This is a genomic window from Micromonospora sp. NPDC049102 (assembly GCF_043197485.1).
In the GTDB taxonomy this organism is placed as follows: Bacteria; Actinomycetota; Actinomycetes; order Mycobacteriales; family Micromonosporaceae; genus Micromonospora.
The window spans coordinates 57352-172694 of record NZ_JBICTE010000002.1 but is presented as its reverse complement, the minus strand read 5'-3'; the positions used below and the strand labels follow the sequence as shown (position 1 = coordinate 172694).

Genomic DNA, 115343 nt, shown 5'->3' with positions numbered 1-115343 from the left:
ACGCAGCGGACCGCCGCCGCCGTTGCCGTACACCTTGAGGCGCAGCTTCTGCAGCCGGTCGATCTCCTCGTTGATCTGCTTCTTCTTCGCCGCCAGCTGTGCCTCGGTCCGGGTCAGCTGGGCGACCATCTCGTCCAGCGGCGCCTTCTGCCGGGCCAGCTCGTCGCGGAGATCGGCGACCTGCCGGACGTCCTGCTGCTGGTTGTGGGCGAACCGGTCGAGCATCTCGAGTTGCCCGACCAGCTCACTCGGCGAGCGGCTGCCGAGCATCGTGTTGACGGTCGACAGGTTCTCGCCCATGTACGCCCGTACGGCCAGCGCGCTCACCTTGTTCATCGCGGCGTCGACCTGGCGCTGAAGGGGCGCGATGCGGGCGGCGAGCGTGTCGGCCTGCTTCCGCTTGAGGGCCAGGTCGGCTCGGGTGGCGTTGTGCCGCTCGATGATCGGTTCGAGCTTGTTCCAGTCGGCGTCGATCTGCCGTTCGATCTCGGCGACGGACGGGTCGGCACGGGCCACCGTGGCGCTGCCCGTCAGGACGACGGCGACGCCGACCAGGGCGGCGAGTGCGGTGGTGAAGCGGGACCAGCGTGGGCGCGGCGCGATCGACGTCGCGTCGGCCGGAGCCGACCGCTCGGACGACGGCCGCGGGGCATGGAGGGCCACCGGGTTCCGTACTCCTTCTTCCTGACCGCCTACCGGGTTAGCTGACGGGTTCGGGCGGGAAGTGGGCGCCCTACCGCAGTGGCTGCGGATTCACCCCAGGGGAACGTGGGTCCCCGGCTCGCTCGCAAGCGACTCGGCGGTGTCGGTTCGTTACCGCCCGGGATGGGCAGACCTGCTACCGGGCCGACAAAGGACCAGAGTAGAGACGGCCGTTACCGATCCGCAACCCACGCGTCCGTGACACTCCGTACCGATTGGAGCGGGCCTCCGAGCCTAGGTGAAGGTTTCTTTCTGCGTGTTTTGAAACATGGAAAGGTATTGACGTGGACTCCCGTACGGCGCGAAGGTGACCGCACCGACACCAGTTCACATGTAGGGGGTTCGATGAAGCGTCCGACCCTGCTCGCCGTCGCGGTCCTCACCGCCACGGCGGCCGTACCACTCCCCGCCGGCCCCGCCTCCGCCGCGCCCGCCGCCGACCGCCAGCAGCAGTACGCTGCCGCGGCGACCGAGTACGGCGTACCTATCCACGTGCTGCTCGGCGTCTCCTACCTGGAGTCCCGCTGGGACAGCAACGCCGGTACGCCGAGCACCAGCGGCGGCTACGGACCGATGCACCTGACCGATGCCCGGCACGTGACCGCTCTGCCCCGACGCGCCCACCACGACGCTCCGGGAGAGGACCCGCGTGGCGACGACTCCCGCCGCGCTCTGACGCCCGCCCCGGCCGCCGACCCCGCGCCACCCACCGCCGCCCTGCAGACCGTGGACGCGGCCGCCACACTGACCGGGGCCACGACCGAGGCGCTGCGCACCGACGCGACGACGAACATCCGGGGCGGGGCGGCGCTGCTGGCCGCGTACCAACGGGAGGTGGGCGCCCCCGTCGGCGCCGGCACCGACCCGGCCACCTGGTACGGCGCGGTGGCCCACTACGCCGGCGCGGACAGCGCCGATGCCGCGGCGGCCTTCGCCGACGAGGTCTTCACCACGATCGGCACCGGCCAGACCCGGGTGACCGACGACGGCCAGCGGGTCACGCTGCCGGCCCGCGCCGTACGACCCGAGCGATCCGGGCTGGACCGGCTGGGCCTGCGGCGACTCGCCCGCCCGGACGGACTGGAATGCCCGAGCACGGTGTCCTGTGAGTGGATCCCCGCCCCCTACGCGGCGTTCGGCGACGGCGACTACGGCAACCACGATCTCTCCGACCGGCCCGCCCGGCAGAGGATCGAGTACATCGTCATCCACGACACCGAGGCGAGTTGGGCGACCACACTCCAACTCGTCCAGGACCCGACCTACGTGAGCTGGCACTACTCGCTGCGTTCAGTGGACGGGCAGATCGCCCAGCACGTCCGGACCAAGGACGTCGCCTGGCACGCCGGCAACTGGTACGTCAACGCCAAGTCGATCGGGCTGGAACACGAGGGCTTCGCCGCGCAGGGCACCTGGTACACCGAGGCGATGTACCGGACCTCGGCGAAGCTCGTCCGGCACCTCGCGCTGCGGCTGGGCATCCCGCTGGACCGCCAGCACATCATCGGCCACGACAACGTGCCCGGCACCACCGCGTCGACAGTGCGTGGGATGCACTGGGATCCGGGGCCCTACTGGGACTGGACGCACTACCTCGACCTGCTGCACGCGCCACGGCTGGACACCGGCACCCCGGCCACCGGGCTGGTCCGGATCGACCCCGACTACACGACCAACCAGCCGGCGTTCACCGGCTGCGTCACCCCGGGGACGCCGTGCGCGCCGCGCGGCTCCTCGTCGGTGATCCTGCACACCGCGCCGTCCGCGGACGCGCCACTGGTCAACGACATCGCGCTGCGTCCCGACGGCACCCCGGACACGATGGACGTGTCGGACCACGGCGCCCGCGCCTCCGCCGGCCAGACGTACGCGCTGGCCGGTCGGCAGGGCGACTGGACGGCCATCTGGTACCTCGGACAGCGGGCCTGGTTCCACAACCCGACATCCGCGCCGACCGCCGCCTGGACCGTCGGGATGGTCGTCACCCCGAAGCCCGGCCGGGCGACGATCCCGGTGTACGGGCGGGCGTACCCGGAGCAGGCGGCCTACCCGGCCGGCGTGCCCTACCAGACGATCTCGCCACTGCAGTACACCCTCGCCGCCGGTCAGCGGTACGCCGTCGGCACCGTGCTGCAGAGCGAGTACTACCGGGCCAGCACGTTCGACGGTTCGTCCCCCGGCGACTGGACGGTGATCCGGGGCGAGAAGCGGTACGTGCAGATCCAGTTCGGCCATCGCATCATGTACGTCGACCTCGCCGACGTACAGCTCCTGCCGTCACCGGTGGGCGCACCCCGCTGAGAAGCCACGACGGCCCCCGGTCGGTGTGACCGGGAGCCGTCGGCGTGCGTGGTGCGGATCAGCCGGGTCTACGGAACCCCGCGACGGGCATGGTGTTGATGCTGGACACCATCACCGGTTTGCCGGCCCGTGGTGCGTGCACCATCATGCCGTTACCTAGATACAGCCCGACGTGACTCAGGCCGGAGTAGAAGAAGACCAGGTCACCGGGCATTTCATCACCGCGCGAGACGACCTTGCCCTCGTTCCACTGGTCACCCGTGTGGTGGGTGAGGTAGATCCCGGCCGACTTGTAGGCGTACTGGGTCAAGCCCGAGCAGTCGAACGAGTTCGGGCCGGTGGCACCCCAGACGTACGGGTCGCCGACCTGCTGGCAGGCGGTCCTGATCGCCTTCTGAGCGGCCGCTCTGATCACGCCGTTGATGGTCGGGCAGCCGGCGGTCTTGACAGTGGTCTTCGGCATCGACGCTTCGAGCTTCTTGATCTCGGCGTCGATCTGCTTCTTCTTGGCCGCCAGGTCGTTCTGCTGCTTGGTCTGGGTGGCGATCAGCGCGTCGAGCTTCTGCTTCTCGCCGTCGTACTTGGCCCGGACGGCCAGCACACCCGCGACCTGCTTGCGCTCCTGGGCGGCGAGCCGGTCGAGGAGGGTGAGCTGCTCGGTGAGCGTGTCCGGCTTGGCGCTGACCAGCAGCGCGCCGATCTCCTGCGAGGGGCCCGACATGTAGTAACGGGAAGCGAGGTCACCGACCCGGTTGAGCGCCAACTCGCTCTGCAGGGCCAGCGGCTCGATCTTCTTCTGCAGCGCTGCCGACTTGCTCTTGTTGACCTTCAGTTGCGCCCGCACCTTGTTGTACTGCTCGATCGTGGGCTCCAACTGCTCCCACTTCTTGTCGATCTGCGCCTCGATCTCGTCAACCGTCGGCTCGGCCTGCGCCGGCACGGCGAGCATCCCGGCACCGACCGCGGCGGCCGCGACCAGCACGAGCAGACGGTGGGCGACCCTGCGCAGACCACCCGGTCGAACGGACAACAGCCCTGGTGCGTGACGATGAGGGGGCATGGTTGCCACCGGCACCGACTCCTTTGCAACCGACCGCCGGGCGCCTCGCGTGAGGGAAGGGCCGAGGCAGACGACCCACAGCGGTCAGAGCACCACATTAGGGAAGCGCCGGACCGGAAGCAAGGCGAGCCGAGCCAACGTCACTGTCGCGCAACCACTTGCACACCAAGTGTATTGGTCATTTAACCAACGATTGCGGTCAATACATCATCGAGTGTCACCACCCCGAGTGGACGACGGCCGTCACTGACCAGCACCATGTGCCGCCGTTCCCTGCGCATCGCGAGCAGCAGGTCGGCCAGCGTACGGTCCGGTGGCACCACCGCCAACGGCCGGTACACCTCGGCCGGCACCGGCGCTCGGCGCCCCTGTCCGGCGTACCCGAGGACGTCCTTGACGTGCACGAAGCCCAGCACGCGACGGGTGGACCGCTGGACCACCGGAAAGCGGGACCGGCCGGTACGGGTGGCCAGCACCTCCAACGACGCGGGCGAGACGTCCTCGGCCACCGTCATCACCGTCGACCACGGCTGTAGGGCGTCGGCCGCGGTCCGGGTGTGCAGGGCCAGAGCACCGGTGATCCGGGCGTGCTCCTCGGCGTCGAGCAGTCCCTCCGTACGCGCCTGCGACACCAGCCCCGCCAACTCCTCGGCGGTGAACACCGTCTTGACGGCCTCCGTCGCCTCGATCCGCCACAGGGCCAGCACCCGGCGGGCGGCCCACTTCATCGCCAGCAGCAGGGGCTTGGTGGCCACGCAGAACGCCAGCATGGCCGGGCCCAGCCAGAGCGCGGAGACCTCCGGGCCGGCCAGCGTGATGTTCTTCGGCACCATCTCGCCCACCACCGTGTGCAGGAAGACGACGACGCCGAGCGCGAGCACGAACGCCACCGGGTGCACCGCACGCTCGGGCAGACCGACGGCGTGGAACGGCGACTCGAGCAGATGGGCCAGCGCCGGCTCCGCGATCGCGCCGAGGCCCAGCGAGCAGACCGTGATACCGAGCTGCGCGCCGGCGATCATCAGCGGGATCTGGTTCATCGCCGACAACGCCCAGCGGGCCCGCTTCGAGCCGGCCGCCAACGGCTCGATCGCCGTCCGACGGGACGCGATCAGCGCGAACTCACTGCCCACGAAGAAGCCGTTGCCGAGCAGCAGCAGCACGGCCACCAACAGCTCAGTCATCGGCGCCCGGATCCGCCGGACGCAACACCCGGACCTGCTCGATCCGGTGCCGCTCCACCTCCACCACGGTGAACTCCCAGCCGTCGGCGTCGACCGTCTCGCCGGGCAGCGGAATGTGCCCGAGCCGCGCCAGCAGGAAGCCGGCCAGCGTCTCGTACGGCCCCTCGGGCAGCCGGAAACCCGTCTGCTCGACCAGTTCGTCGGAGCGCAGCACGCCGTCGACGAGCACCGTGCGCTCACCGCCCGGCACGGTCAGCTCGAATGGCTCGACGTCGTCCACGGTGGCCGGATCGAACTCGTCGGCGATCTCGCCCACCAGCTCCTCGACCAGGTCCTCGATCGTCACCACGCCATCCGTGCCGCCGTACTCGTCGACGACGATGGCCAGGTCGGCGCCGGCCGCCTTCAACGCCGCCAGCACGCCGTCCAGGTCCAGGCTCTCCGGCACGTACACCGGTTCCCGGGCCACCGCCGCGACCATGGTCGACCCCCGCGCGGCCAGCGGCACGCCCAGCGCGTCCGGCACACCCGCCACGCCGGTGACGAGGTCGAGGGTCTCCTCGTACACCGGGAAGCGGGTCCGTCCCGTCCGCCGGGACTCCTCCAGCAGCTCGGCCACGGTCGCGGTGGCCCGCAACGCGACCACGTCGACCCGCGGGGTCATCGCCTCGGCCGCCCGCTTGTCGCCGAACCGGATGGTGCGACGCAGCAGCATCGCCGTGTCCGGTGGCAGCGCGCCCGCGCGGGCCGAGATGGCGGCCAGCAGGCCCAGCTCCTCCGGCGAGCGGGCGCTCGCCAACTCCTCCTGCGGCTCCACGCCGAGCGCCCGGACCAGCCGGTTCGCCGAACCGTTCAAGCCCCGGATCAACCAGCCGAACGTCCGGGAGAAGGTGTGCATCGGCCCGGCGGTGGCCAGCGCGGCGGGCATCGGCCGGGCCAGCGCCGCGTTCTTGGGCACCAGCTCACCGAAGAGCATGGAGAGGAGCGTCGCCAGGGCCAGCGCCAGGAACGGGGTGAAGCGCTCGGTGTTCTCCCCGGCCACCGGACGCAGCAGCGGGGTGAAGATCCGGGCCAGCGCCGGCTCGGCCAGGTAGCCGGTGAGCAGAGCGGTGATGGTGATCCCGAGCTGCGCCCCGGAGAGCTGGAAGGACAGCTCGCGCAGCGCGGTGCGTACCGTCCGGGCAGCCTCGTCGCCGGCGGCGGCCCGCCTGTCGATCTCCGCGCGGTCGACCGTGACCAGGGCGAACTCGGCCGCGACGAAGAACGCGTTGCCGGCGGTCAGCGCAACGAAGCCGACCAGTGGCAGCAGCGTCATCAAGAGCAGGCCGTCGATGTCCCCTCACCTCGGCGAGATTCTTGCACGGCGGCGACGACCCCTGCGGGCCGCCGCCACCGATGTGCAGATCCCAGGTGTACGCGTCAGCCGGCGACCGCCGTCGACTCCTTGTCGCCGCGCGGCTGTTCGGGCTTGACCGAGCGCAGCAGGACGCTCGCGACGTCGATGACCTCGACCTGCTCGCCGGCGCCCTTGCCGTTGACACCGTCGTTGAGCATGGTCGAGCAGAACGGGCAGCCCACGGCGACCGTCTTCGCCCCGGTGGCCATGGCCTCCTCGACCCGGTCCACGTTGATCCGCTTGCCGATCTTCTCCTCCATCCACATCCGGGCGCCGCCTGCGCCGCAACAGAAGGAGCGCTCACTGTTGCGCGGCATCTCGATCAGGCCGCTGTCGCGGCCCGCACCGGACCGGATCGCTGCGTCACCCTGACCATCTCCGGCTCCGCCTCCGATGGCGGTGCCCAGCACCTCGCGGGGGGCGGCGAAGACCCGGTTGTGCCGGCCCAGGTAGCAGGGGTCGTGGTAGGTGACACCGCCGTCGACCGGCTGCACCGGGGTCAGCTTGCCGGTGGACACCAGGTGGGCCAGCAACTGGGTGTGGTGCACCACCTCGAACTCGCCGCCGAGCTGGCCGTACTCGTTGCCCAGCGTGTTGAAGCAGTGCGGGCAGGTAGCGACGATCTTGCGCTTGGCCTTCTCGCGGCCCTCGAACGCCTCGTTCAGCGTCTCGACGTTCTGCTGGGCGAGCATCTGGAAGACGAACTCGTTACCGATCCGGCGGGCCGGGTCACCGGAGCACGTCTCGCCCTCGCCGAGGATCGCGAAGCTCACGCCGGCCTCGTTGAGCAGCGTGGCGACCGCGCGGGTGGTCTTCTTGGCCCGATCCTCGAACGCGCCGGCGCAGCCGACCCAGAACAGGTACTCGAAGTCGTCCACCTCGCCGACCCGCGGCACCTCGAAGTCGAGGCCCTTGGTCCAGTCCTCGCGGGTGTTCTGCGGCGCGCCCCACGGGTTGCCCTTGTTCTCCAGGTTGCGCAGCATCACGCCGGCCTCGGAGGGGAAGCTCGACTCGATCAGCACCTGGTAGCGCCGCATGTCGACGATGTGGTCCACGTGCTCGATGTCCACCGGGCACTGCTCGACGCAGGCGCCGCAGGTGGTGCAGGACCAGAGGACGTCTGGGTCGATGACACCGCCCTCTTCGGCGGTGCCGATCAGCGGCTTGTCACCCTCGGCGAGCGACAGGACGTCCAGGTGCGCGAGCTGCGCCTGGGTGGCCTTCTCCTCGCCCGTGAGGTCCTTGCCGCCACCGGCCAGCAGATAGGGGGCCTTGGCGTACGCGTGGTCGCGCAGGCTGAGCACGAGCAGCTTCGGCGACAGCGGCTTGCCGGTGTTCCAGGCGGGGCACTGCGACTGGCAGCGCCCACACTCGGTGCAGGTGCTGAAGTCCAGCAGGCCCTTCCAGGTGAACTGCTCGACCTGGGCCACGCCGAACTGGTCCTTCTCCGGGTCGGCCTCCTCGAAGTCGAGCGGCTTGCCCTGGCTGGTCATCGGACGCAGGGGGCCCAGCCCGGAACCGGCCGGCTTCTCCGGGTCGCGCTTGAAGAAGATGTTGGGGAACGCCAGGAAGCGGTGCCAGGCGACGCCCATGGTGACGTTCAGCGAGATGACGATCAGCCAGGTCATCGAGATGACGATCTTGATGAGCGCGGCGACGCTCGCGCCGTCCGACCAGTCCGGGAGGATCGCGCCGACCGCGTGGCTGACCGGGGTCGCCCAGACCGGATACTCGAAGTGGTCGGTGGCGACCTTGAAGCCCCGGATCACCAAGCCGAAGATCAGGACCAGCAGCACGATCCACTCGACGAAATAGCCCTGCCACATGGTCGAGCCGGTGAAGCGGGAGCGACCGCCGGGCCGGCTCGGCCGGTTACGCAGCCGGATCGCCATCAACACCAGGATGCCGACCAACCCCAGCACCGTGATGATCTCGGTGGCCAGCCCGAAGACGGTCCAGTGCCCGATGACCGGCAGTCCGCCGGTCGGCGTGACCACCTCGAAGTACGCCTCGAGCACCAGCAGGGACAGCACGATGAAGCCGACCATCACGAACCAGTGGGCGGCACCCACCACACCCCACTTGAGCATCCGGGTGTGGCCGGCGGTCTCCACCAGCATCTTCCTGGTGCGGGCGCCCTTGTCGGCGAACCGCTCCGGAGCGGGTTGCCCCAACCGGATGACGGCCGTCATCTTCATGACCGCGCGCACCGCCAGCCACACGGCCACGGCAGTGATGCCAGCCGCGAGGATCGTGGTGACGATCTGGACGCTGCCCATCGAGTTGGCCTCCCCGGTCTACTGCTCGTCGAGCGGTTCAGCAACCGGGGCCGGGGCAGGAAGCGGCCAACATCGCGCCGCCGCCACACCCGCGACCGGACCGGTCGATGACCTCGCTCCGCTCGGTCATGCAGTGCAGCCTACGCGCAAGGTTACCCAGCAGTAACGTGAGTCATCTCGCAGTAGGCCGCGCTGCCTGCGGACACCATAGGGTGCCCAGCCCGGCCCTGCCGGGCAGGGGCTCGGCGGGTGATGGAGATCCTGCGGAGCGGTGGTGGGATCCCGGGGTGCGGTGGCGCCCCGACCGGGCTCAACGCCAGCGGGAGAGCAGCACCAGCGACGCGACCATCGCGCCGAAGCCGACCGCCAGGTTCCAGTACTGCCACGAGGCGACCGGGTACTCCTGCTCGGAGAGGTAGTAGACGACAAGCCAGCCGATGCCCGCGACGATCAGCGCGACCGCGGTGATCGGAAGCCACACCGGGCTAGGCTTGCGCGACGCCGCCGCCGTCGTCGTCGGACGGACGTCCGTCGGCGGGGTGTACACCTTCTTCTTGCGGACCTGAGACTTGGGCACGGCGCTCTCCAGAGGGGGTGACAACCTCGTCCGGCCTGACAACCGGACGCGGAGGCGACGGTTCATGGCCAATAATGTTCGACAGTTAGCGTAGTCCCGAACGGCCGCCTGGACCACGAATGGGGTCAGGCAGGTACATGGAGTGACCGAAAAGGGCGGGACTGTTCGCATCACGGCCCAGCCGTCACGAACCTGTCCCCGACACGCGGAAGGAACGCTCGGTGGAGTACACATCCGGCGCCGCCTCCTGGCAGAAGGTCCTCCGACGGGCCGTCGCCGGGCTGCTGCCCCGGCGGCCACGCCAACGGCGACCAGGCTGGTCGATCGGGGTTCCCCTGATCGCCGCCGCGGCGGGGCTGCTGTTCACCACCACCGCGACCACGGCGGGCGGCACCGCCCTGAGGGAGGACCGGCGGCCCCAGCTCAACCAGCTCATCGAGGAGCGGCAGCAGCAGGTCACAGCGAGCGAGCGCCGCGCTGCCACCCTGCGGAACGAGGTCGAGCAACGCACCAACACGCTCGCCGACTCGGACGCACCGATCAAGGGCCAGCAGAACCGCGCCCAACGCAGCCTCCAGGCCGCCGGATTCACTCCCGTCAGCGGCACGGCCGTGACGGTCGAGCTGAACGACGCACCCCAGCACAACGACGAGGCCCACTCCGACGCCACCAACGACGACCTGGTCGTGCACCAGGGCGACGTACAGGCGGTGGTCAACGCGCTCTGGGCAGGTGGTGCCGAGGCCATGTCAATCATGAACGTCCGCGTGCTCGCAACCAGCGCGGTACGCTGCGTCGGTAACACCCTGCTGCTACATGGCCGGGTGTACTCCCCACCATTCAAGATCGTAGCAATCGGCGATCCCGCTGCACTTCGGCAGGCCCTCGCCAGCTCTGAGGGAGTCCGGTTGTTCAAGGACGCTGTCGACGACTACCAACTCGGCTACAAGGAGTCCGTCTCCACCGTGACCGTGCCGGCCTTCGAGGACTCGACCGCCCTGCGCTCGGCGACGGTGCCCAAGTGAGCGACCCCGAGGACCGGCGCGACGGGCGACACCGGGACCAGGGCGACGAACCGACGGCCTTCCTGCCCAAGGTCAACCGTCCCGAGCCGGGGCGCGCCGAACCGCTCCCGGGCCGTACGGAGTCGTCCCCGGGCCGTACGGAGTCGTCCCCAGGCCGCGTCGAGCCCACTCCGGGCCGGGCGCCGACCGGCAACTGGCCCGAGCCTGTGCTGCCCAGTCGCCCACGGACGACCCGCCCGCCGGCCACCTTCGAGCCGCCGAACCCGACCGGTCCGTCCCCGGTCGACCGTTCCGCTCCGCCGCAGGCGGGCCACCATGCCCCTGCCGCGCGCGCCGACAACGCCGCGCCGCCGAGCGCCGGACGACCCGACCCGCAGCACACCCCCGGCCACCCGGCCCCCACGACGCCGCCGCGCTGGCCGGGCATCCCGGCGGCCGACGTCGCACCGCACGGTGACTCCCCCGCTCCCGGCGGGCCGGCCGCACCCTCCCCGCAGGGACCGGTCCGACCTGCCGCCCCGGGCACCGACCCCACACGGCCACTAGCGGCGGGAGGTGCCGCAGCGAGCCGTCCCTCAACCGCCGGCGCACCGACCACGCCGGTCAACGCTTCCGGCACCCCGACTTCCGGCGACTTCGGTCGGCCCGATCTTTCGACACCCGCAGCGGCCTCCACGCCTCCGGTCGGGGACGCGCCGACCGCGTTCCTCCCGAAGGTCGCCGCCGGGTCCACTCGTCCGACCAGCACGTCGAGCACTCCCATTTCCCCGGCCGGGTCCAGTCGCACCGATGATCCGAACGCCACCGCGGTCATCCCCGCCGTGACCAAGGGACCGACGCCCCGACCGCCGGCCATGGACTCGACGGCGCTGATGGGCGCGGTTCCCCGTACGCCCACCCCCGACGACCCGGCCGGCGCGGACGACGGAGCCGCCGAGCCGCCCCGACCGCGTCGGGGGGAACGGGTCGTCCAACTCCGGCCACACCAGACCGGCGAGGGTTACAAAAGCGTCTACTCCGAGCTGACCCGCCCGTCCCTCGCCTCCCGGTTGCGGACCGGCATCCGGGCCACCGGCGAGGTTCTGATCACCTTCGGCCTGGTGGTGCTGCTCTTCGCCGGCTACGAGGTGTGGGGCAAGTCCGCCGTCGTCGACGCCCACCAGAACGACCTCAGCAGCCAACTCGCCGAGGAGTGGGGGCCGACCGACGACCCGACGGTCGTTCCGTCCACGGGCCCGAGCGCCAAACCTGCCCCACCTGTGCGCGGCAAGCCGATCGCCGGCCTCTACATACCCAAGCTCGAGAAGAACTGGGTGGTGGTCGAGGGCGTCACCCAGGACGACATCCGGTACGCCCCCGGCCACTACCCGACCAGCGCGCTGCCCGGCAAAATCGGCAACTTCTCCGTGGCCGGCCACCGCAACCGGGCCACCTTCTGGAGGCTGGACGAGCTGCACGACGGCGATGCGATCGTGGTCGAGAGCAAGACCGACTGGTTCGTCTACCGGGTGGCACAGACCCGGATCGTCAAGCCCACGCAGGTCGAGGTCGTGGCACCGGTGCCCGGCGAGCCAGACAAGAAGCCGACCAAGCGAATGCTCACGTTGACCACCTGCAACCCGAAGTGGGACAACTACCAGCGCCTGATCGTCCACGCCGAGTTGGACCGGACCCAGCCAAAGTCGGCCGGCCGCCCGACGGAGCTGGGAGGCTGACGCGATGTACGCGTTCATCTGGCGCAAGCTCCCGTTCGGACTGGCCGGCAAGCTCACCGGTTCGGTGCTGCTCGCCGTCGCCACGGTGGCCCTGCTCTGGTACGTTGCCTTCCCGTGGGCCGAGCCCCTGCTGCCCTTCGACGACGTGCAGGTCACCCAGGACTCCGGCGTTCCCGGAGAACCCGGCGAGCCGGGCGGTGGAGACGCGGTGACCGGGGAGACCCCGGGCGGCGACGAGCACGACCTGCCGTACGACACGGAACGGAACAACCCCGAGCCGTCCTCCACGAGCAGGTGACGATGCGCGTCCTGGTGATCGACAACTACGACTCGTTCGTCTTCAACCTGGTGCAGTACCTGGGCCAGCTCGGTGTGGACTGCGACGTACGCCGCAACGACGAGATCGACGTCGCCGAGGTCGGCCGGCTCGACGTTACGGGTGTCCTGCTCTCACCCGGGCCGGGCAGCCCGGACCGGGCCGGTATCTGCCTGGACGTCATCCGGGAGTACGCGGGCAAGCTGCCGATCTTCGGCGTCTGCCTCGGCCACCAGGCCATCGGGGAGGCGTTCGGGGCAACCGTGACGCGGGCTCCCGAGTTGCTGCACGGCAAGACGTCCGAGGTACGGCACCACTCCGTCGGTGTGCTCGCCGGCCTGCCCGACCCGTTCACCGCCACCCGCTACCACTCGCTGGCCGTACTCCCCGAGACGCTGCCCGACGAGCTGGAGGTCACCGGCTGGACCGGCTCCGGGGTGGTGATGGCGATGCGGCACCGGACGCTGCCCATCGAGGGTGTGCAGTTCCACCCGGAGTCGGTGCTCACCGAGGGTGGTCACCTGATGCTCGCCAACTGGCTGGCGAGTTGCGGTCACACCGAGGCGCTGGAGCGCGCCCCCGCGCTGGCCGCCGAGGTGGACGCCCGGCGACTCGCCGCCTTCGCCAACGCGTAGAGATCGGCATCGGCCGGTCAGCTTCCCAGGGCATCCCGCACGGCCGGGCTCACCGATGACCGGACCGCGGGTGGCCGGTCCCGGAGCGCGTCCCAGGCTGCCTTACCGCTGGCGAGGTAGTCCCGGACCGCCTTGCCGGCGAGCATGACGGACCCGCATCCGTCGCATCGAGCGGCGACCCCGTCGACGTCGAGGCCGAGGTGCCGGCAGAGCGTCACCGCCCGGGACAGGTGGTAGGACTGCGTCACGACCAGCGCGCGCTCGACGCCGTACACGTCCCGGGCGCGGACGCAGCTGTCGTACGTGTCCAGGCCGAACGGGTCCGCCACCACCCGTCGCGGGTCGACACCGAGTCGCTCGGTCAGGTACGCCGTCATCACCGTCGGCTCATCGCCGGACGTGCCCGCGCCATCGCCGGAGACGAGCACCACCCGCGCCCGTCCGGTACGCACCAGCTCGGCGGCGGTGTCCAGACGGCCGACGAGCCTGTCGCTCGGTTGCTGCCCGTCCGCTGCCGCAGCGGTGCCCAGGACGATCACGACGTCGGCGGCCGGCGCTTCCTCCGCGTCGTAGCGGTGCCCCCGTGCGCCGATCGTCGTCCACGACCACGGGAGACTGCTCAGCACCGCCACGACCACACCCAGGATCGCCGCGCGCCGCAGCCGTCGTCGCCAGCGGCCCGCCGCTGGTGGACGGTCGCCGGTGGAGACCTCAAGACCCCGCACCCCGATGCGGACCGCTACTCCCCGGAGAGGCGGACCGGCGGCGGGAAGATCGGCTGGCCGGAGCCGCCACCGCCGCCAGGCGTAGGCGTGCCACTCGGCGTCGGCGTCGGCGTCCCCGACGGAGTCGGCGTCTCCTCGACCTGTTCCGCGATGCCGATGTCGATGGTCACCGTCTTGCCCTGGGCGAGCTCGGTGCCGCCCTTCGGGTTCTGCTTCTGGACCCGGCCGGCCTCGGCGGCGGGCACCTCGTCACCGTCACGGAACGAGACCACGTACCCCGCCGCGCGGAGTTCCGCAGCCGCCTCGTCCTTGGTGGAGTTGACGACGTTGGGCACCTTGCTGACGTTGCCGCGCGAGACGTCGACGGTCACCTTGCTGTCCTGGGGGACGGTGGTCCCCGAGGGCGGGTTGACCTTGACGACGATGCCCTTCTGCGCGGGATTGTCGACCGACCTCTGCTCGACGACCAGCCCCAGTGCTTCGAGTTGGGGCTTGACATTCTCGAACTGCGAGTTGACCAGCGCAGGGGGGATCTTGACGTCGGGCTTGCCGTCGCAGATCTGGACGGTCACCGTGCTCGAAGACTTCAGCCGAGCGCCCGCTGCGGGATCCTGCTTGGCGACGGTGCCCTTCGCGCAGTCGTTGGCCAGGACAGGGTCGCCCACCACCGGGTTGAAGCCGGCGTTACGGATCTCGGTGACCGCCGCGTCGCGGGTCTTGCCGGCGAGGGTGGGCACCGACTTCAGATCCTTGTCCTGCTGACTCCACAGCAGCGCGGCGACCAGAGCGATCACCGCCAGCACGCCGACCGCGCTGAACAGGGCGATCAGCCACGAGGACGCCTTGCGCTGGCGCGGGTCGCCGACACGCGCCGGGATCTGCCGGGTCTGCGATCCGGTGGCGGCGGTCGGGTAGCCGCCAGCGCCCCCGGCCGGGGCCATCGCCACCGTCTCCGCCTCGCGCAGCACCGGAGTGGCCAGCACGGGTCGGCCAGCGGCGGCGCGGAGCAGGTCGGCCCGCATCTCGCCGGCGCTCTGGTAGCGGTTGAGCGGGTTCTTGGAGAGCGCCTTCAGCACGATCGCGTCGACCGCCGGCGTCACGTCCGGGTTGATGTCGCTCGGGGTCGGCGGAGTCTCCCGTACGTGCTGGTACGCGACGCTGACCGGGCTGTCGCCGACGAACGGCGGATGCCCACAGACCAGCTCGAAGAGGACACAGCCGGCCGCGTACACGTCGGAGCGGGCGTCCACGGCCTCACCGCGCGCCTGCTCGGGTGACAGATATTGAGCTGTGCCGATGACCGCGCTGGTCTGCGTCATGGTGGTCGCGCCACTGGCCAGCGCCCGGGCGATGCCGAAGTCCATCACCTTGACCTGGCCGGTCTGGGTGAGCATGACGTTGCCCGGCTTGATGTCCCGGTGGATGATGCCGTGCCGGTGGCTGAACTCCAACGCCGCGCACATGTCGGCGCAGATCTCCAACGCACGACGGGGCTGCAACCGGCCCTCGGCGCCGAGGACCTCCTTCAACGTCCGTCCGTTGACGAACTCCATGACGATGAAGGGCAACGTCTCGCCGGTCGGAGCGGTCTCCTCGCCGGTGTCGTAGACCGCCACGATCGCCGGGTGGTTGAGCGAGGCGGCGTTCTGTGCCTCCCGGCGGAAGCGCATCTGGAACGTCGCGTCCCGGGCGAGGTCGGTGCGGAGCATCTTGATCGCGACGTCCCGACCGAGCCGGAGGTCGCGACCGCGGTGCACCTCGGCCATGCCGCCGTAGCCGAGCAGCTCGCCGACCTGGTACCTGCCACCGAGCAGGCGGGCCTGCGCTGTCATCGCGTCTGTCGTCCTTCGCTCGTCGTCGTCCCGCCGTCACCCGGCCGGAATCGTCCCTCACGACGGTACGACGTCCGGGTCGCATCGTCGCGTCCGTCGAGCCGCAGCGCGCCGGACGTCACGGTCTGTGAAGCCGGCGCCTCGGACGCACCGTTCTGCGACTGCTTGCGCAGGTTGTAGGAAATCACGCCGGAGCAGAGCAGGACCAGTAAGGCCACCAGGATGGCGAGGAGCACCATCCCGGGCCGGGAACGGCTGGGCTCGGGTGCCGGTCCGGCCTGCCTGGCGTACGCCGGTGGTTGTTCCTGCCGGGTCTGTGCCGGCGGCACCGCTGCGGCGCCGCGCGGATAGCCACCCTGGGCGACCGGCGGTCGGGCGTGCGGTACGGCCGGCGCGACAGCCGTGGGGCGGGGTTGCGCCGGCGCGATCGTGGTGGGCCGCTGCCCGACGGGCGGCTGTCGGTGCGGCGCGCCCGGCGGGCGGAACTGCTGTGCCTGCGGGACCTGGGCCCGGCCGGGCGCGGCGGGCGAGGACGGTGCCCCGGAGATCGGCGCGGAGTGACCGCCCGCCCGGGCCTGCTGGGACAACGCGGCCTTGAGCTGCCGGGCGACCGCGGCGAGGGCGGCGGCGCTCGGCCACCGGGCGGCCGGGTCCTTGGCCAATGCCCGCTCGACGACCGCCCGGACCTGCGGCGGGATGTCGTTGGGCAGCGGCCGGGGCGTCTCCCGGACGTGTCGCATGGCGATGTCGAGCGGGTTGTCGCCCTCGAACGGCCGCCGTCCGGCGAGGCACTGGTAGGCGACCACGCCGAGCGCGTACACGTCGGATGCCGGGGTGGCCACCTGTCCGGTGGCCTGCTCCGGCGAGATGTACGAGGCGGTGCCGAGCACCGAGCCGGCGGCGGTGAGCTGCCCGACGATGTCGGAGCGGGCGATGCCGAAGTCGGTCAGCACGAGCGTGCCGTTCGGCCGGACCAGTAGATTGCCCGGCTTCACGTCGCGGTGCACGATGCCCTTCTCGTGCGCGGCGTGCAGCGCGTCCGCAGCCTGCGCGACGAGGGCCATCGTCCGAGCCGGCGTGAGCCGGCCGACCCGGCTCAGCGTGGACGACAGGGCGTCGCCCTCGACGTACTCCATGACCAGGAACGCGATCTGCTGGTCGTTGCCGAAGTCGTAGACGTCGACGACACCGGAATGGTTGATGGTGGCCATCGTCCGGGCCTCGCCGCGGAACCGCTCGGCGAAGTCCGGGTCGTCGAGCAGCGCGGGGAGCAGGCTCTTCACCGCGACCGTCCGGCCGAGCACCTGGTCGGTGCCGCGCCAGACGTCGCCCATGCCGCCGCTGGCGATCCGCTCGTCGAGACGGTAGCGGTTGCCGAGCTGGACACCGGGGCTGAGCATGTCAGCGGCCCCCAGGGTCGGCGATGGCGGCCCGCATGATCTGGCCACCGATCCGGGCCGCCTCGGAGCTGCCACCGCTGCCGGCCTGTTCCAGTACGACGCACACGGCCGAGACCGGGTTGCCGTTCTTGTCCAGGGCGAAGCCGATGAACCAGCCGTGGTCGGGGCGGTCCGGCGCGGACTGCGCCGTGCCCGTCTTGCCGCCGACCGTGTAACCGCTGATCGCCGCCTTCTGGCCGGTGCCCTTCGCAACGACGCTGACCATCATGTCGCGCAGGTCGGAGGCGACCTGCGGCTCGACGGGCTGGCGCAGCTCCCGTGCCTTCGCGGTGTAGTAGCTGGTGGTCCGGTCCGGTGCGAGGAGCTGCCGGACCAGGTACGGCCGCATCTGGCTGCCGCTGTTGGCGACCGCCCCGGCGATCATCGCGCCCTGCAACGGGGTCATCCGGACGTTGTTCTGACCGATCGAGGACTGGGCCAGTGCGGCCGGGTCGGTGCCGCCGTCCGGGTTCAGCATGTCGCCGGTCCGGCTGGCCGCCGTCCGGAGACCGCCCTCCTCGCCGAGCTGGCCGACGGTCAGGTCGTCCTGCTCGAAGCCGAACTGGCGGGCCTTCTCCTTGACCTTGTCCGCGCCGAGCCGCACGCCGAGCTGCGCGAAGCCCGTGTTGCAGGACTCGGTGACCGCCTCCTGGAGGGTGACCTGCGGCTCCGGGCAGATCGACGGGACGGCGTTACGGATCGGGGTGCCCGAGGTGGGCGGCGTGTAGCTCGACCCGGCCGGGATCGGGGTCGACTTGGTAACGCCGTTCTCCAACGCCGCCGCGGCAACGACGATCTTGAAGGTGGAGCCCGGAGGCAGCGTCTCGGAGAGGGCGCGGTTCTTCAGCGGGCCGTCCGGGTTCTGCTCCAGCTTGTTGATCTCCGCAGCGGCCGCGGCCGTGTCGTGGCTGACGAGCGGGTTCGGGTCGAAGCTGGGCATCGACACCAGGGCCTGCACCGCACCGGTACGCGGGTCGATGGCGATCGCCGCGCCCCGCTTCGCATCCACCTGGTTGTTGCGCATCTGGTCGTACGCCACGTCCTGCGCCCGCTTCGAGAGCGTGAGCAGCACGTTGCCGCCGGCGGTCTCGTCGCCGGTGAACATGTCCTTGAACCGGTCGCCGATCAACTGGTCGCTGGTGCCGGCCAGGAAGTCGTTCTCCAACTGCTCGATGCCGGTGTCGGCCAGGTTGACCGGCTTGTAGCCGAGCACGTGGGCGTACTTGGCGCCGCCCGGGTAGGTGCGCTGGAACTTCAGCTTGCCGGTGGTCTCCTTGCTGGTGGCCAACGCGGTGCCGCCGGCCTCGATGTTGCCGCGCTTGCGCTTGTAGTCGGCGACCTGGACCCGACCGTTGTAGTCACTGGTGCGGTACTCGTCGGCCTTGTACGCCTGGATCCAGTTCAGGTTCGCGAAGAGCAGACCGAACAGGACCATGACGACGACGCCGACACGGCGCAGGGGTGCGTTCACGGCTTGATCACCTCCGTGGGAGCACCGTGCAACTGCTCGGGCGGACCGCCCGAGGGCCGGGCCGCCTTGCCGGCGCCGCCGGTAACCGGCCGCCGGGCCCCGTCGGAGACCCGCAACAGGACCGCGATGAGCAGCCAGTTCGCCATCAGCGACGAACCACCGGCGGACAGGAACGGAGTGGTCTGGCCGGTCAGCGGGATGAGCTTACTGATGCCGCCGACGATCACGAAGACCTGGAGGCCCAGGGTGAAGGCGAGACCGCCGGCGAGCAGCTTGCCGAACGAGTCACGGACCGCCAGCGCGGCGCGCAGGCCCCGCTCCACGATCAGCAGGTAGACCACCAGCAGCGCGGAGAGACCGAAGAGGCCGATCTCCTCACCGATGCCGGCGAAGATGAAGTCGTTCTGCACCTCGGGCAGGATGTCCGGCTGACCACCGCCCGGCCCGGCGCCGAAGAGCCCACCCGTGCCGAGCGCGAGCAGACCCTGGACGAGCTGGTAGCCCTTGTCGGTCGGGTCGGCGAACGGGTCCAGCCAGATCTCGGCACGCAGGTAGAAGTTGGCGAACGGGCCGCCGACCGTCGAACCGAGGACGTACGCGAGATAGGCGCCACCGAAGAAGAGGAGAAGACCGATCAGCAGCCAACTGACCCGTTCGGTGGCGATGTAGAGGGTCACCACGAACATGCCGAAGTACAGCAGCGAGGTGCCGAGGTCCTTCTCGAAGACCAGCACCAGGAGACTGATCAGCCAGACCACGACCACCGGGCCGAGATCCCGCCCACGCGGGAAGTCGATACCGAGGAACCGCCTGCTGGCCAGCGAGAGCACCTCACGCTTGCGCACGAGGTAGTACGCGAAGAAGACCAGCAGCGCCAGCTTGGCGAACTCACCCGGCTGAAGCGTGAAACCGCCGACCCGGATCCACAGCTTGGCACCGTTGATCTCGGACATGCTGCGCGGCAGCACCGCCGGGAGCATCACCAGCACGATGCCGGCGAGCCCCAGGGTGTACGCGTACCGGGAGACCGAACGGTGGTCGCGCATGATGGCGAGCAGGCCGGCGGCGAGGATCACCGCGGCGAGCGTCCAGGCGAGCTGCCGCCCGCCGATGCCGGCGAAGGTGGCCAGATCCTCCCGGTCGACCGGGGCGGCGTCGCCCAGGTCGATCCGCCGCAGGAAGCCGACGCCCAGGCCGTTCAGCAGGGCCACCGCCGGCAGCAGAGCCGGATCGGCGAACGGGGCGAGGAACCGGATGACCAGGTGCAGACCGAGGAAGACCGCGCCGAGCGCGGCGGCGGGCATCCAGAAATCCGGCGTGACCGTGTCCAGAAGGTTCGCCTCGACGGTCGCCATGTACGCGGCCACCAGCACCATGGCCAGCAGCAGCAGGGACAGCTCGGCGTTGCGTCGGGACCGGGCCAGGCGTACGCCGGACTCCCCGCCCGTGGTGGCGGGCGAGGATGCCGGTGTGGCCGCTACGGTCACGGGTGGAGTCCTTGGGATCTCAGTCGACACTCACTCGGGAGACCGGCAGCCGGCCGGGTCGAGCGCCGGCGGTGCCGAGTCGGAGGGCGTGGCGTCGGGTGCGGTGGTCGGATCGGTCCCGCGTACGGTGGCCGCCATGGTCGGGCTCGCGCTGAGGACCCCGTTTACCGACGCGCTCGGGCTGGTGGCCGGCGTCGGGGACGTCACGGTCGGGCTCGCGGGGGGAGTGGGCGAGGGCGTGCCGGTCGGCGCCGCCGTGTCGGGCGTGCAGAGCGGCTTCAGGTTGGGGTTGCTCGGGGTGTCGCTGGTCAACTCCGCGAGCTGACGCTCGGCGTCCGGTTCACTCTTGGCCCGGATGCCCACCTTGACCGTGTCCTGGGCGGCGACGGTGAGGTCGTCCAGGCGGGTGCCACTGGTGCGGTGCACCGTGGACAGGTCCATCCCGGCGATCTGCCCCTGGATGCCGCGGAAGACGGCGACCTGGCCCTCCTCGGTGGCACCCACGTAGTACTGGCGCTGGGTGTACGTCCAGCCGGCGAAGAGCCCACCGCCGATGATCACCAGGAGCGCAAGCGCCATGGCGGTGGTGCGTACCGGACGACGCTTGCGCCGCTCCGGCTCGTCGTCGGCGGCCGCCGGCTCCTCGGGCACGGCGGGACGCGGCGCGGAGAGCGCCGAGGCCCGGGCGGCCGGGGTCGATTCGTCCGCCGAGGTGGCCATGCCGCGATCCCGGGCGGCGGCGCCGCCGACGATCGGGGTGGCCTCGACGATGTCGTGGTCGGTGGCGTCGGCGATGATCACCGTGATGTTGTCCGGGCCGCCGCCGCGCAGCGCGAGCTGCACCAGCCGCTCGACGCACTGCTGCGGATCGGTGTACTCCCGCAGGGTCTCGCCGATGGTCTCGGCGCTCACCACGCCGGAGAGGCCGTCGCTACAGATCAGGTACCGGTCACCGGGGAGCACCTGACGCACCGAGTACTCCGGGTCGATGTCCCGGCCGTCCAGCGCGCGGGTCAGCAGCGACCTCTGCGGGTGGCTGCTGGCCTCCTCGGCGCTGATCCGGCCCTCGTCGACCAGCATCTGGACGTACGTGTCGTCCTTGGTGATCTGGGCGAACTCACCGTCGCGCAGGAGATAGGCCCGCGAGTCGCCGATGTGGACCATCCCCAGCTTGCTGCCGGAGAAGAGGGTCGCCGTCAGCGTGGTGCCCATCCCCTCCAACTGCGGGTTGGCGTCCACCGTGTCGCGGAGTTGTTGGTTGGCGGTGCCGACGGCCGAACGCAACGCGTCGACGAGGGCGTCCCCTGGGACATCCTCGTCGAGCGGCGCCATGGCACCGATGACGATGTTGCTGGCGACGTCACCGGCGGCCATGCCGCCCATGCCGTCGGCAACGGCGAGTAGCCGCGGCCCGGCGTAGACGGAGTCTTGATTGCCGTCACGGATCAGACCGCGGTCGCTGTGGGCCGCATAGCGCAGGGTCAGAGTCATGGCCGTAATTCGAGGGAAGTGCGGCCGATCCGGATCGGCACGCCGAGGGGTACGGGGGTTGGTCCGGTGACCTTAGCGCGATCTAGGTACGTGCCGTTAGTCGAGCCGAGATCCTCGACGAACCACTGGCCCTCGCGTGGCACGAGTCGCGCGTGCCGTGCGGAGGCGTAGTCGTCGGTGATGACCAGGGTGGAGTCCTCGGCCCGACCAATGGTGATCTGCGCTTCGCCCAGGGTGATGCGGGTGCCGGCCAGTTGACCGGCGGTGACCACCAGTTGGTGGGCCGCCCTGCCCCGCTTCACCTTCGCCGGTTTGGCCGCCTGCCCCGTCGAGGCGCCAACCGCGCGTGGTGCCGCCACCAGGCGACCGGACCGGGCTCCCGCGAAGAGATCCCGACGGATCACGCCGACCACCGTGAATACGAAGATCCACAGCAGGATCAGGAACCCGAACCGGGCGACGGTGATGACAAGTGCCGGCAAGGCGGCTCAGCCGTCCACGCGGAAGGTCAGCGTCGTGGTGCCGAGCTGGACCATGTCACCGGGGTTCAGGGCGACCGCGGAGACCCGCTGCCCGTTGACCATGGTGCCGTTGGTGGAGCCCAGATCGGTCAGCACAACCTGGCCGCCGTCGAAATCCAGTCGGGCGTGTCGCCGGGAGATACCGACGTCGGGCAGGCGCAGGTTCGCCTGGTCACCGCGACCGATCACCGTCGACCCCATCTGGAGGGGGTAGGTGCGTCCGTCACCGGAGACCAGCCGCACGTTGCGACCGCCACCGTGCCCGGGCGGCGGACCGTAGCCGCCACCCTGGTCGTACGCGGGGTACGCGGGCGGACCGGCGTCGTAGCCGGGCGCCGACACCGGGGCGACCTCGCCACCGGTGTAGACCTCGGCGGTGACCCGGAACATTCCCGTGTCGAGGCCCTCGCCCCGCTCGATCTCCACGATCACGTCGCCGTAGACCGTCCAGGCCTGCTCGCCGATGAACTCCGCCTGCGACTGGGCCAACTCCTGGGCCAGCGCGGCGGCGTACGGCGCCAGACGACTGTGGTCGAACGGCGAGAGATCGATCACGTAGCGGTTGGGCACCAACGTGCGCCCACCGGCCAGGATCGCCTTGTGCGCCTCGGCCTCCCGCTGCATGGCGTTGAGGATCTCCACGGGGTGGACCACCCCTTTGAAGACCTTGGCGAAAGCCCCTTCGACCAGGCCTTCCAGACGCTTCTCGAAGCGTTGCAGCACGCTCACCGGCTCCTCCTCGGGTCCCGAGGACATGATGGTATCCGGCCGGCGCGCGCGCAGCTCACACGCCGCTCGGCCGCCTGCTCCCGGCCCGTTCGGAAGGACCGGGACAGCCGTGCTAATCTTTCGTCCGCCACGAACGGTAACCGCTCGTGGCGAGCATCTGGGACAGCGTAGTATTCCCGGGGCCTGTTGGAGACAGTGGGTCCGGGGCGGCTACAGTGTTCCGGGTCGTGCCACGGGGATGTGGCGGAATGGCAGACGCGCACGGTTCAGGTCCGTGTGCCCGAAAGGGCGTGGGGGTTCAACTCCCCCCATCCCCACCAAAAGACGAGGGCTCCGCTTGATGCGGGGCCCTTCCGTCATATCGGGGCGTGCCGGGCGTCACGCTATGCTCCGATGGTTTCTGCCTCCGATGGACCAGGAGTGGCGTGTGAGTGTCGCGTTGGTGACCGGGTCGGGCGGTCTGATCGGCTCCGAGGCGGTCCGGCACTTCGCCGGCCTCGGTCTGGACGTCGTCGGCATCGACAACGACATGCGCCGGTACTTCTTCGGTGAGGACGGCTCCACCTCGTGGAGCCTGGAGCGGCTCGGCCGTGACCTCGGTAACTCGTACACCCACTTCGCGGTGGACATCCGGGACCGGGACGGCCTGGAGCAGGTGTTCAAAAAGTACGGCTCGGACATCGCTGTGGTGATCCACAGCGCGGCCCAGCCGAGCCACGACTGGGCGGCCAAGGAGCCGTACACGGACTTCGACGTGAACGCCGGTGGCACCCTCAACATCCTGGAGAACACCCGTCGGCACGCGATCGACGCGCCGTTCATCCACTGCTCCACCAACAAGGTGTACGGCGACCGGCCCAACAGCCTGCCGCTGCTGGAGCTGGAGACCCGGTACGAGCTGCCCGAGGACCACCGCTGGTACCAGGGCATCACCGAGGAGATGTCGATCGACCACTCGCTGCACTCGGTCTTCGGCGCCTCGAAGGTGGCCGCGGACGTGATGGTGCAGGAGTACGGCCGCTACTTCGACATGAAGACCGCCTGTTTCCGGGGCGGCACCCTGACCGGCCCGGCCCACTCGGCCGCGGAGCTGCACGGGTTCCTGGCGTACCTGATGCGCTGCGTGATGGAGGGTCGGACTTACAACCTGTTCGGCTACAAGGGCAAGATGGTCCGCGACGCGATCCACTCGCACGACGTGCTGACCGCGTTCGAGGCGTTCTTCCGGGCGCCCCGTTCGGCCGAGGTCTACAACCTGGGCGGCGGTCGGCACTCCAACACCTCGCACATCGAGGCCTTCCGGATCGCGGAGGAGATCACCGGCCGCGAGGCGCAGATCAACTACGTCGAGCAGAACCGCACCGGCGACCACCAGTGGTACGTGAGCAGCATGGCCCGGTTCGAGGCGCAGTACCCGGACTGGAAGATCACGTACGACGTGCCGATGATCCTGCGGGAGATCTACGAGGCCAACGTGGACAAGTGGGTGCCGCAGGCATGACTCGCCAGACCAAACGCAACGTTCTCGGTGTCCTCGTCGACGCCACCGACTACGCCTCGGCGACGGACGCCGTGGTGGCGGCGGCGCACGAGCGACGGCCCCTCGCGTTGACCGCGCTGGCCGTGCACGGTGTGATGACCGGGGTGCTCGATCCGGCGCACAACGCCCGGCTGAACTCCTTCGACGTGGTCACCCCGGACGGACAGCCGGTGCGCTGGGCGCTCAACCTGCTGCACCACGCCGGGCTCACCGACCGGGTCTACGGGCCGACGCTGACCCTGCACGTGCTCGCCCGCTTCGCGGACGAGGGGCTGCCCGTCTACCTGTACGGCTCGACCGAGGAGACGTTGGCCAAGCTGATCCCGGCGTTGGAGCGGATGTTCCCGGCTCTGAAGATCGCCGGTGTGGAGCCGTCCAAGTTCCGCGCGGTCCAGCCGGGCGAGGACGCCGAGATCGCCGACCGGATCCGGTCCAGCGGGGCCCGGCTCGTCCTGGTCGGGCTCGGCTGCCCGCGCCAGGAGGTCTTCACGTACGCGATGCGCCCGCTGCTGGACATGCCGATGATGGCGGTCGGCGCGGCGTTCGACTATCACGCCGGGCTGTTGCGCCAGCCTCCGTCGTGGATGCAGCGCGCCGGCCTGGAGTGGTTCTGGCGGCTCGGTCTGGAGCCGAAGCGGCTCTGGCGCCGCTACGTGATCCTCAACCCGGCCTACCTGACCCGGCTCGCCGGCCAGAAGACCGGTCTGTGGAAGGCCCGCCCGCCGGCCCCGGCCACCGAGCGGCCGGCGACCTTCGCGGTCTGACAACCGATCTGGTACGACACGAGGCCCCACCCGGGATCTTCCGGGTGGGGCCTCGTCCCTGGGTGGGGAACAGGTCAGACGGTCAGGGTCCAGCTGCTGAGGTAGCCGGTGTCCGCCGAGTAGACGTCGCGCACCTGGAGTCGCCAGGTGCCGTCGGCGGCTTCGCCGGACAGGTTGACCGAGTACGTGGTGTTCACGTTGTCGGCGCTGTCCGAGGTGCTGCTGTTCTTCAGCCGGTACGAGCTGCCGTCTGGAGCGAGCAGGTCGATCACCAGGTCACCCCGGTAGGTGTGGACGATGTTGACCGCCACGGTGGAGGCCGACGAGGCGTTCCGGCCGCAGCCGGAGATGGTGATCTGGCTGGTGATCGCAGCGCCGGCGTCCGGGATCGTCAGGGCGGCGCCGTTGGTGCCGGTGCAGCCGGTGGGGGGCGGAGTGGTCCCGCCACTACCCACGTAGAGCAGCAGGTTCGGTGAGCCCGAGCCGGCATTGGTGATCACGTTCGGCGTGGCGTTGGACACCAACTGGTTGCGCACCTGGGCCGGGGTCCAGCTCGGGTTGGCGCTCGCCACCAGGGCCGCCGCCCCGACCACGTGCGGCGTGGCCATCGAGGTGCCGCTGATCGTGTTGGTCGCGGTGTTGCTCGTGTACCAGGACGAGGTGATCGACGAGCCGGGCGCGAAGATGTCCAGGCAGGTGCCGATGTTGGAGAACGACGAGCGGGCGTCGGAGCTGGTCGTCGAGCCGACCGTGATCGCCTCCGTGGTGCGCGCCGGCGAGACGTTGCAGGCGTTCGCGCCGTTGTCGTTGCCGGCCGCGAGGCCGTAGGTCACGCCGGAGGCGATCGAGTTGCGGACGGCGGTGTCCAGCGAGCTGTTCGCCCCGCCGCCGAGGCTCATGTTCGCCACGGCCGGCTTGATCGCGTTCTGGGTGACCCAGTCGACGCCGGCGATCACACCGGCGTTGGTCCCGCTGCCGGAGCAGTTCAGCACGCGTACGCCGACCAACTGGACGCCCTTGGCCACCCCGTACGTCGAGCCGCCCACGGTGCCGGCGACGTGCGTGCCGTGCCCGTTGCAGTCGTCCGCCGACCCGCCGTCCACGGCGTCGTAGCCGGAGGTGGCCCGGCCGCCGAAGTCGTTGTGGGAGAAGTGGATGCCTGTGTCGATGATGTAGGCGTGCACGTTGCTCGCCGTGTTCGGGTAGGTGTAGGAGCTGTCCAGCGGAAGGTTGCGCTGGTCGATGCGGTCCAGGCCCCAGGACGGCGGGTTGGCCTGCGTACCGGAGATCGACACGGTGTGGTTCTGCTCCACGTACGCGACGGCCGGGTCGGCGGCGATCCGTGCGGCCGCGGCCGCGCTGACGGTGACCTCGAAGCCTCGCAGCGCCGTGCCGTAGGTGCGGGCGATCTTTCCGCCGTGTCGGCTGGTCAACCGTTGCGCGGTGTCGCCGACCCGGTTCGGTGCCACGGCGGTGTCCTTGAGGACGACGATGTAGCTGTCCGGTACGGCGGTTGCCCCACCAGCCTCCCGTACGACGCCGACGGGCTCGGCGGCCAGAGCCGGGGCACCGACGGCCAGCACGGTCGCGGTGGCCACCCCGACCAGTGCGGACCTGCGTGGAAGACCCATCTCCCTACCTCCCTCCGACCGGCGTCGAGACGCGAACGCCGGTACCACTGATCGACAATTGCCGATCTAGGTGAGGGTAGGTCAATGGGGTCGGGCAGATAAACATGCCGAAACGTCCATCACCCGGATGGGATGCCCCCTACGGGCCGGGCTTCCGGGGACAGCGGGGGTCCGCCCCGGATTCGCTGCGTTCCCGAACGGGAAAGACTCTCCGACATGGAGAGTCAGCTCACCATCCTGTTGCCGGTCGCCGCCGTCTGGCTGGCCGCCGGAGTCCTGGCCGACCGACTGCCCCGGCTGCGGGACGCGCGTGCGCTCCGTCGGCGTACCGGATGGTTGCTGGCGCTCGCGCTGGCCGGCGTGGCGCTGCTCGCGGCGGTGTCCATCGGCGGCATGTCGAGCGCCGGCACCGCGCCGATCGACCGGGCCGCCGCGGGGCTCACCCTCGCCACCGGCCCGGCGCTCGTGGTGGCCCTCTGCTCCGTACGGCGGATCCGCCGGCTGCGGGCCGGGGCCGGCGCGTTCTACACCGCACCCGGTACGCCCGCCCCGCACGGGCTGCGTGCCGCTGCGGCCCACCCGCTCGTCGGGCTGCCGTTGCAGGTCACCGCCCTGGCGACGCTGCCGGCCGTGATCGGGGCAGCCGGTGCGGACCTCGGCGCCGAGCCCGGGGTGACCGGCCCGGCGATCACCGTCGGAGCACTCGCGGTAGCCGTCATCGGTGTCCGGCACGCGCTGCGACACAGTCGGCTCATCGAGCGGGCGCAGCCCACGGCCGCGCGGTCAGCGCGAGCGGCCGGCCCCCTGCACGTATAGGAGTTCCAGGATCGCCCGGGTCGCCTCGAACCAGCGATCCAGCCAGCCGGGCGGCGGCACGCTGCCCTTCGGCGGCAACTCCATCAGCAGGCCACGCAGCAGTGGGTGGTCGGCCAGCGAGCTGGTGGGCTCGATCGGCCAGCCGTCCGGCGGGAACGACGGCTCGACCAGCGGGTTGGGGTCCAGCGACGGCAGCGAGAGCGGCGGATCCATCGGCTCCGCATCCGACACCTCCCGCCCGTCCAACTCCTGGTCGGCCGAGATCACCTCGGTCAGTACGGTGTCCCGGCGCGCCCCGCGGTACTTGCCACCGAACCGCTCCGGCTTGGCCGGACCGTTGGTGAGGTTCTCTGATCCGATCGTCGTCATCCGTCTCGCCTACCTCGCTCGGGTGCGAATCGGTGCGGCGCGTCATCGACCAACGCCGTACCGACGGGTTCAACGAGGCGGGCCCGTTGTGGCGACGGGAATCCCGGCGGAACCTCGTCACGCCCGGCCGTCCCGGTCGCCGCTCCCGGCTTGCCGAAGCGCGGACACGGAAGGTCCCCGCCCGGTCGCGGACCGGACGGGGACCTTCATCGACCACTCGGTCAGGCCGAGCCCAACACACCACCCCTGGCTCCGGCGACGAAGGCCCGCCAGTCACTGGGAGCGAAGACCAGGGCCGGGCCGGCCTTGTCCTTCGAATCCCGTACGCCGACTGCCCCGGTCACGTACGCCACCTCTACGCAGTTGTCGCAGTTCGGCCCGCTCTTCGAGCTCTTGAACCACGTCGCCTGCGTCAGGTCCACGGGGAACCTCTTGGTCGCCATTTCGGCTCCTCTGCCAGTTTTGCGATGTGTGCGACGGACTCCTCCGGACGAATGGCCGCAGCGCGGATGTGATCGAAGATGAAGCTGTACTTCTGCAGTTCGTCGCTCTTCTCGAGGAAAAGCCCACCCGTGGCGTTCTCCGCGTACACAACATCCGGATCACCGGGCTCGGGGAAGCTGAGGATCGTGAAGGTGCCGTCCATGCCGGCGTGCGCACCCACCTCGAAGGGGAGGATCTGGAGCGTCACGTTCGGCAACTCGGCCACCTCGACCAACCGCCTGAGTTGGCCGCGCATCACCTCGTCCCCGCCCACCGGCCGACTTACCACCGCCTCATCGAGCACCACCCACAGATCGACCGGATCGTCCTGGGTCAATAACGACTGACGGCCGAGACGGACACGCACTCTTTGATGTACCTGATCGGCGGTGAAGTCCGGACGGGCGGCGCGGATCATCGCACCGGCGTACTCCTCGGTCTCCAACAGGCCGGGGACGACCTGCTGTTCGTACGCCCGGATGGAGCTGGCCGCAGCCTCCAGCCCGACGTACGCCCCGACCAGCACCGTGCTGTACGGGTGCCACCAACCCTTCTGCCGCGCCTCGCGGGCGATCTGCACGAGCTCGTCGCTCTCGGCACCGACCACGCCGTAGATCCGCAGCATGTCCCGCACGTCGCGCGGGGTGGCCGTGGTGTGTCCCGTCTCGATCCGGGAGACCTTGGACGCCGAGCACTCCAACTGCTCGGCCACCACTTCTATGGTGATCCCGGCCGACTCCCGCTGCCGGCGCAACTCCGCGCCGAGCCGTCGCCGTCGGATCGTCGGGCTGCGCCGTTCACTCATCGCGCGGCCTCGGCACTTCTGGTCCTCGCCGCTGGTTGCTCGACCCCACTCTCGGGCTACCTCCGGTCGCCGCGCCACTGGTTGCCGCCTGCCGGGGGCGCGACCGTCGACCGGCGAGCGTTCGCGACGAGGGGTGGTGCCGGTCATCGGCCGGCCGCGACGGGCGAAACCGGCCCTCAGTGTGCCGTCCGTACGCGGATGGCTTCAAGCGCCGCTTTGCGTGGCGAACTCACGTATCGGCAAAAGTCGACGTGCAACTTGCATGAAGCACGTCACTGATGCACTCTGTCCGTATGGCTCGGATCACTCAGCGTTTCGGTCCGCTCTCTGGGCGTGGTGACCCCACCGACCCCGGACAGCCGGACGGGACGCGGGCCCGGCCAGCGACACCCGGACCTGCGCCGGGGTAATGACCCCACCGCTGCAAGCCAGTTGACTGCGGCGGTGGGCGCGGTTCCCGGCAGCAGTCAGGTGATGGTCGGGTGGCGGCACGCCACCAGCGGGTACGGCCCGACCACCACCAGCACCATCCGGTCCACGAGGCGCGATCCCGTCACCGGGCCGAGATCATCCCAGACCAGTCACCCGCCGGCACCCCGCCGGCTTACCCTCCCCAGGAGCCCATGTGCTTCCCCGCTCCGGTGACGTTCTGCACGTGACTCGCGCGGCGAGTGTCCAGTTCCTCAGACCGATCATGTTCCGGGTGATCCGGGTGCTCGACTGGCCGACGTACGACGGTTGGCTCTGGCTCGACGGCTACGAACTCAACGCCGCAGGCGACGCCGTCAACCGACGGTCGATCTTCGTGCAGCGGGAAGGGCTGCAACAGGTGCAGGCCGCACCCGTGCCCCGCCCGCACACCGTACGGACCCGTCGACCCGTTGCCCGTACGCCGGTCCGAGTCGGCTGACCAGCGCGATCCGCCGCGGGTAGGCGTGCCGTCGCCATAGAATCGGTACGCCCACCCCGGCACCGTTCCACCCGCACGTCCAGGACCCTGAGCCTGGGATGGTCATGGTCAATCAGCCCGCCGTGCGGCGGCACCACCGCTGGAGTATCACCTACGCTCTCGGACTGCTCGCCCTCCTCGGAGCCGTGACCACCGCCGTGGTCCTGGTCCGCGATCCGGCGTCGTCCTCCACCCGGCTGGCCGTTCCGGTGCCGGCACCAGAGATCACCGTGGTCAGGTCCGACCCACCGGCCGACGACTACGGTGGGATCGGCGCCGACACCACCGACGGGTACGTCGAGGCGACCGGCCCGGCCGCCGGTACCGGCGCTGGCGGTCAGGCCGATGGCCGCCAGGATCTCGCCGCGCCGACGCCGACCGGGCACGCCGCCACCGACGTACGCCGCTCGCTCTTCTGGTCCGGGATCTTCGGCCTCACCATCTCGCTCGCCGGCCTCGGCCTCGTCGGCACCCGCCGGCGGATGTGGTGAGCGTCGGTCACGGCGTGGTCGTCGCCGTTGGGCTCCGGCTGGTCTGGCTGACCTCCGTCGAGGGCCGGGCCTGGGAGACCACCACCTGCACCTCCTCGTCGGTCCCCACCAGGGTGCCGGCAGCCGGATCGGTCCGCACCACGGTCCCGGGCGGCAGTTCGGACGGGCGGTACACCACCCGGTAGCTCAGGCCCAGCCGTTCCAGCAGCCCCTCGGCGGTCGACTGTCCAAGCCCGGTGAGCGGCGGCACCGGTACCTGCGCCTCCTCGGTGGTGGCCGCCGGGCTGCTCGGCGACGCGCTGCTGGGCGCCGCCGACGTCGGAGCGCTGCTGCTCGGCGGCGCCGTGACGCTGGCCGGCGGGACAGACGGCGTGGCCGGGCCGTCGGGGTCGTCCTCCCGCGTGCTCAGCACCACCCACAGGGCCGTACCGAGCAGGGCGGCGAGCAACAACGCGAGTACGCCCCAGAGGATCGGCAGCCACCACCGCCGGCCGCCCTGCTCCTCCACGTACCAGTCCGCCGACGGTTCGGCCGGGCGAGGCGCTCGTACCTCGGCCCGCCCAGACCACGCCGGCGGCATCGACCGCTCCACCGGCATCCGTGCGGTCCGGTCACTCGCCGACGCGGCTCGGTCGATCGGCATCGTCTCGTCCGGCGACGCGCTGGGTTCCGGCTGCTGCGGGCGGCCGCCGGCTGGCGGCAGAGGGCGGGTCCGGTCGTCGTCGGGTGTACCGGCGGGCGGCTCCTGGCGGTCGTCGCTCATGGCACGTCCTTCCCGAACCGGGCGGGCGCCCTGGCCCTCGACCGTCAACCTAACCGGCCACGTCGACGTCGGCCGGCATCGGTGACGCGAACCGCGTGCCGCCGGCGGGTCGGGGAAGGTCGGGGTCGGTCAGATGGTGGGCTTGGCCGTCGGCTGGCTCGGCGGGGCCGCCGCCCCACACCAGATGCTGACCTCGTCGTTCCAGCGGGCCGGACCGTCCTCGGCCGGTACCTGCTGACTGACCTTTCCGCTGCGCCCACTGCGGTAACTCGGGTAGAGCCCCGCCTCAACCAGCTCGTCCGCTGCCTTGGCGCAGTCGTCGCCGACCACGTCGGGCACCTCGGCGGCGGGCGCCGGACCGGGGATCTGCAGCTCGACGGTGGTACCCCGGGTCACCGTGGTGCCCACGGCCGGCGAGGCCCTCTCCACCGTGCGCCCGATGCCACCACCGAAGACCAGACGCCACCCCAACCGTTGTTTGCGCAGCATCTCGCGCGCCTGCACGAAGTCGGCCCCGACCACCGGAGGTACGGTCAGCCCGGTCCCCTTCGTCGCCGAGGCGGTCGTCCGGGGAGCGGACGGAGTGGTCCGACCGGTGGTCGGCCGAGACGAGGTGGCCTCGTCGGTCGGCGTACCGGTCACCGTGGCGACCGCCTGCGGGTTCGCCGGAGATTCGTCGTCCTCGCCGGCCAACAGCCAGCCACCGGTGGCGCCCACCACGGCCAGGAGCACCGCGACCAGCCCGCCACCGAGCAGCACACTGGCTCGGCTGCCACCGCCGCCGTCCCGACCGCCGCCGGAATCCTGTCGACCCGTGTTCGCGTCCGTCATACCGCCCACCGCCTCATCACCGGCGACCGTACCGTTCGCCGCCCATCACGTTGTGCCGACGGTCCACACCGGCGGGTCACTGCGACTCGCCGCACCGACGACGGGACGTTACGCTGCCCGGCATGGCCAGACGGGGCTGGGGAGTATCGATCGCGACGGCGGTCGGGGTCGCTGCCGGCGCGGGCGCCGCGCAACTGGGCTTCGGCTACGGGCTCGGCGTCATCACCTGGACGCCGACCGAGGCCGGGACCAACGGCACGGCCTGGGCCGACGGTCTCGCCTGGGCCACCTGGCTCGCCGCCAGCTCGACGGTGCTGGGTGCGGTCTGCGCGCAGCGACTGCACCAGCGTGCCGCACCGGCCGACCCGCCGACGACCGACGCCGCGCCGACCTCCATCCCCGCGGTCGAGGCTGACCTGCCGCAGCCGGCGATGCTCGGCTCCGAACGGCCGACCCGGACCGGGGACGCCGACGCGGCGCACGACCGGCCGGCCGTGGCCGTCGATCGGTCGGCACCGCCGACGGACGAGCGCGGCGGCCTGTTTCGGCGGCTGTCCCTGACACTCGGTGCCGGGCTCGGCGGGCTCGTCACCGTACTGCTGGTCGCCGTACCGGCCCGGGTCGCCGTGGGTGCCGACACCGGTGTGCCGCAGCGGGTCGCGGCCCTGCACGCGGCGCTGGGAATCCTGATCGGCGTTGTCGTCGCGCTCTGGGCGCTGCGCTCCCGTACCGTCGCGCTGAACATCACCGCGACGGCCGCCTGGCTGTGGCTGCTCGCGGTGGTCTCGGTCATCGACGGTGTACGCGTCGGACGCGGGCTGACCGGCGCCCAACTCGGCACGTGGCAGCTCGACCCGGACCACGCGCGGTACTGGATCGGGGGCCAGATCTACTGGCCCGGCGCGCTGCTGGCGCTCGTACCCGCGCTCCTGATCGGTGCCCTCACCGCCCGGGGCGCCGTGCGGTCGGGCGGGCACCGGGTGGGCGCTGCGGCCTCCGGCGCGGCCGGCCCGCTGCTCGTCGCACTCGCCTACCTGACCACCGTGCCGCGTTGGGCGACCCCGGGGCCGGCACAGTTCTCGACCCAGCTCATCGCCCCGTACGCGGTGATCGCCGGCGTCGGCGGTTCGATACTGGTCGCCCGCCTCGCCGAACGCGGCAACCGCCGACGTGCCGCCGATCGAGGACCGACCGCCCCGGCCGACGGCCCCGGACGGGCGACGGCGACCGACCACACAGAACCGACGCCGACCGGGCCGGTGGCACGACGCAAACCGGGGTCGACCCCCGGGGCCGGCTCATCCGAACCGGTGTCGACCCCCGGGGCCGGCTCATCCGAACCGGAGTCGACCACTGGGGCGGATTCCACCCGGGCCATGGGGCTCGGCCCGACCTCGCGCCCGACGCCCACCCGGGAGGGTGACTCGGACGGCACCCGACCGGGACGCCGCGCCCGCTCGGTGAGCGACGCCGCAGCCGCTACGGCTGCCCGACGAGGCAGGACCGCCGCGGCGCCGACCACGACGGACACCCAGCCGGACGACGCGACCACCGCCGAACCCCGCATCCCCGCCCCACGTCCCGCCCCGGACGCCGCAGCCCCAGCCGACACCCCGACCCCCCACCGTGCCCGCCCACCCCGCCGCACCACCACCTGACCCACCCCACCCACCGCCCCACCCCACCCCACCCCACACCCACCCCACCGCCCCCACCGTCCCCCTCCGTTGATCATGAAGTTATTGCTGCGACACGCCGCGGCAGGTGGCAACAACTTCATGATCGACAGCGCGGGGGTGGGGGGTGGGGGGGTGGGGGGGTGGGGGGGTGGGGGGGGTGGGGGCCGGGGGGGGGTTAGTCGACGGGCCAGGTGTGGACTGGTTCGTTGGTGCGTTGGAGTTCCGCGTAGCGCTTGACCATGTGGTGCAGGGCTGCCGGGCGGTCCATGCCCCGCTGTCGCTCGGCCGACCAGACCGCCTCGGTCTGCCAGACGGAGCCGTTGCGGCCGGTACGGCAGCGCTGCTCGATGATGCCGAGGAGCCGGTCCCGCTGCGCCGGGGCGACACCGAAGCCGTCCAGCCCGGTCGCGGCAACGGGCAATAGCTGGTCCAGCACGAGCTTGGTGACCGGCACGTCACCGATCCGGGGCCAGTGCAGCACGGCGTCCAGACCACGACGGGCCGCCGAGTGGAAGTTCTCCTCGGCCGACGAGAAGGTGAGCTGGCTCCAGATCGGTCGGTCGGCCTCGGCGAGACCACGGACCAGCCCGAAGTAGAGGGCCGCGTTGGCCAGCATGTCCACCACTGTCGGACCGGCGGGCAGCACGCGGTTCTCCACCCGGAGGTGCGGGCGGCCGTTCATGATGTCGTAGACCGGGCGGTTCCAGCGGTAGACCGTGCCGTTGTGCAGCCGCAGCTCGCTCAGCTGGGGCACTCCGCCGGCGTGCAGCACCTCCACCGGGTCCTCGTCCTCGCAGATCGGCAGCAGCGGTGGGAAGTACCGGACGTTCTCCTCGAACAGATCGAAGATCGAGGTGATCCAGCGTTCGCCGAACCAGACCCGGGGACGTACGCCCTGGGCCTTGAGTTCTTCCGGGCGGGTGTCGGTGGCCTGCTTGAACAGGGCGATGCGGGTCTCGGCCCACAGTTGGCGACCATAGAGGAAGGGCGAGTTCGCCCCGACCGCCACCTGCACTCCGGCAACGGCCTGGGACGCGTTCCAGTAGTCGGCGAAGCTGTCCGGCGCGACCTGGAGGTGGAACTGGAGACTCGTGCAGGCCGCCTCGGGGGCGATCGAGTCGGTGTGCGTGCGCAACTGCTCGACACCCCGGATGTCGAGCTCGATGGCCTCGCCCCGGGCGCCGACGATCTGGTCGTTGAGCACCCGGTAGCGCTCGTTGGTGGAGAGGTTGTCCTCGACGAGGTGCCCCTCGGTGAGGGTGGGCAGGATGCCGACCAGGACGATCTTGGCGTCGGACCTGGCAGCACGTTCGTCGGCCCGGGAGAGGCTGCTGCGCAGGTCGTGTTCGTAGTCGGCGAATCCGGCGTCCTCGATCAGCCGAGGCTCCGCGTTCAACTCCAGGTTGAACTGCCCCAACTCGGTCTGGAACAGCGGATCGGCGATCTCGGCGAGGATCTCCTCGTTGCGCATCGCCGGCTCGGCCGCCGAGTCGACCAGGTTGAGCTCGATCTCGAGGCCGGTCATCGGCCGGTCGGCGTCGAACCCGAAGTCGTCGAGCATCAGGGCGAAGACGTCGAGGCACCGCCGGACCTTCTGCCGGTAACGGACGCGGTCCTCCCGGGTGAAGGCGCCCTGCGAGACGTCCCTGCCCATGTGTCCTCCCGACAACCGGCGCGGTCGGGATCATGCCGTCCCGGAAAGCGCATTGTGAACCATCAACGGTAAGAGCGCTCGCCTGGCCAGAGCCAGAGGCCGACGACGGTGGTCCGACGCCGGCGGGAGCGGATGCGCTCGTGGCGCCATCTCTACCCCGTCGGCGTCGTGCGGGACCCCGCGTTGGCAAGAACAAGTCGTGACAATTCACACGTGCCTGGTACGGACGACGCCGGGCCCGCGCCGACGTACGGCGCGGGCCCGGCGTACCGGTGATCCGTGGGATCAGGCCTGGCGGATGCCTTCGCCCTCGATCTCGATCTTGATCTTGCGGCCGACCAGGACGCCGCCGGTCTCCAGGGCGACGTTCCAGGTCAGGCCGAACTCCTCGCGGTCGATCTCGGTGCTCGCGGAGAAGCCGAAGACGTCCTGGGCACCGAAGGGGCTGCGGCCCACGCCCTCGAACTCGACCTCCAGCTCGACCGGACGGGTGACGTCCTTGATGGTCAGCTCACCGTTGAGCACGAACTCGTTGCCGTTGCGGGACTTGACGCCGGTGCTGCGGAACTCCAGGGTCGGGTACTTCTCCGCGTCCAGGAACTCGGGGCTGCGCAGGTGCGCGTCCCGGTCACCCTGGGTGGTGTCGATGCTGGCAGCCTGGATGGTCGCGACGACCGAGGACTGGAGCGGGTCCTCGGCGATCGTGATGGTGGCGGTCGCCTCGTTGAACTCACCGCGGACCTTGCTCACCATCATGTGCCGGGCGACGAATCCGACCCGCTTGTGCGCCGCGTCCAGCACGTAGGTGCCGGCCGCCGGGATGGTGAGACCGTCCCAGTCGCGGGTAACCGCGTCGATGCTGCTGGTCATGACTGGTGTCCTCCAGAAGATTGTTTAGTAGCCCAACGACTGCTTGGGCAAATATAACCGCAACAACATTCCCCGTGTCAAGTACTGGTAGGATGAACGAGTGACCAACGTGTTCGACGACCCCCGGATCACCGCGGTTGGCCTCCTGTACGAGGCCCACGCCGGGCTCTCGGCCCGGTTCGCCGCCCAACTTGAGGAGCACGGCCTCTCTCAGGTCGAGTTCGAGGTGATTACCCGCCTGGCCCGCTCGCCGGGCAACCAACTGCGGATGACCGACCTCGCCGCACAGACCTCCCTGTCCACGAGCGGGGTGACCCGCGTGGTGGACCGGATGGAACGCGACGGGCTACTCACCCGCCGAGCATGCCCGAACGACCGTCGCAGCTCGTACGCGGTGGTCACCACGTCCGGGATGCAGCGGCTCGACGAGACGCTGCCCGGGCATCTACGGATCATCGAGCAGTGGTTCACCGGCCAGCTCGAACCCGAGGCGCTGGCGGCGCTGCTCGACGGCCTGCGACGGGTGCGGGACGCCGTCCATCCTGGCGCCACCGCCGGCAGCACCGAGCAGGAGATGGCCGACGACTGCGACCCGACCTGACCGCTGGCCCGCAAGAAGGGCGTCCGGGCGACACCGGCAGAAAGACCGGCAGAACTGACCTTGTGGACCGGACAAACCTCTTGAAGAACACCTTTTTCCCCGGCAGCGGTGGCAGGCTTTCGCCCACCGGGGAATCACCGGGGGGTGACGGCGCGGGCGAACAGCGAGGGGTAGCACCAAGGGGGCTCTTCGCCCGCGCCACTCTCGACCCGGAAGTCCCCTACGGGCGACAGGCGTCCATTCACCGTTCGGTGGCTCCGCCCCGCGCGGCGATCAGTGCGTAGAGCAGACCGGACTCCTGCGGCAGCAGTCGGATGCCGGTGTCCTCGCAGACCCGGTCGAGACGATCGAGGACGGCCGGGTCGCCGGTGCTCGCGGCGAGGCCCACCAGCGCCTCCACCACGTCCCGCCGGTCGTGACCGGCCTCGACGGCGGCGGCGAACCACTCGGCCGCCAACTCCCGATCACCCGCGTGCAGCGCCAGGTTCCCCTCGGTCAGCGCGCAGATTCCCACCTCCGGCCCGCTCCACGACAACACCGTGTCGTCCGAGCGTGGTCGCGGCAGCCCGACCCGCCCGGTCCACTGCTGCCCCGGCGCGGCGAGCGTCGCCTCGGCGGTGCCCACGCGCAGTTCGGTGAGCACCTCGGTCGCCTCCGTGACACGTCCGTCCTGAGCGAGCGCCAGGCCGACCGTGCCCAGCACGCGCCGGCGATGACCCGGGTCGCCCAGCTCGAACAGCGCCGCGACCGCCCGCCGCCCCTGGTCGACGGCGTCGGCGTACCGGCCCTCGAGGCGGGACACTTCGGCACGGTTGGCCCAGGCCAGCACCCGCAACCGCTGCTCACCGCCCTCCGCGGCGAGCCGGTCCACAGCAGCCAGCCGTCGGCGCGCCGCAGCCAGGTCGCCGACGCGGATCTCGTGCCAGGCAAGACTGTTCTGCGCCACCGCCAGATCACGGGTACGCCCGTTGCGGGCGGCGAGCCGGAGCACCGCCTCGGCCTGTTCCCGCGCCTCGTCGTGCTCGTCGACGCTGGTCAGCAGCGCGCCGAGCACGCTTCGTGCCTCCAGCTCGCCGGTCACGTCGCCGGACTCTCGGAAGACCTCCAACGCGGCGCGCGCCGTCGGGACCTCGTCGGCCTCGGCACCGTGTTCGGCGGCGAGCCGCGCCACGCCGAGGCTGGCCCAACCACGCAGGATCGGGTCCGCGTCGGCGGTTCGCGGGTCGGCCAGCAACCGCCGCAGCCACTGCCGCCCGGCGACGTCGCGCCCACGAAAGCGCCACCAGCGGGGTAGACAGGCGGCGAGCCGCAGCGCGGTCAGCGGATCGTCGGAGGCCGCGTGGGCCAGCGCGGTGCTGATGTCGCTGCTCACCTCGTCGAGCCGGTGGACCGCGTCGAGCATCCGGGGACCGGCCAGTTCGGTGGCGGTCCGCGCCACGAGCCGGGCGATCACCTCCGCGTGTCGACGTCGTACGCAGGTCAGCTCACCGCCACCGACAGCCTGCTCGACGGCGAAGTCACGGACCGTGTCGAGCAGACGGAACCGGAACGGTCCGGTGCCGCGAACGCTCAGCAGGCCCAGCTCGACCAGGCGGTCCAGCAGTGGAACCGGGTCGATGGCGACCGTGCCGTCCCGGTCGGCCTCGTCGGTGAGCATCTCCTCGGCCATCTCCACCGACCACCGGTTGCCGAACATGGCGAGTCGCCGCAGCGCGTCGCGCTCGTCCGCGGCGAGCAGGCGGTAGCTGGTCGCCACCGCGTCCCGCAGGGTCACCGCCACCGCCGCTCGCGTGGCATCGGTGGCGTACGGACGGCGGGCGGCCACCTCCGGCCCGTCCCACCGACCCCGGGTCGGGTCGGTCGAGGTGGTCAGGTCCAGCACGCGGTCGCCGTACCGGTCGAGCAGTTCGGTGAGGTCGAGCAGCCGTCCCCGAGCGGCCATCAGCTCGATGGCCAGTGGCAGGCCGCCCAGCCGGCGGACCAGCGCGGCCAGCGCCGGTAGCTCGTCGGGGCTGGGCGGCTCCCGACGGACCTGGGCGAGCCGTGCGATGAACAGGGCGACCGCACTCCACGAGACGAGCGTGGCCGGGCCGGAGTGCTCGGCGTCCGGCGGCGGCACCTCGAGCGGGGCGACCGGCCAGACCCGTTCGCCAGGCAGCCCGACCGGGTGCCGTCCGGTGACCAGCACCCGCAGTGACGGCAGTGCCGTGCCCAGCCGGTGCACTGTCTCGGCCACCGGGCCGGGAGCGCGTTCGACGGCGTCCATGACCAGCAGCGCCGGCCGGCCGGCGAGACGGGCGACGAGTTCCGGCAGCCGGGCGGTGCCGAGGACCGTCATCGAGGCGGCGAGCACGTCCGGCGCGTCCGAGCCCTGGCCGACCAGCACGCCGGCCACACCGCCCGGATGGGCGCGTGCCGCCGCGTGGGCCACGGCGAGTGCGAGCGCGGTCTTGCCGACACCGGCCAACCCGACGAGGCTGACCAGCCGGGGGCCGTGCTCCGCGGTCAGCATCGCGGCCAGCTCGGTGACGTCACGGTCGCGTCCGATCAGGGCGACCGGGGGCGGAAGCGCGACCGGCGCGTCGGCCGGTGTCGCGTCGGCCGTCGATGCGCCGCCGGGCGTTCCCGAGATGACATCCGACCCGGACAGCTCACCGCCGAGCGCGCCACGAGCCGTGGCCAGGAACGCCACCCGGGCGGCGCCGGCGAGCCCCAACGCCGAGGCGAGCAGATCGACTGTGGTGCGCTGCGGTCGAACCGAGCGGCCACGCTCCAGGTCCCGCACGGTCCGCACGCCGACCCCGGCACGGGACGCCAGCTCCGCCTGCGTCAGGCCGGCGGAGCGCCGGTGCGCACGGAGCAACTCCGGCAGCCCGGTACGACCGTCCGGGCTCCGCGACCGTCCATGATCCGGAGTCATGGGCACGAAGAGTACGGTTCGCCTCCGACCATCGGCAGTCGAACGTCGTCCTGCCGACGTCCGCTCGCCGATATCCGACAGCCGAACGGTTGATCGACAGTGGCCGCTCCAGTACTGCCGCGGACCCGTGTGTTCCGGTGGGGTCAGAGACCCAGATCGCGGGCGATGATCATGCGCTGCACCTCGCTGGTGCCCTCACCGATTTCAAGGATCTTGGAGTCCCGCCAGAACCGGGCGACCGGGTACTCGTTCATGAAGCCGTAGCCGCCGTGGATCTGGGTGGCCTCGCGGGCGTTGTCCACCGCGATCGTGCTCGCGTGCAGCTTCGCGATGGCGGCCTGCCGCTTGAACGGCTCGCCGGCCAGCATCCGGGCGGCGGCGTCGTAGTAGGCCAGCCGGGCGGTGTGCGCCTTCAGCTCCATGTCCGCGATCTTGAACTGGACGGCCTGGTTGTCGCCGATCGGTCGACCGAAGGCGTGCCGCTCCTTGGCGTACTTGATGGACTCGTCGACACAGCCCTGGGCGAGGCCGACGGCCAGCGCGGCGATGGCGATCCGGCCCTCGTCGAGGATCCGTAGGAACTGGGCGAACCCTCGGCCGCGCGTACCGAGCAGGTTGGCCGCCGGCACCCGACAGTCGTCGAAGGTCAGCTCGTGGGTGTCCGAGGCTGTCCACCCGACCTTGGAGTAGCCGGGGGCCACCGTGAATCCTGGCGTACCGGTCGGCACGATGATCGTCGACAGCTCCTTGGAGCCGTCCGGGTTGGTGCCGGTCACCGCGGTGACGGTCACCATGGCCGTGATGTCGGTGCCCGAGTTGGTGATGAACGCCTTCGAACCGTTGATCACCCACTCGTCGCCGTCCAGCACGGCACGCGTCTGGGTGCCGCCGGCGTCGGAGCCGGTGCCCGGCTCGGTGAGCCCGAACCCGGCAAGCGCCTCGCCGCTGAGCAGCCGGGGCAGCCAGGTCGCCTTCTGCTCCTCGGTGCCGAAGCGGTAGATCGGCATCGCGCCCAACGACACGGCCGCCTCCAGCGTGATGGCCACGCTGGAGTCGACCCGGGCCAACTCCTCCAGAGCCAGACACAGGGCGAAGTAGTCGCCGCCCATCCCGCCGTGCTCCTCGTCGAAGGGCAGGCCGAACAGGCCCATCTTGCCCATCTGCCGGATCACCTCGTACGGGAAGGTGTGTCGCTCGTAGTGCTCGGCGATGACCGGGGCGACCACCTCGCGGGCGAAGTCCCGCACGCTCTCCCGCAGCGCCGCTTGTTCGTCGGTGAGCCGGAAGTCCATCGCATCCTCCTGGTGGGGACGGTCCGCCGGGCGCTCGTGACGCCGGGACGGGTGGCTGTGCGGGTCAGACCGGGGTGACGCCGTGCCGGCGTCGGGAGAAGTGCCGGTCCTTCGTACGCGCCGCCGCGAACCGGCGGACCAGCTCCGTACGCAGGTCGTGGGGCTCGACGATGGCGTCCACCACCAGCTCGCTGGCGAGCCGGACGACGTCGATGTCCTGCTCGTACTCGGCCCGCTTGGCGGCCACGAAGGCGGCCCGCTCGTCCGCGTCCTCGATCGCCGCGATCTTGTTGGCGTAGACGGCGTTCACGGCGGCCTCGGCCCCCATGACCGCGATCTTCGCGGTGGGCAGCGCGATCGTCGCGTCGGGTTCGAAGCCGGGGCCGGCCATCGCGTACAGGCCCGCGCCGTACGCCTTGCGGACGACCACGCAGATCTTCGGCACGGTCGCCTCGGAGATCGCGGTGATCATCTTGGCACCGTGCCGGATGATGCCCTGCTTCTCGACCGCGCTACCCACCATGAAGCCGGGGACGTCGCTGAGGAAGAGCAGTGGCACGTTGAACGCGTCGCAGAGCTGCACGAACCGGGTGGCCTTGTCGGCCGAGTCGACGAAGAGCACGCCGCCCTTGAACATCGAGTTGTTGCCGACAACGCCGACGACCTGGCCGTCGAGGCGACCGAAGCCGATCGTCAACTCCTTGGCCCACAGCGCCTGGATCTCGAAGAAGGAACCCTCGTCGAGCAGGCCCTTGACGTACCGTCGCATGTCGAACGCCTGCCGCTCGCTGGCCGGCACCAGCGCGGCCAGGTCGACCTTCGCGGACGCGGCGACCGCCGGCGCGGCCGGCGGCGCCTGGGTCCAGTTCGCCGGCAGGTACGACAGGTAGGTCTTCACGACGTCGAGCGCGTCGGCCTCGGTCTTGCAGAGGAAGTGACCGACACCGGATTCGGCGGTGTGCACCTTGGCTCCGCCCATCGCCTCCAGGGTGGTCTTCTCCCCGGTGACCATCTCAACCATCCGGTCGGAGCCGAGGTACATGCTGGCGTTGCCGTCGACCAGCGCGACCACGTCGCAGAACGCCGGGATGTACGCCCCTCCGGCGGCGCTCGGGCCGAACAGCGCGCAGACCTGCGGGATCGAGCCCGAGGCGCGGACCTGGTTCCAGAAGATCTTGCCGGCGCCACGGCGACCGGGGAAGAGGTCGACCTGGTCGGTGATCCGCGCGCCGGCCGAGTCGACCAGGTAGACCATCGGCACGCCGGCACCGTAGGCCCGCTCGATGATCCGGATGATCTTCTCGACGGTACGGGCGCCCCAACTGCCGGCCTTGACGGTGGAGTCGTTGGCCATCAGGCAGACCTGCCGGCCGTCGATCGTGGCGGTGCCGGTGACCACGCCGTCGGCGGGCAGGCCTTCGGCGAGCGCGTTGGCGTAGAGGCCGTCCTCGACGAAGGAACCCTCGTCGACCAGCAGCGCGACACGTTCGCGCGCGAAGAGCTTGCCCTTGGCCTCGTTGGCCGCGTGGTACTTGTCCGCGCCGCCGGACCGGGCCCGCTTGCGCAGTTGCTCCAGCGCCTCACCGTCGAGCGTCACGCCGACTCCCTCGCCCGTGTTGACCTGAACGATCGTTAGGCTATCGCATTCGCACACCCTCCGACGACCCGCGCGGCATCCACGCTCCTTCCCGTCAAACATTGAAATCTATTAATCTCTGTGGATAGGCTCCTGACACCCCCTCTTGGATAGGAGTCAACGATGACCTCACGACTCAGTCGGCTCGCCGTCGCGTTGGTCGCGACGGCAGGTGCCACGCTCGGCGTCACGGTCGCCAACCCCGCGCCCGCGTCCGCCGCGATGACCATCTGCTACAACACCAGCCAGGCAGGCGCCTACGCCGGCACCGCCAACCAGTCCGCCTCGATCTGGAACAACGCCACCAGCAACCTGACGCTCTCCGCGAACTGCGGCTCGAACCTGCGGATCTACCAGATCACCGGCGGCGGCTCGTACGCCGTGCGGACCAGCCTCGGCAACGGCCGGGTCTACATCGACACGCAGCAGGCGGCGCAGTACAGCCCGCTACGGATCATGACCCACGAGATCGGGCACATCCTCGGTCTGCCGGACAACTACAACGGCAACTGCGCGATCCTGATGTCCGGCGGCAGCGCCGGCACCAGCTGCACCAACCCGTACCCGAGCACCGCCGAGGCGAACCGGGTGAGCAGCCTCTTCGCCGGTACGTTCAGCGCGACCGACCGCAGCGCGGACATCTTCCGTGACAGCTGGCCGGCGCCGCTCACCACGGTGGGCTGACCGAACCCCCGCACCACGAAGGGGCCGGCGTGTTCCGCCGGCCCCTTCGTCGCGTCCTCAGCTCGGCATCGGCGTCAGCCGGGTACGCGGGCCCGCCCGCAGCACGCCCGAGGGCAGCTTCTTGCCGAGCAACTCCTCGGCCAGCTCGGCCACCTCGATCAGGGCGTCCAGGTCGATGCCGGTGTCGATGCCCATGTCGTGCAGCATGTGCACCGCCTCCTCGGTGGCCAGGTTGCCGCTGGCGCCCGGCGCGTACGGGCAGCCGCCCAGGCCACCGACGCTGGCGTCGAACTCGGTCACCCCCAGCTCCAGTGCGGTCAGCAGGTTGGCCAGCGCCGTACCCCGGGTGTTGTGGAAGTGCAGCAGCACCGGCACGTGGGCGTTGCGGTCGCGTACCGCAGTCAGCAGCTCACGGACCCGACGCGGAGTGGCCATGCCGGTCGTGTCGCCGAACGCCACCCGGTCCGCGCCGTCGCGGACCACGCGGTCGACGATGCCGGCGACCCGCCCCGGGTCGATGTCCCCCTCGTACGGGCACCCGAAGCTGGTCGCCACGATCACCTCGACCCGCGCGGAGGCCCCGTGCAGGAGGTCGATCAGCTCGGCGATGTCGTCCAACGACTCGTCGGTCGAGCGGTTGACGTTCCGGCGGTTGTGGGTGTCGCTGGCCGACACCACCACCTCGATCTCGGTGAACCCGGCGGCCAGGGCCCGCTGCGCGCCCCGGGTGTTCGGCACCAGCGCCGAGTACCGCACGCCGTCGGTCTTCGCCGCCCGCCGCCACACCTCGTCGGCGTCAGCCATCTGCGGGATCGCCTTCGGGTGCACGAACGACACCGCCTCGATCCGGCGTACCCCGGTGGCGGAGAGCGCGTCGAGGAGCCGCACCTTGGCGTCGGCGGGAATCGGCTCCTCGTTCTGCAACCCGTCTCGCGGCCCGACCTCGCGAATCAGCACGAAATCCGGCAAGTCAGCCAATTGGTTACCTCACTGTCACGAGGGCGGTACCCGGGTTCCGCCGGCTGGGTGCCACCAACACTTGGGTCAGCCAGGCGATCAGTGACGCCGGCGACCTTCCGTGGACCACTCCGTCCGGTCGTCCTGGGATTCGTCGCCGACCGTAAGCGCTTGAGTGGGTGCGGCCGTTTCGACACCACGCCCACCAAAGCTCCTCGGGGCGTTTTCAAGGTCAGGGTATCGCCATTCTAAGCGAGTTCAAGTATTTGAGTGATCGCTACGGGTCTCGGTTGTCTCGGCGCAGGACTGGTGCGATCGAGGACGCCGTTGAGGTGTTATCGAGGGCACGGGGCGCGTCGCCGGCCGCAGCCAGGGGACACCACACCCGGCTGATCTTCCCGACACCGGTGAGCCCGGCTCCGCAGCTCGCTCCGATGACGCCGTCTCTCACGTACGTCGAGGTCGCCGGCAGCCTACCGGCGTCAGACGTCAGCTCACTGCAGGATCAGACGCGCCAGAGGTCTACTGTGACCGAGCCCGCCGAACGGCCAGCGCCGCCCGCCCATCACACCCGCAATGCTGCCCACGCTGGCGCATCGACTGCCGCCACGACGACGCCGCCCCTTTTCCCACCCGAGCGCTCCCGCACCGAGGCGCGGTCGACGCCGTTCACGTCTACGACGACGCGTGCCTCCTGGTCAAGACAGAGGTGCGGGTCGCGTACTGGGACAAGCCCCGGACTGGATCGGCCCCGAACTGGCCAACCTCTAACGCCGCTACGCCGAGATCAGCGGCCACACCGGGAATATGGTCACAGAGTCTGGCTTGACCCTTTGCCGCCAAGTGCCATGCTCAGGTGCTGTCGCAGGAAAGTAGGAGCGAGTGACGGTGACAGCGCGTGTGAATTGTCCCGAATTCCTCACTACCTGGGTGGACTCTGGCTCTTTCGTGAGCCAGGAGCCAGGGTCGGTGCCGGCAGAGGTGCACGACGCCACGCCCGCGCCGGGCCTGCATCTGGTCCACACCGCTCCGGCCCTGGACGGGCTTGCGGTAGTGGCGCGGACGTTGTTGACGCAGCCGCTGAGCGTCGTCGCCCGGATGGTGGACGCTCCGCCGGCGTCAGTCGCCGCCGCCCTCACCCTGGACGGGGCGATCGCCCGCACCGGCACGCTTGGCTTACCCGTCCTTGTCACCGGCAACGCCCTGGCCGGCGCAGGCAGTGATCGGGTCCTGCCGATCGACATCCACGGGCGTCCCGCCACGCCGGACACCGCCGAGTACGTACTGGTTCTGCCGGCCGTTCATCTGTTCGCCAAACATCCTTCCATCGCCGGCACAGGCGCCGACCTCGACCTACCTGCTGTCCTCGCCGGCGAGGACAGGGACGTCGTAGCTGTCGCGACCAGTTTTCCCGGCCCGCCCGTTCCGGCGGGGATCGTCCCGGATGTTCGTGATGCCTTGGCCCCGGTGCTGCGCCTACGCGGCGGTGCCACACAGGGCGATCGACTTCGCAGCCTGCCCGCAGCGGGGGCTCGTAGGATCGCTTCACGGCCCGATCGGGCCACTTTCGAGCAGCTTCGCCGCTATATCGAGACCGCAGCGAGCGAGTCGGCTCGGCAAGCCGGGAAGCACCTTTCGCCAACCTTGACCGCGGCTTTTGGCCTCGAACTGGAGATTCCCGGGGTCACCGTTCCATTCCGGAGCAGAGGCGAGGTCTTGGCCTTCGGACCAGGATGGCGTCTTGAGCCTGACAACGTTCCAGGGTCGACCAACACCGGCGACCTGGAATTCGTGCTGTCACCCATGTCGAGCCTGACGGACGGCAGAGCGGCGACGAGGGAAATCATCGCGCTGGTCGCGGAAATTCGGCGAATAGCATTGGATAGCCCCAACCGGGAGGTTATCCTAAGCGCCGCAGCCACACCCCTGTCTAGTATCACCCTTGCAAGAGATACCGTTTTACTGGTTGGGGACATAAACTTCGGGGCCAAACTGCAAGCGGCGTACGGCATCGGTCTACCACAAATATCAGGAGCTGTAGACAGGCTGCTTTCGAAGGCGCAGTCACGCGCTATCCATCGGGCGACGCAGATGGTGGCCCAGATGCACGAGACCCGGTTCTCCAAGCCGCTGTCGCGGAGCGCAGAAGGTTTCGTAGAACTTATCAACATGTACCGCTCACGCGCTGCACATACCGGACCAAGGCAAGGCGGCAGCGTTCATTCTTTGTTCGGGCTGATGGCGCGCAGCGATTTCACCTCTATCTACGAACGCCTCCTCGACGACGCCGATCGTCGCGACATCAGGAGGTTGCTCCTACCGGAGGCGGCAGGGGCTGTGCCGCTGTTTATGGAGGCCCTTTCGCTCGACATCGCCGACCGTGTCTTCAAGCAAGCGTCGAAGGGCGTGCCAGCTCCATCCCTGGCCAACCATTCGGCGCTGATCCACACCCGCTTACAGCGACTCGCAGCCCTTAGGTCTCCGGATTTGAAGATCGTGACCGACGTAAATAACATATTGCTAGTGAATCATATTCCACAGATGCCGGCGGCTATTCTCGAAGCGGCCGACAGGCTGCGTGTGCGGGATCGGCCCGAACGGGCCGCCAGCCTACTGGTCGAACACTTCAGTAACGAGTATGGCACGCAACGCTTACGGGGCGTCGCCACCCTCGGTGACCGCATCCGTGAGACGCTGGGCCAGACCGATTCGCGAGGCGGACTGTTCAGGAATTCCGGCGAGACTGATGCGGTACGCGTATCGCGGACAGTGCACCTGGTGGACGCGCTTACTCCTTCTCATACCGCAGCTGCTCCAACGCCGGTGACCGAACCGGCAACGTCGGTGACCGAATTGATCCGGCAAAGCAATCTATCCGTCCTACGCACGGCCGACTCGTACGCCGTGATTCCGTCCCGGTTCGCCGACGACGACGCAGCTCGTGCGGCATACCCGTGGCTAGCGGGAGTCAACCCGGATCACTCGAGCACCAACTGTGTGCTCACCGCGATCGTGTCCGACATGAACGCCGGGAGCTCGGACTTCGATTGGGTGGCGGGAACCGCCGACCCGGAGCACGAGGCGCATCTGGTCAACTACCAGCGGCAGGAGTTGGGGCTACCGCAGGACGCGATACCGCCGGTGTACCGAACCAACGTGGAGGCCGCTCGTGCGGCAATGCAGGCCGCGCCACTCGGGTCACGAGCGATACTGCTTGTCCGTGACCCGGCGCTCGAAGCCCTCGGGGCGATGTCCCACGCCTTCAATGTGCTGCACGACGAGCACGGAGTGGTCTTCCTGGACGGACAGCAGGGCGGCCGGGCCCGAATCCCTACCTACGCCGGGGAACAATTCCTCCTGCCCCTGACTGCGCACATTCCCGCACCCGCCGGAGCCGAGACAGTCGACCCCGGCGTTCTCGACGAAGCGGCGGCAGGCCTCGGCATCGAGGCCGAACGTGAGGCGATCGTGGTACCAGTGAAGCGCACCGACAGTAAACTTGTCGCGACTTGGCGCCCGACAGCCGACGGACCGGTTCTCATGTACACGAAGCTCGATAAACGGAGCTATTTCGAACGCATCGATGGGTACTTGGCCGGGAAAACCGATCGGCCCCAAAACGGAGACGGAAAAAGGCTCCGATTTCCGATCATCGAGGATGTTACCCATCCGACGCTGGTCTATCCCGACGGTGACGTGGGCCGCCCCGAATGGCAGCAGGTAAGCCGGGAACTCGAAGCGATTACCGAGCGGCTCGACCAGGCGCCATTGTGGAGGAGAGGTTCCATCGGGGAAGGCGCGGCGATAGAGAAGATCTATCCGCCGGAGGCCGGATGGGAAATTAACGAGGATTTTCAGAACGCCCGAGTGCTCATCGCCCGCCCAAACAAGGGGGACTACATCCAGTGGAATGTGGGCGTACCGCTCGGCGATGGGGTCGATCTGGTGCGATGGCTCCTCAAGGAGGGCCGCATTTATCAACCTGTCTCCCGCGACATACTTCGTGAGGGCATAAAATTTGGCGGCCTTATCGCTGCCCATTACCTTGATGTGAATCCCGCAGACGTCGACCGTTATCGGTACGAACCTGGCGTCGCCGAGATCTGGGACTTCATGACCCACGTCTACACGCATGCCTCCGCTGTTTCCTTCCACGTCTACGGGGATTTTCCTGAAACTTCGGGCCTATTGAAGAACCGGTTGGCAATCGCGCTACGAAACCCCTTGGCTGCCGTCCGCGCAGCCCTACCGGCACCAGCGCGCGGATACCTTGAATACGCTGCCACCAAAATTAAGCGCCAATGGGTCAAAATACGCGGCGCCAGCTTGAGGGCTCGGCACCCATCCGACAGTTGGACACCGGCACTCCGATCCGGAAACCTACTTGATCACGCGATTCCAGGAGCGACGAACTTCTCGATTGGCGACTATCTCGACAATGCACTTCTCGCCCGACCAACGCAGCGATTCCGCCAGCACGACGTCCTTGGCATCAACAGCGGAGCGCGTCGCAGCGAATTCGAACAGCTCGACAACAACGACGGGCGGATGAAGGACGTCGCGGTCTATGAGATCCGTCACCTCCTCGACGGAGCCCTGTCGCACGAGCAGATGAACGCGGTCCAACTGGAGCTTGTCAACCGTCTGCGCAACACTCGGAAAGCTCGCGAGGCATACGAGCGCGGCGAGGGCTTACCGCCCGGCACCGGGCCGGCCGAACGGGCGCCCTGGATCAAGCTTGCGAACGACCTTGCGTACCTCGTCGAGGCATTGCACCAACCCGAGTGGCGCGACAATCTCGAGCCGGTCGGCCGGGAGCTCTTGAAGAGGATCTCTTGGCCACTCGGAACCCTCACCTCGGGTTTGGGACACCAGGGGTGGCAGAAAGCACTAACCGCCGTTGGTGGTCAGCAACTACGCGGGCTTCGGGAAAGCCTCTGGCGGACGCATGCGGGCGACGACAGGTTGAGCGGAATTTTGGAGCGGATCGACCAAATCGCGCTTCAGTCAGCTTCCATAGCCGCCCTACAGTCCGGCCGGCAGAGAGACCTCGCTCGGGACGCCGTAGACCTGTTACCTGAGGCAGCGCAGCCGAACGCGTCACCGGACTCTCTGCTACGCCTGCTCGCCGAGCACCCGGCTGAAACCAACCGCAAGCTGGCAGAAAGTCCATCCCACGAACGCACGTTGACCTCGGCCATACTGAGCGAACTCACCTCGCCCACATGGGGCCGCACCTTCGTCATGCTTCCCGCCGCCACGGCTAAGCGGCTCGTTGACGGAGAACGCTTCCTGCTACGGGGTCAACATGAGGACTTCAACGTCATCCCAGCTGGATACGCAGTGGTGGTTGTGGATTCATTCAGTCGAGTCCCAGCAGACTCCCAGCCCGAACTGAGATTCATTCTTCCAGCAGACGGCTTGATCGCTCTGAAGCAGTCCTGGCCGAACGTCGCCCATTTTCGTTACGACCATCCTACCCAGGTGGCCACGCTGGAGAGGTTGCTGCCCGACGGGATGTTGGAAGACGCGCTACTGCCGCCGGGTATCCGCCGGTCGGAACGTGTCTATTGGGTCGGCCACGTACCATCGGAGGAAACCGAAGCGGAAATTCGCGAGGCGTCCAAAGACTTCGACGGTCCGGTCATTTTCTTGGGCGCCTACAGGCGCGGTGCGGAGGCTGCCCCCAGACACGTACATGACGCCCGCCACCTGGCGCAGCTTTTTGCCCTCAAGCGGCAGCAACCAATTGTGGTGACCAATGCAAAGATTTCTCCCGCGCTGCACGCACTCTCGGCCACGTACGGCTTGAGCATCCTGCACCCCGTCATCCGCCCAGCCAAGACAAGCGAGGGTCTGGCAAATCTGAATTTGGACATCTTTTGGCGGTTGACTGGGGGCAACGGTACTGACACGGAGTTGTCTACCACCTTCGCTGCATGGTTTTTCACCAGTGCAGCCAAATCTGTCAAGCTGGCCAAGAACACGCCTAACTGGGCAGTCGGTGGACTGCTCCTCGCGCCGAACAAAGCCGCGAAGCTTGAGTCGCTCGCCGAATTTGGGAAGCAGCTCACCAAGGAGTCGGCCGTCAACGAGCTGGCGGAGATCGTCAAGCGGGTGGACGACGATCCGTGGTTCCGTAAGTTCACGCCACTGTTGGGCGAGATCGGCAAGCATGGCAAGGCCGAATTCGTACTCGACTTTCAGGAACTGGGCGGCGAAGACCCGACGAACCGCACCCGCCTGCTGATCGGCGAGCGGGGCCATATGATCGATGCTGGCCTACGTGAAAAACTCATTGAAGATTCGTTCGGTGAACATGAAGCCCGAGGAGCGGCCACCGCACTGCATGCGGTGGACCTAGTTGTCACCGGTAGAACGGCGGCCGCTCTGCAGTACGTGAAGGATCACTCCCACCGCCTGTACAGCGCGGAGAAACAGCACTGGGTAAACGCGATCCACGACCTCTCGAAGGCCCATCCGGACAGAGCCTCCGATCTTTACGCGCTCGCCACAGAGGTCTTGAACTGCCGGCCTGACCCCGTCCAGGAGTAAGCTAGGTCAGCGCATACGACCAACGATGCCGGTGTCGTAGGCGCCGGAGCGGAACTCCTCGTTCTCCAGCAGCTCGGCGAAGAACGGGACGTTGTTCTTCGGGCCCTCGATCTGGAACGCCGCGACCGCGTCGCGAGCCCGTTCGAGCACCTCGTCGCGGGTCGCGCCGCTGACGATCAGCTTGGCCAGCAGGCTGTCGTAGAACGGGGTGACCGTGTTGCCCCCGGTGTAGCCGGAGTCCACCCGGACACCCTCGCCCGTCGGCTCCACCCACGTCCTGATCACACCCGGCCCCGGCAGGAAGCGTTTCGGGTCCTCCGCGTTGATCCGCATCTCGATGGCGTGCCCACTCGGCACGAGCGCGTCCGGGTCGAAACTGGGCGCCAGCCCGGCCGCCACCCGCAGCTGCTCCTCCACCAGGTCGACGCCGTAGACGTACTCGGTCACCGGGTGCTCCACCTGCAGCCGCGTGTTCATCTCCAAGAAGAAGAACTCACCGGAAGTGGGGTCGAGCAGGCATTCCACCGTGCCCGCGTTGCGGTAACCCACTGCCTCGCCGGCCCGGACGGCCGCCGCCAGCAGGCGTGCGCGCAGTTCCGGCGAGACGGCCGGCGACGGGGACTCCTCGACCAACTTCTGGTTGCGCCGCTGCACCGAGCACTCGCGCTCGCCGAGCGCCACCACCCGACCGTCGGCCAGGCCGAGGATCTGCACCTCGACGTGCCGCACCCGAGGAAAGTACCGCTCGATCAACACCGAACCGTCGCCGAACATCCGCTCGGCGAAGGCACGCACCTTGTCGTACTCGGTGCGGAGCGTGGCCTCGTCGGCGGCCACGCCCATGCCCATGCCGCCGCCACCGGCTGCGGCCTTGACCATCACCGGGTAGCCGATCTCGGCGGCGGCCGTCACGGCCGCATCCAGGTCGGCGGCCGGGTCGGTGGTGCCGGGCGCGACCGGCACGCCGGCCGCCGCCATCAGGTTCCGAGCATTGATCTTGTCGCCCATGGCGGTGATCGCATCCGCGCCGGGCCCGACCCAGACCAGGCCGCTCTCCATGACGGTACGGGCGAACTCGGCGTTCTCCGACAGGAAGCCGTAACCGGGGTGGATGGCCTGCGCGCCTGTCGACTTCGCGGCGGCGAGGATCGCCTCGACGTTGCGGTAGCTCTGCGCCGGGTTGGGCGGGCCGATGAGAACGGCCTCGTCCGCCTCGACGACGAACGGCAGGTCGGCGTCCGCCTCCGAGTACACCGCGATCGCGCGGATGCCGAGCCGCTTGGCGGTCCGGATGACCCGGCGGGCGATCTCGCCCCGATTGGCGACCAGCAGTGACTCGATCATGTTTCCTCCCGGCGTCCGGATGTTGGGACGATGTCAGGGAATCATGACCGGCGCACTTCTGACGAGTCGGATCAGGCGAGCAGTGCGGCCAGGGTCGCTCCGCGCAGCAGCTCGGCACGTCGGCGACGGTCCACCTCGCCGCCGAGGAACGGGGTCGAGTTCATCAGGCCGAACGCGGCGTGCGCCAACACCCGCGCCTCACCGTCGGGCATGCCCGGGTGCAGCGCGGTCAGCACCGTCACCCACTCCTCGACGTACATCCGCTGCAGGCGGCGGATCCGTCGGCGCGGCTCCTCCGGCAGGCGGTCCAGCTCGTGCAGGTGCAGCGCGATCACCGCCGGGTTGGCCAGCGCGAACTCGACGTGGAAGTCGATCAGCGACTCCAGCACGCCGCGCGGGTCGTCCGGATGCCCGGCGGCGCGCTCCCGGCCGCCGGTCAACAGCCCCTCGCTCACCGGGATCAGCGCGGCGGCCAGCATCGCCTCCTTGCCGGCGAAGTGGTGATAGAGCGCCGGACCGGTCACCCCTGCTGCCGCGCCGATGTCGTCCATCGACACGCCGTGGTATCCACGGGCGGCGAACAGACCGACCGCGATCTCCAGGATCTCGTCCTTGCGGGACCGACGCCGGCCCGTACCCGTCGCACCCCGCGCCTGCTGTTCCACCGTCACCGGGCAAGCGTAGACCGCGAGCTGGGAACGGTGGGCGATGGTTACCGCACGGTCCAGTCGGTGCAGCGGTCAGTCGTCCGGGTCGAGATCGTGCTCCTGTCGTAGCGCAGCCGCCTCGGCGGGCCGGTCGAGCAGATCCAGGGCACGGGCCAGCAACCACGCCGTCTGGCGGACCGGACGCGAGCCGGCCGGCAGCCCACCGAGTACGCGACGCAGCAGCGGCTCCGCCTCGGCCGGCCGATCCAGTCGGAGCAACAGCTCACCGACGAGCGTCTCCACCTGGGCCGCCTCACCGAACGCCTCGATCGACCGCAACCGGTCGGGCACCCCGGAGAGCCGTTCCAGCGCCTCGTCCAGCCGCCCCTCACCGGTCAGCACCCGCGCGCCGGTCTCGGCCGTCATCGCCAACTCGTACGTCACCGGCGGCTCCGGCTGCCCGGCCAACACCCCCGCCAGCCCGTCCGCCAGTTCGACGGCGTGCACCGCCTCCGGCAGGTTGTCGGACCAGAACCAGGCGTACGCCTCCCGACGGCGGGCGCGCAGTTCGTCCAGCGGAAGCTCGGCGAGCCGGTACGCGGTGGCGGCGGCGGCGAACCGCTCGGCGGCCACGGCGTCCCGGTCGGCGTCGTACAGGATGCCGCCGGCCTCCTCCAGCACCTGAGCCCGGTTGGGCAGGTTGTCCGGGCCGTCGAGGTTGACGGACAACTGCTCCAGCAGGGCCAGCGCGGGGTCGATCTCGCCGAGCCCCGCGTAGACCCCGGCCAGCAGATGCCGGCAGCGGTCGGCCTCCGCCTGGGCGCCCAGCCGGTCCAGGCCGAGCACGGCCTCCTCGGCGACCTCGGCCGCCTCCGCGAGCCGACCCACCACCCGGTACGCGTTGGCCAGCTCCCAGCGCAGGAACGCGTCCCCCTCGGCACCATGCTCCACGCAAATCGTCACCGCCTCGACGAAGTCGTCCACCGCGTCGGCGGCCCGGCCGGCGGCGAGCAGCGCCCGCGCGCGGGCGACCCGTACGGGCAGCTCCGCGTCCGCCGGCGCCATCCGCAGCGCCTCGTCGCAGGCGGCCACCGCCTCGGCCGGATCGTCGACCGTCCTCGCGCAGGTCAGGCAGGCTGCCACGACCAACTCCCCGACGCCCAGCTCGCGGCCGATCCGACGCGCCTCCTCGGCGGCGGCGCGGGCCTCGTCGACACGGTCGGACTGCTCCAGCAGATGCGCCCGGTGCAGCGCGACGCGGGCCCTCAGGTGCGCATCGCCGCCCGCGTCGGCAGGTATCCGATCCAGGGCCGTCAGGGCGTCCGCCCACCGATGCCGGTGCAGCAGCGCCAGCGCCAGCCGGTCGTGCCCGGCGGCACGCTGCCGGGCGTCGCCGAGCCGATCCAGTGCCTCGGCGGCCTCCCGGACCAGCGCGAGCCCCTCCTCGGCGTACTCGTCGACGCGGGTCAGCAGCACACCGAGTCGTCCCGCGACCACCTGGGCGGGCAACTCCTCACCCGCCGAGCGGTACAGGTCCAACGCCGCCCGGTTCAGCTCGACCGCGCCCTCGATGTCGTCCTCGTCGCCCCGCTCGGCAGCTCGCAGCGCCAGCCGGTGCGCGACCGTACGCGACGGCAGGTCGCCGGCACCGTACCCCTCGTCGTACGCCGCCAGCGCCGCCTGGAACGTCGCCCGGTCGTGTCGGCCCCAGCTCTCCTCGGCGACGGCCAGCAGCTCGTCGGCGTCGGCGGGCAGGGGCACGGTGGACGGCTCGACCGGCGCTCGGCCAGCTCGCTCGGACACGGGCATCGCCGCGTCGGTCGGTGCGTCCCCGCTCGGACGTACCGTACGGCGACGGACGCTCGCGGAGAGCGGCAGGTGCTCGCCGGGCCGTACGGCGAGCCGACGCGCGATCCACTCCGACTGGTGGGTGGTCCCGTTGCGGACGTCGAAGCGGGCGGCCAGCTCGGTCGCCGTACCCGCCAACTCGTCGGCCAGCGTCGGCGCGGGCACCTCGGCGGCCGGGCGGCCCTCGGCGGCCCGGCGGTAGACCGTCGCCGCGCCGGCTTGGCGCAGCGCGGCGGCGGCGGTGGCCGCGAAGTGCATGGCAGCGGCCGGCGACGGCGGTCGGTCCAGCCAGTCCAGGTGCCGCTCGACCAGCTCGACCGCCCGCGCCTCGTTACCGGTGAGCGTGCAGAACTCGATGTGGTCGCCGATGTCCCACAGGTCGGCGAGGCTGCCGCGCAGCTTGCGGTACGCCTCCCGGTGCGCGTCGCGCGCCGAGGAACTGCGGCCGGTACGCAGGTAGGGCAGGAGGAGCGCAGTGAGGATCGCCTGCGGTTGCTCGGTGCAGGTCAACCGGCCGGCGAGCACCGGCTCGGCAAGGGCCACCGCCTCGGCGTCCCGCCCGGTGTCGGCGAGGTAGCCCACCTGGCTCGTCGGGTCGCACCCGGCGCAGTCGGACAGGTCGTCGCGGGGCGTCGTCTGCCACAGCCGGTACCAGTGCGCGGCGGCCTCGGCGTCGCCCACGTGGTCGGCTACCCGGAACCGGTGCTTGTGGACGGTCTGGAGGCTGTGCCCGCCGGCCCGGTAGCGCCGCTCCATGTCGTCGAGCACGGCGTACGTACGGTCCAGTGGCACCTCGGGGAACTTCAGCAGACCCGAGACCATGTACTTGAAGTGCCACAGCAACTGGTGCAGGTGGCGCTGGTGGTAGGGCTGCGAATCGCGGTCGAACTCGGACAGGCACCAGGAGAACGTCACGAACGACTTCGCCGGCTCGCCCCCGTAGACGTACCCCGTGGTCGCCTGCATGCGGGTGACGAAGGCGAGGTGCCGGTCGTCGACGGCGTCCACCCGGCGCAGCAACTGCTCCAGCGCGGCGATCTGCCCCGCCCCGTACGGCATGTCGGCGATGCCACGCAGCACCCGCCACAGGTCCTCGTCGCTCATGCCTGCTCCCGTCCCGGCACGGCCCGGCCGAGCAGGCCGAGGAAGGAATCGTTCAGCAGCGCGGCGTCGGCCGCGCGGATCGGATGGTGCCCGAGCAGCAGCGCCTGCCCGTACAACGCCTCGATGGCGAGCCCGACCAGCTCCGGGTCGCCCAGCATCGTGACCCGCCGCACCAGCGGGTTGCGGTGGTTGAGCACCAGTTGCGGGCGGTCCGGTGGCGCGGTGGCGGCGAGCGCGTCGAGCACCCCGCCCCACAGCTCGTCGGCCCGGTCGCGGCTCGCCGCGAGCTGGTCGTTGAACGCCGCCGACCGGCTCACCAGGTAGAGCGCGGGCAGCGAGACCGGGTCGTACGCCCGGATGACCACCTCGCAGCCGGAACGCTCGACGGCCCGCTGCGCGGCGCTGAGGAAGGGACGCAGGGCCAGTTCCACGGAGGGATCGAGGGCCTCGAAACGGGTGGTGAGGTCACTCGGCTCGAGTCGTTCGATCAGCACCGAGCGGTCCACCGCCGGCAGCCGCTCGATCAGCTCGGTGTCGTACGTGTAACCGGCGTTGACCACCGCCAGATCCTGCGCGGCGGCCACCGCGGCGAGCTGGCGGAACTCGTCGAGACTGGCCGCGTAGCGGAGCACCCCGTAGCGCTCCCGGAACTCGGCGAGGGTGAGCGTGCCGACATTGGTGTCCATCGGCCACCACCTGTCGACCAGCCGGAGCATGTCGTCGTCGTGCAGCGCCAGCGCCTTCACGCCGAGGTGGTGCACCTGGAGGAACTCGGCCAGCCGGTGCGGGTCGTGCCGCGCCAGCCGGACCAGCCAGCCGCGTACCTGGTCGCCGAGCGCGTCCCGGGTCGCGGTCAGCAGGGTATCCTCGTAGAGGGCCTCGCGGCTGGCCGTCGGGCGCAACTCGGTCGCGTCGACCACGCAGTGCGCGAAGAACGCCCAGTCCGGCAGCAGGCCGTCGGCGTTCTCGGTGAGCAGCATCCGCTTGAGGTAGACGCGGTGCCCGGCGCGCGCCGCCGGGTTCACCGGGGTGGGCAGGATGACGGCGACACCGGTCAGCCCCGCCTCGGGAACGCTCAGCGGCAGCACGTCGAACGGCTCCACACCGAGCGTCTCGCGGGCGTACGCGATCAACGCCGCCCGGTCGACGGGCGCTCCGGGCGTCGTCGGCCAGGGTGGCTCGCCGAGGGTGGTGACCACGTCGCCGACCCGGACGGTGACCGGCAGCAGCGAGCCGAAGAGCCGCGCCAGGTCGACGACGGTCGGGGTGCTGAACCACTGGTCGGCGTCGCGTCGGGGCACCAGCGTCACCGTCGTGCCCACCTCGGCGCGGGCGGCCTCCGGAGGCGCCACGGTCACCGCGTACCGGCCGTCGGCGTATCCGGTCCACCGGACCGTGGGGTTGTCGCCGTGGCGGGTCAACACCTGGATCTCGTCGGCCACCAGGAAGCAGGACAGCAGGCCGATACCGAACTGGCCGAGGAACTCGTGCCGGGAGAAGCCCAGCTCGTCGCGCTTGGAGCTGCGGCCGATGGTCGCCAGCAGCTCGTGCACCTGCGCCTCGGTCAGGCCCACGCCCGTGTCGTGCACCCGCAGGGTGCCGTCCCCGGTGACCTCCGGGGTCTCGATGCGGACCAGCGCCGGAGCGTCCGGCTCGCTCGTACGTCGGGCGGTGATGGCGTCCACGGCGTTCTGGAGCAACTCCCGGACGTAGACCCGAGGGCTGCCGTAGAGGTGATGGCTGAGCAGGTCGACCACGCCACGCAGGTCGACCTGGAAAGTGTGGTCCACGCCTGTGCTCTCCCCGGTCCCGATGCCGGCGCTCACCGTACCCAAGATCACTGACGGTCCGCGTCCCCCTTTCGCCCGGCGGCTTGACCCTCGACCCGGTCGAACCGGCACGGTCGGCGGCATGACCTCCTCCGCTCTGGGCCGGGACTTCCGGCTGCTCTGGTCCGCCGTCGTCGCGTCCCGCTTCGGGGACACGCTGCGGACGCCGGCGCTGGCGCTGCTGGCGGCGACGCTGACCCGTGACCCCCGGGTGATCGCCGGGGTCACCGTTGTCGCGCAGGTGCCGCCGCTGCTCTTCGGCCTGCTCGGCGGCGTGTACGCGGACCGCTGGGACCGCCGTCGGACGATGGCCCGCATCGACGGGCTACGCGCCGCGGTGGTGGCGGCGCTGGCCGTGGCGGTGGCCGTCGACCAGGCCGGCATCGCGCTGCTGCTGGTGGCGGCATTCCTCCTCGCCACGCTGGGCACCCTCTTCGACTCCGCCTCGTTCGCGCTGCTCCCGGCGCTGGTGCCGGCGGCCGCGCTGCCCCGGGCGAACGGCCGCCTCCAGGCGGGTTCGGCGGTGGCGGGCGGTTTCCTCGGCGCTCCCGCAGCCGGCATCCTGTTCGCCACCGCCCCGGCTCTGCCGTTCGCCCTCGACGCCGTCACCTTCGCGGTGGCGGCTCTGCTCGTACTGGCCCTCACCCCGCCGGCCGCCGTCCACAAAGCGCCGGCCACCGTGCCCGCATCGGTGTGGGGCGACATCGTGGAGGGAGTTCGCTGGCTGCGCGCGCACCGGACCATGTGGCGGGTCACGCTGCTCGCCGCAGCGAGCAACCTGGCGATCTCCGGAATCATGGCGGTGCTGGTGCTGTACGCGCTGGACGTGCTGCGGGTGCCGCAGGCCGGTTACGGGCTGTTCGCCGCGGTGGTGATCGTCGGCGGGGTCGCCGGGGCGCTCGGAGCGGGCCGGCTCGCTGCCCGGCTCGGCACGGTGCCCGCGCTGGGCGCGGTTCTCGCCGCGCAGACCGTGGCGCTGACCGGGTTCGCGCTGGCTCGACACCCGGTGCCGGGCGGGATCGCCCTGGCCGTCTTCGCCGCCGGGACCGTGGTGTGGAACAGCCTGTGGGCGTCGTACGGTCAGCGGCAGGTGCCGGCGGGGCTGCTCGGCCGGGTCGGCGCGGCCCAACGGATGGTCGGTCTGCTCGCCGCCCCGGTCGGCGCGGCGCTCGCCGGGCTGGTCGCCGCCACCTACGGGACGGTGCCGGTGATGGGCGCCGCGGCCGGCGTGTTCACCCTGATCACTATCGTCGCGTGGTGGACGCTACCGCGTCGCAAGGCCCTCGCCTCGCCCTCGGATGCAGACGGCATCCACTGTGGAGTAATTGCCCCCAACTTGAATGAGGCTACTCAGCTACGCCGTAGGTAGGGCGAATCTGCCCGGATGGAATTCCGGCACCGGCTCGCCAAGCGGGTGCCCGAGTCCCAGGACCACGGTTCATCCACAGGTGGAGGAACATTGCTCCGAAGGAAAATCACGGCCGTGACGGTCGCCGGCCTCGCCGTCCTGCTGGGCGTCCAGACCGGTGCGACGGCTGCTCCGGCACCGGGCAGCTCGGGCGCTGGCGACCTCTACTACCCGGACTACGGCAACGGTGGCTACGACGTCGAGCACTACGACATCGGCCTGCGCTACTACCCCGACTCCGACCGACTGACCGGCACCACCACGATTCTGGCGACCGCCACGCAGGACCTGTCCACGCTGAACCTCGACTTCGTGCTGAGCACCCGATCGGTACGGGTGAACAACCGACCGGCCACGTACGCGCGCCAGGGCGACCACGAGTTGGTCATCACACCCGAGCGCACCGTCGCCAAAGGAACCCAGCTGACGATCGTCGTGAACTACGACGATGTGCCATCCTCGGTCGTCGCTTCCGGCACCACCGCGTGGAAGCGCACGCCGGACGGCGCGGTCGCCACCGGCGAGCCGAAGTCTGCCTGGTGGTGGTACCCGAGCAACGACCACCCCACCGACAAGGCCAGCTTCGACGTGTCCGTCCTCATGCCGGACGGCCTGGAAGCGATCTCCAACGGCTCGCCTACCCGGTGGGCGCAGCCGGAGTTCAGCGGATGGAGCCGCTGGTCGTGGCGGCAGGAAAAGCCGCAGGCGACCTACCTCGCCTTCCTGGCGTTGGGCGACTACGACACCTACCGGGACACGTCGGCCGACGGCAGCACGATCGTCACCGCGTACAGCCGGCTTCTGGATCCCGCGACCGCCCAGGCCGCGCGGGCCAGCGTGGAGCGCACCGACGAGATCCTCGAATGGGAAGCCGGGATGTTCGGGCCGTACCCGTTCACCTCTCGGGGCGGTGTCGTCGTCAACCTCGCGAGTGGCGGCCTGGAGAACCAGACCCGGCCGGTGTACGGAACGAGTTCGTTCAGCCGTGGGTCGCGAACCTCTCTCGTCGCTCATGAGCTGTCCCACCAGTGGTTCGGTGACTCGGTGTCGGTCGGGCAGTGGAAGGACATCTGGCTCAACGAAGGCTTCGCGTACTACACCGGTTGGATGTGGTCCGAGGAGCAGGGCCTGGGAACGGCCGCCGAGATCGCCGACTACGTCTATGCGTCCTACCCGGCCGACGACCCGTTCTGGCAGGCACTTCCGGGCGATCCCGGCGCGGGCGAGCTGTTCCACGACACCGTTTACGAACGTGGCGCTCTCACCCTGCACCGCCTGCGCGAGCTGGTCGGCGATGACAACTTCTTCGCCATTCTCCGGGCCTGGACCGCGGAGCACCGCTACGGCAACGCCGTCACCGCCGACTTCGTCGCACTGGCCGAGCGGATCTCCGGCAGGGAGCTGGAAAGCTTCTTCCAGACCTGGCTCTACACGCCGAGCCGCCCGGACCTCGGCACCTCGGTGACGAAGGCAGCTCCGGCCCAGCCGAAGTCCTGGCCGGAGCTCGTCGCGGTGCAGAAGACGGCCCACCAACCCGTCGCCTGACAGAACCACCACCACGAAGGCCGGCCGCAGACGTGCCGGCTCCGGGCATCTGGTCCGCCCGGAGCCGGCAGGAGAATCGCTATTCGGACCGTGCCGCGACCCAACCTTTTCCGCCTCCCCGTGCGTCTGTCGGGTGACGCGCACCGCGGGCGGCCGGAAGGGGTGCGGATGGGATCGACGGCGGACGACGGCCGCGACGGCTACCTCGCTTTCGTGGAGAGCAACCAGCACCGGCTCCTGCGCGCGGCGTTCCTGATCTGCGGCAATCGGCACCAGGCCGAGGACCTTCTCCAGGACGCCCTGCTGAAGCTGGCGCTGCGCTGGGCTTCGGTCCGTGACGGCGATCCCGCCGCGTACGTGCGGGCCATCCTCTACCGGGACGCGGTGTCCTGGTGGCGGCGTCGCCGCCGGGAGTGGCTCAGCGCCGCGCCGCCCGAGCGGGCCGCGCCGGACCGGGACGGCGCGCTGCGGCTGACCCTGCACGACGCGCTGGGGACGCTGCCGCCGCGGCAACGGGCCGTGCTGGTGCTGCGGTACTACGAGGACCTCACCGAGGTCGCCACGGCCGAGGCGCTCGGGGTGACCGTGGGCACCGTGAAGAGCCAGTGCCACCTGGCGCTGCGTCGCCTCCGGGAGGTGGCTCCCGAACTCACCGGCGAAGACCGACCGGGTCGGGGCGCCAACGGTGTGGAGGTGAACCAGTGAACGAGCGGGATCTGCGCGACCTGTTCACCGTCACCGTGCAGGACGTGCTGCCCAGCGCACCGGCGACGGCCGGCTGGGATCGGGCGCGGCGTACCCGGCGTACCCGACGGGTCGTCGGCGCGGTCGTCGTGGCCGTGGCGTTGGCCGGCGGTGCGGCGTTCGCCCTACGACCGTCCCCCGATCCACGCCTGACCCATCCGGTGGCGCCCACCGTCGTGCCCACCCACGCGACTTCCGTGCAGCGCCCGCCCGCCGAGCTGACGTTCCCACCCGACCCGCTGAGCCGGATCAGCGGCCCGCCGACCGTGGCGCTGTCCGCACGACCGGTCCAGCGGGCGTTGGCGCTGTTCCAGCCGCTGAACGAGGAGGGTCAACCGGACGGTCCGATCCGAATCCTCGGCGACGACGGCGTGGTCCGCAGTCTCGACGTGGTGACGCCGGCACCCACCTGGGATGAGAGCGGCAACGAGGCGACAGCGGTCAAGCCGGGAGTCCTGTCGCCGGACGGCCGGTGGGCGGCGTTCGCGCAGACCAACGAGCTGATCATGGTCGACCTCAGCACGGCGGGCGTACGTCGCGTCCCGCTCGACGGTCACCTGGAGCTGGTGGTGTGGGCGCACGACCGGGTGCTGGTCGGCGGCGACAACCGGGCGTACGTGGTGGAACGGGATACCGAGGCGGCCAGCACCACCGACGTGTCGGCCTGGAATCTGGTCACACCCGATCCGGAGGCCGGTCGTGGGGCGGCTCTGCTCGAGATGGTCGGCGAGCGCGGTGGCCTGAAGCTGCAGAGCCGGACCGGCTTCGACGGCCCGGTCCGCTCCGAACAGCGGATCACCGGGGACGCGCTGCCCCTGCCGTTCCAGGTGAACGAGTTCTACGGCCGAGGTTGGCTGCACGGGAGCCGGTTGGCCAGCGCCGGATGGATCGTCAACGACCAGATCAGCGGCGCGGAGGGGGTGGCCGTGCTGGACCCGCGCACCGGCGCGGTGACCCACCTGCTCGATCTCGGGCGCGACCGCGCCAAGGGCTGCTGTCCGGTGCTGGGCTGGGACAACAAGGGCGCGGTGCTGCTCCGCCTGGAACCGGCCGCCCTGGCCCGTTGGGACCCGGAGACCGGCGCGATCACCGGAATCATCGCCGACCTGCGCGGCGTACTGGCGCTGGCCGGCTGAGGGGCGACGTACTGGCGCTGGCCGGCTGAGACTCGTCGAGTGCTCAGCCGGCCGGGCGCGCCCCCTCAGGCGGCGATACCGCCGGGCTGGTCGCCCTTGACCACAGGTGCCCGGACCAGGTTGCCCCACTCCGTCCACGAGCCGTCGTAGTTGCGCACCTGCGGGTAGCCCAGCAGGTGCCGCAGCACGAACCAGGTGTGGCTGGACCGCTCACCGATCCGGCAGTACGCGATCACGTCGTCGTCCGGGCTGAGCCCGAGCTGGTCGGCGTAGATCGCCTTCAGCTCGTCGGCGGACTTGAACGTCCCGTCCTCGTTCGCGGCGGACTTCCACGGCTTGCTGACCGCGCCCGGGATGTGCCCGCCGCGCAGCGCGCCCTCCTGCGGGTAGTCCGGCATGTGCAGCATCTCGCCCGTGTACTCGCCCGGGGACCGCACGTCGACCAGCGGCCGGCCCACGGCGATGTGCGCCATCACCTGCTCGCGGAACGCCCGCAGCGGCGCGTCGTCCCGCAGCGGCACCGGGTAGTCCGCGCGTGGTCGGGCGGGCTTGTCGCGGGTCAGCTCGCGCCCCTCGGCGATCCACTTCTGCCGGCCGCCGTCGAGCAGCCGCACGTCGGCGTGGCCGAAGAGCGAGAAGACCCAGAGGGCGTACGCGGCCCACCAGTTGAAGTTGTCGCCGTAGAAGACCACCGTGTCGCCCCGGCCGATGCCCTTCGCGGCGCACGTCTCGGCGAAGGCCGTCGCGTCGAGGTAGTCGCGGGTCACCTGGTCGTTCAGGTCGAGGTGCCAGTCGACCTTGACGGCGCCGGGGATGTGACCGGATTCGTAGAGCAGGACGTCCTCGTCGGACTCGACCACGACGAGGCCCTCGTCGCCCAGGTGCTCGGCCAACCAGTCGGTGGTGACCAGCCGCTGCGGGTCGGCGTACGCCTGGAGGCGGGGATCAGGATCGTTCGGCACAGACATGAACCCCAAGGTACGCCGCGGCACCGCCGGACGGCCCGCCATCGGGGATCGGGGGGTCACGGATGTGGCGCGGAACGCTGCCGGCCCGTCACCCGGGGACGGATGACGGGCCGGCAGACGTCGGTCTAGCTGCTTGCGGGCCCCTCGGCCACCGTGAAGTACCAGGTGGCCGGGTCCGACTCGGTGCCGTCCGCTCTGATGCCGACGACCTCGAGCATCGAGAAGCCGGCCTCCGCCGGCGTCCAGGTCACCGACGCGCTTCCATCGGCGTCAGCCTGCACCGTGCGGGGCTCCTCGTTGAAGAACGAGTAGCGGTAGCTGACAATGCCGGGTACGACCGGCGTGAAGGTGAACACGCCGGGCACACCCGGCCCACCGCCTTCGCCCCACTCCTCGTAGACGGTCGCGGAGATCCTCGGCGCGGTGCCGGTGGCGAAGAAGCTGTAGTTGGTGACCGGCGACTCGTTACCGACGGCGTCCACGCCCCACACATCGAGGGAGTTCGGGCCTCTACGGGGGGTGAGGGTCACCGTGGCCGAACCCCCGGGGTGGTTGGCGGTCACCACGCCTGAAGCACCACTGTTGAGCTGGTAGCGGAACCCGACGACGTCCGCCGCGCCTGCGGCGTCGAAGGTGAATTCGCCTGGCAGCGCCGGCGGCTGCGGCCCGCCGACCGGGAAGTCGCTGGAGGCGACCGTCGGAGCCGTGGCCGGGCCCTCGTGGTCGGTACGGAAATAGCAGACCGGACTCCAGTCACTGCTGGCCCGGTCGTCCGCCGCCTGCACCTGCCAGGCGTAGACCCGGTCGTGCTCGAGCGGGGTGTCGTGAGCCCAGAACCGGCCCAGCGCCCGCTGACCGTCGCGGACGTAGTCGGCCCGTACGATCCGGGCCTCCGGCTCGTCGACCGGCCAGAGTGCGAACGTCGCGGTGAGCTGGTCTGTCCCACCGGTGACGTTGAGATCCTTGTCGTGCACGACAGCCGAAAGAATCAGGTCGCGCCGTGGTACGACCTGGTACGGCTCGGCGACGGTGCAACTCGTGCCACTCAGTGTCTGCAGATCGGTCGGCACCCCGGGCGGGAAGTTGTGGTCGATGGAGAGACCGACCTGGCTGGCGTACTTCCGGGCCAGCGTCGGGTCCTTCTCGACCGCCGCCGGGAGCCGGAGCGAAAGGGTCAGCGTGCTCTTGCCCTCGGCAAGCGCCTGGCGAAGACCTTCCGTCGCGTCGAAAGCGACGTAGGACCACGGGCAGCCCAGCTCGGCAGGCAACGTGGTGGTGTCGATCCGCGCGAGGTCGACCGGTGGCTTCGTCCAACTGGACTGGGCGGTGTACGGCGCGGTGCGCCACAACTCCACCTCAGGACGCTTGGTGCAGTCGCCCGCTCTGGTCTCCTTGGCGTCGAACGTGGCGAGTTGGATGTCCGCACCCCGATAGCGGGTGATGTCGAAGGTGAAGTATGCCCGCGAGGTGTGCGCACGTCCCTTCTTGTCGACCCAGGTGCCGATCGGCACGTCGCCTGCCTGATCGATGTTGATCGTCTTCGGCTGCGCGGAGTCCGTCCAGGCCCAGGAGTTGTTCTTCTCGTAGCGCACGCCGTAGGCGGCAGCCGGCGTGGCGGTCGAGACGACGACCATTCCGACGGCGGCCAGTGTGGACAGTGCGGCGGCGAGCATGGGTCGCCTGGTTGATCTGGACGACGTCCTGACAGGCATGAGGGTCATCCCTCATCCACCCTTCCCCGATGGTCCCCATGCGTGATTGATGGGGGTAGCGGATCGTATCCAGTCGGAGCGCTGTCGGGTGACCCACCAGAGGGCCGGGGGTGGATGGCAGTCGGCCCGATCCGGTGAGGGACGCGCTCAGGCGCGCCGGTGCACGATCCTGCCGGCGACCACTGTCGCGAGGCAGGTGCCGTCGGCGTCGTGCACCGACAGGTCCGCCCGCCCACCGGTAACCAAGGACGGCGTCACGGGTCCCGCCAGCACCAACAGGTCACTCCGGTCGACGGTGGCCCGCAGCGCCGGGTCGGCCAGATGTTCGGCGAGCACCGCAGTGACCCCGCGTCGCAGCAGCGCGTGCACCCGCTCACGCGGGGTGGGCGCCGCCGGCAGCGGGCCGTCGTGCAGCAGGCCGGGCCCGAGCGTGCCGGGCCAACGACGCACCCGCACCTCCGGATGGGCCTCGGTCAGCTCCGCGAGCGGACCGACCGCCTCGACACGGTCGCCGTCGACCAGCACGGCGTGGTCCGGAACCAGCTCGCCGTCCTGTTCGCGCCGCAGCAGTGGCGCGGTGTGCAGCGTGCGCACGTTTCAGTTGACGATCGGCCCGAGCAGCGGACGCTTCGCGGTCACCGTGTCACCGGACGATCGGCCGGTGAGCCGCCGCTTGATCCACGGAGCCAGGTACTGCCCGGCCCAGCGCAGGTCGGCCGCGCGGGCGGCGAGCCACGGGGACGGCGCCGGGTGCGGCGGGACCATCAGCCACTCCTCGTCGCAGCCCACGCCGAGCGCGTTCAGCACCTGCGCGGCGACCCGCCGGTGCCCGGCCGGGGAGAGGTGCAGCCGGTCGGTGCTCCACAGCATCGGGTGGAGGAACGTGTCGTCGGCGTACAGGTCGACCAGGATCGCGCCGTGCCGCGCGGCGGTCTCCCCGACCGCGTGGTTGAGCAGTTCCACCCGGGGCGCGACGAGACGCTGACCGGGCAGCCGCGCCATCACGTCCGCGAATCGGAAGAGCAGCACGTCCGCGCCACCCGAACGGAGCTGCCGGACGACATCGTCGAAGCGGGAGACCAGCGCCTGCGGGTCGAAGCTCCGACGAAGGACGTCGTTACCGCCAGCCGCGAAGCTGATCAGGTCCGGCTTCATCGCCACCGCAGAGGGCACCTGCTCGGCGACCACGCTGGGGAAGAGCCGGCCCCGGATGGCCAGGTTCGCGTACCGGAAGTCGGGGCCCGCCTCGACGGCGAGTCGGATCGCCACCAGGTCCGCCCAACCTCGTAAGGTGCCATCCGGGTACGCATCGTCCATACCCTCGGTGAAGCTGTCCCCGACCGCGACAAAACTGCGCCAGCGCACCCGCGCCCCCTCACGCCACCGTTGCCTGCGGCGACCAGTCTTTCACCGGAGGCGCATCGGTCGGTGCCCCGACCGGCCGACGTGGCGGACGTCATGCGCGCGCCTTGATCGACGACCTTGATCGACGACCTTGATCGACACGAGTTCGCCGATGTCGCGGTATCCCACTCCCGGGACACCCCAACTTCGGCGAACTCGTGTCGATCACCTGCAACGTCGCCGCCACACCGGCAATCGGACGACCGACCAGCCCGCACGGACCAGTCGCGAATCCGGCTGATGGCGGAGTGCCGTGGTTCGCCACCAGGCCCCACAATGGAGAGCCGGTCACCGGGTCGTGCAGCGGGGAGGGCCTAGTTGAGTCAGGCAAGCGAGCCGAGTCCCGCCGGGCCGGCCCCGGAATTGGGCGCACCGTCACGCGCCGCACGGAGCCGTCAGATCCGGCTCGTGGGGCTCGTCGTCGCACTTGCCGTCCTGGCGGCGGCACTGGTCCCGATCATCCTCGCCGCGGGCCCGCCGACACGGGACGCGTTGCTGGAGGACGCCGGTCTCAAGGGCAAGCAGCAGCTCGTCATCGGTGTGAAGGACGACCAGCCGGGCATCTCGCAGCGCCTTCCGAACAACGTCTGGAAGGGCTTCGACGTCGACATCGCGTACATGATCGCGAGCTATCTCGGGTTCGACCACTCCCAGGTGCGTTTCGTGCCGATCGAGAGCGAGGACCGGGCCCGTCGACAGGCCCAGGACAACGACGGGTTCGTCATCGTCGACCTGGTCATCGCCTCGTACAGCATCAACGACAAGCGCCGGGAGGAGGGCGCTGTCTTCTCGGCCGCGTACCTGCACACCGAGCAGTCGGTGCTGACGTTGAAGGACTTCAAGGGGCAGGTGAGCAGCCTGGAGGATCTGCGGGGACTGACGGTCTGCTCGTTGACCACCTCGACGTCCATCCAGCGCCTAGCCGAGGCCGGGGCCACGCCGGTCGGCCGGAACAGGATCAGCGAGTGCGTCCAGGAGCTGTACGACGGCAAGGTGCAGGCCGTCACCACCGACGCGGCGATCCTCGCCGGGTTCGTCACCGGTGATCAGCCGGGCGCCGACGGTCAACACTTCCCGGTGTTCCTCAAGAACGTCAAACCGTTGCAGCACTGGGACATCGGCTCGTCTCCGCAGGAGCGGTGGGGTGTCAACACCGGCCCCAACCAGGCGCTGCTCGACCTGGTCGACCTCGCGCTCTACGAGTCGGCCAAGGACGAGGAGAACTCGGCCTGGGAGAACGCGTTCAACGCCAACCTCCGTTGGCAGCAGGGCTACAACCTCCCGCAGCCGGTCGCGGAGCAGCAGCAGCCCGAGCCGAGAAAGGTAGAGGTGCGACAGTGGCCGTGGGAGAGGATCGCGCTACCACCGCCGGCGCACCCCGGATCGTCACCGGTGCGTTCGGGGCCGTTCGCCCGCGGCGGATGGCGGGGGCGCGGCAGGCGCAACAGTGGCTGCTGACCCTCCTACCCGCCTTCCCCGTCCTCCTGCTGGTGCTGCGGCTGTGGCAGCTCAGCCGGCAGGACATGTCCACGATGCTGCTGCTCGTCCAGTACGTCAGCCCGCTCGGCCTGCTCAGTGCCCTGTTGATCGCACTGGTGTGGGCGTTCCCCGTCGTCGTGCTCACCTTCGGCGTCCTCGGTCGGCTGCTCCGGCTCAGCGCTCCTGATTGCTTCGACCCGGAACGCTCACTGCTGGCCTCCGGGACGGCGCGTACCCCCGGGTGGGTGATCAGCGCGGCGGTCGCGCTGGGGGCGCTCACCTGGCAGCTCCGCTTCCTGCCGTCGCTGCTGATGCTCGGCCTCTGGCTGCTGGCGCTGCGCACCCGCTACCTGCACCCGGATCAGCCAACCCGCATCCTGCTGGTCAGCGTGGCCCTGCCGCTGGCGGCGGCGGTCCTGGCGTACAGCGTGCTCGGACCCGCGATCTGGACGGCGTACCGGGAGGGTGAGCTGGCCACCGCAGCGCTGCTGGCGGTGCCGCCCGCCGCCACCCTGCTGCTCACCGGCCCGATCCCCGGGTGGATCGCGCCAGCGTTGACCCACGGCCTGGCGTTCACGGTCGCCGCGGTCCTTCCGGTGGTGATGGGCGCGGTCTTCCTCCGGGTGCCCCTGCTACCCCTCGCCGCCGTCGAGGTGGTCCCGAAGGAATCGGCCCCGGCGGCCCCGGAAGTCCCGGCGTCGACAGCCCCGGGCGGCTCGGCCTCACGACCATTGAAAAGCACGACCTCAGCGGACCCGGGCGCCCCCGGGAACGGCGGCACGGCAACCCCGGACGGCCCCCCGTCCGCCGCCGACGGCCGGCAGGTGGTGCTCGGCGCGCTCATCACGGTCACCGACACGTCGACGATCGTGCTGGACCGGACCGCCACCGTGCGGTTCCTGCCCAACGACTGGGTCGAGTCGCAGGTCCTCTGCCCGCAGGCGGCGGCGGTGCCGTACAGCCTCGTGTCGGTGGGCGGTTGGCTGGTGGAGGAGACCGCGCTGGACTGGATGATGCCCCGCCGGCCGGTGGCCGACCCGGACGTCCGCTGCGAGGGCCGCCTCCCCGGCACCCCGTGACACCCGCCCGAATTGGATCGCCACAACCCGGATCGCGGTCCTAGGCTGCGCGGATGCTGCTACGCATGTCGACCCTGTTGCTGCGGACCCTGCGCGAGGATCCGGCCGACGCGGAGGTGCCGAGCCATCGGCTGCTGCTGCGTGCCGGTTACATCCGTCGCGCCGCGCCGGGCGGCTACACGTGGCTGCCGCTGGGCAAGCTGGTGCTGGACCGGATCACCGAGGTGGTGCGCGCCGAACTGAACGCGATCGGCGACCAGGAGGTGCACTTCCCGGCGCTGCTGCCCGCCGAGCCTTACCGCACCAGCGGCCGGTGGACGGAGTACGGCGACCTTCTCTTCACCCTCGCCGACCGGCGCGGCGCCGAGCACCTGTTGGCGCCCACCCACGAGGAGATGGCGGCGCTGCTGGTCAAGGACGTGTTCACCTCGTACCGGGATTTCCCGGTGACGCTCTACCAGGTGCAGACGAAGTTCCGCGACGAGGCGCGGCCCCGGGCCGGTGTGCTGCGGGGCCGGGAGTTTCTGATGAAGGACGCGTACTCCTTCGACCTGGACGAGGCGGGCCTGCGGGACGCGTACGCCCGGCACCGGGCGGCGTACCAGCGGATCTTCGACCGGCTGGGCCTGGAGCACACGGTGGTACACGCGATGTCCGGCGCGATGGGCGGCTCGGCGTCGGAGGAGTTCCTGGCCACGACGCCGGTCGGCGAGGACACGTTCGTGGGCTGCACCGCCTGTGACTACGCGGCGAACACCGAGGCCGTCCTCACCCGGGCGCCCGCCGCAGACGACCCCGCCGCCCAGCCCGCGGCGCAGGTGCACGACACCCCCGAGACGCCGACGATCGCCAGCCTGGTCGAGCTGGCGAACAGCCGCCGACTCGGGAACCGCGACGACTGGACCGCCGCCGACACCCTGAAGAACGTCGTCCTGACCGTCCGTCAGCCCGGGGCGGACCGCGCCGAACCTCTGGTGGTCGGGCTGCCCGGCGACCGGGAGGTCGACCTGAAGCGGCTCGCGGCCGCGCTGGAGCCCGCCCAGGTGGCGGTCTTCGACGAGTGGGCCGAGCATCCGGAGCTGGTACGCGGCTACATCGGCCCGCAGGTACTCGCCAAGCTGGGCATCCGCTACCTGGTCGATCCCCGGGTGGTGACCGGCTCCGCATGGCTGACCGGGGCGAACGAGCCGGGACGGCACGCCACCGACGTGGTCTGCGGGCGGGACTTCACGCCCGACGGCACGATCGAGGCCGCCGAGGTGCGCGCCGGTGATCCCTGCCCCGACTGCGGCGACGGCGAGCTGACCATCCGGCGGGGCATCGAGATCGGGCACATCTTCCAGCTCGGCCGCCGGTACACCGACGCGTTCGCCGTTGACGTGCTCGGGCCGGCCGGCAAGCCCGTCCGACCCACCATGGGTTGCTACGGCATCGGGATCTCCCGGGCCGTCGCGGCCATCGCCGAACAGCACCACGACGAACGGGGACTCCGCTGGCCGGCGGCGGTCGCGCCGTGTGACGTACACCTGGTGGTGGCGGGCAAGGGCCCGCAGCTCGACGCGGCGCTGGACCTCGGCGGGCGGCTGGCCGCCGCCGGCCTGCGCGTGCTGGTTGACGACCGGACGCACGTCTCGGCCGGTGTGAAGTTCACCGACGCCGAGCTGATCGGCATCCCGCGCGCCGTCGTGGTCGGCCGCCGACTTGCCGACGGGTACGTCGAGCTGCGTGAGCGGGCCGGCGACGGGCGGACGGAACTTCCGGTGGACGGTGTGGTGGAACTGATCGTCGACGAGGTCGGCCGAGAGCGTGCGAACCTGGTGTAGCCACCGCGTCACGGGGTAGTGCAGTCGGATCGGGTGATACGTCTTCGGAGGATCTCATGACCGGTTACCGGGTCAGCGACGTGATGACCAAGCAGGTCGTGTACCTGTCGGCGGAGACCACCCTGGACGAGGCGGCCAGGGTGATGAAGGAGGCGGACATCGGCGACGTGGTGGTCACCGATGGCGCCACCCTCGCCGGCATGCTCACCGACCGGGACATCGTGGTCCGGGCGGTCGCGGAGAACGCCTCACCGGCGGCCACCACCATCGGCTCGATCGTCACCCGCGAGGTGGTCATGATCGAGCAGCACTGCACGGCCGGCGAGGCCGCGGCGCTGATGCGGGATCGCGGCATCCGACGGGTGCTGGTCTGCGACACCGACCGCAAGCTGGTGGGGATCGTCTCCCTCGGTGACCTGGCCATGCAGCTCGACCCGACAAGCGCGTTGAGCGAGATCAGCGAACAGTCGCCGACCACGTGAGCCGTCGGCGCCGGCGGTAACCTCGAACCCATGGCTGACATGCCGGCCCGACTGGCCGAGATCGTCGACGAGTTCGCCGCCGCGCCGCGCGACCTGGTGCTGGAGATGCTGCTGGAGTACGCGGACGTGATCCCGCCGCTGCCGGCCGACGCCGCCGGGCACGAGGGCATGGAGCAGGTGCCCGAGTGCCAGACGGCGTTCTTCCTGCGCGCCACGGTGACGCCGGACGGGGTGGTCGAGACGCTCTTCGACTGCCCGCCGGAGGCACCCACCACCCGGGCGTTCGCCGGGATCCTCGCCGAGGGGCTGGCCGGCGCGAGCGCCGAGGAGGTGCTGGCCGTCCCGGACGATCTCTACCAGCGGATGGGCCTGGCGCAGGCGATCAGCCCGCTGCGGGTGCGGGGCGGCACCGCCATCCTGGGACGGCTCAAGCGGCAGGTCCGGGAACAACTCGACTGACCGGGCAGTTGCCACCGAGCATGGAGATCGACATCTACGCGGACGTCGTCTGCCCGTGGTGCTACCTGGGCAAGCGTCGCCTGGACGAGGCAATCGCCCGTTACGACGGCGAGGTGACCGTCCGCTACCGGCCGTTTCAGCTCGACCCGTCGCCGGTACCCGAGCCGCTTCCGGTCGTCGACGCGTTGGCCGACAAGTTCGGTGGTCCCGAGCGGGCGCGACAGATGGTCGCACGGGTGGTCCAGGTGGCGGCGGGTGACGGGCTCCGGCTGGACTACGACCACGCGGTGGCCGCGAACACCTTCGACGCGCACCGGCTGATCGCCTACGCCGCCGAGCGCGACCGGGCGGCCGAGATGGTGGAGGCCCTGTACCAGGCGCACTTCACGAAGGGCCTCGACGTCGGCTCCCGAGAGGCGCTGGCCACGATCGCCGGCTCGATCGACCTGGACGCCGCCGACGCCCGCCGGTTCCTCGACTCCGACGAGCGGACCGCCGAACTCGCCGCCGAACTGGCCGCCGCCCACGACCTGGGCATCACGAGCGTGCCGATGTTCGTGCTGGCCGGCAAGTACGCGGTCAGTGGCGCCCAGGAGACGTCCACGCTCCTCGCCGCGCTGGCCGAGGTCGAGCAGCGGGAGGCCGCCGCCCGCTAGCGCCATCGACAGGCGTGATGTTTCACGTGCAACGGTATCGATGTCGGTGCCTGGTCAGGCCGGCCTGGCCAGGCCCTCCACGACCTGCGCGCCGGGCAGTGCGCCCAACGCCGGCCCCGGCAGGGCGATCTTGCTGTGCCGTACGCCGGACCCGATGATCACGTGCGGGGTGGCGATCACCCGGGAGTCCACCAGGATCGGCCACTGGGCCGGCAGTCCGATCGGGGTGATCCCGCCGTACTCCATGCCGGTCAACTCGACGGCGTCGGCCATCGGGGCGAAGCTCGCCTTGCGGACGTCCAGCGCCCTGCGGGCCACCCCGTTCACGTCGGCCCGGGTGGTCGCCAGCACGATGCAGGCGGCGTAACGGACCACACCGTCACGCTTGCCGGCCACCACGACGCAGTTGGCCGACACGTCCAGCCCCACCTCGTACGCCTCGCAGAAGGCGGCCGTGTCGGCGAGGTCGGCGTCGATCGGCGCGACCAGCACGTCGTCGACGTCCACCGGCGCGTCGGCCGGCCACTGGGCGATGGCCTCCGCCACCGGCGCGGCGAGCAGATCGAGGCGGGCACGGGCCGGTTCGGTCTTCAGCGTTCCTATCACGGGTGCGATCCTCGCATCCGTGCCGCCGGCCCGCCCGCCGACTCCCGTGGCGTCCCGCGACACCACCTCCGCGTCGCGGTTCAACTGCCCGCGAGGAACGCGTTGTCGTGCATGAACGAACGGTCGCGGGCGGCCGCCAGCTCCTCTTCGCGACGGGCCCGGGCTCGCTGAAGCTCCAGGTCCTCCAGCGCGTGCCGGACGCCCAGCCGGATCACGCCGTAGAGGAAGACGAAACCGAAGACGTAGAGGATCACCGTGGTGACGACAACGAACATGACGTCACCCTAAGACGAACGTGAACCGGCGTCCCTCTCATCTCCGCGCGGTTCCCCCGTACGTGTCCCGAAGGTGGTCTCCCCAGGTGCGAACGCCACGAGGCAGCGCCTCGGTGAGCAGTCCACCGGCGCGCAGTTCCCGGCCGAGCCGACCGGGAATCCGGATCGGCAGCAGTGGTCGACGCGACCCCCGCGCCTCTCGCCACGTGCGGACCGCCTCGTCGAACCGGAGCACCTGCGGCCCGCCGAACTCCTCGATGCCTCCGAGCGGACCGGCGGCCAGCCGCGCCGCGAGCCGGGCCGCCACCTCGTCCGGATCGACCGGTTGGGCGAGCACCGCGCGGTCACCGAGCACCGGGCCCAGCCGCGCGCTGGAAGCCAGCAGGTTGTCGAGGAACTCGGGGAACTGGGTGGCGCGAAGCACCGACCACGGCACCGGACCGGCGGCGACCACCTGCTCGGCGGCGAGCTTGTGCCGGTAGTACGCGAACGGTACCCGGTCCACCCCGACGATGGAGACGTAGACCAGGTGCCGCACACCTGCCGTGCCGGCGGCCACCACCAGCCGCCGTGTGCCCAGTACGTCCACCTGGTGCGTACGCCCCCGGGGCGAGGACGCCAGGTGCAGCACCGCGTCCACGCCGGTCACCGCCTCGACCAGCCCGTCCCCGGAGGCCAGGTCGACCACCACCCACTCGACGCCCGATCCGGTACGCGGCCGGCGACTCGTGGCCCGGACGGCCATCCCGTCGTCGCGCAGTCGCGACAGCACGGCGCTTCCCAGGTGACCACCCGCCCCGGTGACCAGAACCCTCATCGTCCCCTCCTCCTGCGCGGCCCGTCGTGCTGATGACGGCGTGCCGGCGGCACACGTGACGGCTGCGTCAACCCGAGCGGATCAGGTCCAGCACGGTCAGCAGAGCGAAGAACGCGATCACGATCTCGTTGACGACCCAGGCGTGCCCTTGGGCCCAATCCCGCATCCGGGCGAGCGCCCGCGCGGCCTTCTGCCCGAGCAGCACCAACGCCAGCAGTGGCACGGCGAGCAGGAGCACGGTGAGCAGCACGAACGGCACCAGGTGCCACCACGGAAGATCGTGTCGGGCCACGGTCGCGCCCACCGTCGCCATGGTGAGGTCGTCGGTGGGCGTCACCACGAAGAGCAGCGCGCCCGTCCGCGCCGCCCACCGCGGATTGGCGTGGCTGACACTGCCCAGCCAGCGCGGCGGCCCGGACCGGTCGCGGCGCAGCCAGATCACCACGGCCAGGACCACCAGCAGCGCGAGCACCACCAGGTCGATGGCCGGACCGCTGTCGACCTTCCGGGCGGCGGTGCTGGCATCAGTCGCCAGCCCACCAAGCACCCGGGTCAGCAGCCAGCTCGCCGTCACACCGGCGGCGACCACCAGCCCTGCGCCGGCGACGAAGCCCGACGACGCTGCCCGGGGCCGGTCGGACGAGGCGAGAAAGACCGCCACGACCAGTTGGGTCCCGGCGACCATCACCACGGCCAGCGGCAGGACGGTCAGGAAGCTCATCGCCTGCCAGCCTGACGCCTGACCGGAACCGATGCGCCGAATCGTCGGCCGATCACCCGCCCGGCCGGGCGCTCCGCGACACCACGACCCGGCCGGCCAGCAACGCGCCGAGCAGCGCCAGGCCGGCCGCCACCACCAGCGTCACCAGGTAACTCGACGGACCGGGCGCGCTCCCGGCGGCCAGTACGGCACCGGTGAGCGCCAGCACTGTCGCCGCGAAGAGAGAATCCCCCAGTTGCAACGACGAGCTGTTGCGGCCCTGCTCGCCGGGAGCCGACAGCTCCAGCGTGAGCACCGACAACGACGGGTAGAGCAGTCCCATGCCGAGCCCGGCGACCGCCCAGCCGAGCACGGCGACGGCAACCGGCACCTCGGGTCGGACGGCCAGCGCCACCGTCGCCGTACCGACGGTGATGGCGCACAGGCCGGCGCGCGGCAGGCTGGCCCGGGAGGCCGGCACCGGAATCCGGCCCTGTATCCAGGAGCCCACCGACCAGGCCAACGCACCCACCGTGAGGACCAGTCCGGCGGCGGTCGGTGACAGTCCCCGCTCCCGGGAGAGCATCAACGGGATGACCACCTCGGCACCGACGAACGCCGCCGACGCCAGACCCCGCAAGCCGACGACGGTGGGCAGCCCCCGGGCCGCCCGCAGGAACCCGGGCGGCAGCAGGCGCGGAGCGCAGATCACCAGACCGACCAGCGCGAGCGCGACCACCGCCAGGGCCGCCGCGCCGCGCTGCTGTCCCCCGATGTGCAGCAGCGCGGCGCTCGCGCCCGCCCCGCAGGCCCAACCGATGCGGGCGACCGCGCCGCCCGGCGGCCGGGTCGGCACGGTCGTGTCGAGCGACCGGAGCCCGGGTTGGATCAGCAACACCGCCGGGACGGCCACCGCCGGCACCACGAGGAAGACCCATCGCCAGCCCAGGTACTCGACGATCAGCCCGGCCAGGGCCGGCCCGACCAGCGACGGTACGACCCACGCCGCCGCGAACGCGGCGAAGATCCGCCGGTGCAGCTCCTCCGGGTACGCCTGTCCGACGATGACGTAGAGCGCCACCGAGAGCAGCCCGGAGCCGAACCCCTGCACCACCCGGCCGATCACCAACGTGGTCATCACCTGTGCCGTCCCGGCGATCAGCAGCCCGACCACGAACCAGGCGACGCCGTGCCACATCGGCCCCCGCGGTCCCCGCGCATCGCACCAGATGCCGGAGACGACCATGGCCAGCACACCGGCGGCGAACGCACCACCGAACGCGATGCCGTACAGCGCGAGGCCGTCGAGACTGCGCGCGACGGTCGGCATGGCCGTGCCCACCGCCAACGCCTCGAACGCGAGCAGCGACACCAGCGCGACACTGCCCACCGTCATCGCCCGGAGCCGAGGTGCGAACAGCCCGACGGGCGCTGGGGCGAGGGTGGTGGTTGGACTCGACATGCACCGAGCCTGCGACCTCAACCCGGATTCATGTCAACCAGGGGGTGATGCGGCTCTCGTCAGGTCTCCTGGAGCGCCTCTCCGACGCCGCGTACCAGTCCCGAGAAGTGCTGGTCCGCCAGGACATGCCCGGCGGTGATCACCAGGGCGAGCGGCCACTCGATCACCTGCAACGCGGCCAGGACCCCGAGCCCGGCGTAGTAGGCGACCTTGTCCGGCGGCGGTACGGCCACCTCGCCCAGCATCGGCAGCGCGACCCGCCGGCCGTACATCCGAACGTTCTCGCGTGAACCGTTCAGGTGTCGCGTCAGCGTGCTCATTCCGGCCTCCCCGTGTCCGGTGCTGGTCGTCGGATTCCACCGCGCACCCCGTCCATGCACCGTCGGCGGCGCAAAGTTCCGGCCATCCCAGGGGCATAACGGACGTCAGGTCGGGAAGCCAGGCCGCCGGACGCGAGGGCGGCGGGAGGACGAGATGACCGACGGCACAACACGCGGCAACAGGGAGTCGGGTCGGGTTCCGTCCGGCCGTACGCCTCGATGACGGCGGCGGGTCGCGCCGCCGGCCGCCTGCTGCCGTCCATCGGCGTGCCGCACCTGGTCGGTGAGGCGTCCCGGACCGTCGGGTCGGCCGCGACCCGGCTGGCCCGGACGGCCGGCCTGTCCCGACGCCGGGTGTGGTCGCGTCCCGGCCGCCACCACATCGAGGTGCACGGCGTCTGCCAGGACGGCGGCGACCGGTTGGCCCGGCAGGTGGAGGCCGCGCTCGAACGGCTGCCCGGCGTGGCCTGGGCCCGGGTGAACGCTCCGTCCGGCCGGGTCGTGGTGGCCGTGCAGGCTCCCGAGCCGAGGCTGCGGGACCTCGTCGCCGCGATCAGCCGGATCGAACGGACCTGTGACCACGAACCGGATCCGGAGATCCCGCCCCCGCACCCGCCGGAGGAGGGGCCGCGTACACCGCGCACCCTCGGCGCGCTCGCCTCGGACGCGCTGGGCCTGACCATCTCGGCGGCCACCCGCATCCTGCCGTTCGCACCGTTGCCCGGCGAGGTCGCCGGCCTGCTTGCCGCCGCGGACCTGCAACCGAAGCTGCACGCCTTCGTGGGCAGGAGGCTGCGCTCGGACCCCCGCGCCGATGTCATCTTCCCGCTGGCCGAGGCGGTCGTGCAGGGCCTGACCGGCAGGTGGACGGGGATAGTGCTCGACGGCGCCCAGCGGATGGTGCAGTGGGGTGAGGCGCGGGCCCAACTCGCCGCGTGGGAGAAGGCCGAGCCGCGGCTGACCGGCGATCCGGAACGCGCCACCGCGCGGTGGCCGGCGGTCGAACGCCCCTGCCCGAAGCCGGACGGCCCGGTCGAGCGCTACATCAACCGGATGCTGGCCGCCGGTGCGGCGGCGGCAGCGGCGGCGACGCCGTTCGCCGGGCCGAAGCGGGCCGCCGCGCTGGGCCTGTCCGCGCTTCCGAAGGCCCCGGGCAGCGGACGGGAGGGGTACGCGGCACAGCTCGGTCGGGTCCTCGCCCGGCGCGGTGTGATCGCGATGGACCGCAGCGTGCTGCGGGACCTGGATCGGATCGACACGCTGGTGCTGGACGCCGCGGTGCTCGGATCGGAGCGGGGCGTACTCGCCGATCTGGCTCCGGCGGCCGGGGTGGACGTCGACGAGGTGGCGGAGCGGGCGTTCACGCTCTTCGACCCGGCCGACCCGACCGGTTCGCGGGAGTCCGACGGCTGGCGGCTCGCACCTCTGGACCGGCTGCCCGGCGGCGACCACGGCGACGTGCCCGACGGCGAGCGGCTGCGTACGGCCGGTGGACAGATGCTGGGGCTGACGAACGAGGGACGGCTGGCGGCGCTGCTGCGGGTCGAACCGGAACCCGCGCCCGGGGTCGACGGTCTACCCGCCGTCGCGCGGCAGGCCGGACTGAGACTGGTCGTGGCCGCTGGCGACGAGCAACGGTACGACTTCGCCGACGCCCTGCTGCCGGGCGGCGACCGGCTGTCCGACTCCGTACGCGCGCTCCAGCGCGACGGCGCGGTGGTCATGCTGGTCTCCGGTGACCGGGCGGCGCTCGGCGCGTCCGACTGCGGTCTGGGGATGTCCGCTCCCGAGGAACTGCCCCCGTGGGGAGCGCACCTGCTCGTCGGCACCGACCTGCGGGTGGTGGCGCTGGTGATCGAGGCCACCGGGGCGGCCCGGCGGATGACCCAGCAGAACATCCGGCTCGCCATGGCGGGCACCGGGCTGGGGGCGCTCGGCGCGTTCACCGCCCCGCCGACCCAACTGCCACACCGGTCGCTCGTGGCGGTCAACGGCGCGGCGGGACTGGCGTTCGCCAACGGAGTCTGGCGGGCCAGCCGGCTACCCGACCGGTCGGACACGCCGGCACCGGTGGCGACGGCGTGGCACCTGATGCCGGTCCGGACGGTGCTCGACCGCCTGGACACCACGCCGGACGGGTTGACCAACGCGGAAGCGCAGCGCCGACACGACGGTCACGACACCGGCGGTGGCGGCCACCCCGCCGGCGGTGGCCTGCTGCGGGCGTTCCTGGACGAGCTGTCGAACCCGCTCACTCCCGTCCTGGCGGCCGGGGCGGTGCTGTCCGCGTCGTTCGGCTCGCTCGTCGACGCGGCGCTGGTCGGCAGCGTCGTCGGCGGGTCGGCCCTGATCGGGGCGGTGCACGAGCGCAACACCGAACGTTCGCTGGCGGAGCTGCTGTCGCGTTCGGCGGTCACCGCCCGGGTACGCCGGGACGGAGTCGAGCAGGTCGTCGCGGCCGAGGACCTCGTCCTCGGTGACGTCATCGCCCTCGAACCGGGCGACTCGGTGCCGGCCGACTGCCGGGTGCTCGAATCGGTGGGATTGGAGGCGGACGAGTCGTCGCTGACCGGCGAGTCGCTGCCGGTCGCCAAGAGCAGTCAGGCGGTCGTCGCCGCGGCAATCGCCGACCGGCACTCGATGCTCTACGAGGGCACCACCGTCGCCGCCGGCCACGGCACCGCCGTGGTGGTGGCGACCGGCGCCGACACCGAGTCCGGCCGCAGCCTGGCACTGGTCCGTCAGGCACCCCCGACAAGTGGGGTGGAGGCGCGACTCGGCTCGTTGACCAGCGCCGCCATCCCGTTGGCCGCCGGTTCGGCGATCGCCGTGGCCGGGGCGGGCCTGCTGCGGGGCGTACCCCTGGCCGAAACGGCGGCGACCGCCGCGAACCTGGCCGTCGCGTCGGTGCCGGAGGGGCTGCCGTTCCTGGTCAGCGCGGCGCAGCTGGCCGCCGCCCGGCGCCTCGCCGAGCACGGTGCTCTGGTCCGGAACCCGCGCACGATCGAGGCGTTGGGTCGGGTGGACGTGCTCTGCTTCGACAAGACCGGCACCCTCACCGAGGGCAAGCTGTTGCTCGCCGGGGTCGGCGACGGTGTCGGTGACCGGTACGCGCCGGTGGACCGGCTCGACGACCGGCTCCGACTCACTCTCGCCACGGCGCTGCGGGCCACCCCGGCGGCGGACGATCCGGAGGAGTTGGCGTTGCAGACCGACCGGGCGGTCCGGCGGGGCGCCGCCACGGCCCAGGTGGTGGAGCAGACCGGCGCGGCGGGCTGGCGTGCGGCCGGCGGACTGCCCTTCGAGCCGTCCCGCGGCTACCACGCCAGCATCGGCGAGACGGACGGCCACCTGCTGTTGAGCGTCAAGGGCGCCCCGGAGACGGTGCTGCCGCGGTGCGCGAACCGGCGTACCGACGGCCGGCAGGAGCCGCTGGACGATGCCGGCCGCGCGGAGCTGCACCGCCTGCTGGCCGATCGGGCGGGAGCGGGGCACCGCATCCTCGCCGTCGCCGAGTGCCACGTGGACACCGCGCAGATCACCGACTCCGACGTCCGGGGGCTGACCTTCGTGGGGTTCCTGGCACTGGCCGACGGGGTCCGGGAGAGCGCCGCACCGGCGGTCCGGCGCATCCGGCAGGCGGGCGTGCACACCATCATGATCACTGGTGACCATCCGGCCACCGCCGAGGCGATCGCGGCCACCATCAGCGAACACGACGAGCAGCGGGTGGTCACCGCCAGCGAACTCGACCAACTGGACGACGAGGCGCTCGCCGAGCGACTGTCCACCACCGACGTCGTGGCCCGCTGCACCCCGACACACAAGGTGCGGATCATCCAGGCGTTGCAGAAGTGCGGGCGGACCGTGGCGATGACCGGCGACGGTGCCAACGACGCCCCGGCGATCCGGCTGGCCGACGTCGGCATCGCCCTCGGCCAACGGGGCACACCGGCCGCCCGGGCAGCCGCCGACCTGGTCGTCACCGACGACCGGTTGGAGACCATCATCGCCACCCTCGTCGAGGGCCGCGCCATGTGGTCCTCGGTGCGGCACGCGCTGAGCATCCTCGTCGGCGGCAACCTGGGCGAGATCGCGTTCAGCGTGCTCAGCGCGGCGGCCACCGGCCGCTCCGCCCTCACCGGCCGGCAACTACTGCTGGTCAACCTGCTCACCGACCTGGCACCGGCGCTCGCCATCGCGGTCCGGCCACCCGCGTCGGACCGTACCGACGGCCTGCTCCGGGAGGGGCCCGACGCATCGCTCGGCGAGACCCTCAGCAGGGAGATCGCGCTGCGCGCGGCGTCCACAACGCTGGGCGCGACCGTCGGCTGGACGTTGGCCCGGTACACCGGCCGGCAGCGGCGGGCCGGGACCGTCGCCCTCGTCTCGCTGGTCGGCACCCAGCTCGGGCAGACCATCCTGGCCGGAGGCACCAGCCCGGCGGTGCTGGCGTCCACGGCGGCATCGCTCGGAGTGCTTGTCGTGGTGGTGCAGACCCCGGGGGTGAGCCAGTTCTTCGGCTGCACACCGCTCGGCCCGGTCGGCTGGACCATCGGCGCCGGATCGGCGCTCGGTGCCACCGTCGCCAACGGCGCGCTCACCAGGCTCGTCGCGCATTTCCCCTCGGCCCGACCCGACCTCGCCCAGCCCGTCGACGGCGACTGACCACCGTCTCGCCCGCTTGGACACCACCGGCCGGGGTACCGGAGTTCGAGGAGGTGGGCATGATGACCGGAGCAGGTACGCACGCACCATCGAGCGCGGCGAGACGCACCGCTCACGATTGATCGTGCTGGCTAACCTGACGCCATGCCGTCGTTCTTGGCCAATGGAACTCGTCCGAAAGCCTGGCCAAGTCTTCCGCTGGCGCTGCTGCTGCCGTGCGGCCTGCTGATACTGCTGGGCATCACCGACGACCGCGAACCGCCACCGCCGGTCGGCGTGCTGCTGCCGGCGACGGTGATCGCGGTCGAACCCGCCCAGACCGCACACGATCCCTACGTGCTGGTACGCGTCGACACCGTCGACGGGCCGACCAGCTGCGGCATCTACGACAAGTCGTTCCCCGATCGGCGGCTGCCGGCGCTGCACCAGCGACTGACCGTCGACTACACACCGGCGAGGTGCATGCCGAAGCCGGTCAACACCGAGCTGCCCCGAGGTGTGATCGTCGCCATGGGGGCCATCGGGTTGGCAGTGTCACTCCTGTGGCTCTGGGCGGGTCCGCGCTTCCAGCGGCTCACCCGTCGACGGCACTCCCGCTCCTGACGCCGTCCGTCACCGTTCTTCGGCGGGGAAGGGGTCCGCTGCTCAGCCGACACATCACCGGAGTGGCCCGGGGAGGGGCAGCTCCCCTCGTACCGTCTTCTCGGCCAACTCGACGCGCTCCGGATGCAGCCGGTCGTCGCATCTGGTTCGTTCACGTCGATACGCACGATCGCGGTTCCCCGCCTCCGATCGCGGTAAACGCGGGGCATTGCGACACGCCGGTCTTCGATAACATGCCCAAGCTTTGATCTACAACGGGGAGGTACATCTACATGCAGTGGAAGATTCCGGCCGGCATCGCGATAGCGCTGGCCTTCATGGTTCCGGCGGCACCGGCGATGGCACAGACCGCGGCGGCGCCCGGGCTGGACCAGAACTGCCAGACGGTCGAGCGCAAGACGTTCAAGGACATCCGCGAGCTGTTCACCTTCGACCTGGACACCGCCAGTGTCAGCCAGCTACGGCTGCTGACCAACCGGATCCTGTCTGCCGCAGACAAGGAAGCCCTGCCCACCCTGCCCGACGTCATCCAGGAGCGGCTGGGCGGCACCTCGGATGACCTGCGCGCCTGGCTCAAGAAGGACGCGCAGACCGTCTGGGCGATCGATCTGCGGATCAAGGTGGGGCAGACGATGACCGGCGCTGGCCCGAACGTGAAGGAGGCCGCACAGAAGACGCTCGACTCCGAAGGTGTCGAGCCTTACCTGGCCTACCTGAACGAGGGCCTGTACGACGCGCGGGCGCTGGACTGCAAGTCGCAGCCCACCCCGACGCCGACGTCGTCGCCGACGTCGCAGCCCACCCCGACGCCGAGCGCCACGTCGACCGTCGCGCCGACCGCGGCCACCTCCACGAGCCCGGTCGCCGCCGGCGGTGATGGCGGCGGACTGCCCGTGACCGGTACCGACACCGCGACCGTGGCAGGCATCGGCGGTGCGCTCCTGCTCGTCGGTGGCGCGAGCTTCGTGATCGCACGCCGTCGTCGCGCCCGCTTCGTGGCGTAACCCGAACTGACGCGCCCGGCTCGACATTCGTCGAGCCGGGCGCGTCGGCGTTCCACTGCCGGCCCACCGGGTCACCTGGCGCCGATTAGGCTTCTGCCGTGCCCCGCTTCGAACTGGTCACTGTGGTCTCCGCGAGCCCGGCCTCCGTGTTCGCGGCATGCCTCGACGTCGACGCGCACACCCTCTCCATGGGTGCCAGCGGCGAGCGGGCCGTTGCCGGAACCACCAACGGACGCCTCGGCCCCGGGCAGACGGTCACCTGGCAGGCGCGACACTTCGGCGTCCGGTGGCGGATGACCGTGCAGATCATCGAGTACGAGTCACCGCGCCGATTCGTCGACGAGCAAATCAGTGGACCGTTTCGTCGCTGGCGTCACGAACACGTCCTCACCTCTGATCCGGACGATCCGGCCACGACGGTGATGCGTGATGTCGTCGACTTCACTGCCCCTGCCGGCCCGGCCGGGTCCGTGATCGGGGTGGTGATCCTGCGTCCATACCTTCGGCGGCTGATCGGACGGAGGAACCGCTTCCTCGCCCACAGTCTCGCCGGCTGAGCGACGCGGCCAGCGCGAGGTCGAACCCCGGGAGGGTGGTGGTGGAGCCCAGGGGACTCGAACCCCTAACCCCTGCCTTGCAAAGGCAGTGCTCTGCCAGTTGAGCTAGGGCCCCGTGAAAGGCGACGGCGACCGACTCACCGCCGGCCAGACGTCAGCGCAGGTCGGGCGCGGTGGTCGCCTCGTGCCACAGGGCACGCTCGTCGTTGGCGGCCTTGACCTTGTTGAAGACGACGGCAGCCACGCCGACGACGCCGGCCAGGATCAGCAGCTTCTTGAACATGGGGCAACCCCTTGCGCTCGACTACCGTCGGACGATGTGCGGTGGGGCTAGATGGAATCGAACCATCGACCTCAGAGTTATCAGCTCTGCGCTCTAACCGACTGAGCTATAGCCCCGCGTAGCGACGAGCAAGATTAACCCATCCGCTGCGCCGGCCCCAAATCGGGGTCCGACCGCGCGAGCCAGGCCGTCGCCGCCTGCAAAAACTACCCGAGTACGGGACGCCGGAGCGACCGCATTACGCGGTGCTCCGGCGCCCCGGTCACACTCAGTCCCGCTCGGCGAGCGTCAACTCGATCCCGCCGACCAGGTCGGCGCAGACGTTGTAGACGAACGCTCCCAGCGTGGCCAGCGCAGTGAACAACACCACGTTGACCAGGCCGATCAGCGCCGAGCTGAGAATCACGCCCTTGGCGGTGATCTGGAACCCGCTGGTGCTCTGCCCACCGCCCGCGTTGACCAGGTCGCTGAGGCTGTCGTTCACGCTCTGGAACACGCCCATCGCGTCCAGCGCCAGGTAGAGCACCGACGTGGCGACCACCACGACGATGAACAGCACCACCGAGACCGCGAACGCGAACTTCATCACGGACCAGGGGTCGATCCGCTTGAGGTTCAGCCGGGCCCGGCGCGGCCCGCGGGACGCCGCCGAGCTGACCGAGGTACGCGCGGCGCGTACCGCCTCACCGACGCGCGCGGCACCGACGGCGGACGAGTTGCCGATCCCCGGCGGCAGACCCCCGCCGCTCGCGGGGCGACCACCGGCACCCGTACGCCCGGGGTCCGGCGCGGGCGGGGTCATGCCGGGCGTGATCCGGGGCTGCGTGCCCGTGGCCCCGGTCGATGTCGCCTGACCGGGTCGGGTGCTGATCGGCTGCGTCGTCGTCGGACGCGCCGGGTTCGGGGCGGCCGCCGGGGGGACCGCCCCGGTCGACGTCGGTGCCTCGCCGGCCGACTTCTCGGCCTTGGTCTCACCCGATCCCGAGTCCTCGCCGGGCTGCTCCGGCGGGGGTGTCATGCCGGGAGCCCGGGTGAATTTCGGGGCAGGCGCGTCGGCGGGAACCGTGGCCCGGCCCACGGCTGCGCGGCCGGTCGCTGGTGTGCCGCCCTTGGCGGCCTCCTCGTCGACCGGGTTGGCCGAGGTCCCCGTGTTCCCCGACTTCGCCTGTGTCTCCGTCATTCAACTAGTCCTGTTCGTCAGGCTCGTCGGCATTGCGAGCAATCGCCACGATAGTCACGCCGTCCGGGAGGTCCATCAGCTTGACCCCCATTGTGTTCCGGTCACGCGTACGGCGTACAGGCTTCACCGGAGTCCGGATGACACCACCGTTGCTGGTGATCGCGAACAACTCGTCGTCCGGGTCGATCACCACCGCACCGACCAGACCACCGCGCCGTTCGGTGATCTTCGCAGTCAGCACGCCCTTACCTCCCCGGCCCTGCACCGGGTATTCCTCGATCGGGGTACGTTTCGCGTATCCGCCGTTCGTGGCCACCAGGACGTCCAGACCCTCCCGAACGACCTCCATGGCGAGCAGGACATCGTCGTCCGTGAAGCGCATGCCGATCACGCCCGAGGTGGCACGGCCCATCGGGCGCAGCGCCTCGTCCGAGGCGTTGAACCGGATCGCCTGCGCCTTCTTCGAGACCAGCAGCAGGTCGTTCTCCGGTGCCACCAGAGCAGCACCGACCAGCTCGTCCTCATCGCGCAGGTTGATCGCGATGATGCCGCCGGAACGGTTGGAGTCGAACTCCTCGAGCCGCGTCTTCTTCACCAGGCCGTTCTTCGTGGCCAGTACCAGATAGGGGGCTACCTGGTAGTCCGGGATTTCGATGATCTGCGCGATCTGCTCGTCCGGTTGGAAGGCGAGCAGATTGGCCACGTGTTGGCCCTTGGCTACCCTACTGGCTTCCGGCAACTCGTACGCCTTGGCCCGGTACACCCGGCCCTTGTTCGTGAAGAACAAGATCCAGTCGTGGGTCGAGCATACGAAGAAGTGGCTGACGATGTCGTCCTGCCGCAGCGTGGCGCCGCTGACGCCCTTACCGCCGCGCCGCTGCGACCGGTACAGGTCGACCTTGGTCCGCTTGGCGTACCCGGTGCGGGTGATCGTGACGACCACGTCCTCGCGGGCGATGAGGTCCTCCATCGAGACCTCGCCGTCGAACGGGATGATCTGCGTCCGGCGGTCGTCGCCCCACTTGGCGACGATCTCGCCCAACTCCTCTGAGACGATCTTCCGCTGCCGCTCGGGCTTGGCGAGGATGTCCTTGAGGTCGGCAATCTCGATCTCGAGCTTCGCCAGGTCGTCGATGATCCGCTGCCGCTCCAGGGCGGCGAGCCGGCGCAGCTGCATGTCCAGGATCGCGGTCGCCTGGATCTCGTCGATCTCCAGCAACCGGATCAGGCCCTGCCGGGCGTCGTCCACCGTCGGAGAGCGCCGGATCAGGGCGATCACCTCGTCCAGCGCGTCCAGCGCCTTGCCCAGGCCACGCAGGATGTGTGCCCGCTCCTCGGCCTTGCGCAGCCGGTACGCGGTCCGCCGGCGGATCACGTCGATCTGGTGCTCGACGTAGTAGCGGATGAACTGGGCCAGGTTGAGCGTGCGCGGCACCCCGTCGACCAGGGCCAGCATGTTGGCGCCGAAGGTCTCCTGGAGCTGGGTGTGCTTGTAGAGGTTGTTCAGCACGACCTTGGCGACCGCGTCGCGCTTGAGCACCAGCACGATCCGCATACCGGTACGCCCGGATGACTCGTCGCGGATGTCGGCGATACCGGCGAGCTTGCCCTCCTTGATCAGCTCGGCGATCCGCTCGGCGAGGTTGTCCGGGTTGACCTGGTAGGGCAGCTCGCTGACGACCAGGCAGGGACGGCCCCGCTTGTCCTCCTCGACCTCCACCACGGCCCGCATCCGGATCGAGCCGCGACCGGTGCGGTACGCGTCCTGGATCGCGGTGGTGCCGACGATCAGGCCGTAGGTGGGGAAGTCCGGGCCCTTGACGATGCCGATCAGGGCTTCGAGGGTGGTCTCCTCGTCCTCCTCCGGGTGCTCCAGGCACCACTGCACCGCTGCGCCGATCTCCCGCAGGTTGTGCGGGGGGATCTTGGTGGCCATGCCGACCGCGATGCCCTCGGAGCCGTTCACCAGCAGGTTGGGAATCCGCGACGGCAGGATCGTGGGCTCCTTGGCCCGGCCGTCGTAGTTGTCCTGCAGGTCGACGGTGTCCTCGTCGATGTCCCGCAGCATCTCCATGGCCAGCGGGTCGAGCTTGCACTCGGTGTTGTGGCTGACGAACCCGTCCGAGACGAACGAGTGGTCGTCGGTGTCGACCCGGACGCTGTAGACCGGCTGCACACCGGAGTCCGTGATCTGCGCCACCTCGGCGTAGTAGAAACGCCCGTCGACCAACGGCTCGACCACGTCGAGCACGTCGGCGTTGGTGATCCGGGCCGCGATCTCGTCGCGGTCCCGCTCCCACCGCTCGACGCGGTCCACGTTGTGCCGGCGCAGCCAGTCCCGCTCCGTCCAGCGGGTCGCGCCGTGCTCCCGGATGAAGTCGCCGACCAGCGGCACATGGTCGCCGGAGAGCGCCGTGCTGCTCGCCGGCACCTGGGCCAGTTCGGCCTCCAATTTGGCCTGCTTGCGGCCGAGGAAGCCGACGTGAGCGGCGAAGATCCGAGCGTCGCGCCGGTTGGTCACCACGACCTTGATCTCGCCGTTGTCGTAGCGGGTCTGCCGGCTGATCACACCGAACTCCAGCAGCAACTGCTGAACCTCGCGGGCCAACCGCTCACTGCGAGTCGAGTACGAGATCTGCATGGTGTTCCGCGGCAGCAGCGACGACGAGCCGTCGCCCTCGAAGAGCGCCTGGAGGAAGGCCTTCTTGATCGCGGCGGGACCCTGCCAGACGAACTCGGGCACGAACTTCGCGGCGCTGCGGGCGCCCACCAACTCACCAAGAATCGAGCCGGTGAAGTCGGAGGTCCAGCCCCGCAGCTTGTGCAGCGTCTTGCCGGTGACGGTTGTCTCGGTGCCGACCCAGCGTCGACCGCCCACGGCGAGGTCGTAGGCAGCCAGGACTCGGACAAAGAACTCCCGGTCACAATTGTCAAACCCAACCCGATCGGCGGAGGTCCAACCCTCGCTGACAAACGCGCCCGCGAGGACTGCGGCCTCGACGTGCTCCAGCATCGGGTAGCCGATCTCGTCCGGCACCGAGCGCTGAAGGACGACCCGGTCGCCCGGGGAGATCTCAGCCAGCAGCTTCCACAGCAGGGTCGGCACACCAGCCACGTCCACCAGGCAGAGCACCGGGTGGTTGTGGGTGCCGGTCAGCTCGTACCCCTCGTGGGTGCGCAGCCGCAGCGTGGGGTGCTCACCGGAGTGGAAGAACTTGGAGGCGCGGACCAGGTCGCCGTTGCGGTCGCGGACCTTGAGGTCGATGTCGGTCTCGCTGGACGGTGCCGCGTCCGGCACGACGTCGCCGATCCGCACACTGCCGTCGGTGGTACGAATCCGGACATCTGCGGTGACGCAGTAACGCATTGCCGCAGCCGGATCGTTACCCGGCGAGCCGAAGTTGCCGTTGCCGTCGACCAGCGGGTAGCGCAGCGACCAGGGCTGCGCCATCCGGACCAGCGCGTCGTAGATCGCCGAGTCGCCGTGCGGGTGGAACTGGCCCATCACGTCACCGACGACGCGGGAGCACTTCACGTACCCGCGGTCGGGGCGGTAGCCGGAGTCGAACATGGCGTAGAGGATCTTGCGGTGGACCGGCTTGAGGCCGTCCCGGACGTCCGGCAGCGCGCGCCCGACGATGACGCTCATCGCGTAGTCGAGGTAGGAGCGCTGCATCTCCACCTCGAGCCCGACCGGCTCGATCCGGTCGTGCGCGACCACCGCGGCGATGGCCTCGGCGGGGACCTCTGGCTCGTTCGGTGTGGACTCGGGAGAATCGGTCACTGTATACCCTTATCAGACTCAGAGTCGTTTTCGTGCTGTGGATAACGTCTGTGGATAGCGGCCAAGCTGTGGATAACTCTGTGGACCGGCGGGCCGGCCGGGTCCTGCCCGGCCGGCCCGCCGACGTCCGTCAGATGTCCAGGAACCGCACATCCTTGGCGTTGCGCTGGATGAACGACCGGCGGGCTTCGACGTCCTCACCCATCAGGACGCTGAACAACTCGTCTGCGGTTGCAGCGTCGTCGAGCGTGACCTGACGCAGGGTGCGGGTCGCCGGGTTCATCGTGGTCTCCCACAGCTCGGGATAGTTCATCTCGCCGAGGCCCTTGAACCGCTGGATGTCGTCCGGCTTGGCGTTCGGCTTCTTCTGCTGGCGCAGCGCGATCAGCCCGTCCCGCTCACGGTCGGAGTAGGCGTACTGCGCGTCGTCGCCCTTCTTGTTCCACTTGATCTTGTAGAGCGGCGGGGCGGCCAGGTAGACGTGCCCCAACTCGACCAGCGGACGCATGAAGCGGAACAGCAGGGTGAGCAGCAGGGTCTGGATGTGCTGGCCGTCGACGTCGGCGTCGGCCATCAGCACCACCTTGTGGTAGCGCAGCTTCTCCATGTCGAAGTCGTCGTGGATGCCGGTGCCCAGCGCGGTGATCAGCGCCTGGACCTCGTTGTTCTTGAGGACCCGGTCGATCCGGGCCTTCTCCACGTTGAGGATCTTGCCGCGGATCGGCAGGATCGCCTGGGTGCGCGGGTCGCGCCCCTGCTTGGCCGAGCCTCCGGCCGAGTCACCCTCGACGATGAAGACCTCGGACTCGCGCGGGTCGGTGGACTGGCAGTCGGCGAGCTTGCCCGGCATCGAACCCGACTCCAGCAGCGACTTGCGTCGGGCCAGCTTGCGTGCCTGCTGCGCGGCGATGCGGGCGCGGGCCGCCTGCGACGCCTTCTGGATGATCGTCTTGGCCTCGGCCGGGTTGCGGTCGAACCAGTCGACCAGCCGGTCGTTGCAGACCCGCTGCACGAAGCTCTTCACCGGGGTGTTGCCCAGCTTGGTCTTGGTCTGGCCCTCGAACTGCGGGTTCGTCAGCTTGACCGAGATGATCGCGGCCAAGCCCTCTCGGATGTCCTCGCCGGAGAGCTTCTCGTCGCCCTTGAGTAGCTTCTTGTCGGTGCCGTACCGGTTGACCACGCTGGTCAGCGCGGACCGGAAGCCCTCCTCGTGGGTGCCACCCTCGTGCGTGTTGATGTTGTTGGCGAAGGTGTAGACCGACTCGCCGTACGACTCGTTCCACTGCATGGCGATCTCGAGGGACATGCCCTCTTCCTCGGCCTCGAACTCGACCACCGTCTTGTGCATCGGGTTCTTGGAGGCGTTGAGGTGTCGGACGAAGTCGGCGATACCGCCGTCGTAGCGGAAGGTGACCTCGCGGGTCTTGCCGTCCTCGTCCTCAGCAACCCGCTCGTCGAGCAGGTGGATGGTGATGCCCCGGTTGAGGAAGGCCATCTCCTGCAGGCGTCGGTAGATGGTCTGGAAGTCGAAGTCGATCGTCTCGAAGACGTCCGCGTCGGGCCAGAAGGAGACCGCAGAGCCGGTGCGGTCGGTGGTCTCGCCCTTCTCCAGCGCGGACGGCTTGGAGTGGGTGTACTGCTGCCGCCAGACGAAGCCGGACTTGTGGATCACCACTGCCATCTTCGTCGACAGCGCGTTCACCACGGAGACGCCGACGCCGTGCAGGCCGCCGGAGACCGCGTACGCCTTGCCGTCGAACTTGCCACCCGCGTGTAGCACGGTCAGTGCGACCTCGACGCCCGGCTTCTTGAGCTTCGGGTGGAGGTCGACCGGGAAACCACGGCCGTTGTCGGTGACCTGGACCCCACCGTCGGCGAGCAGCACCACGTCGATGGTGTCGCAGTAGCCGGCCATCGCCTCGTCGACCGCGTTGTCGACGACCTCCCAGACGAGGTGGTGCAGACCGCGCTCGCCGGTGGACCCGATGTACATACCGGGCCGCTTGCGAACCGCCTCCAGCCCCTCGAGAACGGTGATCGACTCTGCGCCGTACTCCTGCTTGTCCTGCGCTGCCACCCTCGGCCACTTTCTCGCGTCGTCGGCGCCGGTGGGGCGCGTCGGGCGCGGGTTCGGCGGGACAGGACGCGACGTCGGCGCGCGGACCGGCGCCGGAGACCTCCGGACAGCGGGTCGAACGCGCCGGTCGCCGCGGTCGCCCGCGGATCGCGATCGGCTCGACCCGGAGTGGAGAATGACCTGGGGCCATCGGCCCCGTCCCTCGCCCCGCACCGGGTCTTCGTCTCGCTGTCAATCCTACTGTGCGCGGGGGACAGAACCACCACTCGGCACCCTCAACGAGGCGGCTGAGATGTCCGTAGCCGGCAGAACCCCGTTACCCGCGACTCCCCCCACACGCCAGGCCCTGTTCGGACGCGCCGCCCCCGGACGGGTTGACCCGCGCTCGGGCGGGTCGGGGGTCGCGGTCGGATCGTCCGTGCCGTACGTTTGCGGCGCCCCGGAAGCGGCCTTGATCTTTACCGGTCGGAACCGGGACGATCGACCCGATCGACCCGACACGTGCTCTCTAAGAGGTGACAGATGGGGCTGGACAACGTCGCGGTGCACTGGCCGCGGACCGGCCGCTTCTACGATCCGGTGGCGCCGGCCGAGTTCGTCGACTTCGGCGAGATCGTCGATCTGCCGCGGATCTCGGCGCCGACGGCGGCGCTGGCCGAGCTGATCGCGAAGACCGGCACCGTCCGCGCGACCGCGTACACCGAGCTGGTGGATCTCCTGCTCGGCCTCGAAGGTGTGTTGTATGCCACAGACGCCGCGGCCGAGGACGAGGACCCGGTGATCGACCCGGACGGCTGCGCCTGGATCGCCGGCGGCGTCGAGCGGTTCGTGGCCGGTCACCGGGAGTACGGCGAGACGGTCACCTTCGACTCGGTGAGCACGGTGCTGCGGAAACTGATGGGCGACGGCCGGCTGGCGGAGCAGCAGTTGCGCTGGCTGGACACCCGCCTCGACGCCTTGCGCGACGAGAGTGGTGATCCGCCGCAGTGGAACTTCACCTGTGCCGAGCTGGGCGTGCTGGCGGCGTTCTACCGGCGCTGTGCCGAGCGCGGGTTCGCCGTCTACGCCGACGCCTGAGCCCCCGGGCCGTCCGCCTGAGCCTGCGAGTCGTCCGCCTGAGCCTGCGGGCCGCTCGGGGCGGGGCGGTTGGTGGCGGCGATCACCTGTGTGAGCACGGCGTGCAGGTGTTGCAGGTCCTCGACGGGCAGTCCGAGGCGTTGCACGATCGCGGCCGGGATCTGCTCGGCCCGGGCCCGCAGATCAGCGCCGCTGGCGGTGAGTGTGACGGCGAGGCTGCGCTCGTCGGCCGCGTCGCGTTCCCGGCGCAGATAGCCGGCCGCTTCGAGTCGCTTCAACAGGGGTGACAGGGTGCCCGGGTCGAGCTGCAACAGGCGGCTGAGGTCGCGGCCGGACAGCGGTGCGTGCTGCCAGAGCGCCAACATCACCAGGTACTGCGGGTGGGTCAGCCCCATCGGTTCCAGCAGCGGTCGGTAGACGGCCACCACGCTGCGCGCCGCGACCGACAGGGCGAAGCAGACCTGCTGCTCCAGTGCCAGCGGGTCGGCGCGCTCCGGTTGGCCGCTCATCGGTTGCTCTCCTCGTGCACGGGAACTGTCGTACCGATCATTGGTACACCAATCGTTGGTGTGGCAACGGTAGGGTCACGGCACGCGGAGGGACGGCAGATGAGCGAGGACGGCGCGACCACGAGAGCACCGGGCGAGGGCGGCCGACTCCTGCGCTGGGCCTTCCGGCATCTCGCCGGCCCGGCCGACGGCGTCCAGGGCGCGGTGCAGGGTGGTTCGACCGCCGCCCGTGAGGCCTGGAAACGCGACCTGGCCGAGCGCAAGCGCTACTCGCAGGAGCAGCGCGAGCGCAGGCGGGCGGCCCGGGAGGCCGAGCGGCGGCGCTGAGGGGCCGGCTCAGCCGTACGTGTCGCGCGGCCCGCGGCCGCGTACCCGGCGTGGGCCCTTCTGCCACGACGGCGCGGCCGGGCCGTGGATGTGCAGCTTGCGCACCACGTTGTGGCCGACCTCCTGGGCGATCTGCTTGAGCAGCGAGCCGGCGAGCAGCCGTAGCTGGGTCGCCCAGGCCGTCGAGCGCGCCTCCACGGTCAGCTCGCCATCCTCCAGCTTGACGGGCCGGCTGTGCTGGGCGACCTCCGCGCCGACCACCCGCTCCCACGCGCCGAACACGGTCGCCTCCGCCGCGGGCTGCTGCCAGCCCCGCGCCTTCACCAGCCGGTTCAGTACCGCTCCCAGGGGCTGCGGGTCGCGCGGGTCGGGGCCGGGGCCGGAGTAGCCACGCAGCCGCCGTCCGGAGCCGCCGGCACCGTCCGTGCCCGCGCCGGGGGCACGCCGGGTGCGCGCCGCCGCCTGCCGGCGGGACAACGCGGCATCGAGCACCGCCCGGGCCAGCTCCGGGCCGCTGGGAGCCTCCGGCTGGTCGCCGGTCGCCCCGGCCTGTGGAGTACGCGCGCCCGCGGCGTCACCGGCCTGCCGGCCGCTACCGGTCGTGTTGGCACCTGAGCGCCGACCGCCTGGCTCATCCGACACGGCGTACCGTCCCCTCGCCGACCTGGTAGCGGGTGCCCCGCAGGGCGGCCGGGACGTCGTCGTCCACGGCACAGGTGACGAGCAGTTGACTCGCTCCGCCGACGAGTTCCGCCAGCCGTTCCCGACGCCCGGTGTCCAGCTCGGCGAAGACGTCGTCGAGCACCAGAACGGGCTCGATGCCGTCGGCGCGCAGCAGGTCGTACCCGGCGAGGCGCAGCGCGAGCGCGAAGGACCAGGATTCGCCGTGGCTCGCGTACCCCTTGGCGGGCAGCGGCCCGAGCGACAGGGCCAGCTCGTCGCGGTGCGGGCCGACGAGGGTCGTGCCCCGCTCGATCTCGGCGGAGCGGGAAGCGGCGAGCGCGGTCGTCAGTGCCTCGACAAGCGTGGCCCGGTCGGTGGTCGGCTCGGCCAGTTCGACCGACGGCCGGTAGGCGATGCCGGCCGCGCCCCGGCCCGCAGCCACCGCGTCGTACGCCTTCGCGACGTGCGGGGTGAGCGCGGCGACCAGCTCCAGCCGCCCGGCGAGCAGTTCCGCGCCGTGCTGGGCGAGGTGGGTGTCCCAGACGGCGAGGGTGCCGAGATCACCACCACGGGAGCCGCCGGTCTTGCGGGCGAGGTACGCGGTGCGCAGCAGGGCGTTGCGCTGCTTGACCACCCGTTCGTAGTCGGCGCGTACGCCCGCGTAGCGGGGTTGGCGGTTGACCAGGAGGTCGTCGAGGTAGCGGCGACGTTCGGCCGGGTCACCGCGGACCAGTTCCAGGTCCTCCGGAGCGAACAGCACCAACCGCAGCGCGCCGAGCACGTCGCGGGCCCGCCGGGCGGGTGACCGGCCCAGCCGGGCGCGGTTGGCCCGACCCGGCACGATCTCCAACTCGACGAGGAGTTCCCGCCCGTCGTGCACGACCGCGCAACGGATCACCGCCGACGAGGCGCCCATCCGGACCAGCGGCGCGTCCGTGGCGACCCGGTGCGAGTCCAGGGTCGCCACGTAACCCAGCGCCTCGACGAGGTTGGTCTTGCCGACGCCGTTGGCGCCGATCAGGACGTTCGCCCCCGGCTGGAGGTCGACGGCGACCCGCTCGTACGAGCGGAAGTCGACCAGTTCCAGCCGGTGAACGTACACAGGGTGTGGATGCCGCTCAGCGCTTGTGGACAGCGTGGCCACCGAACTGCTGACGCAGCGCGGAGACGGCCTTCATGGCGGGCGAGTCGTCCTGTCGGGAGGCGAACCGGGCGAACAGCGAGGCGGTGATGACGTTCAGCGGTACGGCGAGCCGGACCGCCTCGTCGACCGTCCAGCGCCCCTCGCCGGTGTCCTCGGTGTAGCCGCTCAGGTCGGCCAGCTCCGGGTCCTCGTCGAGAGCCCGGTCCAGCAGGTCGAGCAGCCAGGAGCGGACCACTGTGCCCTCGCGCCAGGACTTGATGACGCCCGGCACGTTGGTCACCAACTCGGAGGCCGACATCAGCTCGTAGCCCTCGGCGTAGGCGTGCATGAGGCCGTACTCGATGCCGTTGTGCACCATCTTCGAGTAGTGCCCGGCGCCGACGGGGCCGGCGTGGACGAACCCGAACTCGCCCTCCGGCTTGAGAGCCTGGAAGAGCGGCATGAGCCGGTCGACGTGCTCCTGAGCGCCGCCGACCATCAGCCCGTAGCCGTTCTGCCGGCCCCAGACGCCCCCGGAGACGCCGACGTCGACGTACCCGATGCCGCGCTCGTTCAGCCGCTCGGCGCGGGGAGCGTCGTCGCTGAAGCGGGAGTTGCCCCCGTCGATGATGATGTCGCCGTCCCCGAGCACCTCGGCGAGCTCGTCGATGGTGGCGTCGGTGACACCGGCGGGCACCATGACCCACACGGTGCGCGGCGATTCGAGCTTCTGAGCCAGCTCGGCGAGGTTAGCCGCGTCGCTCAGCTGCGGGTTGTGATCGAATCCGACCACTTCGTGGCCGGCAGTCCGCAACCGCTCGCGCATGTTGCCGCCCATCCGGCCGAGTCCTACCAGGCCGAGCTGCATTTGTTCCTACCTCCGTGGATCTGGTGTTGCTGGGCCGATCAGCGGGAAACGCGGATCGGCATGATGAGGTACCGATACCCCGGAATGACCTCACCATCCTCGCCGGCGGGGGAGATCACCGCCGGCTTGAAAGCGTCGACGAACGAGAGTACGGCGGTCTGCGAACCCAGGTTTGCCAGGCCGTCGATGAGGTACTGCGGGTTGAAGCCGATGGTGAGCGGGTCACCGGTGAAGGTGGCCTCCATCGCCTCGCTCGCGCGTGCCTCCTCGGAGCCGCCGGCCTCGACCACCAGGCCGTCGGCGCTGAAGCTGAGCAGCACCGGGGTGGTGCGCTCGGCCACCAGGGCGACCCGCTTGACCACCTCGATCAGCGTGCTGACCGGCACCCGCGCGTCGGCGTTGTGGCTGGCCGGGAAGAGCGAGCGCACCGGCGGGTAGTTGGCGCCGTCGAGCAACCGGCTCGTGGTGCGGCGGGTACCACCGGCGAGGCCGACCATGCCCTCGCCCGCCGCGCCCTGGGCGAGGGCGAGGGTGACCTCGCCACCCAACGGGCCGAGGGCCTTGGCGGTGTCGTTCAGGGTGCGGGCCGGCACCAGGGCGTTGATGCTGACGTCCGGGTCGTCGGGCCGCCACTGGATCTCCCGCAGCGCCAACCGGTACCGGTCGGTGGCGAGCATCGAGAGCGTGCTGCCGGAGAGCTCGACACGGACACCGGTCATCATCGGCAGCGTCTCGTCCCGGCCGGCGGCGATGGCCACCTGGGCGACCGCGGTGGCGAAGGACGCGGCGTCGACCGTGCCGGCGCTCTGTGGCATCTCGGGCAGGGCGGGGTAGTCCTCCACCGGCATGGTGGGCAGGGTGAACCGCGCGCTGCCACAGACCAACTCGAGGTGGGCCCCGACCGCGGCGATGTCGACCGGCTTGGCCGGCAGCGCCTTGGTGATCTCGGCGAGCAGACGGCCGGAGACCAGCGCGGCGCCGTCGGCGTCGCCCTGCACCTCGACGGTCACCTGACTGGAGACCTCGTAGTCGAAACCGGAGACCCGCAGGTTGCCATCGGTGACGCGGAGCATCACCCCGGCGAGCACCGGTACGGATGGCCGGTTCGGCAGGCTCTTCGCGGTCCACGCCACGGCCTCGGCGAGCGCGTCGCGCTCCACTCGGAACTTCATCAATGCCTCCGCGTCGACGTCAGCGACAACTCTCTCATGCCGACCGCTGCCTACCGTCCCGCCCAACCGTGCGGGTGTCCATCGCACCTTAGGGCGCGGGGACATCGGCTGTGCGCCCGACCCCATGGATCGTGTCGATGCTGACCGGCCTGTCCGGCAGCGTTCGGCCCGATCCACAGAAAGCCCAACGGTGATGATTGGTTTTTGTTCTCTTAGAAGAGATAACCCATCGTCTTCATCGCACCTGTGCAAACTGTGGAGAACTCGGGTCTGCGCAGCTCAGACAGGTTATCCACCGGTGGATTGGCTGTGGAGAACCGGGTGTGAAACCGGCTCCTGTGTCCACAGCCCCGCGTGGATCGTCGGTTGTCCACCGTTGTCCACCGGTTGTCCACCGGTAATCCACCGACTTTCTCCCCAAGGCTGTGGACGGCCGGGAAGATCACCATTGCTGTTATCCCCAGAACCTTCAACAGCTCGTACACAGGTGGATGATCGTCGGTGGAAAACCTGATCGTTGTCCCCAGCCGTCCACAGCGTCGTACACAGGGTTTCTCCACAGGCTGTGGGTAACCGGGGCGGGACGGACCGTTGTTATCCACCGACGGTGGATAACAAGTTGTGGACAACGAGTGAGTACCGAGGTGGACACGGCACCGATCCTGTGGCCTACACCATGTCGAGGGTCAAGCCGACGCCCTCGCCGGGCGACGAAATCGGTGCCCTCGGAGCCGGGGCGAGCGCCGTCGGAGTGCGGCCGGCGCGTCGTGGAGGCCACAAAAGAACGCCCGGCCGGATCTCCGGCCGGGCGTGTCCCGGGGTCGCGTGGCGGCGTACCCCGCTAGGTGTTCTGCTTGATCCGGTTGGTCAGCTCGGCGATCTGGTTGTAGAGCGAGCGCCGCTCGGCCATCTGCTGGCGGATCTTGCGGTCCGCGTGCATGACAGTGGTGTGGTCCCGGCCGCCGAAGGCCTGCCCGATGCGCGGCAGCGACAGCTCGGTCAGCTCCCGACACAGGTACATGGCCACCTGACGGGCGTTGACCAGCACGCGCGAGCGGGACTGGCCACGCAGGTCCTCGAGGCTCACGCCGAAGTAGTCGGCCGTGGAGACCATGATCTGATCCGCCGTGATCTCCGGACCGGCGCCGTCGGGGATGAAGTCCCGCAGCACCTCCTCCGCGAGCGACAGCTCCACGGTCGACCGCGTCAGGCTCGCGAACGCGGTAACCCGGATCAGCGCGCCCTCCAACTCCCGGATCGAGTTCGACACCCGGGAGGCGATGAACTCCAGCACGTCCGGCGGGGCGTAGAGGCGCTCCTGCGCGGCCTTCTTCTGCAGGATCGCGATCCGCGTCTCCAGGTCCGGCGGCTGGATGTCGGCCAGCAGACCCCACTCGAAGCGCGTCCGTAGCCGGTCCTCCAACGTGGCCAACTGCTTGGGCGAGCGGTCGGAGGTGATCACGATCTGCTTGTTGGCGTTGTGCAGGGTGTTGAAGGTGTGGAAGAACTCCTCCTGCGTACGCTCGCGGTTCTCCAGGAACTGGATGTCGTCGATCAGCAGGATGTCGACGTCGCGGTAGCGCCGCTGGAACGCGCTGGTCTTGTCGTCCCGGAGCGAGTTGATGAAGTCGTTGGTGAACTCCTCGGTCGAGACGTACCGCACCGACCGGGCGTTGCCGAGCGTCGTGGCGTAGTGCCCGATGGCGTGCAGCAGGTGCGTCTTGCCCAACCCGGAGCTGCCGTAGATGAACAGCGGGTTGTACGCCTTCGCCGGCGACTCGGCCACCGCCACGCTCGCCGCGTGGGCGAACCGGTTGGACGAGCCGATGACGAACGTCTCGAACATGTACTTCGGGTTCAACCGGTTGCCGCCGGTGTCGGCGCCCGGCAGTCGGCGCTCGTCACGCCCGCCGGGACGGTGCTCCATCCCGCTGCGACCCGGGCCGCTGTCCGTCGCCCCGTCCCGGGGAAGAGGGCGGATCACGTGCTGGTCCCGGGGCGACGTGGCGTCCTCGCGGTAGCGGGGCTCGTAGGGCCGGGTGTCCGGGCCGGAGGGGTCGAGACGTGCCGCGTGCTCGTCGTACCCCCGCCGCTCGGATGGCGGTCGAGTCGTCCGCATGGGCTCGACGAAGGCCGCGCTGAACAGAGCCTCCTGCCCGTCCCTGCTGGCCGGGATCAGCCCCGACGACCGGTGCGCGTCGACGGCCGGCGCGGGAGGTGGACCCGTCGGCGCCGGCGGTACGGCGGTCTCGGGCAGGCGCGGTGCGAGATGCTGCTCACCGATGGCCTCGTCGGCCACGGCTCGTCCGGCGTACTCGCCCCCGTGCGGACTCGACGGCGGTTCCGCGGCGTCGAGTGGCCCGGTCTCCGGAGTGCTGCGGTAGACGGTGCCGGCCGGGCGTCCGGCGGCGTCCTCGGCCACCCGCACGGTCACGGCGACCTGGATCGGCCGGCCGAGCCGGCGGGTCAGCGCCTCGGTGATCGCCGGGCGGAGCCGCGACTCGATCACGTCCCGGGTGAAGGCGTCCGGTACCGATAGCAGGGCGGTGTCCTCGACGATCGCCCGCAACCGGGTCAGTCGGAGGTAGGCGCGTTGCTGGGCGGAGATGATCTCGTCGGCGAGCTCGTCGGTCGCCGCCAACCACACCGCGGCAAGGTCGGTCGTACCGGCCACCGTCGTGCCACCCCCTCGCCTCTGCTCCCGGCCGCCGCTGTCTGCCAGCCGGCCGTTCCGGGCCCGCCGCGTACACGGGTGGAACATCACCCACCCGGACAACTGACCAGCACTCGTCCACAGGTTATCCACAGCCTGTGCACCGACCGATTGTGGCCGCCCGCCGGGCGCGGGACCAGCCCTTGCCTGGACGGCCGCTGAAGCGGGTTCACCGTGCCGAACGATTCACCAGCGTGTCCGGTCTTGCCTGCGCGCGACGACCGGAGCATCCGACGCTCACCGCAATCGGGCACGGTAACAGCGTTGTCCCTGCCCCATCAACCGGCGACGCGGCAGCGACCTTGTCGGCATCAGCGAAAACCGCCCCTTCGGTCTCGGGCGCGTCCCGATCTCCCCCCGCTGTGGGTGTTTGACGGTCATTGCACCCCTGCGTAGGCTGGAGCGGCTGCTCTCTCGCCCTCTGCTAGGGTGATGGGTGCTTGCTGCCCGTGGTCGTTTCCCCGCACCGCCGGTCCCGATCCGCAGGGCAGCACCGAACGGTGGCCATCGTCGAGGTGGCCTGGACCACCCCACGACCCCGGCGATCCCGTCGCCCGGGGCGCGTACGAAAACGGAGAGCCTGACGTGAGCAAGCGCACCTACCAGCCGAACAACCGCCGGCGCGCGAAGACCCACGGCTTCCGGCTGCGCATGCGCACCCGTGCCGGCCGTGCCATCCTCTCGAGCCGCCGCGCCAAGGGGCGCGCCACCCTGTCGGCCTGAGCCGACCGGGTCGGTCCGGGGGACGTGGGCAGTCGTGCTGGCCGCCGCACAGCGACTGCGGCGCAGCACTGACTTCGCCGCAGCGGTTCGCGGTGGCCGCCGCGTCGGCCGAGGTGCCGTCGTGGTCCACCTGACCGTTCCGGCGACCACCGACCCCAGCACGACGATCTCGCCGAAGCCGGCGTGGGAGTCCGGGGCGGAGCAACCCTCCGCCCCGGCCCGCGCCGGCTTCGTCGTGTCCAAGGCCGTCGGCAACGCGGTGGTCCGCAACAAGGTCCGCCGTCGACTGCGGGCGCTGGTCCGGGAGCGGCTGGGCGCGCTGCCCGACGGCAGCACCCTCGTCGTCCGGGCGCTGCCCGCCGCGGCCGAGGCGTCGTACACCCGGCTCACCACCGACCTGGACGCCGCGATCGCGGTGGCCCGGTCGCCGCGGGAGAGGCGGGCCCGGTGAGCAGCGAGCCGACCGCCACACGCCCGGCGTCAACCGGTGCAAGGGTGCTGATCGCGCCCATCATCGCGTACCGTCGGTGGATAAGTCCGGCACTGCCGGCCCGCTGTCGGTTCTACCCGTCGTGCAGTGCGTACGCCCAGGAAGCCCTCGTGCGGCACGGCGCGCTCCGGGGAGCCGCGCTGGCGGTCCGCCGGTTGCTGCGCTGCCACCCCTTTCACCCTGGTGGACATGACCCGGTGCCGGAGCCGGGCAGCCGCCGTCGTGCTGATGTGACTGGAGCCCCGAATTGAGTCTGAGTCTCGACTGGATCTACTACGCGATTTCGTGGATCCTGCTGACCTGGCACTCGGCGTGGGACGCCATCGGGGTGCCGGTCGGCGCGGTGGTCGGCACGAACTTCGCCTGGATCCTGTCCATCATCTTCCTGGTGGTCACCGTCCGGGTGATCCTGTTCCCGGTGTTCGTCAAGCAGATCAAGTCGCAGCGGGCCATGCAGGCGCTCCAGCCCAAGGTCAAGGAGCTGCAGGAGAAGCACAAGGGTGACCGGGAGACGCTCCAGAAGGAAATGATGGAGCTCTACCGGAAGGAAAAGGCCAACCCGCTCATGGGCTGCCTTCCGATGTTCCTCCAGATTCCCGTCTTCCTGGGCCTCTTCCACGTGCTGCGCCGGCTCGACCCGTTCAAGCCCGAGGACAAGAAGACGATCTACGGCTGGACCGTCGACCAGTTCAACAGCGCCTCGCACGCGAAGCTCTTCACGGCCCCGCTCGCCGGCAAGTTCGGCTCCACCGCCGACGAGCTCGCGCGACTCAACGCCAACGGCAACACCACGAAGATCATTGCTGGTGTCCTGGTCCTGGTGATGATCGCCACCACCTATCTGACCAGCCGTCAGATGATCCTCAAGACCGGCTGGGCGGAGGACCCGCAGCAGCGGATGATCCAGCGACTGATGCTCTACGGCATCCCCGCGTCGCTGCTGATCTCCGGCGCGATCTTCCCGATCGGTGTGATCATCTACTGGGTCACGAACAACCTCTTCACCCTCGGACAGCAGCAGTGGGTGCTGCGGAAGTTCCCGCCGCCGGTGACCGCCAAGAAGGCCACCGCCCCCGCTGCCACTCGCAGCCCGGTGCAGCCCGCCAAGTCCGGCGGCCTGTTCGGTCGCGGCAAGGCTGCCCCGGCGGCCCCGGTCAAGGCGGCCGCGCCGAAGGTGGCCGGCCCGAAGCCGGGTGCCAAGCCCGCCAACCCGAAGAAGAGCCGCCCGGCCAAGCGGCAGGGCTGACCTCCGTGCGGCCGTCGTCGGGCAACCGGCGACGGAACCGCCCCGCCCCGAGCCGCCGCCGTACGGCCGGCGCCGGGCGGAACCGACCGCGTGCGGCGCGGTCACGGGCGACACTGCCCGTACAGACGTGCCCGTGGGCACCGGCGACCTCCCGCCGGCCTCCGGGAAACCAGCGGACCCGACGGTCCAGCCGAGCGAGTACGGAGATGAGACCGTGACCGAGACCAGCATCCCCCGCGCCGAGCAGTCCCTGGACGAGGAGGAGACCGCGACGCTCGCAATGGACGACGACGACACCGACACCGACGGCGACGACACCGAGGCCCCGGCCGGCGGTCGTGAGAAGAAGGGCGCGGGCGAGAGCGACCTGTTCCGGCAGAGCGAGATCGCGGCCGACTACGTCGAAGGACTGCTCGACATCCTCGACTACGACGGGGACATCGACGAGCTCGTCGCCGGTGGCCGTCCCGTCGTCGAGGTGGTCGGTGCCAGCCTCCAGAACCTCGTGGGTCAGCGCGGTGCCACCCTGGAGGCGCTCCAGGAGCTGACCCGGCTAGCCGTCTTCCGGCAGACCGGTACGCCGAGTCGGCTGCTGCTCGACGTCGGCGGCTACCGGGCGAACCGCCGCAAGGAACTCGCAGCCGTCGCCAAGAACGCCGTCGAGAAGGTCAAGGAGTACGGCGAACCCGTGCGCCTGGATGCGATGAACGCGTTCGAGCGCAAGTGCGTCCACGACGTGGTCAACGCCATGGCCGGCGTGGCGAGCGAGTCGGAGGGCGTCGAGCCGAACCGTCGCATCGTCGTACGGCCGGCGGACTGACTCCGTTGACCCACGACGACACCACGGCTGACGCCGTGAACGGCCCGGGCGGTACGCCGTCCGGGCCGTCCCCTGTCCGGCGTGACGACACGACGGGGCACGAGGGGGCAGTCGACGTCACACTGCCGCCCGAGCTGGCCCCGGCCGCGCTGACCCTCTTCGGTGATCGGCTCGACCTGGCCGCCGCGTACGCCGAACTGCTGGCTACCGACGGGGTGCTCCGGGGTCTGATCGGCCCGCGCGAGGCACCCCGGATCTGGGACCGTCACCTCCTGAACTGCGCTGCGGTGGTCGAGCGGATTTCGAGCGGCGCGAGCGTGCTCGACGTGGGCTCCGGCGCCGGCCTACCCGGTCTCGTGCTGGCCATTGCGCGCCCCGACCTGACGGTCACGCTGATCGAGCCGCTCGCGCGACGGACGTCGTTCCTCGTCGAGGTCGTGGAGCGGCTCGGCCTGACCCGATCGGTCCGGGTGTTCCGGGGGCGGGCCGACGAGGCCGCCAGCGGATCGAGTGGCCGGGAACCGATCAGCGGTGACGTGGTGACCGCCCGCGCGGTCGCACCGCTGGACCGGTTGGCGACCTGGTGCCTGCCCCTCGCGGTACGCGGTGGGCGCCTGCTGGCTCTCAAGGGATCGTCCGCCGCCGCCGAGATCGAGGAGCACGCCGACACCGTGGCGCGGCTCGGCGGCGGGGACGCGGCCGTGCACCTCTGCGGTGTCGGTGTGATCGACCCGCCCACGACCGTGGTGGAGATCGTCCGGGAGCGGATGGTCGGCACGGCTCGGTCGGCGGCGAGCAAGCGCTCCCGTGGTGGGCACGCCCGCCGCCGCTGACGGTCGCGCCATCGGGCGTCCCGGCCGACGGGTTGCCTCGTTGTATCGGTACGGATGGACGAGGGAATGAGAACCCGACGTGGACCAGCCGCGCCCGTCCGCCGTAGGCTGACCGCGCGTCGATAATGTGGAGCGGCCGACGGACGTCGCGGACTCCGACCGCTCCCGAGGGGCCGTACGCTCCGGGGTGCGAGCGCGGGTGTGGCCAAGTTGACCGGGGCGCGGACCGACCATCCGAAGCGGGCAGGGATGACAGGTGCATGACGACGGCAGGTACGACGATCCACGCGTGACCGGGTCGACCGGCGACCCTGTTTCACGTGAAACCGACTACCCGAACTGGTCGCCCGGTGCCGCCGGAGCGCCCATGCCGGCGGCCGACGATCCGCTCGTCTCGCGGGACGAGGCTGCGGTTCCGACCGCCGGGCCGGAGCGGACTGCCGGTCGCCGGTCGGCCGACGGGCCGAGTCGACCGATCAACGCCGCCGACGCACGGCAGGCGCCCGGTCGACGGAACACCGCCGCAGCGGTTCGTTTTGAGCCTGCGGTACCGCACCAGCCCACCGCCGCGGCGACACGCGACGCCACGCCGGTGGTTCCAGACGTACCGGTCGCGTCGGCCGAGTCGCTGGCGGCGGTCGCGGCCGACCCCACGTACGTTTCACGTGAAACCCCGACGCGCGAAGAGGATGACCCACCGTTGGCTATGGAGGCGATGCGCGCCGTGCAGATCCTGAATCCCAGTGGCGAGGTGACCATGCCTCGACCGGATCGGACCCGGGTCATGTGCGTCGCCAACCAGAAGGGCGGCGTGGGTAAGACCACGACCACGGTCAACCTCGCGGTGGCACTCGCCCTGCACGGCAACCGGGTGCTCGTGGTCGACCTGGACCCGCAGGGCAACGCGTCGACCGGCCTCAACGTGCCGCACCACACCGGTATCCCCGACGTCTACGACTGCCTGATCAACAGCGTCCCGCTGTCCGAGGTGGCACAGGCGGTCGAGGGTATCCCCAACCTGTGGTGCGTACCGGCCACGATCGACCTCGCCGGCGCGGAGATCGAGCTGGTGTCGGTGGTCGCCCGTGAGTCGCGCCTCGACCGTGCGATCGCCGCGTACCCGGGCCAGTTCGACTACGTCTTCATCGACTGCCCGCCCTCGCTCGGCCTGCTCACGGTCAACGCCCTGGTCGCCGCGCAGGAGGTGCTGATCCCGATCCAGTGCGAGTACTACGCGCTGGAGGGGCTCAACCAGCTGATCAACAACATCAACCTGGTGCGGCAACACCTCAACCCGAAGCTCGACGTCTCCACCATCCTGCTCACGATGTACGACCGCCGTACCCGCCTCGCGGACGCGGTCGAGCAGGACGTGCGGAACCACTTCGGCGACAAGGTCCTTCAGGCGGTCATCCCCCGCAACGTGCGGGTGTCCGAGGCACCCAGCTACGGCCAGTCGGTGATGACCTACGATCCCGGTTCGCGGGGTGCCACGAGCTACTTCGAGGCCGCTCAGGAGATCGCCGAGCGGGGCGTCAAGGAGCCGGTGGGCCGGAATGCGTAGTGGGAACAAGTCGCTGGGAGGCATTGCATGAAGAACCGTCCTCGGGGCGGTCTGGGACGGGGCCTGGGCGCTCTCATCCCGACCGGACCGGTGCCGGGTGCCACCGGCACCGCGACGGCCGAGCCGGAGAGCGGGCACGGTGATGTCGACGAGGGCATGCCGGACGCCGCCGTCCTGACGGCACCGGTGAGCGCCGGCGTCCACCAGCCGGAGCCCGTGCTCAGTCCCGTGCCGGGTGCCCGGTTCGCGGAGATCCCGGTCGACGCGATCGTGCCGAACCCCAAGCAACCCCGCCAGGTCTTCGACGAGGAGGCGCTGGAGGAGCTGAAGACCTCGATCCGGGAGGTCGGCTTCCTGCAGCCGATCGTCGTGCGGCAGCTCGACGACGAGAAGTACGAGCTGGTGATGGGCGAGCGCCGTTGGCGTGCCGCCCAGGCGGTGGGGCGGGACAACATCCCGGCGATCGTCCGGGACACCCGCGACGACGCCATGCTCCGCGACGCGCTGCTCGAGAACATCCACCGGGCCAATCTGAACCCGCTGGAGGAGGCCGCCGCGTACCAGCAGTTGCTGGAAGAGTTCGGTGCCACCCACGAGGAGTTGGCCCGCCGCATCGGCCGCAGCCGGCCCCAGATCTCCAACACGATCAGGCTCCTCAATCTGCCGGCCCAGGTGCAGCGCCGGGTCGCCGCGGGCATCCTGTCCGCCGGGCACGCCCGCGCGTTGCTGAGCCTCGACGAGTCGGAGGCGCAGGAACAGTTGGCGCTGCGGATCGTCGCCGAAGGGCTGTCGGTGCGGGCGACCGAGGAGATCGTGGCCCTGGCGCTCAACGACGGCTCGGCGAAGAGCCAGGCCGCCAAGCGACGGCCGAAGCCGCACGCACCCGCCCTGACCGATCTCGCCGACCGCCTGTCGGATCGCTTCGACACTCGGGTGAAGGTCGACATCGGCCGGAGCAAGGGCAAGATCACAATCGAGTTCGCCACCGTGGATGATCTGGAACGCATCGTCGGCATCATCGGTGTGCAGGAGGAGGGGGCGCAGGACTGACGGTCCTGGCTCCGCCAGAGGCCGCGTCTTCCCTCGGGGACGCGGCCTCTCTGTTATGTCCCCGTTTCACGTGAAACGTGACGCCGGAGGCTGCTGCCGGCCAGGTGTCACCGGGGCGCATCTGACTCGTGCTCATCGCTGGGGGCGCTTGCCGGGGGGACAGATGCGGTACCGCCGGCCCGAGGCTGTGTTGTTCGCGAGGTTCGAGGGGGCATGGGGCGTCACGCCGCGCCCTCGACGACCACGTGCCGTCTTTCGACCTTCACGGCCTCTGACATCGCCGCAGGCGTTCTGATCGACCCGAGGCACCCCCGACCGCCCCGAGTGCGTCAGCGATGCCCTCAGCCGGCGGGCGAGGCCACTGCTCATCGGGCGCGCACAGCCACTGCGGCAGGACCGTTCTGGGAGTCGGCCCGTTTCACGTGAAACGCACCCCGGCCGGACGTCACATCCGGGTGCGGGTAGGCCGATGGGGAGGCCGGCCGATCGCCGATACGGCGGAGGGTTCGCGCAACGACTGACGGGCCGAAAAGTTATCCACACCGGTTGTCCACAGGCACCCCTCGTTTCACGTGAAACGCCGCGTGAAAGCGGGTGCTGGCCTGTGGATGACGGGGTGTATTCGCGTCCTCGGCAGCCTGTGGATATCGCTCGGACGGCCGGCGGTGGCGGTCGCAGCAATCGACGACCAGCACTGATCGGGGCGGTCGGAACGGGTCGAACAGGTAGGGACAGCGGTGCCGGACTCGGTTAGGGTCAGCGTCGTGCACGACACCCCTCCCTCAGTCCCGGACTTCACCCAGTGGCCCTCGTTTCCCTTCGAGGGCGACCTGCGGGTGAAGCAGCTCGACGACCCGGTCCCGGTCGAACCGCCCCGCAAGGGTGAGGGTCTCCGGGAATGCACCGCCTGCAACGCACCCGACGACGCCTACATCTGGGTGGGAGAGCGGTGGCGGGTCCGCGCCATGGACCGGCCGACCGGCCTGCCGATGGTCCTCATCCTCGAATCGAGGACCCACCTCGATCTGGGTGACCTGCCGAACCTGCTCGCCGCCGAACTGGGGGTGATGACGGTACGTCTGGAGCGAGCCATTCGGTCGTTGGACGGCGTGGCGCGGGTGCATGTGAACCGGTGGGGCGACGGCTCCGCCCACCTGCACATGTGGTTCCTCGCCCGGCCGTACGGTCGGCTCCAGCTTCGGGGGACCTTCCTGTCCCTGTGGGATTCCATCCTGCCGCCGATCTCCGAGGAGCAGTGGCGGGAGAACCTGGCCCTCGTCGCCGCCTGGCTGGCCGAGTTCGGTGGCCGCCCGTTGGCCGAACCGCCCCGCATCCAGTGGCAGGCCCCGTCGAGCCTGTTGGCTCAGTCCGCCGCGGCGGCACACGCCGCAGCCGCTCAGGAGGAGGCCGTGTCGGTCATCGAGGCGGCTGAGGAGATTCCGGAGCCGGCGATCGAGGAGGTCGACCGTCTCGACGGCGACCTCGCGGCCGAGTCGGAGGCCCAGGCGGAGCCCCGGATCGCGGACACCGCCCCGGCAACCGTCGTGAACGGCGAGAGTGGCGGCGACAGCGACAGCGACTGGGACGACAGCGACTGGGACAGCGACGGCGACGGCGACAGCGACGCCCAGGGAACGACGGCCGAGCCGAAGCCCTCTGCCATGCCCGCCCACCCGGCGGCCGAGCCTGTCGCCGGTTCTCCGATGGCCTCCGGCCCGGGGAGCGACGCCGCGAGTCCGGCTTCCCGGAGTCCGATCGTCCCGGCGCCGCGGAAGGCCCCTACCGACGACGACGCCAACGAGAGCGGGACCACCCCGCCCGACGTGAGCGCCACACGCTGATCACCGGTTGGAAGTGGGGTTGGCGGGGCGGGGCAGCACTCGCCAACCCTGTCCGACGCCCGTGCGCAACCGGTGACCGAAGCCGGTACGAGGACCGAGGTCAGGACGCCTGGCGGGCGGCGGCCCGAGTGACGAGCGAGCCGACCAGGCGGCCGAAGTCCAGGCCGGCAGCCTGGACGGCCAACGGCAGCAGGGACGTCTCCGTCATGCCGGGCGAGACGTTGACCTCCAGCACGTGCGGCCGGCCGTCGGCGTCCACGATCACGTCGACCCGCGACAGGTCCCGCAGTCCGAGTGCGGTGTGCGCGGCGAGCGCCACGTCGGCCACCGAGGCCGCCACCTCCGGCTCCAACCGGGCCGGAGCGTGCCACGTGGTCCGGCCCGCCGTGTAGCGGGCGGCGTAGTCGTACACGCCGTTGCGCGGCACGATCTCCACCGGCGGCAGTGCCTGCGGCCCGTCCCCCAGGTCGATCACGGAGACCGCCACGTCCATGCCGGGCACGTACCGCTCCACGAGAGCCGTCGAGTCGTACGCGAAGCACCCGACCATCGCGGCGGGGAGCGATGCGGCGTCCCGGACCACCGCGGCGCCCAGACCCGACCCGCCCTGCGCCGGCTTGACCATCAGCGGGAGGCCGAGCCGGTCGGCGATGCGGTCCAGCACGGCCACCGCGCCGAGTTCGGAGAAGCGGTCGTGCGGCAGGGCCACCCAGTCGGGGGTGGGGATGCCGGCCTCGCGGAGGACCGCCTTGGCGGACGGCTTGTCCCAGGCGAGCCGGGAGGACCGGGCGTCGCAGCCGACGTACGGGACGCCGCACAGGTCGAGCACCCCCCGCAGCGAGCCGTCCTCGCCGGTCGCGCCGTGCAGGGCGATCATGACGGTGTCCGGCGGGTCGACCGTGAGGGACGGCAGGAGAGCCACGTCGGCATCCCGCAGCTCGGCCTCGACGCCGACGGCACGCAGCGCGTCGAGCACCCGTCGGCCGGAGCGCAGCGACACGTCCCGTTCGTAGGAGAGCCCGCCGGCGAGGACCAGCACCCGCAGGTCGGCCGCGACGGGGGAATCGGTCACGGAGAAGCGCTCGGCAGCGGTCGTACCCATGCCGGCATCATGCCAAGTCGGGACCCGGCACGTCGGAGCCGGGCCGGCCGCGACGGCCCGCGGCACCGCTCACGGCACCGAAGACGCGGCGCGTCGCGATCTCCTGCTCCATGACACCCGCGAGCCGGCGTACGCCCTCACGGATGCGCTCGGGGGGCGGGAAGCTGAAGTTCAGCCGCATCGCGCCGGTGCCCGTCCCGTCGGCGTAGAAGCCGGTGCCGGGCACGTAGGCGACCCGGGCGGCGATGGCGCGCGGCATCATGGCCTTGGAGTCCAGTCCGTCCGGCAGGGTGGCCCAGACGAAGAGCCCGCCGGCCGGGGTGGTCCAGCTGGTGCCCTCGGGCATCAGGTCGGCCAGCGCGTCGAGCAGGGCGTCGCGGCGTTCGCGGTAGACCTCGCGGTAGACCTTGAGCTGCTGCCGCCATGGCATCGTGCCGAGGTAGGTGGCCACGGCGGCCTGCGCGTAGCCGCTGGGACAGAGGATCTGCGCCTCACTCGCGATCACCAGCTTGTCGCGGACGGCGTGCGGCGCCAGGATCCAACCGACCCGCAGGCCGGGAGCGAAGGTCTTGGAGAAGGTGCTCAGGTAGAAGACGCCGTCGCGCCGCCGGGCCCGCAGCGGCGCCGGGGCCTCGCCCTCGAAACCCAGCTGGCCGTACGGGTCGTCCTCGATCACGAGCAGGCCGGCGCGCTCACAGATGTCGAGGACGCGCTCCCGGCGCTCCTCGCTGAGCGTCACGCCGGCCGGGTTCTGGTAGGTGGGGATGGTGTAGAGGAACTTGACCCGTCGGCCGGCCCGGGCGAGGTCGGCGATGGCCGTCTCCAACGCCTCCGGGATCAGCCCGTCGTCGTCCATCGGCACATGCACCACCTGCGCCTGGGCGGCCTGGAACACCCCGAGCGCGCCCACGTACGTCGGGCCCTCGGCGAGCACCACGTCACCGGGGTCGAGGAAGAGCCGGGCGACCAGGTCGAGCGCCTGCTGCCCGCCGACGGTGACCACGACGTCCTCGGGTGAGGCGCCGCACGCGGCGTCGATGCCGGAGAGTGCCATGACCTCGCAGATCCGCTCGCGCAGCTCCAGGGTGCCCTGGCCGATGCCGTACTGCAGGGTGGTGACCCCGTGCTCGGAGCCGAGCCGACCGAGCATCTCGCCGACCGCGTCGAGTGGCAGCGCCGCGATGTACGGGGCGCCACCGGCGAGGGAGACGACCTCGGGGCGACTGGCCACCGCGAAGAGTGCTCGGATCTCGGAGGCGGTCATCCCGCGCACGCGCCGGGCGTACCGGTCGGTGTAGTCGTCGAGTGTCGTGCCGGTCATGACCTCACCTCGATCGCTGCTCGGGTAGCTCTCGCCCCGGGTACCCCGCCCGCTCGTGACCATGGCGGCGGGACACCGAATGTCGATCCTAGTCGGCGAAAGCCTGGTTGCCGCCCTGCCGGATCGGATCGACCACATGGCGGACCGTCCTGCGGTGGTGGGGATTTGCGCGTCCCCTCCCGTACGGTCGATCGGCGGCGTACGATCGCTCGTCGGGGGCAGGAAGGCCGCGCTGTCGTTCCGTGCCGGTCTCACCACCGAGCCTAACTGTGGGGATGGGCCATATGTCGCGACGTCTGGTCAGCCTGACCCTCGACACGCTGGAGGATCTTCCGCGCCCCTGCCGTCAGTGCGTCTACTGGGAGCTGGATCCGGTCTCCGCCGACCGAGCCTGCGCCGCCGGTGACCCGGGCCTGGAAAAGGAGGCGTGGGTCTCCCAGACCCTGCTGGAGTGGGGCTCCTGCGGCAAGCTCGCGTACGTCGACGGTATGCCGGCGGGCTTCGTGATGTACGCGCCGCCCGCCTACGTGCCGCGCTCGATGGCCTTCCCGACATCGCCGGTCTCAGCCGATGCCGCGCTGTTGATGACCGCCAACGTGGTCGCCGCGTTCGCCGGCGGCGGGTTGGGCCGGATGTTGGTGCAGGGTGTCGCCCGGGACCTGACGAAGCGAGGGATCAAGGCGATCGAGGCGTTCGGCGACGCCAAGTTCGGTGACGCGGACGACCCGGCCGGAGGATGCGTGGCACCGGCCGACTTCTTCCTCTCCGTCGGCTTCAAGACCGTACGTCCGCATCCCCGTTTCCCCCGTCTGCGCCTCGAACTGCGTACGGCGCTGAGTTGGAAGTCCGACGTCGAGTACGCGCTGGAGAAGCTGCTCGGCTCGATGAGCCCGGAGACGCTGCTCCGGCCGGTCCGGCCCGCGCCGGCCACCCGCTCGACGGGCGGCTGAGCGGGGTCAGTCGACGACGGTGCCGGCGGCCACCACCGCACGCAGTTCGCTGACGTCGAGCGAGCCGGTCGGCACGTCCCGCTCGATCGGGTAGTACATCCGCTGCACAGCGGCCACGATCGCCTCCACGACCCGGTCGCGGAACCGGGGGTCGACGAGCCGGGCGCGGTCCACGGGTGAGGTGAGGTAGCCGACCTCGACCCGGACCGCCGGCATCCGCGTCAGCCGCAGCAGGTCCCACGCTTTCGCGTGCGTACGGCAGTCCCGCAGCCCCGTCCGCGCCACGATCTCCCGCTGCACCAGACCCGCCAGCCGTTCACCGGTCGCCGAGGTCACCCCGTTGTCGGTGCCGTAGTGGTAGGTCGCCACCCCTTCCGCGTCCGGGTTGGCGTGCCCGTCCAGGTGCAGCGAGATGAAGACGTCGGCACCGAGCGAATTCGCCAGCAGCGCCCGGTCGGTGTCTGGCAGGCACTTGTCGGGCGCGGGACCGCGGGTGAGCTGGACCCGCACCCCGGACGCGGCGAGCCGCCCCTCCAACCGGCTCGCCAGGTCATGGACGAGGTCCGCCTCCGTCCAGCGCAGCGGCCCGTCCGGCACCACCATGCCCGGATCGGTGCCACCGTGGCCGGGGTCGATGACCACCGTCTTGCCGACCAGCGCGGGCCCGGACTGGCGGATCGCGTCGGACTCGCGCAGCCACTGGGGACGGCCGCCGACGACCTTGCGACCGATCCGGCGCAGCGCGTCCATGGTGTGCGGCCCGCAGGAGCCGTCGGGGGTGAGCCCGACCTCACGCTGGAACTGGGCCACCGCACGGGAGGTCCGGATGCCGTAGATGGCGTCGGCGCGGCCGACGTCGTACCCCATCTCCAACAGCCGTTCCTGCAGCGACCGGACATCCTCGCCGGTGAGCGGCTCGGGAATCGCGTGGTAGAGGGTGCGGGCACCGAGTCGCCAGCGTGCGGCGTCCAGCGCGCCCCAGGTCTCCGAGCCGACCCGGCCGTCCACGCTGAGCCCGCGAGACTGCTGGAACGCGCGGACCGCGCGTTCCGTGTCCCGGTCGAACTCGTCGCCGTGCGAGCCGTCGGCGGTGAGCAGGTCGAGGCCGGTGAGGATGGTACGGATCTCCGTGACCGCTGGTCCCCGGTCTCCCGGTCGGATCGGACGCACGCACGACCCCCTCTGCACGAGTCTGGCTGGCCGGGCGGCGGCCCTGGGTTGAGGCTATGCGTTCCGGGGCGGCGACGGGCTCGGGCCGGGAAAACAGCGAACCCCGCACCCGATGAAGCGGGTACGGGGTTCGGTGGTGTCTGCGCTGATCAGAGGGCCGACTCGATGAGCCGGACCAGCTCGCCCTTCGGCTTGGCGCCAGCGATCGACTGCACGGGCTGGCCGTTCTTGAAGACGGTGAGGGTCGGCACCGACATGACCCGGTAGGCCCGGGCGGTCTCCGGGTTTTCGTCGATGTTGAGCTTGACGATGGTGACCTGGTCGCCCATCTCGCCCGCGATCTCCTCGAGCAGCGGCGACACCTTGCGGCACGGCCCGCACCACTCGGCCCAGAAGTCCACCAGTACCGGCTTGTCGGCCTGCAGCACGTCAGCGACGAAGCTCGCGTCGGTGACCGCCTTGGTATTTCCCACTATTGCCCTCCTCCGGGTTGTTTCCTTGTTTCAGCTGAGCGTCGCGATGAACCGCTCGGCGTCGAGCGCGGCGGCACAGCCGGTGCCGGCCGCGGTGATCGCCTGACGGTAGGTGTGGTCGACCACGTCACCGGCGGCGAAGACGCCGGGCACGCTCGTCCGGGTGCTGGGCGCCTGGACCTTCACGTAGCCCTCGTCGTCCAGTTCGACCTGGCCCTGGAACAGCTCACTGCGGGGGTCGTGACCGATCGCCACGAACACGCCGGTCACGTCCAGCACCGTGGAGTCGCCGGTGTGCACGTTGCGGACCCGTACACCGGTGACCTTGCCGTCAGCGCCGAGGACCTCTTCGACGGTGCTGTTCCACTCGACCTTGATCTTCTCGTTGCTCAGCGCCCGGTCGGCCATGATCTTGCTGGCCCGGAACGAGTCGCGCCGGTGGATGATGGTCACCGAGTCGGCGAAGCGGGTGAGGAAGCTGGCCTCCTCCATCGCCGAGTCGCCACCGCCGACGACGACGATGTGCTGGTTGCGGAAGAAGAAGCCGTCACAGGTGGCGCACGAGGAGACACCGTGGCCCAGGTACTCCTGCTCGCCCGGCACACCCAGCGGACGCCAGGCCGAACCGGTGGAGAGGATCACGGCACGGGCCCGGTAGGCGGTCTCGCCGACCCACACGGTGCTCACCGCGCCGGAGCCGGAATCGCCGGTGTCGACCAGCTCGACCCGCGTCACGTCGTCGGTCAGGAACTCGGCGCCGAACCGCTCGGCCTGCTTGCGCATGTTGTCCATCAGCTCGGGGCCGAGGATGCCGTCGGCGAAGCCGGGGAAGTTCTCCACCTCGGTCGTGGTCATCAGCGCACCGCCGGACTGCGCGCCCTCGATGATCAGCGGCTTCAGGTTGGCGCGGGCCGCGTAGACCGCCGCCGTGTAACCGGCCGGGCCGGAGCCGATGATGATCAGGTTGCGGACCTCGTCCACTGCCGTCTCCCGAGTTGTGTGTTCGGCGCCGGCGCGCGCACCGATGCTGATCCGAGTGCCGACGCTTGGGGGACGCCGGCAGCTGACTTCCAGAACGTCATCGTACGAAGCGGAGATTCCCGAGCCGGGCATCGGCGTGGGTCAGGTCACCTGGACGCTCATCGTGCTGCGGAATCACCCTACCCGCGCCGAATACCGGCTGTCCGAGCCGGACCCGGGTACGCCACACTCGGCGCCACTCACCCAGGCCCAGCGCGCCCCGGTCGTGTCGGTGAACCGGATGACGAGCGCCTGCTCGCCCTGGAACCGCGCGTAGTCGATCACTTCGACGACCAGTGGGCCCGAGCCGTGCTCCGCCGCCACGGACGTCAGGCAGGCGGTCAACGCCGCCTCGTCGGTGAGCCGGGCGAGCTGGTTCGACCCGTCGGGGGCAGGCCGTCGGTCCCCTTCGGCGTCCACCCCGGGCTGCCCGCCGGGACCGCTGCTGTTCTCCTCCCGCATCGGAGACTGCGGGCTCGACGTACCGCCGAGGTTCTCCGGGGTGTAGTCGGTACCGCTGTGCAGCGCTGGGCCGGACGTGCGGACCGTCCCGCCGGCAGCGATACCTGCCGGCGCGTTGGCCGGACGGTCCACGGCACCGGAATCGGCGGTGTCGGTGGAAACGTGGTCGAGTGCCAAGCCGAGTACGACGACGGCCGCGGCCGCGACGGCCACCGGGGCGGCGCTGCGGACCCAGCGGCGCTGCCGACGACCGGGGCCGGTGGCGACGCCGCGCCCCGATTCGGCAGGGGACGGGCTGGTGGGTCGACGCCCACCCTGTGCCGGCACGGTCACCGGCGTCGCGGCGGCAGGCGTCTCGGACGACACGGTGGCGTCGTCCGTCGGGCTGTCCGCCGCCAGCGCGGCGGCGATTCGTTCGGCGACTGCGGACGGCAGCTCCGGTGGAGGTTCGGCCCAGCGGGCCAGGTCGCTGCGGACCTGCGTCACCGCGGGTGCCAGCAGCGCGTACGCCTCGGCCCAGGCTGGGTCGGCAGCCACCAGCCGGCCGACCTGGGCCTGCTGCGGCGTGCCGTCCAACGCGCCGCCGAGGTAGTCAGCGAGCAGGTCGACGTCGACCTCCCTGAACTCCTCGGTCGTCACGTGTCCTCC

96 protein-coding genes, 3 tRNA genes, 2 pseudogenes and 1 riboswitch (2 of these 102 only partly in view) are annotated in these 115343 nt (G+C 70.5%); of the genes and pseudogenes, 41 read left to right on the top strand and 60 right to left on the bottom strand.

Going from position 1 to position 115343, the window contains the following annotated elements; all coding sequences use genetic code 11:
* A protein-coding gene (locus ACGFH9_RS03360; RefSeq protein ID WP_393214597.1) for an NlpC/P60 family protein crosses the window boundary here: on the bottom strand, window positions 1-663 show its 5' portion. 378 nt of this gene lie to the left of the window's left edge; only the first 663 of its 1041 coding nucleotides appear in the window; it begins with the start codon at window positions 661-663; its stop codon lies off the left edge, out of view.
* A 12-nt stretch (window positions 664-675) separates the two neighbouring features.
* Window positions 676-812, bottom strand: a riboswitch (cyclic di-AMP (ydaO/yuaA leader).
* A 235-nt stretch (window positions 813-1047) separates the two neighbouring features.
* On the opposite strand from ACGFH9_RS03360, the gene ACGFH9_RS03355 reads away from it, so the two are divergent.
* The gene (locus ACGFH9_RS03355; RefSeq protein ID WP_393214594.1) at window positions 1048-3003 is read left to right on the top strand and encodes an N-acetylmuramoyl-L-alanine amidase; all 1956 of its coding nucleotides are present in this window, start codon (window positions 1048-1050) and stop codon (window positions 3001-3003) included.
* A gap of 58 nt (window positions 3004-3061) precedes the next feature.
* Here the strand turns inward: ACGFH9_RS03355 and ACGFH9_RS03350 are convergent, their stop codons facing one another.
* The 5 genes from ACGFH9_RS03350 to ACGFH9_RS03330 form a co-directional block, all read right to left on the bottom strand.
* Window positions 3062-4063, bottom strand: coding sequence for a C40 family peptidase (locus tag ACGFH9_RS03350; protein WP_393214591.1), 1002 nt, complete (start codon window positions 4061-4063; stop codon window positions 3062-3064).
* A 182-nt stretch (window positions 4064-4245) separates the two neighbouring features.
* A complete protein-coding gene (locus ACGFH9_RS03345; RefSeq protein ID WP_393214588.1) occupies window positions 4246-5247 on the bottom strand; it encodes a hemolysin family protein in 1002 nt (333 codons plus the stop codon).
* Window positions 5240-6562, bottom strand: coding sequence for a hemolysin family protein (locus ACGFH9_RS03340; RefSeq protein ID WP_393214585.1), 1323 nt, complete (start codon window positions 6560-6562; stop codon window positions 5240-5242). The genes ACGFH9_RS03345 and ACGFH9_RS03340 overlap by 8 nt, the downstream gene beginning before the upstream one ends.
* A gap of 104 nt (window positions 6563-6666) precedes the next feature.
* Complete coding sequence (locus ACGFH9_RS03335; protein WP_393214582.1) at window positions 6667-8922, bottom strand: (Fe-S)-binding protein; 2256 nt, start codon at window positions 8920-8922, stop codon at window positions 6667-6669.
* A gap of 310 nt (window positions 8923-9232) precedes the next feature.
* Entirely contained in the window at window positions 9233-9499 is a 267-nt protein-coding gene (locus ACGFH9_RS03330; RefSeq protein ID WP_393214579.1) for a cell division protein CrgA, read from the bottom strand.
* A 221-nt stretch (window positions 9500-9720) separates the two neighbouring features.
* Here ACGFH9_RS03330 and ACGFH9_RS03325 point away from each other — a divergent pair, with 221 nt between their 5' ends.
* From ACGFH9_RS03325 to ACGFH9_RS03310, 4 genes are read left to right on the top strand one after another with little or no spacing between them, the layout of a single operon-like run.
* Window positions 9721-10524 carry a DUF881 domain-containing protein gene (locus ACGFH9_RS03325; protein WP_393214576.1) on the top strand — a complete coding sequence of 268 codons (804 nt, stop codon included), beginning with the start codon at window positions 9721-9723 and terminating at the stop codon, window positions 10522-10524.
* Window positions 10521-12239 (top strand): class E sortase, encoded by a 1719-nt coding sequence (locus ACGFH9_RS03320; RefSeq protein ID WP_393214573.1) that lies wholly within the window; start codon window positions 10521-10523, stop codon window positions 12237-12239. Before ACGFH9_RS03325 ends, ACGFH9_RS03320 begins: the two co-directional genes overlap by 4 nt.
* Before the next feature lie 4 nt (window positions 12240-12243).
* Window positions 12244-12537 carry a hypothetical protein gene (locus ACGFH9_RS03315; RefSeq protein WP_355242757.1) on the top strand — a complete coding sequence of 98 codons (294 nt, stop codon included), beginning with the start codon at window positions 12244-12246 and terminating at the stop codon, window positions 12535-12537.
* A gap of 2 nt (window positions 12538-12539) precedes the next feature.
* Complete coding sequence (locus ACGFH9_RS03310) at window positions 12540-13190, top strand: aminodeoxychorismate/anthranilate synthase component II (protein WP_393214569.1); 651 nt, start codon at window positions 12540-12542, stop codon at window positions 13188-13190.
* 17 nt (window positions 13191-13207) lie between these two features.
* Here ACGFH9_RS03310 and ACGFH9_RS03305 read toward each other — a convergent pair whose 3' ends face one another.
* From ACGFH9_RS03305 to ACGFH9_RS03270, 8 genes are read right to left on the bottom strand one after another with little or no spacing between them, the layout of a single operon-like run.
* Window positions 13208-13915 (bottom strand): vancomycin high temperature exclusion protein, encoded by a 708-nt coding sequence (locus ACGFH9_RS03305; RefSeq protein WP_393214566.1) that lies wholly within the window; start codon window positions 13913-13915, stop codon window positions 13208-13210.
* Window positions 13916-13929: 14 nt separating this feature from the next.
* Complete coding sequence (gene pknB, locus ACGFH9_RS03300; RefSeq protein ID WP_393214563.1) at window positions 13930-15747, bottom strand: Stk1 family PASTA domain-containing Ser/Thr kinase; 1818 nt, start codon at window positions 15745-15747, stop codon at window positions 13930-13932.
* A complete protein-coding gene (locus ACGFH9_RS03295) occupies window positions 15744-17147 on the bottom strand; it encodes a protein kinase (protein WP_393214560.1) in 1404 nt (467 codons plus the stop codon). Before ACGFH9_RS03295 ends, pknB begins: the two co-directional genes overlap by 4 nt.
* Window position 17148: 1 nt before the next feature.
* Window positions 17149-18657, bottom strand: a complete 1509-nt coding sequence (locus tag ACGFH9_RS03290; protein WP_393214557.1) for a peptidoglycan D,D-transpeptidase FtsI family protein — start codon at window positions 18655-18657, stop codon at window positions 17149-17151.
* Window positions 18654-20144 (bottom strand): FtsW/RodA/SpoVE family cell cycle protein, encoded by a 1491-nt coding sequence (locus tag ACGFH9_RS03285; protein ID WP_393214554.1) that lies wholly within the window; start codon window positions 20142-20144, stop codon window positions 18654-18656. Before ACGFH9_RS03285 ends, ACGFH9_RS03290 begins: the two co-directional genes overlap by 4 nt.
* Window positions 20145-20174: 30 nt before the next feature.
* Window positions 20175-21635 carry a PP2C family protein-serine/threonine phosphatase gene (locus ACGFH9_RS03280; RefSeq protein WP_393214552.1) on the bottom strand — a complete coding sequence of 487 codons (1461 nt, stop codon included), beginning with the start codon at window positions 21633-21635 and terminating at the stop codon, window positions 20175-20177.
* The gene (locus ACGFH9_RS03275; protein ID WP_007454124.1) at window positions 21632-22117 is read right to left on the bottom strand and encodes an FHA domain-containing protein; all 486 of its coding nucleotides are present in this window, start codon (window positions 22115-22117) and stop codon (window positions 21632-21634) included. The genes ACGFH9_RS03280 and ACGFH9_RS03275 overlap by 4 nt, the downstream gene beginning before the upstream one ends.
* A gap of 6 nt (window positions 22118-22123) precedes the next feature.
* Window positions 22124-22912 carry a DUF3662 and FHA domain-containing protein gene (locus tag ACGFH9_RS03270; RefSeq protein WP_007454122.1) on the bottom strand — a complete coding sequence of 263 codons (789 nt, stop codon included), beginning with the start codon at window positions 22910-22912 and terminating at the stop codon, window positions 22124-22126.
* Between the two features lie 207 nt (window positions 22913-23119).
* Here ACGFH9_RS03270 and ACGFH9_RS03265 point away from each other — a divergent pair.
* The 3 genes from ACGFH9_RS03265 (at window position 23120) to ACGFH9_RS03255 (ending at window position 25189) form a co-directional block, all read left to right on the top strand.
* A tRNA-Leu gene (locus ACGFH9_RS03265) sits at window positions 23120-23205 on the top strand.
* Window positions 23206-23270: 65 nt separating this feature from the next.
* A complete protein-coding gene (locus ACGFH9_RS03260) occupies window positions 23271-24386 on the top strand; it encodes an NAD-dependent epimerase/dehydratase family protein (protein ID WP_355242782.1) in 1116 nt (371 codons plus the stop codon).
* The gene (locus tag ACGFH9_RS03255) at window positions 24383-25189 is read left to right on the top strand and encodes a WecB/TagA/CpsF family glycosyltransferase (protein ID WP_355242785.1); all 807 of its coding nucleotides are present in this window, start codon (window positions 24383-24385) and stop codon (window positions 25187-25189) included. The genes ACGFH9_RS03260 and ACGFH9_RS03255 overlap by 4 nt, the downstream gene beginning before the upstream one ends.
* A gap of 74 nt (window positions 25190-25263) precedes the next feature.
* Here the strand turns inward: ACGFH9_RS03255 and ACGFH9_RS03250 are convergent, their stop codons facing one another.
* Window positions 25264-26820: a S8 family serine peptidase gene (locus ACGFH9_RS03250; protein ID WP_393214546.1), complete on the bottom strand. Its 1557-nt coding sequence runs from the start codon at window positions 26818-26820 to the stop codon at window positions 25264-25266.
* A 216-nt stretch (window positions 26821-27036) separates the two neighbouring features.
* Between ACGFH9_RS03250 and ACGFH9_RS03245 the strand changes: the two genes are divergently transcribed.
* Window positions 27037-27636: a hypothetical protein gene (locus ACGFH9_RS03245; protein WP_393214543.1), complete on the top strand. Its 600-nt coding sequence runs from the start codon at window positions 27037-27039 to the stop codon at window positions 27634-27636.
* Here ACGFH9_RS03245 and ACGFH9_RS03240 read toward each other — a convergent pair.
* From ACGFH9_RS03240 to ACGFH9_RS03230, 3 genes are all read right to left on the bottom strand, one after another.
* Complete coding sequence (locus ACGFH9_RS03240) at window positions 27604-28005, bottom strand: hypothetical protein (RefSeq protein ID WP_393214540.1); 402 nt, start codon at window positions 28003-28005, stop codon at window positions 27604-27606. The two genes, ACGFH9_RS03245 and ACGFH9_RS03240, sit on opposite strands and share 33 nt — an antisense overlap.
* A gap of 221 nt (window positions 28006-28226) precedes the next feature.
* Complete coding sequence (locus tag ACGFH9_RS03235) at window positions 28227-28448, bottom strand: DUF397 domain-containing protein (RefSeq protein WP_393214537.1); 222 nt, start codon at window positions 28446-28448, stop codon at window positions 28227-28229.
* Window positions 28418-29293 carry a helix-turn-helix transcriptional regulator gene (locus ACGFH9_RS03230; protein WP_234584497.1) on the bottom strand — a complete coding sequence of 292 codons (876 nt, stop codon included), beginning with the start codon at window positions 29291-29293 and terminating at the stop codon, window positions 28418-28420. The genes ACGFH9_RS03235 and ACGFH9_RS03230 overlap by 31 nt, the downstream gene beginning before the upstream one ends.
* Before the next feature lie 625 nt (window positions 29294-29918).
* Between ACGFH9_RS03230 and ACGFH9_RS03225 the strand changes: the two genes are divergently transcribed.
* Together ACGFH9_RS03225 and ACGFH9_RS03220 are read left to right on the top strand one after the other, a co-directional pair.
* Window positions 29919-30203 carry a hypothetical protein gene (locus tag ACGFH9_RS03225; RefSeq protein WP_355242798.1) on the top strand — a complete coding sequence of 95 codons (285 nt, stop codon included), beginning with the start codon at window positions 29919-29921 and terminating at the stop codon, window positions 30201-30203.
* Window positions 30204-30301: 98 nt separating this feature from the next.
* Complete coding sequence (locus ACGFH9_RS03220) at window positions 30302-30733, top strand: hypothetical protein (protein ID WP_393214532.1); 432 nt, start codon at window positions 30302-30304, stop codon at window positions 30731-30733.
* 7 nt (window positions 30734-30740) lie between these two features.
* On the opposite strand, the gene ACGFH9_RS03215 is transcribed toward ACGFH9_RS03220, so the two are convergent.
* Together ACGFH9_RS03215 and ACGFH9_RS03210 are read right to left on the bottom strand one after the other, a co-directional pair.
* The gene (locus tag ACGFH9_RS03215) at window positions 30741-31496 is read right to left on the bottom strand and encodes a PASTA domain-containing protein (RefSeq protein ID WP_393214529.1); all 756 of its coding nucleotides are present in this window, start codon (window positions 31494-31496) and stop codon (window positions 30741-30743) included.
* Between the two features lie 129 nt (window positions 31497-31625).
* Complete coding sequence (locus tag ACGFH9_RS03210) at window positions 31626-32327, bottom strand: PASTA domain-containing protein (RefSeq protein ID WP_393214526.1); 702 nt, start codon at window positions 32325-32327, stop codon at window positions 31626-31628.
* Window positions 32328-32449: 122 nt separating this feature from the next.
* On the opposite strand from ACGFH9_RS03210, the gene ACGFH9_RS03205 reads away from it, so the two are divergent.
* On the top strand, window positions 32450-33985 hold the full coding sequence (locus tag ACGFH9_RS03205) for a hypothetical protein (protein ID WP_393214523.1): 1536 nt from the start codon (window positions 32450-32452) through the stop codon (window positions 33983-33985).
* 196 nt (window positions 33986-34181) lie between these two features.
* On the opposite strand, the gene ACGFH9_RS03200 is transcribed toward ACGFH9_RS03205, so the two are convergent.
* Together ACGFH9_RS03200 and ACGFH9_RS03195 are read right to left on the bottom strand one after the other, a co-directional pair.
* The gene (locus ACGFH9_RS03200; protein WP_393214520.1) at window positions 34182-35660 is read right to left on the bottom strand and encodes a glutamate--cysteine ligase; all 1479 of its coding nucleotides are present in this window, start codon (window positions 35658-35660) and stop codon (window positions 34182-34184) included.
* 285 nt (window positions 35661-35945) lie between these two features.
* Window positions 35946-36530: a YceI family protein gene (locus ACGFH9_RS03195; protein ID WP_355242815.1), complete on the bottom strand. Its 585-nt coding sequence runs from the start codon at window positions 36528-36530 to the stop codon at window positions 35946-35948.
* Window positions 36531-36630: 100 nt separating this feature from the next.
* Between ACGFH9_RS03195 and ACGFH9_RS03190 the strand changes: the two genes are divergently transcribed.
* Window positions 36631-37131 carry a MarR family transcriptional regulator gene (locus ACGFH9_RS03190; RefSeq protein WP_355242817.1) on the top strand — a complete coding sequence of 167 codons (501 nt, stop codon included), beginning with the start codon at window positions 36631-36633 and terminating at the stop codon, window positions 37129-37131.
* A gap of 241 nt (window positions 37132-37372) precedes the next feature.
* Here the strand turns inward: ACGFH9_RS03190 and ACGFH9_RS03185 are convergent.
* The 4 genes and pseudogenes from ACGFH9_RS03185 to ACGFH9_RS03170 form a co-directional block, all read right to left on the bottom strand.
* Window positions 37373-38908: pseudogene (locus ACGFH9_RS03185) on the bottom strand (XRE family transcriptional regulator); the annotation flags it as partial.
* Window positions 38909-38995: 87 nt separating this feature from the next.
* Window positions 38996-40051 (bottom strand): annotated as a pseudogene (locus ACGFH9_RS03180) (helix-turn-helix domain-containing protein); the annotation flags it as partial.
* Window positions 40052-40194: 143 nt separating this feature from the next.
* Window positions 40195-41343 carry an acyl-CoA dehydrogenase family protein gene (locus tag ACGFH9_RS03175; protein WP_393214515.1) on the bottom strand — a complete coding sequence of 383 codons (1149 nt, stop codon included), beginning with the start codon at window positions 41341-41343 and terminating at the stop codon, window positions 40195-40197.
* A 64-nt stretch (window positions 41344-41407) separates the two neighbouring features.
* Complete coding sequence (locus ACGFH9_RS03170) at window positions 41408-42940, bottom strand: acyl-CoA carboxylase subunit beta (protein WP_393214512.1); 1533 nt, start codon at window positions 42938-42940, stop codon at window positions 41408-41410.
* Between the two features lie 162 nt (window positions 42941-43102).
* On the opposite strand from ACGFH9_RS03170, the gene ACGFH9_RS03165 reads away from it, so the two are divergent.
* Window positions 43103-43663, top strand: coding sequence for a snapalysin family zinc-dependent metalloprotease (locus ACGFH9_RS03165; RefSeq protein ID WP_393214509.1), 561 nt, complete (start codon window positions 43103-43105; stop codon window positions 43661-43663).
* Window positions 43664-43720: 57 nt separating this feature from the next.
* Here the strand turns inward: ACGFH9_RS03165 and ACGFH9_RS03160 are convergent, their stop codons facing one another.
* A complete protein-coding gene (locus tag ACGFH9_RS03160) occupies window positions 43721-44632 on the bottom strand; it encodes a hydroxymethylglutaryl-CoA lyase (RefSeq protein WP_393215246.1) in 912 nt (303 codons plus the stop codon).
* 957 nt (window positions 44633-45589) lie between these two features.
* Here ACGFH9_RS03160 and ACGFH9_RS03155 point away from each other — a divergent pair.
* Window positions 45590-51175, top strand: coding sequence for a hypothetical protein (locus ACGFH9_RS03155; protein ID WP_393214506.1), 5586 nt, complete (start codon window positions 45590-45592; stop codon window positions 51173-51175).
* Window positions 51176-51181: 6 nt separating this feature from the next.
* Here the strand turns inward: ACGFH9_RS03155 and ACGFH9_RS03150 are convergent, their stop codons facing one another.
* The 4 genes from ACGFH9_RS03150 to ACGFH9_RS03135 form a co-directional block, all read right to left on the bottom strand.
* Window positions 51182-52519 carry an acetyl/propionyl/methylcrotonyl-CoA carboxylase subunit alpha gene (locus ACGFH9_RS03150; protein ID WP_393214503.1) on the bottom strand — a complete coding sequence of 446 codons (1338 nt, stop codon included), beginning with the start codon at window positions 52517-52519 and terminating at the stop codon, window positions 51182-51184.
* A 71-nt stretch (window positions 52520-52590) separates the two neighbouring features.
* Window positions 52591-53190, bottom strand: a complete 600-nt coding sequence (locus tag ACGFH9_RS03145; protein WP_393214500.1) for a TetR/AcrR family transcriptional regulator — start codon at window positions 53188-53190, stop codon at window positions 52591-52593.
* A 69-nt stretch (window positions 53191-53259) separates the two neighbouring features.
* Window positions 53260-56118 (bottom strand): hypothetical protein, encoded by a 2859-nt coding sequence (locus ACGFH9_RS03140; RefSeq protein WP_393214497.1) that lies wholly within the window; start codon window positions 56116-56118, stop codon window positions 53260-53262.
* A complete protein-coding gene (locus tag ACGFH9_RS03135; protein ID WP_393214494.1) occupies window positions 56115-57908 on the bottom strand; it encodes an HSP90 family protein in 1794 nt (597 codons plus the stop codon). The genes ACGFH9_RS03140 and ACGFH9_RS03135 overlap by 4 nt, the downstream gene beginning before the upstream one ends.
* Before the next feature lie 121 nt (window positions 57909-58029).
* Here ACGFH9_RS03135 and ACGFH9_RS03130 point away from each other — a divergent pair, with 121 nt between their 5' ends.
* From ACGFH9_RS03130 to ACGFH9_RS03115, 4 genes are all read left to right on the top strand, one after another.
* A complete protein-coding gene (locus ACGFH9_RS03130; protein ID WP_393214491.1) occupies window positions 58030-59316 on the top strand; it encodes an MFS transporter in 1287 nt (428 codons plus the stop codon).
* Window positions 59317-59430: 114 nt separating this feature from the next.
* On the top strand, window positions 59431-60900 hold the full coding sequence (locus ACGFH9_RS03125) for a M1 family metallopeptidase (RefSeq protein ID WP_393214488.1): 1470 nt from the start codon (window positions 59431-59433) through the stop codon (window positions 60898-60900).
* 168 nt (window positions 60901-61068) lie between these two features.
* Window positions 61069-61605: a SigE family RNA polymerase sigma factor gene (locus tag ACGFH9_RS03120; protein ID WP_393214485.1), complete on the top strand. Its 537-nt coding sequence runs from the start codon at window positions 61069-61071 to the stop codon at window positions 61603-61605.
* The gene (locus ACGFH9_RS03115; RefSeq protein ID WP_393214482.1) at window positions 61602-62780 is read left to right on the top strand and encodes a hypothetical protein; all 1179 of its coding nucleotides are present in this window, start codon (window positions 61602-61604) and stop codon (window positions 62778-62780) included. Before ACGFH9_RS03120 ends, ACGFH9_RS03115 begins: the two co-directional genes overlap by 4 nt.
* Before the next feature lie 65 nt (window positions 62781-62845).
* On the opposite strand, the gene ACGFH9_RS03110 is transcribed toward ACGFH9_RS03115, so the two are convergent.
* From ACGFH9_RS03110 to ACGFH9_RS03095, 4 genes are all read right to left on the bottom strand, one after another.
* Entirely contained in the window at window positions 62846-63748 is a 903-nt protein-coding gene (locus ACGFH9_RS03110; protein WP_393214479.1) for a sulfurtransferase, read from the bottom strand.
* 125 nt (window positions 63749-63873) lie between these two features.
* Window positions 63874-65421: a hypothetical protein gene (locus tag ACGFH9_RS03105; protein WP_393214476.1), complete on the bottom strand. Its 1548-nt coding sequence runs from the start codon at window positions 65419-65421 to the stop codon at window positions 63874-63876.
* A 186-nt stretch (window positions 65422-65607) separates the two neighbouring features.
* Entirely contained in the window at window positions 65608-66054 is a 447-nt protein-coding gene (locus ACGFH9_RS03100) for a hypothetical protein (protein WP_393214473.1), read from the bottom strand.
* A 3-nt stretch (window positions 66055-66057) separates the two neighbouring features.
* On the bottom strand, window positions 66058-66825 hold the full coding sequence (locus ACGFH9_RS03095) for an SGNH/GDSL hydrolase family protein (RefSeq protein ID WP_393214470.1): 768 nt from the start codon (window positions 66823-66825) through the stop codon (window positions 66058-66060).
* A 447-nt stretch (window positions 66826-67272) separates the two neighbouring features.
* Between ACGFH9_RS03095 and ACGFH9_RS03090 the strand changes: the two genes are divergently transcribed.
* The 6 genes from ACGFH9_RS03090 to ACGFH9_RS03065 are packed head-to-tail and all read left to right on the top strand — an operon-like array spanning window position 67273 to window position 72842.
* Window positions 67273-68322: a transporter substrate-binding domain-containing protein gene (locus ACGFH9_RS03090; RefSeq protein WP_393214467.1), complete on the top strand. Its 1050-nt coding sequence runs from the start codon at window positions 67273-67275 to the stop codon at window positions 68320-68322.
* Complete coding sequence (locus tag ACGFH9_RS03085; protein ID WP_393214464.1) at window positions 68286-69422, top strand: hypothetical protein; 1137 nt, start codon at window positions 68286-68288, stop codon at window positions 69420-69422. The genes ACGFH9_RS03090 and ACGFH9_RS03085 overlap by 37 nt, the downstream gene beginning before the upstream one ends.
* Window positions 69423-69475: 53 nt before the next feature.
* A complete protein-coding gene (locus tag ACGFH9_RS03080; protein WP_393214461.1) occupies window positions 69476-71245 on the top strand; it encodes a proline--tRNA ligase in 1770 nt (589 codons plus the stop codon).
* Window positions 71246-71301: 56 nt separating this feature from the next.
* Entirely contained in the window at window positions 71302-71727 is a 426-nt protein-coding gene (locus ACGFH9_RS03075; RefSeq protein ID WP_393214458.1) for a CBS domain-containing protein, read from the top strand.
* A 30-nt stretch (window positions 71728-71757) separates the two neighbouring features.
* A complete protein-coding gene (locus tag ACGFH9_RS03070; RefSeq protein ID WP_393214455.1) occupies window positions 71758-72186 on the top strand; it encodes a SufE family protein in 429 nt (142 codons plus the stop codon).
* Between the two features lie 20 nt (window positions 72187-72206).
* Window positions 72207-72842 (top strand): DsbA family oxidoreductase, encoded by a 636-nt coding sequence (locus ACGFH9_RS03065; protein WP_393214452.1) that lies wholly within the window; start codon window positions 72207-72209, stop codon window positions 72840-72842.
* A 54-nt stretch (window positions 72843-72896) separates the two neighbouring features.
* On the opposite strand, the gene ACGFH9_RS03060 is transcribed toward ACGFH9_RS03065, so the two are convergent.
* The 6 genes from ACGFH9_RS03060 to ACGFH9_RS03035 all read right to left on the bottom strand — a co-directional run bounded on the left by ACGFH9_RS03060 (window position 72897) and on the right by ACGFH9_RS03035 (window position 77022).
* Window positions 72897-73445: a YbaK/EbsC family protein gene (locus ACGFH9_RS03060; protein WP_355243023.1), complete on the bottom strand. Its 549-nt coding sequence runs from the start codon at window positions 73443-73445 to the stop codon at window positions 72897-72899.
* A gap of 83 nt (window positions 73446-73528) precedes the next feature.
* Window positions 73529-73723: a hypothetical protein gene (locus tag ACGFH9_RS03055; RefSeq protein WP_355242886.1), complete on the bottom strand. Its 195-nt coding sequence runs from the start codon at window positions 73721-73723 to the stop codon at window positions 73529-73531.
* Between the two features lie 37 nt (window positions 73724-73760).
* On the bottom strand, window positions 73761-74540 hold the full coding sequence (locus ACGFH9_RS03050) for an SDR family oxidoreductase (RefSeq protein WP_393214448.1): 780 nt from the start codon (window positions 74538-74540) through the stop codon (window positions 73761-73763).
* A gap of 67 nt (window positions 74541-74607) precedes the next feature.
* The gene (locus ACGFH9_RS03045; RefSeq protein ID WP_393214445.1) at window positions 74608-75261 is read right to left on the bottom strand and encodes a GAP family protein; all 654 of its coding nucleotides are present in this window, start codon (window positions 75259-75261) and stop codon (window positions 74608-74610) included.
* Between the two features lie 52 nt (window positions 75262-75313).
* Entirely contained in the window at window positions 75314-76702 is a 1389-nt protein-coding gene (locus tag ACGFH9_RS03040) for an MFS transporter (protein WP_393214443.1), read from the bottom strand.
* 59 nt (window positions 76703-76761) lie between these two features.
* Window positions 76762-77022 carry a hypothetical protein gene (locus tag ACGFH9_RS03035; protein ID WP_393214440.1) on the bottom strand — a complete coding sequence of 87 codons (261 nt, stop codon included), beginning with the start codon at window positions 77020-77022 and terminating at the stop codon, window positions 76762-76764.
* A 219-nt stretch (window positions 77023-77241) separates the two neighbouring features.
* Between ACGFH9_RS03035 and ACGFH9_RS03030 the strand changes: the two genes are divergently transcribed.
* The 4 genes from ACGFH9_RS03030 (at window position 77242) to ACGFH9_RS03015 (ending at window position 83854) form a co-directional block, all read left to right on the top strand.
* Window positions 77242-81690, top strand: coding sequence for an HAD-IC family P-type ATPase (locus tag ACGFH9_RS03030; RefSeq protein WP_393214437.1), 4449 nt, complete (start codon window positions 77242-77244; stop codon window positions 81688-81690).
* Window positions 81691-81834: 144 nt separating this feature from the next.
* Window positions 81835-82293, top strand: a complete 459-nt coding sequence (locus tag ACGFH9_RS03025; RefSeq protein WP_393214434.1) for a hypothetical protein — start codon at window positions 81835-81837, stop codon at window positions 82291-82293.
* Between the two features lie 272 nt (window positions 82294-82565).
* The gene (locus ACGFH9_RS03020; protein WP_393214431.1) at window positions 82566-83297 is read left to right on the top strand and encodes an LPXTG cell wall anchor domain-containing protein; all 732 of its coding nucleotides are present in this window, start codon (window positions 82566-82568) and stop codon (window positions 83295-83297) included.
* Window positions 83298-83395: 98 nt separating this feature from the next.
* Window positions 83396-83854, top strand: coding sequence for an SRPBCC family protein (locus ACGFH9_RS03015; protein WP_393214428.1), 459 nt, complete (start codon window positions 83396-83398; stop codon window positions 83852-83854).
* A gap of 39 nt (window positions 83855-83893) precedes the next feature.
* On the opposite strand, the gene ACGFH9_RS03010 is transcribed toward ACGFH9_RS03015, so the two are convergent.
* The 6 genes from ACGFH9_RS03010 to gyrB all read right to left on the bottom strand — a co-directional run bounded on the left by ACGFH9_RS03010 (window position 83894) and on the right by gyrB (window position 91178).
* Window positions 83894-83969, bottom strand: a tRNA-Ala gene (locus ACGFH9_RS03010).
* Between the two features lie 39 nt (window positions 83970-84008).
* The gene (locus tag ACGFH9_RS03005) at window positions 84009-84137 is read right to left on the bottom strand and encodes a DLW-39 family protein (protein ID WP_007453934.1); all 129 of its coding nucleotides are present in this window, start codon (window positions 84135-84137) and stop codon (window positions 84009-84011) included.
* Between the two features lie 42 nt (window positions 84138-84179).
* Window positions 84180-84253 (bottom strand) — tRNA-Ile (locus ACGFH9_RS03000).
* A 152-nt stretch (window positions 84254-84405) separates the two neighbouring features.
* On the bottom strand, window positions 84406-85317 hold the full coding sequence (locus tag ACGFH9_RS02995) for a DUF3566 domain-containing protein (protein ID WP_393214424.1): 912 nt from the start codon (window positions 85315-85317) through the stop codon (window positions 84406-84408).
* A gap of 4 nt (window positions 85318-85321) precedes the next feature.
* On the bottom strand, window positions 85322-89038 hold the full coding sequence (gene gyrA, locus ACGFH9_RS02990) for an intein-containing DNA gyrase subunit A (RefSeq protein ID WP_393215241.1): 3717 nt from the start codon (window positions 89036-89038) through the stop codon (window positions 85322-85324).
* A 193-nt stretch (window positions 89039-89231) separates the two neighbouring features.
* On the bottom strand, window positions 89232-91178 hold the full coding sequence (gene gyrB / locus ACGFH9_RS02985) for a DNA topoisomerase (ATP-hydrolyzing) subunit B (RefSeq protein WP_393214421.1): 1947 nt from the start codon (window positions 91176-91178) through the stop codon (window positions 89232-89234).
* A gap of 522 nt (window positions 91179-91700) precedes the next feature.
* On the opposite strand from gyrB, the gene ACGFH9_RS02980 reads away from it, so the two are divergent.
* Window positions 91701-92255: a hypothetical protein gene (locus tag ACGFH9_RS02980; protein WP_393214418.1), complete on the top strand. Its 555-nt coding sequence runs from the start codon at window positions 91701-91703 to the stop codon at window positions 92253-92255.
* On the opposite strand, the gene ACGFH9_RS02975 is transcribed toward ACGFH9_RS02980, so the two are convergent.
* A complete protein-coding gene (locus ACGFH9_RS02975; protein ID WP_393214415.1) occupies window positions 92240-92764 on the bottom strand; it encodes a MarR family winged helix-turn-helix transcriptional regulator in 525 nt (174 codons plus the stop codon). The genes ACGFH9_RS02980 and ACGFH9_RS02975 overlap by 16 nt on opposite strands.
* A 99-nt stretch (window positions 92765-92863) precedes the next feature.
* Between ACGFH9_RS02975 and ACGFH9_RS02970 the strand changes: the two genes are divergently transcribed.
* Window positions 92864-93091: a hypothetical protein gene (locus tag ACGFH9_RS02970; protein WP_393214412.1), complete on the top strand. Its 228-nt coding sequence runs from the start codon at window positions 92864-92866 to the stop codon at window positions 93089-93091.
* Window positions 93092-93100: 9 nt separating this feature from the next.
* Here ACGFH9_RS02970 and ACGFH9_RS02965 read toward each other — a convergent pair whose 3' ends face one another.
* The 5 genes from ACGFH9_RS02965 to dnaA form a co-directional block, all read right to left on the bottom strand.
* Window positions 93101-93733 (bottom strand): DciA family protein, encoded by a 633-nt coding sequence (locus ACGFH9_RS02965; RefSeq protein WP_355242950.1) that lies wholly within the window; start codon window positions 93731-93733, stop codon window positions 93101-93103.
* Window positions 93723-94856 carry a DNA replication/repair protein RecF gene (gene recF / locus ACGFH9_RS02960; protein ID WP_355242953.1) on the bottom strand — a complete coding sequence of 378 codons (1134 nt, stop codon included), beginning with the start codon at window positions 94854-94856 and terminating at the stop codon, window positions 93723-93725. The genes ACGFH9_RS02965 and recF overlap by 11 nt, the downstream gene beginning before the upstream one ends.
* A 16-nt stretch (window positions 94857-94872) precedes the next feature.
* Window positions 94873-95745 (bottom strand): phosphogluconate dehydrogenase (NAD(+)-dependent, decarboxylating), encoded by an 873-nt coding sequence (gene gnd / locus ACGFH9_RS02955; protein ID WP_393214407.1) that lies wholly within the window; start codon window positions 95743-95745, stop codon window positions 94873-94875.
* Window positions 95746-95783: 38 nt separating this feature from the next.
* Complete coding sequence (dnaN, locus tag ACGFH9_RS02950) at window positions 95784-96917, bottom strand: DNA polymerase III subunit beta (protein ID WP_393214404.1); 1134 nt, start codon at window positions 96915-96917, stop codon at window positions 95784-95786.
* Between the two features lie 841 nt (window positions 96918-97758).
* The gene (gene dnaA / locus ACGFH9_RS02945) at window positions 97759-99678 is read right to left on the bottom strand and encodes a chromosomal replication initiator protein DnaA (RefSeq protein WP_393214400.1); all 1920 of its coding nucleotides are present in this window, start codon (window positions 99676-99678) and stop codon (window positions 97759-97761) included.
* A gap of 537 nt (window positions 99679-100215) precedes the next feature.
* Here dnaA and rpmH point away from each other — a divergent pair.
* The 9 genes from rpmH to ACGFH9_RS02900 all read left to right on the top strand — a co-directional run bounded on the left by rpmH (window position 100216) and on the right by ACGFH9_RS02900 (window position 108197).
* Entirely contained in the window at window positions 100216-100353 is a 138-nt protein-coding gene (gene rpmH / locus ACGFH9_RS02940) for a 50S ribosomal protein L34 (protein ID WP_355242966.1), read from the top strand.
* A 34-nt stretch (window positions 100354-100387) separates the two neighbouring features.
* Window positions 100388-100804 (top strand): ribonuclease P protein component, encoded by a 417-nt coding sequence (gene rnpA / locus ACGFH9_RS02935; protein ID WP_393214396.1) that lies wholly within the window; start codon window positions 100388-100390, stop codon window positions 100802-100804.
* Complete coding sequence (yidD, locus tag ACGFH9_RS02930) at window positions 100801-101094, top strand: membrane protein insertion efficiency factor YidD (protein WP_393214393.1); 294 nt, start codon at window positions 100801-100803, stop codon at window positions 101092-101094. Before rnpA ends, yidD begins: the two co-directional genes overlap by 4 nt.
* 2 nt (window positions 101095-101096) lie before the next feature.
* The gene (gene yidC / locus ACGFH9_RS02925; RefSeq protein WP_393215238.1) at window positions 101097-102089 is read left to right on the top strand and encodes a membrane protein insertase YidC; all 993 of its coding nucleotides are present in this window, start codon (window positions 101097-101099) and stop codon (window positions 102087-102089) included.
* Window positions 102090-102303: 214 nt separating this feature from the next.
* Window positions 102304-102909, top strand: a complete 606-nt coding sequence (locus ACGFH9_RS02920; RefSeq protein WP_393214390.1) for a protein jag — start codon at window positions 102304-102306, stop codon at window positions 102907-102909.
* Window positions 102910-103043: 134 nt separating this feature from the next.
* Window positions 103044-103742 carry a 16S rRNA (guanine(527)-N(7))-methyltransferase RsmG gene (rsmG, locus tag ACGFH9_RS02915; RefSeq protein ID WP_393215235.1) on the top strand — a complete coding sequence of 233 codons (699 nt, stop codon included), beginning with the start codon at window positions 103044-103046 and terminating at the stop codon, window positions 103740-103742.
* Window positions 103743-103998: 256 nt separating this feature from the next.
* A complete protein-coding gene (locus ACGFH9_RS02910; protein ID WP_393214387.1) occupies window positions 103999-105306 on the top strand; it encodes an AAA family ATPase in 1308 nt (435 codons plus the stop codon).
* A 27-nt stretch (window positions 105307-105333) separates the two neighbouring features.
* On the top strand, window positions 105334-106356 hold the full coding sequence (locus ACGFH9_RS02905) for a ParB/RepB/Spo0J family partition protein (protein ID WP_393214384.1): 1023 nt from the start codon (window positions 105334-105336) through the stop codon (window positions 106354-106356).
* A 764-nt stretch (window positions 106357-107120) separates the two neighbouring features.
* Window positions 107121-108197 carry a hypothetical protein gene (locus ACGFH9_RS02900; RefSeq protein WP_393214381.1) on the top strand — a complete coding sequence of 359 codons (1077 nt, stop codon included), beginning with the start codon at window positions 107121-107123 and terminating at the stop codon, window positions 108195-108197.
* A gap of 100 nt (window positions 108198-108297) precedes the next feature.
* On the opposite strand, the gene ACGFH9_RS02895 is transcribed toward ACGFH9_RS02900, so the two are convergent.
* Window positions 108298-109299: a D-alanine--D-alanine ligase gene (locus tag ACGFH9_RS02895; RefSeq protein ID WP_393214378.1), complete on the bottom strand. Its 1002-nt coding sequence runs from the start codon at window positions 109297-109299 to the stop codon at window positions 108298-108300.
* Between the two features lie 7 nt (window positions 109300-109306).
* Window positions 109307-110620, bottom strand: a complete 1314-nt coding sequence (locus ACGFH9_RS02890) for a PLP-dependent aminotransferase family protein (RefSeq protein WP_393214375.1) — start codon at window positions 110618-110620, stop codon at window positions 109307-109309.
* 284 nt (window positions 110621-110904) lie between these two features.
* Here ACGFH9_RS02890 and ACGFH9_RS02885 point away from each other — a divergent pair, with 284 nt between their 5' ends.
* On the top strand, window positions 110905-111570 hold the full coding sequence (locus ACGFH9_RS02885; RefSeq protein WP_074315552.1) for a GNAT family N-acetyltransferase: 666 nt from the start codon (window positions 110905-110907) through the stop codon (window positions 111568-111570).
* A 6-nt stretch (window positions 111571-111576) separates the two neighbouring features.
* Here ACGFH9_RS02885 and ACGFH9_RS02880 read toward each other — a convergent pair whose 3' ends face one another.
* The 5 genes from ACGFH9_RS02880 to sigM all read right to left on the bottom strand — a co-directional run.
* Window positions 111577-112740, bottom strand: coding sequence for an N-acetylmuramoyl-L-alanine amidase (locus tag ACGFH9_RS02880; RefSeq protein WP_393214371.1), 1164 nt, complete (start codon window positions 112738-112740; stop codon window positions 111577-111579).
* A gap of 149 nt (window positions 112741-112889) precedes the next feature.
* Entirely contained in the window at window positions 112890-113213 is a 324-nt protein-coding gene (gene trxA, locus ACGFH9_RS02875; RefSeq protein WP_007453873.1) for a thioredoxin, read from the bottom strand.
* Window positions 113214-113243: 30 nt separating this feature from the next.
* The gene (gene trxB / locus ACGFH9_RS02870; RefSeq protein WP_393214367.1) at window positions 113244-114194 is read right to left on the bottom strand and encodes a thioredoxin-disulfide reductase; all 951 of its coding nucleotides are present in this window, start codon (window positions 114192-114194) and stop codon (window positions 113244-113246) included.
* 174 nt (window positions 114195-114368) lie between these two features.
* Window positions 114369-115334, bottom strand: coding sequence for a hypothetical protein (locus tag ACGFH9_RS02865; protein WP_393214364.1), 966 nt, complete (start codon window positions 115332-115334; stop codon window positions 114369-114371).
* On the bottom strand, window positions 115331-115343 hold the final stretch of the coding sequence (gene sigM / locus ACGFH9_RS02860) for an RNA polymerase sigma factor SigM (RefSeq protein WP_393214361.1). 692 nt of this gene lie beyond the right edge of the window; the window shows 13 of its 705 coding nt (coding positions 693-705); the start codon falls outside the window, past its right edge; the stop codon is at window positions 115331-115333. The genes ACGFH9_RS02865 and sigM overlap by 4 nt, the downstream gene beginning before the upstream one ends.

What these genes read in the sequence shown, in the direction of transcription:
- ACGFH9_RS03110 (WP_393214479.1), bottom strand. Translation starts at nt 63,748, where the DNA reads ATGTCTGTGCCGAACGATCCTGATCCCCGCCTCCAGGCGTACGCCGAC.
- ACGFH9_RS02970 (WP_393214412.1), top strand. Translation starts at nt 92,864, where the DNA reads ATGAGCGAGGACGGCGCGACCACGAGAGCACCGGGCGAGGGCGGCCGA.
- ACGFH9_RS03120 (WP_393214485.1), top strand. Translation starts at nt 61,069, where the DNA reads ATGGGATCGACGGCGGACGACGGCCGCGACGGCTACCTCGCTTTCGTG.
- ACGFH9_RS03220 (WP_393214532.1), top strand. Translation starts at nt 30,302, where the DNA reads ATGGTCATGGTCAATCAGCCCGCCGTGCGGCGGCACCACCGCTGGAGT.
- ACGFH9_RS03140 (WP_393214497.1), bottom strand. Translation starts at nt 56,118, where the DNA reads ATGAGCGACGAGGACCTGTGGCGGGTGCTGCGTGGCATCGCCGACATG.
- ACGFH9_RS03150 (WP_393214503.1), bottom strand. Translation starts at nt 52,519, where the DNA reads ATGATCGAGTCACTGCTGGTCGCCAATCGGGGCGAGATCGCCCGCCGG.
- ACGFH9_RS03235 (WP_393214537.1), bottom strand. Translation starts at nt 28,448, where the DNA reads ATGGCGACCAAGAGGTTCCCCGTGGACCTGACGCAGGCGACGTGGTTC.
- ACGFH9_RS03175 (WP_393214515.1), bottom strand. Translation starts at nt 41,343, where the DNA reads ATGGACTTCCGGCTCACCGACGAACAAGCGGCGCTGCGGGAGAGCGTG.
- ACGFH9_RS03065 (WP_393214452.1), top strand. Translation starts at nt 72,207, where the DNA reads ATGGAGATCGACATCTACGCGGACGTCGTCTGCCCGTGGTGCTACCTG.
- ACGFH9_RS03340 (WP_393214585.1), bottom strand. Translation starts at nt 6,562, where the DNA reads ATGACGCTGCTGCCACTGGTCGGCTTCGTTGCGCTGACCGCCGGCAAC.
- ACGFH9_RS02905 (WP_393214384.1), top strand. Translation starts at nt 105,334, where the DNA reads ATGAAGAACCGTCCTCGGGGCGGTCTGGGACGGGGCCTGGGCGCTCTC.
- ACGFH9_RS02995 (WP_393214424.1), bottom strand. Translation starts at nt 85,317, where the DNA reads ATGACGGAGACACAGGCGAAGTCGGGGAACACGGGGACCTCGGCCAAC.
- ACGFH9_RS03350 (WP_393214591.1), bottom strand. Translation starts at nt 4,063, where the DNA reads ATGCCCCCTCATCGTCACGCACCAGGGCTGTTGTCCGTTCGACCGGGT.
- ACGFH9_RS03280 (WP_393214552.1), bottom strand. Translation starts at nt 21,635, where the DNA reads ATGACTCTGACCCTGCGCTATGCGGCCCACAGCGACCGCGGTCTGATC.
- ACGFH9_RS03205 (WP_393214523.1), top strand. Translation starts at nt 32,450, where the DNA reads ATGGCCAGACGGGGCTGGGGAGTATCGATCGCGACGGCGGTCGGGGTC.
- ACGFH9_RS03335 (WP_393214582.1), bottom strand. Translation starts at nt 8,922, where the DNA reads ATGGGCAGCGTCCAGATCGTCACCACGATCCTCGCGGCTGGCATCACT.
- ACGFH9_RS03085 (WP_393214464.1), top strand. Translation starts at nt 68,286, where the DNA reads ATGGCGGGGGCGCGGCAGGCGCAACAGTGGCTGCTGACCCTCCTACCC.
- ACGFH9_RS03250 (WP_393214546.1), bottom strand. Translation starts at nt 26,820, where the DNA reads ATGGGTCTTCCACGCAGGTCCGCACTGGTCGGGGTGGCCACCGCGACC.
- dnaN (WP_393214404.1), bottom strand. Translation starts at nt 96,917, where the DNA reads ATGAAGTTCCGAGTGGAGCGCGACGCGCTCGCCGAGGCCGTGGCGTGG.
- ACGFH9_RS03310 (WP_393214569.1), top strand. Translation starts at nt 12,540, where the DNA reads ATGCGCGTCCTGGTGATCGACAACTACGACTCGTTCGTCTTCAACCTG.
- dnaA (WP_393214400.1), bottom strand. Translation starts at nt 99,678, where the DNA reads ATGTTCCACCCGTGTACGCGGCGGGCCCGGAACGGCCGGCTGGCAGAC.
- ACGFH9_RS03215 (WP_393214529.1), bottom strand. Translation starts at nt 31,496, where the DNA reads ATGAGCGACGACCGCCAGGAGCCGCCCGCCGGTACACCCGACGACGAC.
- ACGFH9_RS03270 (WP_007454122.1), bottom strand. Translation starts at nt 22,912, where the DNA reads ATGTCCTCGGGACCCGAGGAGGAGCCGGTGAGCGTGCTGCAACGCTTC.
- gnd (WP_393214407.1), bottom strand. Translation starts at nt 95,745, where the DNA reads ATGCAGCTCGGCCTGGTAGGACTCGGCCGGATGGGCGGCAACATGCGC.
- ACGFH9_RS03020 (WP_393214431.1), top strand. Translation starts at nt 82,566, where the DNA reads ATGCAGTGGAAGATTCCGGCCGGCATCGCGATAGCGCTGGCCTTCATG.
- ACGFH9_RS03035 (WP_393214440.1), bottom strand. Translation starts at nt 77,022, where the DNA reads ATGAGCACGCTGACGCGACACCTGAACGGTTCACGCGAGAACGTTCGG.
- ACGFH9_RS03025 (WP_393214434.1), top strand. Translation starts at nt 81,835, where the DNA reads ATGCCGTCGTTCTTGGCCAATGGAACTCGTCCGAAAGCCTGGCCAAGT.
- ACGFH9_RS03055 (WP_355242886.1), bottom strand. Translation starts at nt 73,723, where the DNA reads ATGTTCGTTGTCGTCACCACGGTGATCCTCTACGTCTTCGGTTTCGTC.
- ACGFH9_RS03200 (WP_393214520.1), bottom strand. Translation starts at nt 35,660, where the DNA reads ATGGGCAGGGACGTCTCGCAGGGCGCCTTCACCCGGGAGGACCGCGTC.
- ACGFH9_RS03130 (WP_393214491.1), top strand. Translation starts at nt 58,030, where the DNA reads ATGACCTCCTCCGCTCTGGGCCGGGACTTCCGGCTGCTCTGGTCCGCC.
- ACGFH9_RS03075 (WP_393214458.1), top strand. Translation starts at nt 71,302, where the DNA reads ATGACCGGTTACCGGGTCAGCGACGTGATGACCAAGCAGGTCGTGTAC.
- pknB (WP_393214563.1), bottom strand. Translation starts at nt 15,747, where the DNA reads ATGACAGCGCAGGCCCGCCTGCTCGGTGGCAGGTACCAGGTCGGCGAG.
- ACGFH9_RS03070 (WP_393214455.1), top strand. Translation starts at nt 71,758, where the DNA reads ATGGCTGACATGCCGGCCCGACTGGCCGAGATCGTCGACGAGTTCGCC.
- ACGFH9_RS03355 (WP_393214594.1), top strand. Translation starts at nt 1,048, where the DNA reads ATGAAGCGTCCGACCCTGCTCGCCGTCGCGGTCCTCACCGCCACGGCG.
- ACGFH9_RS02980 (WP_393214418.1), top strand. Translation starts at nt 91,701, where the DNA reads ATGGGGCTGGACAACGTCGCGGTGCACTGGCCGCGGACCGGCCGCTTC.
- ACGFH9_RS03040 (WP_393214443.1), bottom strand. Translation starts at nt 76,702, where the DNA reads ATGTCGAGTCCAACCACCACCCTCGCCCCAGCGCCCGTCGGGCTGTTC.
- ACGFH9_RS02890 (WP_393214375.1), bottom strand. Translation starts at nt 110,620, where the DNA reads ATGACCGGCACGACACTCGACGACTACACCGACCGGTACGCCCGGCGC.
- ACGFH9_RS03315 (WP_355242757.1), top strand. Translation starts at nt 12,244, where the DNA reads ATGTACGCGTTCATCTGGCGCAAGCTCCCGTTCGGACTGGCCGGCAAG.
- ACGFH9_RS03260 (WP_355242782.1), top strand. Translation starts at nt 23,271, where the DNA reads ATGCTCCGATGGTTTCTGCCTCCGATGGACCAGGAGTGGCGTGTGAGT.
- ACGFH9_RS03245 (WP_393214543.1), top strand. Translation starts at nt 27,037, where the DNA reads ATGGAGAGTCAGCTCACCATCCTGTTGCCGGTCGCCGCCGTCTGGCTG.
- ACGFH9_RS03045 (WP_393214445.1), bottom strand. Translation starts at nt 75,261, where the DNA reads ATGAGCTTCCTGACCGTCCTGCCGCTGGCCGTGGTGATGGTCGCCGGG.
- ACGFH9_RS03230 (WP_234584497.1), bottom strand. Translation starts at nt 29,293, where the DNA reads ATGAGTGAACGGCGCAGCCCGACGATCCGACGGCGACGGCTCGGCGCG.
- ACGFH9_RS03030 (WP_393214437.1), top strand. Translation starts at nt 77,242, where the DNA reads ATGACGGCGGCGGGTCGCGCCGCCGGCCGCCTGCTGCCGTCCATCGGC.
- ACGFH9_RS03210 (WP_393214526.1), bottom strand. Translation starts at nt 32,327, where the DNA reads ATGACGGACGCGAACACGGGTCGACAGGATTCCGGCGGCGGTCGGGAC.
- ACGFH9_RS03005 (WP_007453934.1), bottom strand. Translation starts at nt 84,137, where the DNA reads ATGTTCAAGAAGCTGCTGATCCTGGCCGGCGTCGTCGGCGTGGCTGCC.
- ACGFH9_RS03255 (WP_355242785.1), top strand. Translation starts at nt 24,383, where the DNA reads ATGACTCGCCAGACCAAACGCAACGTTCTCGGTGTCCTCGTCGACGCC.
- ACGFH9_RS02975 (WP_393214415.1), bottom strand. Translation starts at nt 92,764, where the DNA reads ATGAGCGGCCAACCGGAGCGCGCCGACCCGCTGGCACTGGAGCAGCAG.
- ACGFH9_RS03240 (WP_393214540.1), bottom strand. Translation starts at nt 28,005, where the DNA reads ATGACGACGATCGGATCAGAGAACCTCACCAACGGTCCGGCCAAGCCG.
- ACGFH9_RS03105 (WP_393214476.1), bottom strand. Translation starts at nt 65,421, where the DNA reads ATGCTCGCCGCCGCACTGTCCACACTGGCCGCCGTCGGAATGGTCGTC.
- ACGFH9_RS03080 (WP_393214461.1), top strand. Translation starts at nt 69,476, where the DNA reads ATGCTGCTACGCATGTCGACCCTGTTGCTGCGGACCCTGCGCGAGGAT.
- ACGFH9_RS03165 (WP_393214509.1), top strand. Translation starts at nt 43,103, where the DNA reads ATGACCTCACGACTCAGTCGGCTCGCCGTCGCGTTGGTCGCGACGGCA.
- ACGFH9_RS03295 (WP_393214560.1), bottom strand. Translation starts at nt 17,147, where the DNA reads ATGCTCAGCCCCGGTGTCCAGCTCGGCAACCGCTACCGTCTCGACGAG.
- ACGFH9_RS03195 (WP_355242815.1), bottom strand. Translation starts at nt 36,530, where the DNA reads ATGACCAGCAGCATCGACGCGGTTACCCGCGACTGGGACGGTCTCACC.
- ACGFH9_RS03345 (WP_393214588.1), bottom strand. Translation starts at nt 5,247, where the DNA reads ATGACTGAGCTGTTGGTGGCCGTGCTGCTGCTGCTCGGCAACGGCTTC.
- ACGFH9_RS02895 (WP_393214378.1), bottom strand. Translation starts at nt 109,299, where the DNA reads ATGGGTACGACCGCTGCCGAGCGCTTCTCCGTGACCGATTCCCCCGTC.
- ACGFH9_RS02885 (WP_074315552.1), top strand. Translation starts at nt 110,905, where the DNA reads ATGTCGCGACGTCTGGTCAGCCTGACCCTCGACACGCTGGAGGATCTT.
- ACGFH9_RS03050 (WP_393214448.1), bottom strand. Translation starts at nt 74,540, where the DNA reads ATGAGGGTTCTGGTCACCGGGGCGGGTGGTCACCTGGGAAGCGCCGTG.